Here is a 115,343-nt window from a genome sequence, read left to right as displayed (position 1 = left end):
GTCGTTTGGGTGATGCTTCCTGAGCTGTTCCCAGTACATGTCCGAGGAATCGGTACGGGCGTCTCTACCTTCCTCCTTCATACAGGGAATTTAATCATCTCGCTTACATTCCCAACTTTACTAAGCGCGATGGGTATCAGTAATCTCTTCCTCATTTATGCGGTCATTGGCGTAGGTGCCTTCTTATTTGTGAAATATATGGTGGCTGAAACGAAAGGGAAAAGTCTTGAAGAAATTGAAGAAGATTTAAAAAAGAGGAACCATGCCGTCACAGGTGAAGAAGGAAAAACGGTGTGAACAATGACCAGCTGCACGCATGCAGCTGGTTTTTCTTAATTAAACAAACGTTTAATTAAGAAAGGACAATCTCTCATCTTCTGAACGTGCTGCATATGACATACATATGGAACAGACGGGAGAAAGGTGGAAATGAGATGAAAGGGAAAACGAGCATTGTCATCCTGACATACAATGAACTGCATTTAACGAAAAAATGTATTGACAGCATTAAGCAGCATACCCGAAGTGACCAATATGAACTCATCATCGTTGATAATGCGTCAACCGACGGGACGAAGGAATATGTGAGAGAGTTGAAAGATGTGATTTTCATAGAAAATGCAGAAAATCGAGGCTTTGCAAAGGGCTGTAATCAAGGAGCGAAAAAAGCGACAGGAGATAGCATTCTTTTTTTAAATAACGATACGATCGTGACGGAAAACTGGCTTTCTCCATTAAAAGAGGCGTTATTTGCATCAGAACGTATTGGGATGGTAGGACCAGTCTCCAATTATGTGAGTGGTCCTCAAATGGTCGAGCCATCGTATACAGATGTGAAGGAGCTCCCAGCTTTTGCAAAGAATTATACGGCTGCGAAAAAAGGTCAGAGAACTTATGTACATCGGCTTGTGGGATTTTGTCTGCTTGTGAAAAGAGAGCTTATTGAAGAGGTGGGTTTATTTGATGAACGGTTCGTGTATGGATCATTTGAGGATGACGACCTTTGTTTGAGATCCTTGCTCAAGGGATATCAGCTGCAAATCGTTCACGATTCATTTGTGCATCATCACGGTCATGCAACCTTTCGAGCGAATCAAGAAACGAACATCTCTACATTGTTTGCAGAGAACAGGCTTCGGTTTTTAGATAAATGGGGCATTGATCTTAATTTGATGACCCCTCATCCGTACTTTGCGGCACTGTTGCCTGAAGATGCTGCATGTGTACTGGATGCGGGATGCGGCGCAGGAGCAACAGGGCTTGAACTAATGAATCGGCAGTCTGTTGACATGTACGGAGTAGAGGCTGATCCATTAAAAGCAGCCATCGCAAAGGCATATTACAAAGAAGTCATCGAGGCAAAAGCAGATGAGTACCCGTGGTTAGAGAAAGAGGCTTTTTTTGATGCGATCATTTTTTCGGATGTTTTAGAGCATGTGTCAGATCCTTGGCACATCATTGAACAAGCGCACGCATCTTTAAAGCCAGGCGGCGTGATCATTTGCTGCCTGCCCAACATGATGCATGCAGAGGTGCTTCTCCCGTTAATGACAGGGGATTTTACGTATCAAGATGTAGGAATTTTAGACCGAGGTCACCTGAGGTTCTTCACACCAAATACAATGCGTGCGCTTTTCCCAGACCATTTGTTTGAACGGGTGATCGAGCAGAGGATCAATGTTCCGATTGATCAAAACGTCCAATTATTTTTTGACGAGGTGGCGAGAGTAGGAGTGTCACTTGGCTTTCAAACAAAAGCGTTGACTGATCAAGTGACTCTATATCAGCTTTTACTTGTCGTGCGTAAAAAAGGCGGCTCCCCTTCGGGATAACCGCCTTTTGCATTACCATTTGAAGCTTTTTGTTGCACCTTCTGCACCAAAGTTCAAGATGCTGACTTTGACATCGTAATCAATGGCTGCTTCTTGGAAGAGCCTATCCCACTCGGTACCATGCCGATCCCAATAGTCAGGATATTTCATACGGAACTGCTTGTTAAACAATATGGGATCAACGCCCACTTCTTTTTGCACATGATGGATCGCTTTTTGAATGCGTTCTTTAATTTTATGAGCAAAGATCCGCTCAAATCGTTTGATATACTGCTCATCGAATGAGTTTTCAGGAGGATATTGATCCTCAGACAATTTTCCATTAGTTTGTACGCTAATTTTAAAGGATACCTTTCCATTTTTCAGATAGGGCTCGACCTTCGTCTTTGCTTTTTTGATTTCATACGTTATCGGATAACCTTTGTAGGTGGCAGGTACAACGCCACCTGAAATTCGGTCCATCACCCAGTTTAAAGATTGGACATCCTTCGCAGGGATGAAACCGATCAGCTTACGTGTTTTTCCGTGAATGATGCCTGCTCCATCATAAATAAGTTCACCGTCTATCGCATCTACACTTTGCACAAGGAAGCTAACGCCCATCTGAAAGTAATCAGACGCCCGGCCAATACGTGTTGGCGGTGCGATCTTTCCGTTAAAGCTTCGATTTTTGGATGTTTCGAAGATATGCTCAACTGGGACCTTTTGCTGTGATTTCAATTTTTGGTTGATGATTTTTGACGCATCTCCTCGTGTCACGAGGAGATAGCTGCTTCGCCGAACCTCATCATCTCGAATAAAATGATTGAGTGTTCCTTGAATATCGTGTTGCTCCGCCTGGGTTTTACCAAACAAAAAGATTTTCAGGTGATCACTATAGATCGGCGGGTCCTTCAAGGCGACATTACTGACAGCCTCCAGCACATTTTTTCCCTTCGAGACAACATTCACATAGCCGGGAGAATCGGCTTCTTGTGTTCCGCCTGTTTTCGGTACAAGGTTTTGGTAGGTCAGCTTAACGCCATCCTCATCTTCCTCATCAATACCAACACCGCGTACAAACGATAGTTTTTCAATATCCTTTAAATCCCAGCATCCCGCTGATAGAAGGAAAAGACAGCAGGACAAAAAGATGAACATTACACGTCTTCCTCTCATGCAGAACGACCTCCCCATTTTTTGCGTATCATCAGCAGAACAGCTGTAATAAAAGGAATGGCTAAAACCGCGAACAATGCGTAGCCGAGTAAAGTAGAGTAGTAAAAGACTTCATTGATATTTCTCGGAAATAAAGAGAGGGCAGAGGTAATCAAAAACAGCAGCCATAGCAGTCTCGTTACATTGGTCGTCTTAAAGACCGTGTGACAGCCTTTAATCGCAAATTGGAAAAAGCCAAGCATACAAATAAACTGCTGGCACGTCCAGATCGTCAGCAAAAAAATGTCAAATCTTTCAATGAAGACCCCTTCAAGTTCTAGTGCTTGAATGAGGGAGACAGTGGGCCAGGTGAGGGATTTCGTTTCTCCAACGGTCATGGAACCAATCACAATAAAGAGCGTGAGAGAGTAGATAAGTGAGGTAATTCCGACCCCGATCGCAGCGGCCCATTTTGCCTTCGACCATTTGTCTTTATAAATGAGTGGTACAACAAACAAAATGACCTCAAAGCCTGTAAATTGAATAAATGTTTGAGAGAACAAATTACTGAAATCTTTAAACCCGTGCGCCATCACTGGGCGTAAGTAATCAAAGTTGAATATTTTCAAACTAAACAGCATGAGCCCAATATAAATAATCATCGTCATCGGATATATGTATGTCACCATTTTTATTATTGGAAAAATACCACTTTTCAAATGATAGATCGCCACGAGAAGAAAAATCATCACAATCACTACCATGGGAGTCGATTCCAGCAGGAAAAATTGGACCACTTCCCCGAGTACACGTGCTTCAAAGCCGACAATGCCTAGTAAATAGGCAATCAGCATTAAATTAAAGAACGTGCCAATGATGGCACCGGCTCCTTTTCTATTTGACTCAAAAATGGTATCCGGCGCATTTTTTTCAGCAATCCATCCTAACAAAAAAGCAATGAAAGCAAAGATGACTCCCTGTATTAATACAATGATCCAGCCATCAGGGAATCCTGAATTGGCAGAACTGCAAGGAATGGTTAAAATTCCAGCGCCTATCATTGTAGAGCTGCACAGAATGGTGACTTGTAACAATGATAGCTTCTCAGCTCTGTACATCGTTTAATCTCCTTGTCTTTTGAGATTTTTTATTTTTGCTGTTTTCGGTCTCGATTTAAATAGCCCAATTGGTAAACGTACGTACGTATCTTTTAAATCTGAAAACGGTGAAGACAAAACAGGTGTGAAATAGTCAAAACCAAAGGTCTTTAATTGCATCAGGTGACAAAGCACAAATAAATAACACATGATTAAGCCATATAACCCCAACATCGCTGAACTGAAAATAGCCATAAACCGCAAGATGCGCAGCGGGAAACTAAAGTCATAGGACGGTGCCGTAAAGTCAGCTAGTGCCGTCAGCGACACAATAATCACCATTAAGGCACTGACGATATTGGCTTGGACAGCCGCCTGACCAATGATAACGCCGCCAATGAGCCCAATTGTCTGCCCGATGGCTCTAGGAAGCCGAAGTCCAGCCTCCCGCAGCAGCTCTATCGTAAAAGACATAAGAATCGCCTCAACAACAGGAGGGAACGGAACATTCTGCCGGCTGCCTGCGATGGTGAGTGCCATTCGTGTTGGTAATAAGCCTGGATGATAAGAGACAAGTGCAATGTAAAGTCCGGGTAAAAAAATCGTGAGCAAAACAGCGATATAACGGAGTAAACGTAAAAGAGTCGCGCTAGTCCATCTCTGATAATAATCTTCAGGTGATTGCATCAAGGCTGTAAAGGTCATCGGTAAAATGAGCGCAAAAGGAGTGCCATCGAGTAAAATTGACACTTTTCCTTCAAGCACAGATGCAATCACCCGGTCAGGACGTTCTGTATTTTGAATCTGCGGGAAAATGGAGATGTGGCTGTCCTCAATTAGCTGTTCAATATAGCCGGTTTCAGGGATGTCATCCATTTTGATTTCGGTCATGCGTGATAAAACATCTTCTACTAATTTAGGGTCAACAATATCACGAACGTACACAAGGGCTGCGGACTTTTTATTGCGAGTACCTACATTCACCTTTTGAATGACAAGGTTTGGGTCATTTGCCCGCTCACGGATTAAAGCCGTATTTTTTTCAAGATTTTCAATAAAGCCGATCCGAGGCCCTCTTACAAGGACTTCCGATTGCGGCTCTTCTACTTCTCTAAATTGAAAAAGGTTCGTTTGGAGCGCAAGTGCTTGAGCCGCGCCATCTACAAATAAAATAGCCCTGCCGTTATATAACTGCTCGATGGCAAGGTTCATATCCTCGAGCACGTCATTTTGGATGCCAAAGAATGTTTTAGACAGGGCTGGAAGTGTACTAGAATCAACCTCGGTGATATCCAGTTCCTTTTGCATGGGTGAAATGATTTGTTTGGAAAGCATCTCAAATTCTGTGAGTCCTTCAACGTACATGAGACATGCAGAGATAGCAGAAGGGCCAAATGAAAATGAGTGGAACACGATATCATCACTTTTCCCGGCAAAGCTTTTGACGCGCTTGATGACGGACGCTATATCTTGTTCAATACGACTTTTCATAATACCTCACCCTCATGTCATGTTTTTTATAGAGTGACTCGGATGGTGGAGAATTATGCAAATGGAAAAAAGAGAATCCCTGCAAATAGGAATTCTCTCGTCTGTTTATCTCGCAAGCCAACCGCCATCAACCGCTAAAATATGACCGTTCATATAATCAGAGGCTGGTGAGCTAAGGAAAACAGCCGCACCGGCTAGATCCTCAGGCTTTCCCCAGCGCCCGGCAGGAATTCGTTTGAGAATCTCTTCATTTCGATTCTCATCGTCCCGAATGGCTTGCGTGTTATTGGTCGCAATGTAACCAGGAGCGATCGCATTCACTTGTATATGCTGGTTCGCCCATTCGTTTGCAAAAGCCTTCGTCAGCCCTGCGACTGCGTGTTTACTTGCTGTATAAGCGGGGACAAAGACACCGCCTTGAAACGATAGAAGGGAGGCGATATTGACAATTTTCCCTTGCCTATTTTTCAGCATCTGCCGCCCAACCCTTTGGGTGAGGAAAAAGAGACTATTGATATTCACATCCATGACCGTATGCCAATCTTCCTCCGAATAATGAGCGGCCTGCTCTCTTTTAATGGTGCCAGCATTATTGATTAAAATATCGATCGTATGCTTTTGTAACATGGCATCGACAGCCTGCTTTGCAGTTTGAGGGTCGGAAAAGTCAACCTGAACCGCATGAAACGAGCGGCCCGCCTGTTCGACTAGCACTTTCGTTTCCTCAAGCGGTGTGTGGTGGTATGTGCCGATAATATCTGCGCCTGACCTGGCAAGCGCCACAGCAATGCCCTGCCCAATGCCGGTTCCAGGACCTGTCACAAGGGCTGTTTTGCCTTCAAGAGAAAAGAGGGACGCTACATAGGATGCTGTCGTCATCACATTACCTCAGCTGGTCCATTGGGACAAAGTCCATATCTTTAAACGTATAGTTCTCGCCCGCCATCGCCCAAATAAATGAATAATTCGCTGTACCCGAGCCTGAATGAATGGACCAGGCAGGAGAAATGACCGCTTCCTCATTGGCCACAACGAGGTGTCTTGTTTCAGATGGCTCCCCCATAAAATGAAAGACACGAGCATCTTCTTCGATATCAAGATATAAGTACACTTCCATACGCCGATCATGAATATGAGCGGGCATCGTATTCCACGTGTTATTGGTTTCCAGCTGAGTGATTCCCATCATGAGCTGACAGCTTTGGATACCGTTTGCGTGGATGACTTGATACAGGTTTCGTACGTTTGAAGCAGACGCTTCCCCTAAGTGATTCGGTGTTAATTCAGCGATGGCTGCTTTTTGCGTAGGGTACGCTTGATGAGCTGTGGCTGATACAAGATAGAACTTGGCTCCCTCGCCTGATGAACTAGCAAACTGTACATCTTCGTGTCCAAGCCCAATATATAAGAAATCTTTGTGTTCCAGTACAAAGGCTTCACCATCAACAGTGACTGTTCCTTGACCGCCGACATTTACAATGCCGATTTCTCGTCTTTCAAGGAAATATTCCGTACGTAGAAAGTCGCCCGCATCTAATTTGAGCGGCTCTTTAGATGGCATGACTCCGCCAATCACCACGCGGTCCTCATGTGAATAGTAAAGCTTTAATTCACCGCTGACGAATAGTGTAGGAATATGAAAATGACGACGAAGTTCCTCTGTTGTAAAACGTTTGACCTGCTCAGGGTGTACAGCATAACGATTTTCCATTTGAAATAAGCCTCCCTTTCCATCTGAAACAAAGTATGGGTATTTTATTTGGTATCGGTTTCAAGGAAAATTTTAGAGGAAAAAGAGCGTGCCGTCAACCGTTATTTTGAAATCGCTTTCTTTTTGTTTATTTAAATGGTTTTTTGTCATCTTCAATCAAAAAAATCTTCTGGAATTCAAGAAATTATGATATGCTCTTTTTAAGTTATTTGAAATCGGTTTCGAAACAAATGAGAAGACATTGATTGTGGGAGTTTTTTGAATGAAAGAGAAAAAGCAAACGAAAGTGACCATCAACGAAGTAGCCGCTTATGCAGGTGTTTCAAAATCAACTGTATCCAGATATATCAATGGCAGAACAAATGAAATTTCTACTGAAAAGGTCAAAAAAATCAAAAAAGCCATTGAGGAACTGCATTATCGTCCGAGTCAGCTGGCTCAAGGTTTGAAAGTAAGGAAAAGCAAGGTCATTGGGTTTATTGTAGCCGACATTACGAATCCATTCTCTGTAGCGACACTTCGCGGAGTCGAAGAAATTTGTGATGAATATGGATACAGCATCATGGTATGCAACACAGATAACCGGCCAGAAAAAGAACGAGAAATGCTCCTCAAGCTGAATGCGCATTATATTGAAGGGCTCATCATCAATACGACCGGCCAGAACAATGACATTTTGCAGGATTTTAAGAAAGACGGTTTGCCGATTGTTCTTGTTGACCGGAAATTATCTGAACTAAAAGTCGACACAGTGACAACGAATAACCGTGATATCACGATCCAGTTGCTTCAACAAATGTATGAGAGAGGCTATGAACACATCGCCTTCTTTACTGAGCCGGTCGATGGGATCAGTCCTCGTGAAGAACGAAAAGAAGCATATGAACAGACAGCCATGAGTAAACATAAGAAGCCTATCATTGCAGAAATTGATTTGAAACAAAAGGAACAACTGCGAGAAGAGCTTGTCCATTTTGTCCAATTAAGCCAGCAGAAAAAAGCAATTTTAGCAGCCAATGGATTACTTATGCTGAAGCTGATCAGTGAGCTTGTAGAACTCGGGTTAAAGATTCCAGAAGATATAGGCATCGCAGGCTTTGATGATACAGAATGGTATAAGCTGATTGGGCCTGGAATCACAACGGTTGCCCAGCCATCTCATGAAATGGGGAAAGCCGCCATGCAAAAAATCAAGACTCGGCTTGAAGGGGATGAAAGTGCGCCCCAAACCATTCAGCTTGATGGAGAAATCATCGTAAGAAAATCCTTATAAACAACAGACAGAGAAGAGTATACATACGTGCATGCTCTCTCTTTTTCAACTAATTTGAAACCGGTACCGAGAAAGGGGAGAAATGAGTGAAAGCATTGGATGCGGTCACATTTGGGGAATCAATGGCGATGTTTTACGCAAAAGAAGCCGGAGAGCTTCATCAAGTGCATACATTTCAAAAGGCGCTTGCTGGTGCCGAAAGTAACGTAGCAGTCGGTTTGGCGAGGCTAGGTTTTGATGTGGGATGGATGAGCAAAGTCGGAGCAGATTCACTTGGCACATTTATTTTAGAAGAGCTTCAAAAAGAAGGAGTCGATACAAGTGCAGTGATCCGTTCAAATGATGGGTCTCAAACAGGGATTTTACTTAAATCCAAAGTGATAGATGGAGACCCTGATGTCACGTATTATCGTAAAGGCTCTGCTGCGAGCACAATGAGTCCAAGCGACTTTCCCGCGAATTATTTCAAACAGGCAGGACATCTCCATATGACAGGTATTCCGCCTGCATTATCCAGTGAAATGAGAGCGTTTTCTTTTCATGCTCTTCAAAAGATGAAAGAAGCAGGCAAAACCATTTCATTTGATCCAAACCTTCGGCTGCAGCTATGGGAAGAGGAGGAAGATATGATCCATACAGTGAATCAGATGGCTTTTCAAGTGGATTGGTTTTTTCCGGGGCTTGCAGAAGGGCAAAGGCTCACAGGCTGTCACGAGCCGGAAGAGATTGCAGATGTTTATTTGCAAAAAGGCGTCAAGCTTGTGGTCATTAAGCTCGGTGCAGAAGGTGCTTTTTATAAAAGTGCATCCAGTCAGGGGATTGTGAGCGGCTTTTATGTGTCAGATGTCGTGGATACAGTCGGTGCCGGTGATGGGTTTGCCGTGGGGGTTATCAGCGGGTTACTGGACGGTTTATCATATGAAAAATCTGTGACAAGAGGCAATGCTGTAGGGGCTCTTGCGGTGATGTCTCCAGGCGATAAGGACGGCCTGCCTACTCGGGAAGAGCTTCAGGCCTTTATGAAAGAAGCCAAGCGATATCACAGACGGGAATATATGAAGGAGGATGAAGGATATGGGAAAGTCAGCAAGTTTGAGCGTTAAAGAACGTCTCGTGGCTTGTAAGCTGATCGCAGTGGTGAGAGCGGAGAGCGAAGCAGAAGGCATTGAGATCATTGAGCGTTTAAAGAAAAAAGGCGTTCGTGCCATTGAAGTGACGTATACCACGCCCAATGCTGAACACATCATCGCATCCTTTCAGCATGAGCAAGATCTGATTGTAGGAGCAGGCACAATCACCACCCTTCAGCAGGCGCAGTCAGCCATTGACGCAGGCTCGCAATTTATTGTTAGTCCAGGGTATCTCCCTGTCATTGGAGAGCATCTCTCATTTCACGACACACTCTATGTACCAGGTGTCCTCACCCCAAGTGAAATCATGCATGCAAAAGCAGCTGGATACTGCTTGCTCAAACTTTTTCCAAGCGGCTCCTTCGGTTTATCCTATATGAAAAACTTACAAGGCCCATTTCCAGACATTGAATTTATTCCAACGGGGGGTATTCATCCAGCCGATGTGCCAAAATGGCTGAAAGCAGGTGCAGTGGCAGTAGGGGTCGGAAGTCAGCTGGAAAGCAGTACGGCAGAAGAATTACAAGCAGTTCTTTCTTCATAAATAGGCACTATCAAATGAACAACTGGCAGATGAATGCCGGTTGTTTGTTCGTTTAGCTGACATAATAGCAGGTGAATGCTGACTCTTCACGTGTCAGCTTAGAGACAGGTGCGATGTCTTTTTTCGAGCCAGCAAGAAAACTATATGAGAGTGTTGGGTTTTATATTTGTCCGCCTTTCGGTTCATATCAAGAAGATCCAAACAGTTTATTTATGACAAAGGAATTATAGAGGTCGAGAGAGTATGCTTATAAGCAGCTCTTTTTTTATGCGCAATTTTTGAAAGGGGGAGGATGTGGTGAAAGTATCAAAGTGGATCGGGGTGAGTGCCTTTCTCACTTTTTGTGTCGTATCTGTCATTTTTTTAACATCATTAGGTCAAGATTTATTTAAAATTGAAAGCGCTTCCGAAAAAGCGTCAACAACCTATCAATATCACTTTGTCCTTGTACCGGAGGAACTTGATAATGAATATTGGCAGCTGGTACAAAAGGGAGCTGCTGATGCGGCAGCCGCTCATCGCGTGTATTTAGAATATTTGGGTCCGAAGCAAGCCGATATAGACGACCATTTGAAAACCATTGATATGGCAATCGCAGGGCATGTCGATGGCATTATGACACAGGGACTTGATGCGAAGAAATACAAACCGCTTTTTCAGAAGGCGAGGGATAAAGGCATTGATGTTGTCACCGTTGATACGGATGCAGAGGGGAGCAAGCGTCAAGTGTATGTAGGCACAGACAATTATTATTCTGGCTTTATCGCAGGACAGGCACTCATTGCAGATACAAAAGGCGAACAGTATGTAGGAATTGTCACAGGCAGGCTTGATGCCGTTCATCAAAAGCAGCGCGTCAAAGGGTTTCGAGACGCCGTCGCCGTTGAAAAACGCATTCATATTGCTGGAATAGAAGAATCAGCCATTACCAAATCAGGGGCCTCCGGTGCCGCGTATAAACTATTAAACGATCATGCGAAGCTCACTGCATTTTACGGTACGAGTGCATTAGATGGTGCAGGTATCATTCAAGCAACAGCGCAATATCAATCGTCTACAGATGTCTATGTACTCGCATTTGATACGTTACCAGATACGATTCAGGCGCTCGATGATGGAGAGATTGATGCAGTCGTTGTTCAGCACCCTTATGAAATGGGCTACCAAGCAGTGGAATCGCTTGTGCGTTTGCAGAAAGGTGAAAAAGAAGAACCGCTTCAGTACACAGGAACGAGTGTGATTCGGCGCGAGGATCTGCCGCTGCAGCAAACAGACAGAAGGCAGGGGGTCCAGCCGTGAGAAGGATTCGAAGTAAGTTGCTACTGGCATTTTTAATCCTTGTGTTTGTTGGTAACGTGGCCGCTTTTTTCGTCTATTGGAGCAGCTCGAATATCACATCAGAATATAGCAGAAGCTTTCGTTCTTTTCTCCTGCTTAATGATATATCGACAGAGGCAAAAACGATGTATGAAAAGGTCAATGCGTATGCGATTGAAAAGGATCAGCAGTTTGCCAAAGAATATCTAGCTTCAAAACAAATAATGAAATCCTACGACCAGGCATTGCGAAAAGATGCCGGGCTTCATGCGGCAATTCCTTCTATTGAAAAATATCAATATATGATGCGGACGCTCATCAATGAAAGTGATGCGACCATGACATATGTAAAAGAAGGGAAAATCAAAGAATATGCAGCAAGTGTGAAGGAAGTAAGAACCGTCTCCTCCTACATACAAGAGCAAACGATGACCCTGCTTGATGATGAATTGTCTGAGTATCAAGTACTTTATCAATCTCTGCAAAAAAGACACCAAACCTATACGCTCTTTACCTTATGTTTGTTTACGCTGTCCATTGGGGTCGCCTTATGGATGGCGTATATGATTGCTGGCGGGATATCAAGACCGATCGTCCATCTCTCTCGAAGCGTAAAGGAAGTATCCGAAGGGAACTTTGATGGAGCGGACTTGCATGTCACCTCAAAGGATGAAATTTCTGTATTAAATGAGGCTTTTCAGCGAATGCGTCAAGAGATGAAAATGATGATTGAAGAGATGAAACAAAAGGCAGCCTTAGATCAAAAAATCAAAGACATGAAGCTGAAAACGCTGCAAAACCAAATGAACCCACATTTTTTATTTAATACATTAAACATCGTCTCGCGCATGGCTTACTTAGAATCAGCGGATGCAACATCGAGGTTGATCCAATCCGTTTCCACTCTCATGCGTTATTCGCTGTCAGCTCTCAGTGCATCCGTTACGCTCGAACAAGAAGTAAAAGTGGTCAAAGAATATTTTCATATACAAGAAACAAGATTTGCCGATCGTATCACATGCAAAACGACCATAGATGAATCGTGTTTATCTGTACATATCCCAAGTCTCACCTTACAGCCGCTTGTTGAAAATGCCTTTATTCATGGCGTTGAACCGAAGGAGGAAGGCGGGCTTGTCGAGCTCTCGATCTATCAAGAAGGCGGCTATGTGATGATTCGGATTCGGGACAATGGGATGGGAATCAATGAACAAGAGAAAAGGAGATTGCTATCAGAAAAAGAAGAGGAAGATCCAAACATCTTGAGTAAAGGGCACTCGACAGGGATCGGTCTTCGAAATGTGATGTCAAGGCTGCATTTGTTTTACGGGGTAAAAGATGCCCTTCAAATTGACTCAAAGCCAAACGAAGGCACCACCATTCAATTGGCTATTCCGATGAAGGAGGGACCTGCATGCTGAACGTGCTGATTGTGGATGATGAAAAAATAGAACGACTAGCGATGCGGAAGTTCATGACGGATTGGCTTCCAGAGTGTCATATCGCAGGAGAAGCTGAAAATGGAAAAAAGGCGGTTGAATTCGTGCGGACTGAGCCCGTTCATCTTGTGCTCATGGATATTCAGATGCCTGGAATGGATGGACTCATAGCGATCAAGCAAATCAAAGCGATCAGTCCTCATACAAAATTTATTATGCTGACAGCCTACGATACGTTCGATTATGCCAAGCAAGCGATGCAAGAAGGGGTGAAGCAATATCTCGTCAAACCGGCTGACAAAGATGAAACCATCACCGCCATTCGAACGGTTGCGGCAGAGATTCAGCAGGAGGCGTCTCAGCGGCAGGCGGTGGCGGCCGGGCAGCAGTCAAAGTGGCTTGAAGCTCATGTCATAAACGGTCAATCCTATACCTCTACGGAGTTTCAACAACTGTTTCATGAATTCGAAGCAGGTCTTGTCATCGCTGTGCAGCGGACAATCGGGGATCAGCTGTTGATGGATTTACAGACATCTCCCCTTTTTCATACGGTACCGATTCAGGTGAGTGGTGAGTTGTTTACATGTCTCATTTATCGTCACCAAGCGCCTGGTCATTTAAAGGCAGATGTCCTACAGGCGATTCGAACTGCCACCACAAACGATCAGCCTTTACCTGTCGTTGGCATAGGACACCCGGTCTCAAATCCGCTTTATCTTCAGAAAAGTGCAGCAGAGGCGAAGCTTGCCTATTATCAGCGAAAAAAGAGCCCCGGCGTTGTTCGTTATGGTTTTTACCAAACAGAAGAACAGTCTCATCCATTGATCCATCTGCCGGAGCTTGCAGACGATATGATGCAGGCAATGGAAGAAGGGAGAAGAGAGGATGCGCTCGCTTTATTCGATGCCTTTGAGCTAGAGGGGGCGACCCTTTCACAACTAAAAGAGCTGCTGATTTTATTTAAATCACGGCTACGAACAGACTGGCCAATATTAACGATCAGCACCGCAGTTGAATGCCGTCAGTGCTGTGAATATTTATTTGACGTGTACGAAGCAAGAAACCAGACTGTGAATGATATCGAGCGGGCAAAGCGATACATCAAAACGCATTTTTGTGAACAGATCACGCTGGAGCAGACTGCCGCCTATGTTGATTTAAGTCCAACCTATTTCACAAAACGGTTTAAAGACGAGACAGGGCTGACATTTAAAGAGTATGTGACCACCTGCCGGCTGGATAAAATCAAACAGCTTCTCAAAGACAGCTCGCTTAGTTTAAAAGAAATTACTTATCAGGCAGGATATACAGACCCCAATTACGTCAGCCGTGTGTTTAAGAAGATGGTGGGTTGTTCACCGAAGGAATATCGAAAACAGACCGTAAAAAAATGAAGAATTTCATAAAAAAGTGAAGAAGTTTGCCTAAAAAAAGCAAGGATCTGCCATTATACTTATTATGATAACGCTTACAAAATAGGGATGGGGGATCAATCATGAAGGTTAAATTAGGCTTTACGCTGTTAGTGCTTTGTATGCTTACCGTCACTGCCTGTAGTTCATCGACGAGCTCAGGTGCGAAAAAAGAGGGCGGAGCAGAGAAGCTCGATATTTTTTCTTGGTGGACTGGAGCAGGTGAAGAGGACGGACTGAAAGCACTTATTCAATTGTTTGAAGAGAAAAATAAAGATATCCCAATTGAAAATGCAGCCGTCGCAGGTGGTGCTGGTACAAATGCAAAGGCTGTTCTGACTAGCCGGATGCAAGGAAATGACCCGCCAGCTACATTCCAAGTACATGGCGGAGCGGAGCTGAATGAGAGTTGGGTCGCAGCAGGCAAAATGGAGCCGCTGGACGATCTATATGAAAAAGAAGGCTGGAAGGACAAATTTCCGGAATCACTCATTGACCTTGTCAGCAAAGATGGGAAAATCTATTCAGTACCAGTGAATATTCATAGGGGCAATGTGCTTTGGTATAACAAGAAGGTATTTGATGATGCAGGCTTAGAGCCGCCAACGACCTTTGATGAATTTTTCAAAACAGCAGATGCATTAAAGAAAAAAGGCATTACACCGCTTGCACTTGGTGATAAAGAGCCTTGGGCAGCGACGCATTTGTTTGAGAGTGTGCTGCTCGGCGTTTTAGGCGCTGATGGATATCAAAAACTTTGGGCTGGCGACATGAAAATGGATGACGCAAAAGTGAAGGAAGCGGCAGACATCTTTGGACGTATGCTTGAATATGTCAATGATGACCACAGCTCACGTAACTGGCAGGATGCCTCGCAGCTCGTAGCAAAAGGGGAAGCTGCAATGAATGTCATGGGCGACTGGGCGAAGGGGTACTTTGTGAATGATCTGGATCTGAAGGTGAATGAAGACTTTGGATACGTGGCGACTCCTGAAACAGAGGGAAGCTTTATGGTGATCACCGATACATTTGGACTGCCAAAGGGCGTGAAACAGCCAGAAAACGTGAAGAAATTCTTATCTGTCTTAGGATCTGTGGAAGGACAGGATGCATTTAATCCGCTGAAGGGATCGATTCCGGCACGTGTGGATGCAGATGTTTCTAAATATGATGAATACGGAAAATCGGCGATGAAGGCATTTAAAGAATCAAAGCTGGCGCCGTCTCTCGCGCATGGTTCAGCTGCTGAAGAAGGGTTTGTGACAAAAGCGAATCAAGCCGTCAATATCTTCGTCACACAAAAAGATAGCAGCCAGTTTGTTTCATCTTTAAAAGATTCAATGAAATAAAGACGAGGAGGCGGCGACTAAGCACCGCCTCTTTTTTAAAAAGGAGTGTAGCTTCATGCGTATGGATACATCGCCGATCACAAAAGCAGCAACACCTAAAGTCAAACGTGTTCAGAAAAAATGGAGTGGGGATCAGCTGCTTGCGCTTCTATTTTTAGCCCCGTCGGCTGTGTTGTTATTCATCTTTGTTTACGGCTTTATTGGCTGGACAGGGTATGTGTCATTATCAAATTGGACCTCGCTTGTTCCTGATTTCTCTTTCGCAGGGCTTCAAAACTATATGATGCTGTTTCAAGATTTCCGCTTTCAGTCTGATCTTCGGAACACGGTCTTTTTTACTCTATTCTTTATTGGAGCCGTTATTGCCTCTGGGCTCGCACTTGCGATTTTACTAGATCAGAAGATCAAGGGTGAATCTCTATTTCGGAATTTATTTTTCTTTCCAATGGCCCTTTCCTTCGTTGTGACAGGGGTCGTCTGGCAATGGATTTTAAACCCGTCCACTGGGGTGAATCTATTTTTAAAGACGCTTGGTATCCAGCCTAAGTGGTACACGGATACGAACATTTTAGCCGGATTTGTCTGGGGGAAAATTGAGTTTGGTATCCCTGCGGCAATGATTGCCGTCGTGATTGCAGCTGTTTGGCAGATGACTGGATTTTCTCTAGCGATGTATTTGGCTGGTTTGAGAGGCATTCCAGAGGAAGTAAGAGAGGCTGCTAGAATGGATGGCGCAACCGAGTGGCAGATTTACCGGAAGATTATTTTTCCTCTATTAAAACCGATTACTGCAAGTGTCATTATCATCATGGCTCATATTTCATTAAAGATTTTCGATTTGATTTACTCGATGACAGGACCGGGTGCAAACTTTGTCACAGATGTTCCGGGTGTTTACATGTTTGAAATGACCTTTAGAGGAAACCATTATGCAGGTGGTGCCGCCATCGCGATTGTTATGCTGATCTCTGTTGCGGTCTTTATCGTGCCATATCTCCTGTCGAGCCGAAAGGGGGCGTCATCATGACAGCTAGATGGTTTGTCCGTCCAGTCCTTTATGCTTTATTGATTTTGTGCAGTCTCTTTTTTCTGATGCCAGTCTATGTCATGCTCGTCACAAGCTTGAAGCCATTAAGTGAAGTGACCCTTGAGAAAATGTGGGCGCTGCCGTCAACACTCGATTTTTCAAGCTATCAAATCGCATTTGAAAAGCTAGCACCCAATTTAATGAATTCTCTTTATCTAGTCATTCCGGCTACCTTATTGTCAGCTGTCTTAGGGGCGATGAATGGCTATGTCCTATCAAAATGGCGTTTCAAAGGGTCAGAAGTGGTCTTTACACTGATGCTGTTTGGAATGTTTATTCCATATCAAAGTATCCTCATTCCACTCATTCAATTTTTACGCGAAGTCGGATTGTATAATTCGATTCCAGGTTTGGTGCTTGTCCATGTCGTATATGGACTCCCAATCACAACGCTCATGTTTCGAAACTTCTATGTGAGCATTCCTGATGAAATGATTGAATCGGCAAAAATGGACGGTGCAGGATTTATCGGGATTTTCAGACATATGATTCTTCCGCTTTCGATCACAGGATTTGTTGTGGTCGCGATTTGGCAGTTCACAAATGTATGGAATGAGTTCTTATTTGCAGTCACGATGACCACTGCAGAGCATCAGCCAGTGATGGTTGCCTTGCAAAATCTATCTGGCAGTCAAATTGTGCAATGGAACGTCCAAATGGCAGGGGCGATATTGGCCGCACTGCCGACACTTTTGGTTTATATTCTGCTCGGAAAATACTTTGTCAAAGGGCTTCTCGCAGGCTCTGTCAAAGGATGAAATATTTTTGTGTTATCGTTTTCATTTGGTGTACTGAAAGGATTGACTTCTCTTTAGATAGCGTCATAATAAAAGTTGAGACTTGCTAGTTTTCATCAAGCTTGGCAAGGATTATCAAAGGGTAGCAAAGGGAGGAGTCATCCTGAATGAAGCAGTCACCAATTTTTTTACTGCCTGAATTGAAGGAGAGAATATGGGGAGGTACAGCCTTAAGAGATCAATTTGGCTATGATATTCCTTCTGATCAAACGGGAGAATGCTGGGCAATTTCTGCTCATCCAAACGGACCAAGTGTCGTGCAAGACGGTCCATATAAAGGGAAAACGCTGATCGAACTATGGGACAATCACAGAGAATTGTTCGGGGGAATAAAAGGCGATCGATTCCCGCTGTTAACCAAAATTTTAGATGCAAACCAAGACTTGTCCGTTCAAGTTCATCCAGATGATGATTATGCGGAAAGACATGAAAATGGCGAGCTTGGAAAAACAGAATGCTGGTATATCATTGACTGCAAAGAAGGAGCAGAAATGATCTATGGGCACAATGCAAGAACAAGAACTGAGCTTGTGACCATGATGAACAGTGGAGATTGGGAAGGTCTTTTGCGTCGTGTGAAGATTACGCCTGGTGATTTTTATTATGTGCCAAGCGGTACCATTCATGCGCTGTGCGAAGGAACGCTTGTCCTCGAAACGCAGCAAAGCTCAGATACAACCTATCGAGTATATGATTATGAACGAAAAGATCAGAATGGCAATGAACGTGAACTTCATTTTGCGCAAGCCATTGATGTCACAACGGTTCCCCATGTAGATGGTTATGCAGATGAATCAGTTGAAACACGCCGTGGGCTGACCATTCGAACTTTTGTTGAAGCAGAGTATTTCTCTGTGTATAAATGGGAAATTGATCAAGCAGTAGAGCTTTCACAAGATTATCCGTTTTTGCTGTGCAGTGTAATTAGCGGGGAAGGGGCTCTAACGCATGATGGACATACATATCCACTGCCTAAAGGGGCTCATTTTATCCTGCCAGCTGAAACAGGGAGCTTCTCAATTGAAGGAACTTGTGAGCTGATTGTATCGCATATATAAAGGAAAAGAGGACTTCGACGGGGTCCTCTATTTTTCTATTGCATAAATGACTTGAAAGAGTACTTGTTTTTGTCGATAAAGAGATTAGTAGACTATTATGCAAAGTAAGAGAGGGACAGTGAACGTGAAAAAAACCATCAAGATTATGTTACTCGCAGCTGCCTTTGGTATGACAATACAGACGGGCAAAGAAGTGCAAGCAGCCTCCTATGTCGATCAATCCATTTATACGATGAACACCTCAAAGGTATTTACAACAGAATCAGAAGTAAAAAAAGCAGTGGAAACATTGAAGAAGGACAAAAAGTGGACAGCCACTTATCAAACCTCAGGAAACACGTCGACCTTTCAGCTCACTGCCTCAGGATATGAGTCACAAGCAGCAGCGAGTGCAAGTGCAGCTGCATTAAAAAAAGAGACGGGCATGAGCGGTACAGTGTCGCCAGTAGGTGACCGTCTTCCTTTACAAAAGGTCGTATCTGACCCCGTCAATGATCAAGCTCAGGCGAAAAAGCTCTCGCTCGAGCTAACGAAAACATCAGGACTTAATAGCACCTATGAAGTCATCAATCAAAGCAGACCTTCTTATCAGGTCATTTCAGGAACCATTGATTCTGAAACGAAAGTCAAAAGTATTCAAACCGAATTACAAAAGCAGGCCGGTGTCACCAGTACATACCAAACTGAAAACAAAGCTGGCACTGTGTATCAGTTGATTTCAGGCGGTATCGTTGGACAAAGTAAAGCGAATACGATCCTACAAGGCTTTCAAAAGGAGTCTGGTTTAAAAGCGGTGCTTCAAACGGTGACAGCAGGCAAGCCATATTACATCGTCACATCAGCTGCACAAGTGAGCCAGTCAAAAGCACAGACGCTTCTTACCCAGCTCCAAAGAGAAGCAAAGATCAGCGGGAAGATTCAAAAGACAGGCGCTTTAAAAAATGTGTATCGCTTGGAATCAGGCTATTTCAAAGACAACAAACAAGCATCCTCAGCTGCGGCCCAGATTAAGAAACAAACCGGCGCTACAGGGACTGTGCAGCGAGTGGGAAAAACAAAAAATTATATCGTGAAGCTCAATCAACTGAACGATACAGCATACGGAAAAACGGTGGCCTTTTTCAAGAAAAAGAAATGGCGCTACACATCAAAAAAGATCTCTTCTACACAGCCATATCAAGTAGTGACTGGAAACCTATTGGGAGATGATCAAGCGAAAAAAGCAGCAGCTTTCTTCCAAAAGAAAAAGGTATCAGCGACAACGAAAAAAACAGGTAAAGCATCTGACAGCACGTATCGACTTGTCGTCAATCAATCAGCGGACCAAGCGAAAATAAATAAAGGTGCCGCATATTTAAAAACGCAGAAGGTGACAAGCAGCATCACAACAAGTAAGGGACAAGCTGTCAGCAAAACGTATAGTCTCAAGACAACACCTGTATATGAGCAAAGTAAAGTCAAGCAGGCTCAAGAAATTATCAAGAAAAATGGCGTTGCCAGCAGTACAAAAACGCTGACAGAAGCGGTTAAACAATACCGGATCACGACAGAGCCGACGGTGAATCAGACAAAACTGAATCAAGCGCTAAGCTATTTAACGAAACAAAAAATGAAAGCAGCTGCTCAAAAAACAGGCGCAGCTGATTATGCTCAATATCAGATCAAAACCGGTGCCATCTCAACAGCCGCATTGCGCGATCAAGGCATGGCATTTTTCAAAAAACGGAATGAACCAGCTGCTTATCAAACAACAACGAAGCCAACCTACAAAATCAACATTACGCAGCAATTCACAGGATTACCAACTGTAAATGCAGCGATTGCTTTTGTGAAAAGTCAATATGGCTGGACAGCTACAGCTGTAAAAATCAAAAATGGCCCAATGGTCATGCAAACGAACTACAACCTCACTGTCAATGAGATGGTGAACAAGCAAATGAAGGTGTCACCACAGACCGATGGCGCAGCCTATGTATATGCACCATATGTCGACACGGCGACGTCAACTGTGAATACGGACGGCTTAAATGTTCGTTCGACACCTGATTCGAGCTCTGCAAGCAACATCGTGGCACAGCTGAATAAAGGAGCAAAAGTGAAACAGCTTGGGAAAGAAGGAAACTGGATCAAGATCAGCCTTGGCTGGAGAAATGCAAGTGCAGCAGAGGTGCAAAAATATGTAGACCCAGCCAATATTGCGGAGGGCACTCAATCTTATTTTCAATTTCTGAAACTCTCTGAAGCTGCGAATCTCAATCCGGCAGAAGTGAATTCAAAGATTCTAGCAGGCAAAGGGATTCTTGCAGGTAAAGGACAAGCCTTTATTACGGCAGCGAAAACGTATCATATCAACGAAATTTATCTCATTTCTCACGCGTTGCTTGAAACAGGTAACGGAGGTTCCATTTTAGCGAATGGTACGATGTTTAATGGAAAGAAAGTATATAATATGTATGGCATTGGCGCATACGACAGCAATCCGAATTACCTCGGTGCAAAATATGCGTATGAACAGCAATGGTTTACGCCAGAAGCAGCCATTATTGGCGGGGCAAAATTCATTGGCAACAGCTATATCAATCACGCCACATACAAACAAGATACGATTTATAAAATGCGCTGGTCTAGTGCAGCGACTCATCAATATGCAACAGATATTGGCTGGGCATATAAGCAAGTCACTCGTATGTATAGCTTGTATAACTTACTTGATAACTATACGCTGTATTATGATATCCCGGTTTATAACAAATAAAAAAACGTCCGTGCTTCCTAATGAGAAGCCGGACGTTTTTTGTGTAAGAGCTGCTGTTCAATATAGGATAAGAGTTGCTCACTAGACCTTCCCTTTGAATATTGATTCCATTCCTCGGCGAAGGTTTTGATTCGTTTTAGTTGATCTGATTCATTTAGATGAAGCAGCTCCTTCAAGAGCATGTCTTGAGTGATGCAAGCCTTCCCAGGAATGATGTCCTCATACCGATCGACTAAGCCGCGTTTCTCTCGATAAGTGTCTAAGTCATAGGTGAAGAACAAAACAGGCTTTTCAAGCAGCGCATATTCAAACACGATCGACGAGTAATCTGTGATCAGGACATCGCATGCACAAAGCAATGGATAAAGCGGCTGATCGGACACATCAAATATCCATTCATCGTCTGTTTCCGCCTTCGCTAAATGTTTGACCGCAGGATGAAGCTTGACGAGCAGAATATAATCTCCGTTTAGCTCTGTTTGTAATTGCTCCTTTGAAAAAGGAAGGACAAGACCGTCCATTGCAAAGTCTCGATAGGTCGGTGCATAAAGCAGGATCTTTTTCCCTTTAGGAAATTCGTTTGGCTTCAAGGAAGACTGGCGCTGATCATAGTACACATCCGTCATCGGGACCCCAGTTGGTAAAAAACGTTCATCATTGACTCCAAATGAAGACTTAAAAATCTCGCGCATATGATCTGAGCCTGTAACGATATAATCGAAAGACGTATAGACTCGTTTGAACCGTTTGATGTCACGAGGACTTCGTTCCGAATTTGAAGCATCTTCAAGACCGAATTTTTTCAACGCCCCATTAGCATGCCATACTTGAATACAGGTGGTAGAAGGACGTTTTCTGAGTACAGTTGTCATGAGAAAGTAATTATCTGTCACGACAACCTTGCTTTTAAACATCGTATAAATACATTGAATGAGATGGAGAGGATTTTTTTCATGAAAATAGCGAAATGACAGATGAGACTCGTCCTTTTCTATCGCAGAAGCATGCTTCGTATAGAGGACAGTAAGCTTCATCGTCATGTTCGCCTGTTGTTGATAAGTATCAATAAGAGCAGCTGCATTCTCTTGAAATGAAACAAGCAGCGTCACCTGGTTTTCCCGTGGTTTGACGCCGCTCATCAGCCATCCTATGAAAGAAACGAAAGCTGCATAGCATAAAATGATCATTGAGCGTATATTTATCATTGGTCAGTCTCTCACAGCTGCTTCGTCTGATCCTTTACTTGCTCAGGATAGTAACGTTTTTTCCCTTTGTTTTCTTTCAATACGGCAAAAGCGTATTTAGGAATATTCAGCATTCGTTTCCATCTCCATGGATTCACAACAAGTCTGTACAGCCATTCTGTATTTGTTTTAATCATCCAGCGTGGTGCACGCTTCACCGTTCCGCTAAATACATCAAAGCTTCCGCCTAAACCGATGCAAACAGCCTGCGGGAATAAATGACGGTATTCATAAATAAAGTTCTCCTGATTTGGATAACCTAAAGCAACGAACACCATATCTGCTTTCGAGCGAGCGATTTGCTTTGCTACGAAACGTTTATCGGCTTGATAACCGTCACAGCTGCCTGCAATGACCACATTTGGATATTCCGTATCAATTCGCTGTTTAACAGCCTCAAGCACTTCTTTTTTTGCCCCATATAAAAAGATACTTTTAGACTGCTTGTTTGCTAGATCAAGCATAGACATGAAGACATCAAAGCCAGCAATTCTTGACTTCAGCGGACTTTGTGTTAAACGTGACATTAAGACGACGCCTACACCATCCGGCAGCACATAATCCGCAGAAGAGACAACTTGATGGTACGCATGATCCTTCATAACAGCATAGCCAATCTCTGGATTGACAGTCGCAATCATGGCGCCTCTTCTTTGAGAAATATGATGGTGATTCATATAGCTAATAAATTCATCTAGGTCGCCGTTTACATAAGAAAGGTTAGAGACCACTTCTGTTTGCATTGTTTAGACCTCCTTTTTCATCTTGTTATCTATGAACGTTCATTGTAAATTCATTCTTCGTCTACACATCATTTTATCACAGATGCTCCATGAAATATTAACAATAACTTTACAAACCTTTAAATTTCATGACATTTTCATCAATTCATAATGAGGCTGATGCGAGAAACATTGATTCTTCGGACTTTTCCTTCTGCGCCCAATAAATTGGAAATAGTTTGTCTTTACATCTGCTTAACGTTTGATGGGCGCTGTGATATAATGAGGTTCCGAAGAGCGAAAAAACACGAACGAAGATTATAGGATTACGGATAAACATTACTGCATGAAAGCAGTTGAATAAGGAATGAAGAAAGGAGTTCATGTTTGCAATGAAGAAAGTTATTACTTACGGTACATTTGATTTATTACACTGGGGGCATATTAAGCTGCTCGAACGTGCAAAGCAGCTTGGAGATTACTTAGTGGTGGCCATTTCGACAGATGAGTTTAACTTACAAAAATCAAAAAAGGCTTATCACAGCTACGAGCATCGAAAGCTCATTCTTGAAACGATTCGTTATGTAGATGAAGTCATTCCAGAAAATAGCTGGGATCAAAAAGTCCGTGACGTGCAAGAGCACGATATTGATGTGTTTGTCATGGGAGATGACTGGGAAGGTAAATTCGATTTCTTAAAAGAGCATTGCGAAGTCGTGTACTTGAAAAGAACAGAAGGCATCTCGACCACACAAATTAAGGAAGAAATTGCTGGACTTTAATAGATCGAAAAAAAGTACTTCTTATCTTTTGGTGAGAAGTGCTTTTTCATGTAAAATACAATGAGCAAGTTATCATTATTTTTAAGGAGAGCTTCCTTTGTTTCAAAATTGGATGAAGAAAAAAGTTGAACACACATTGGATCAACCTGAACAACATGAAACAATGACATCAGTTGACATGCCTGATATGGACTACTACTTTATCATGGGTGATGTACCAAAACAGGATGAGCGCTTAACGAAGTCTTTAAAAGCGAGATTAAAGCCATTGGCTGACAAACATAAACGTAATGCCATTTTAACTTTGAATTATGATGCAAATGTGAAAGAACATATTCATAGCTTGGAGGAGACCCTTCTGCACCAAGTTGATATCTTGAATGTATTTGAGCACTATATTCTACCGGAAAGCGGAAGTAAAAGGCGTTACTCGGAATTTATCATCGGTACATCTTTTCAATCGATCAATGAAGCAGTGATGCCAGTAGAAGAATCAACAGTTCAGGTGACGAGATATGAACTGCCATCTTCCCCTATTTGTTATATTGATCAATATAATGAAGAGCAGCAATTAGTAAAGAGGGAAGAGTACAATTGGCAGGGCGTTTTGTGCAGAGTACAAAGCTTTGTTCCTCATACAGGTGCCCTATACTTGGAAGAACTAATCAATGACGATGGCAATATCTATATGGAGATCATCTACCCTGGAGATACAAAAAAGAATCCAGTTCGGCATATTAATTGGTATAAAAAAACAGGAATTCAAACTTTTACAAAGAAGACAGATATAAAGCAACGATGGTTATCTAGTATTCAAACACAAAATGACCGTTTGAAACTGATGATTACAGAAGACCGGGATCAAGACCGTCACCTGTTTAAAATCGATCAGCCTGAAACAACGTATTATGCTGCATTTGTACATGACGCTCATTATGAAGAAGATCCGCATCAACTCTATTCTCATTACGAAGAATTATTTAAACAAATAAGAAAACAGCAAGTGGATGCCGTCTTCTTTGGAGATACTAAGCATAAGGTAGATGTTGAGAAGGTATTGGGAGAACAAGCCTATTTTTATCTTGTGCCTTCTGATGAAATGTCTCTTTGGAATACAACACTTCATCATATGCTCGAAAATCGTGAGCGTAAAGATGAACTGAGAAGGATCGTGGACCGCATGAAATGGGTTTTGCGTGATCTAAGCGCTGAACATCATGTTCTTCATCTTCAGCTTGAGCTGAAGGACGAAATGAGTCATGCGGATCATGTGCAAATCGATTTCGCAGGATATGATCGAGTGAATGGAGCTGAAATCATATCTCAAACAATCGATGAAAACCATCAAGTCAGCTTCCCAATTGGGCATTTTCAAACAAAGAAAAATATTGAAATCAATCAAACAAAATACGTTGATTTTTACATTCGTTTTAAAACAGAAGAACTTCAGGAAGTTTTGCAGCGTCTAGAAGTAGAGGAAGAGCTGCTCACCAATAAACCATCGTCAATCGATGGGTGGTCGTATCAAACGAAACAAGGAAACTATTCTTGGAAAGTAAAATAATGTGACAACAAAGCGGTAAGATTTCTGAACAGAGGAGATTAACGATTAATGATTGAAGAGGGAATTCATAAGAAGAGTGTCGTTGAAGGGTTAAAAAATCATCATGAGCAACTAGAAATGCTTATTCGCATCGACGATGACATGCCATTAACAGATAGAGAATTTTATTTGTTTATGAGGGAAAGAGTATCCAAACAAGAGCTTTTCCTTCCGCTTGTTCATCAAGAAGACAATCTATTCAAATTGGTATTGAGTGAATCATCGCTTCCGCTTGCATTAGAGCAAGGTCAGACATACAACCTGTATGTGACGGACTATCTGAGTGCAAACAAAGAAGAGGATGAGGACGAGCTTGAGGACTCGGCCTATGATTCTGATTCGGAAGAAGAGGAAGAAGAACTTAAAGAAACGGATAATGCCGAAGTAGAAGAGAAGTCGCCATACTATAAACGCCGTTTAAAAATGGAAATAGAGAAGCCAGAGCTGACTTTTTTAGAAAATAAAGGCGCGATGCTGAATGTCATCCCATATCGTACGGATAAAGGAAATGCATCGTTTAAAATCAAGCGTGAGCTAAAGGTTGTGAAATTCAATCATATCGAGCTCAACAAAGATTGTACGTTATCTTTATCTGGTTATGCAGGCATTCTCAGTGCAGAGCATCCTTATGAGATCAAGGAAGTAAAGCTTCTAGTGAAGAGAAATGGCGAAGAGCCAATTGAGCATCGTTTTCCGGTAAATATGACTCCAATAAAAGAGGAAGTGGTCAAATACCGTGATGATCAACAGGTACCTCAGCTTTATCAATTTCTAGCAGAAGTTCCTTTAGAGGAATTGACCTATTCGTTAAACAAACGTTTTGTATATCGCTTCTATTTTGAATTTATTTGCGATGTAGGTGGAGTAGAGGAGACTTTAACGACCACTTCTTTAGTCCTTGGAGATCGCTCGAACAAACTCAAAGGACTTGTTCAAATTCATAAAAGAAATGATGTACCGATTCGATATGAGGTGTATCGAAAGAAAAAAAGACAAACGCTTGGCATTCGAATTAATGATTATACAATGAAAACACGTGCGAAGTACTATGTCAAAAGCAAGTGGAAGAAGTTCAAAAAGCAAATCGGCAAAATAAAAAAAGTCCGTAACCGCCTTGTGACAAGTACCTTCCAAACGACCTTTCAGCTGGCGAGCAAGCTGTCTGTGAAAAAGAAAACCGTTATGTTTGAAAGCTTTAATGGAAAACAATTTAGCTGTAACCCGCGTGGGATCTATGAGTATATGAAAGAAAATCATCCTGAATATACATTGATCTGGAGCGTGAAAAAAGGGCACGAAGCACCGTTTAAGGAAAAGGATATTTACTATATCAATCGTCTGTCATTGAAATGGATTTTTGCGATGGCAAGAGCTGAGTATTGGGTCGTCAACAGCCGTTTGCCGCTGTGGATTCCAAAACCAGAGCATACAACATACTTGCAGACATGGCACGGTACGCCGTTAAAACGACTGGCGATGGATATGGACGAGGTGCATATGCCTGGAACAAACACGAAAAAATACAAAAAGAATTTCACGAAGGAAGCGTCGAATTGGGATTACCTCATTTCTCCAAATGCTTACTCGACTGAAATCTTTACACGTGCCTTCCAATTTCAAAAGACCATGATTGAGTCAGGATATCCGAGAAATGACTTCCTTCACAATCAAAACAATGAAGAAACGATGAGAGCACTCAAACAAAAAATGAACCTGCCGCTTGATAAAAAATTAATCTTATATGCTCCGACATGGAGAGACGATCAATTTTATAAAAAAGGGCAGTACAAATTTGATTTAGACCTTGATTTGCATGAGCTGAGAGCCGCTATCGGAGATGAATATATTATCATTCTGCGTATGCACTATCTAGTCGCTGAAAACTTTGATTTAGGACCATATGAAGGCTTTGCCTATGACTTCTCTCATTACGAAGATATTAGAGATCTTTATATGATTTCTGATCTGCTCATCACTGACTACTCATCTGTATTCTTTGATTATGCAAACCTCAAACGTCCGATGCTATTCTATGTGCCAGACATCGAAACATATCGTGACAAGCTGAGAGGCTTCTACTTTGACTTTGAACAAGAAGCACCTGGACCTCTTGTGAAAGAAACAGCGAGCGTCATTGACTGGGTAAGAGAAACAGAACAGCCAACCTTTTCTTTGCCAGCTTCATTCGCACCGTTTTATGAAAAATTCTGCTATTTAGAGAGCGGAGAGTCTTCGAAGCGTGTGGTGGAAGTAGTGTTTTCTGAAAAATAGTTTAAAAAGTACCGTTCTTCACCTTTGAACGGTACTTTTTTGTGTTTTTTATTCCAATGTACACATATTTAAAAGTTGTGGTAAAAATAAAAAAACATAGAATTTTAACAGTAAACATGCTAAATTTAGATAAGATTATCCGGTAATGTAAATTTGCTGAAAATAATATAGAGGTGCTTCAATGTACAAACTTTATCATAATTTTATAGAAATTCTTAATTTAGATGAACATAAGTTAGTTATATATATTGATAACATAGAGAAGTTGTGCACTTTTGAATTTAAAGAGTTAAATGTAAATGAGTCAAAGTGGATTTGTGAAATTGATGTAAAGGATCAGATGATTTTTGAATCCACAATAGACAATTCTAATGAAATGATCTATCTCTATGCAAAGGATCATAACCTGTATATTGTCAAAGAATGCTCAGACATGATCCAATCAGATCAAGTACTTCCTATTGAAATTAACAATCAATTTGAGGATATTTATGTCAAGCAATTAGGGTTAGATCGCTACGGCTTATACAGCGGCGAAAAGGAATTGTTATTATTTTCAGGGCTGCTGAATGTAGATGAGATCAATCGTAATTATAAAATAGATTTGCCCATCGAAGAGGCAGATAGACGATTTGAGGATATCTCCTTTATTCAATACAGTGCTTTCCACTTTGTGATTACCTATGACTGTCAGAATAAAGAACTAAATGTAAGGAAAATTTTGTTTGATGTGATGCAGGAACATAAAGATATTGAAGTGACTGTGAATAATCGTAATCAAATCAAAATTTTAAATAAAGTGACGGATCAAAAGAAAATCGTCAACTTTAGACTCGTTCCTAGATATCAGCCGCTAAAAGTTTTTGGTAAAGATACCTTAGACCAGTTCAAAGATGACAATATTCTTAATATCTTAGTGATTAATAAGCAAAGATATTACATCTATGTCAGAACGAATGGCGTATACTTAGTGAGAGGAAACCCATATCTCGTTACTAAACATACGTCGAGATTACGCATCTTTAGTTTGTTTAATAGTTTTTATGTTTTTGGAAGATTGACGCATTATGCGTATAATTCAGACCAAAAATATGAATATCTTTACATTAGAAACTCTGAGCATCAGCTGGCGAAATTTATAAGACCATTTAGAAAGATTAAATTCTTGAAAAGATATGGTTTCTTTAAAATCTCGTTAAATGATCTTGATTTAGACAGCAGAATCCACAATAACTTGTTTGTAGGAAATGATCACCGAATTATCCATAGTTTAAGGTTGAAAAAGAAGGATAAGAAGGTCAAAACATATATCACGAAAAAGAATGGGGACAAGCTGCAAGTCCTAAGAACCAATCTATTTGGAAATGTGACATCAACCATTATTCCTTATTCACAGGAATATTCTTTATTTAGTAAAGTGAAAATAAAAATAGCGAGTATCCTATCATCATTCTATAAAGACAAAAAGTATCGTGTGAATTTGTTTTTTGAGAAAAAGAGTGATAAAGCAGATGAATCAGCTATTAGAGTGTATGACTATGTACAGGAAAATTGTCAAACAGACTCAAAAAATTACTTTATTCTTAATAAGAAATCAAGCGCATATCCAGCATTGAAAACGAAATATGGAAAGGGTATCATACCGAAATATAGTCTCAGACATTATTTAAGTATATTTAATGCCAGTTATTTTATATCAAGTGAATTATCTAACCATGTTCTAAATGATAGGTTGTATATTGACCATCTCAGAGAGAGAATCATGAGTGTCCCACTCGTCTTTTTACAGCATGGCATTATGTTTGCTAAACCAGTTGATAATCCAATGGCCTTTGGGTTTCATAAAGACAAGAATCAATACAATATTTATAAATCAGTCATCAGCTCTGAATTAGAGGCCGGTGAATTTTATAAAATGAACTATGATCGTGAGGATTTGATTTTGACAGGTCTGGCAACCTTTGATCATGCCAAATTAGTAGACGGTGCAGATAAGATCGCCTTTATGCCAACTTACCGATATTGGGAAGAGGGACTTATTTATACGAATAGAATTGAAGAAACATCTTACTATAGAGTTCTAATCAAAATCATCAAAAGCTTTGAAGAAGCAGGTCTTCTTGATCGTCTGTTAATTGTACCGCATAACAAATTTTCACAGTACGTTTATCAAAATCTGCCTCAGTATAAACATATTATTTCTGATAACCCATCGGAAGCGCTAAAAGTGTCAAAAGTGTTTATTACTGATTATTCATCTGCTATTTATGATGCACAATATAGAGGTGCCTATCCTATTTTTTATTGGGAAGAAAAAGATTACTTGATTAGACAGTATAAAGCGATTCCTCCTGTAAATGATGAAAATGCACCAGGACCGATAGCATATAATACACAAGAGCTGATTCGAATCGTGAAACATGCGATCGATCGTCAGTATGTTGTGGAAGATGAATATAAAGAAAAATATCTGAAAATCAACAGCTTTAACGATAATCAGAATACGAAAAGAATTACGGATTTCTTAAAAGAGCACCAAATTATCTAATATGTGATGACCCCCCTGAATCAACGATTGAAAGGATTCAGGGGGTTTTTGTCTTCTAGTTTGACGTGCATGACTTTTGTTATAAGATGAAATGTGCATCGTTATCTGTTACAATTATGAGCGGTGCTTTTTAAAAAAGTAATCCCAAAAACTTATATCTAAGGAAGATTAGAATGAACGCAATGTTGACGATATTAAAGGAGCAAATTAGCTCATTTCCGCTGATTATGCGACTTGCTGTTTATGAAACAAAATCAAAATATCAGATGAATTATTTAGGTGTTTTATGGCAGTTTTTAAATCCATTGATTCAAATGCTGGCTTACTGGTTTGTTTTTGGTCTGGGAATTCGCGGAGGGCAGCCAATTGTCATTGGAGGGATGGAAGTTCCATTTATCATTTGGATGCTTGCTGGATTAATCCCTTGGTTCTTCATTAGTCCGACGATACTTGATGGATCAAACAGTGTGTTTAAACGCATTAATATGGTATCGAAAATGAATTTCCCGATTAGTGCGTTGCCGTCTGTAGTGATTATGTCCAATTTGTTCAGCTACTTTGTCATGATGGGTGTCTATCTGATTGTGCTGATTTCCTATGGCATATATCCTGATGCGCACTGGCTACAATATATATACTATTTTATTTGTATGATCGCGTTTATGTTTTCGTTTAGTTTGTTTAATTCCACGATTAGCGTACTCGTGAGAGACTATCAATTTCTTTTACAATCAGTGACACGTTTACTTTTCTTTTTGCTGCCGATTTTTTGGAATATCTCAGAGAAGCTCACTGGAGACAAAGCATGGATCGGGGATATACTAAAATTGAATCCACTTTTCTACATTATTGATGGTTTTAGAAATAGCTTGTTAAAGGGAGAATGGTTCTTCCATGATGTGAAATATACGCTTTATTTTTGGCTGATCACGCTTCTTCTTTTAACAGTCGGTTCATTGCTTCATATGAAATTTAGGGATAAATTTGTCGATTTTCTTTAAAAAGTAAGGAGATTATACGATGAAACTAAAGGTTTCGTTTCGAAACGTATCCAAGCAATACGTCCTATATAAAAAGCAGTCAGATAAGATTAAAGGGCTGTTTTTTCCTAATAAAAATGAAAAAGGTTTCTTTGCTGTTCGTGATGTGTCCTTTGATGTATATGAAGGCGAGACGATTGGTTTTGTAGGGATCAACGGATCTGGAAAATCAACGATGTCGAATCTTCTTGCGAAAATCATTCCACCGACAAGTGGTGAAGTTGATATGGACGGCCAGCCTTCGTTAATTGCCATTGCGGCAGGGCTAAACAACCAATTAAGCGGGAAAGACAACATTCGCCTCAAGTGCTTGATGATGGGGCTGACGAATAAAGAGATAGACGAACTATATGAAAAAATCGTAGAGTTTGCGGATATTGGTGACTTTATTGATCAGCCTGTGAAAAGCTATTCAAGCGGAATGAAGTCACGTCTTGGCTTCGCCATTTCAGCGCATATCGATCCAGATATCTTGATTATTGATGAAGCGTTGTCTGTTGGTGACCAAACCTTCTATCAAAAATGCGTGGATCGAATCACAGAATTTAAGGAACAAGGGAAGACGATCTTTTTTGTCAGCCATTCCATTAGCCAAATTCAAAAAATCTGTGACCGAGTGGCTTGGATGCATTATGGTGAGCTTCGTATGTTTGATGAGACGAAGAAGGTCGTGAAAGAGTATAAGGAGTTTGTTGAATGGTTTAACAAGCTTTCTAAAAAAGAAAAAAAAGAATATCAATTGAAACACAAAGAAGGTCGCAAAGGCGTACAAAAAAAGACAGAGAAGGTGTCTCGATATGATGAGAACGGAAAACGACGTTCCTTTTTTGGGCCAGCCTTTCAAGTGACGATAATAGCTGTTTTAACGATTTTACTTGCCTTATCGATGTTTTCGGATCGTCCGCTTCGTACACTGGCGACGTTTGGCGCCATCCAAGCAGATAAGACAGAATCGCCTCAGTCAACAAAGAACCCGCTAACGAAAGGGGCGCCTGATTTGAAAAAGGTGGATCGACAGACGCTTGTCACGGCAGATCCACTCACGGTGTACAAAGATCAAGCCATGAAAAAGAAGGCAGGTGTCACTTTGCCATTCGGGCAAGAGATACAAGCTGTCGCTGAAAATAAACAAACCGTTCAAATCAAAACAGCATCAGAGACGTATTTTGTCAAACCTGAAGGGCTTCAACCTGCAGAGGAATTAAAGTCTTTATCCATTGGACCTGGACAGTTCAACTCGTATGTATCGCCCGCATCTGCTGGCTCGTATGAGTATTTACTTTCTTTCCTTGGAAAAGAGGAATCTGTGCTTAAGCAAAAAATGCAAACGCTGAGCTCGATCAAAAGTGATCAAGGCGGTACGATTGAGCGATTGACCACAGAGAAAACTGACTATGTCATTCAAAATGGTCAAGCAAATGCTATTGTCTTTCATGAGGTGATGCCGATCTCTCCTTCGACACTTGGACTGACAGAACAGAAGGTTTGGATGAATGAGAAACAAACAAAATTCGTAGTAAAGGGCGAAAGCAATCTGTTTGTCATTGATAATGAAGAGCATACACTGACGATTTCAGTGATGAAATAAAAAGCTGCCGATTCCGGCAGCTTTCAGCATGTAGACAAACCCTCGCATTCGGTGTCAGTCCTGCGTGCTGGTGCTCACGAATGTCAAATTCGCTCCGCTCCAGTACTCGTCCTTCCTAGACTTCAAAGGTTTTCTATCACGCTGAGCTGAAAAGAAGACAAAGGGCTAAAATAAAGATCATTTTAGCCCTTTGTCAACAATCTGAAGCTACCGATTCCGGCAGCTTTTTTTAATTCACTTCTTCTTTTTCGAGAAGCTGTTTCATAAATGGAATGAGTTTCTTTTTCAGATCCTCATCTTGAAGGGCAAACTCGAGAGTCGTCTCGATGAAGCCTTGCTTCTCACCAACATCGTATCGTTTTCCTTCGAAATCATAGGCGAATACACGCTGGATATCATTCAGCTTTTGGATGGCATCTGTCAGTTGAATTTCCCCGCCTGCACCAATTTCTTGCTGATCAAGGTACATAAAGATCTCTGGCGTGAAAATGTAACGTCCTAAGATGGCTAGATTGGATGGTGCTGTACCTTGCGGCGGCTTTTCCACAAAGTTTTTCACTTGGTAGCGGCGTCCTTCTTGTGTAAGAGGGTCGATGATCCCGTAGCGATGCGTATCGCTGTCTGCTACCTGCTGAACACCGATCACAGATGAAAGGGTCTTTTCGTATTCATCCATCAGCTGGCGAAGCCCAGGTGTTTCGGCTTGAACAATATCATCACCTAATAAAACGGCGAATGGCTCGTCACCGATAAAATTGCGTGCGCACCAAACAGCGTGTCCAAGTCCTTTAGGTTCCTTTTGACGTATGTAATGAATGTCAGCAATGTTAGAGGATTTTCTCACCTTTTCTAGAAGCTCGCTCTTCCCTTTTTCCTCTAGGTTGCGCTCTAGCTCTGGTGCAAAATCAAAATGATCCTCAATGGCTCTTTTTCCTTTTCCAGTGACGATAATAATGTCTTCAATTCCTGATTCAACAGCTTCTTCAATAATATATTGAATGGTTGGTTTATCAACGATTGGCAGCATTTCTTTAGGCATAGCTTTTGTTGCAGGGAGGAAACGTGTCCCAAGACCTGCAGCTGGTATAATGGCTTTACGTACTTTTTTCAATGAACTTTGCACCTTCCTTACATAGATAACCGATTTAATCACTCAATGTTTGTTCTTGGTCGTCTGTTTAAAGTGTAACTTACAAATCATAGGAAAGACAAATAATTTCACTAAAATGAATTTTAGATAATTCATATTTTATATGTTAAATGTAAAGGAAAGAGAAATTTAACGTTAATTCAATGTAAATTTCTTTTTTTATACCATTAAATTTATCCTCCAAATTGTGTATAATTGAAAGTACTATACTAGGAAAGAGGATTAAACAAGTGAAAAAACTAAATGTAATGACTATTTTCGGTACTAGACCTGAAGCGATCAAAATGGCACCACTTGTCCTTGAATTAAATAAACATCCACAGATAAATTCGATTGTCACTGTGACAGCCCAGCACAGAGAAATGCTTGATCAAGTTCTTGAGGCTTTTTCAATTACGCCAGATCATGATTTAAACATCATGAAGCAGCGCCAGACATTATCTGAAATCACATCAAATGCACTGTTAAAGCTAGACCAATTATTCCAAGAAGAAAAACCTGATATTGTCCTAGTCCATGGAGATACTACAACAACCTTTGCAGGAAGCTTGGCAGCATTTTATCACCAAATTTCAGTTGGGCACGTCGAAGCAGGATTGAGAACACACAATAAGTATTCGCCTTTCCCAGAGGAATTGAACCGTCAAATGACAGGCACTATTGCCGATATTCATTTCTCTCCTACAGAGGAAGCGAAGCAGAATCTTTTAATTGAAAATAAAAAAGAAGAGACCATTTGTGTGACAGGGAATACAGCGATTGATGCCCTGCAAACTACAGTTACCGAGCATTATCAGCACCCTATTTTAGAGAAAATAGGCACGGATAAAATGATTTTGTTAACGGCCCACCGCAGAGAGAATCTCGGCCAGCCGATGAAAAATATGTTTAGAGCCATTAGACGTGTTGTAGAAGAGTTTGAAGATGTTCAGGTCGTTTATCCTGTTCATTTAAACCCTGCCGTACGTGATGCAGCTCAGACAGAATTTAGCGGTCTCGATCGTGTACACTTAATTGAACCGCTTGAAGTCGTTGATTTCCATAACTTTGCTGCCGCTTCGCACTTTATCTTAACGGATTCTGGCGGTGTACAAGAGGAGGCGCCTTCTCTAGGGAAGCCAGTTTTAGTGCTCCGTGATACAACAGAACGTCCAGAAGGCGTGAAAGCCGGCACACTTAAGCTTGCAGGTACGGATGAAGAGACCATTTACAAAATGGCTAAAGAGCTGCTAGTAGATCAGAAGGAGTATGACAGCATGTCGAAGGCGTCTAACCCTTATGGTGACGGACAAGCATCGAGACGAATTGTCGAGGAGCTCCTCCATCGATTTGGATTAAGTGAAGAAAAACCTGCCCCATTTAAATCATAAAAAAAGAAGACAAAGAGCTAAAATAAAAACCATTTTAGCCCTTTGTCAACAATCTGAGACTACATTCATGTAGTCTTCTTTTTTTACTGCTCCAAACTGTCCTTCAATTCCTTCTTCACTTTAGCCAAACTGCTATCATCAAGCTGATAATAATAGATATTATTGATGCGTGCTCCTGTACCTTTCAGCTCGTGTTGCTTCACATGCTGTCTTGCGTCACGGTAGTCATTCATCATCGTCCACATGTCATCAAAGGACATGTTGGTCTTCATATTGTTTTCCACGACTTTGAACATATCGCCGAACTTCGTAATAGATGAAATGTTTGCCCCTTTAGCAATGATGCCTTCAATGACTTGACGCTGCCTTTGCTGACGTCCGAAGTCACCCTTTGGATCTTGTTTTCTCATTCTTGTGTAGGCAAGGGCTTGATCGCCATTTAGATTAATTTCTCCTGTACCAAATGAATGACCATCATAGCTGAAAGCAAATGTGCTGTTCACTGTAATACCGCCAACTGTATCGACAATATCCTTAAAGCTTTCCATATTGACTTTCACGAAGTAATCAACAGGTACATCAAGCAATTCCTCTACAGTATCAGCTGCCATTTGTGTGCCGCCGAATGCATAGGAGTGGTTAATTTTATCCATTGTGCCTTTTCCAACAATTTTCGTATACGTATCACGCGGGATACTCACCATCTCAGTCGTTTTGGTTTTTGGGTTAACGGTCATGTATATTAATGTATCCGCACGGCCTCGGTCATTTTTTCTTTCGTCAACACCCATGACTAAAATAGAAATCGGGTCTTTCTTATTTAAATCGACATCTTTGTCACGCTTATCTGACTTCTTTAAATTCTCCTGAATGCCTGCCACGGTTGATGCTGCTGTATTCCAAAGATGATATGCATATCCGCCAGTTGCTAATACGAATAAGCCAATAATCGATAAAACAATCCAAAGAACCTTTTTCTTCTTTCGTTTTCTTTCAGCTCTCATAATGTCCCTCACCTTTTCTATGATTCTTCCATGATTATAGGTTTACGAATCTTGATAAACAAGTTATTTTTTTACTCTGAACCTAGATATAGACGTTGCAACAAAAAAAAGGTTTCAAAAAACCTTAAATTTACCTTAAAATATTAAGTTATAAGACGATACAAAGACATGAGGTGAAAAAAATGAAGAAAATCGTCGTTTTACCGTTCTTAATACTACTACTTGGTATCGTGCTCACAGCATGTGGAACGGCTGAGCAGTCCTCGGGAGAAAACAACACAAGCAGTTCAACTCCTCAGGTGCTGGAAGAAAAAGCTGAATTTATTGGAATGGCTGATGCACATACAGTCGAAGTGAAAAAAGTGAATACGACCTTAAGCTATGAATTTACGGATAATTTTAAAGATGTGTTAAATGAATTCAAACCAGGAGACAAAGTAGAAATCTCTTACTTTATCAATGACAGTGGTCAAAAGGAAATTCAAAAGATTGAAAAACAGAAGTAAAAAAGATGGGCGGGATGAACAAAATTGAAGAAAATTATTTTATCAATTATTGTACTTTTTATGTTGACAGTCTCTCTTCAACCAATGCAAATGTTTGCGTCAAGCTCTGTAATTTCAGTTAAATTGTCAAATTACGTGGGTAATCAAAAAAGTTTAAGCGTATCCACTACTGGTGCTTATAAAGTAGTTGGTAACAATGTCTCAACAGTACAACGATATGCTGGTAAGACTCTATATGATACTGCTAATTTCATTGCTTCGAATGGTTGGAAGAAACCTGCGACAATAGTTGTTGTAAATAAAGATGCATTTTCAGATGCTATCTCAGTCGCACCACTGGCTTATAAATTAAATGCACCAATTCTTTATACAGAAAAATCAGTTTTAACTAAGGCGACAGAATCACAAATAAAAAAAATGAATCCTGATAATATATTAATTATTGGTGGAACTTCTGTTATATCAACAAAAACAGAAACAGCCTTAAAGAAATATGGAAAAATCAAGAGAATTAGTGGGGCTACTCGATACGATGTTTCCAAAAATATTGCTAAGGAAATGGGTACATATAGTCAGGCAATTGTGGTAACTGGAAGAGTTTTTGCAGATGGAGCAGCTATTGCACCTTATGCGGCTAGGAATGGTTACCCAATCTTACTCACACCTAAATCTAAGTTGCCTAATTATTCACTTCCTAAAAAAGTAATGATAATTGGTGGAGAGAATGCAGTAGGTAAAAGTGTGGAAAAACAAATCAAAAAAACATCAAGTGTTACACGTATTGACGGAATGACTCGATATGATGTTGCTGCAAATATAGTTAAGAAATTAAATATGGGAGCAAAAAAGATTTACTTAGCAAGAGGCTCATCCTTTTCAGATGCAATTCCGCTTTCGTTAATAGCTGCAAAGAATAATAGCCCTATGGTGTTAATTAAAAAAGATGATATAACGACTCCTGTAAAAAACATTCTCAAAGAAAAAGGAACATACTCATTTCACATAGCTGGTGGAACGGGTGCCGTAACGGAAAAGGTTCAAAAGAAATTAGCTAATGAATTTTATCTTCAAACAAACACACCATACCAATTGAATATTTCTAACGGAAAAATTTCATTAAAAGGCATAAAGACGTATAACACTGTAAGAGTTGTTCCTGAGAAATATTCAACGAAAAATATCCTTCAAATTGCAGGGAAGCCTTACCTAGGCAGCGTCAACTTTGCAATTGAATCAGGTTATATCAGGCCGACTCTCGAAAATATTCCATTTGAAGACTATCTAAAAGGCGTGGTACCAAATGAAATGCCTGCAAGCTGGCATGTTGAAGCGCTAAAAGCACAGGCAGTGGCCGCTAGAACGTATTCAGTGAAAAGTATTGGAAAAGTCGTACCTGATACAACTGCCTTCCAAGTATATGGAGGATATAACTGGTACACGAATTCGACAAAAGCTGTCGATGCCACAAAAGGGAAAGTACTGAAATACAACAATCAGCTCATTTCAGCCACCTATTATTCTAGTAATGGCGGATATACAGAGGCAAGTGAAGAAGTGTGGGCAAATGCACTGCCGTACTTAGTGGCCAAAAAGGATACAAAAGATCCGGTCAATGCATGGACATTAAAACTCTCTAAAAAACAGCTAGGCACAACATTGACTGCTAGCACAGCAGCATCTCAGTGGTCTAAGGCAAAAGAGACAAATGCAACGGATCTTGCTGGTCTCAAATCATGGCTGCTCAAAAACAAAGAAACAGCTGCATCTGATATGAAGATTGCATCCATCTCAAGCCTGACGTTCTCAGGAAAAACAAAAGGCCAACGTGCGAAGACGGTATCAATCAAGCTGACATATCATCTGAAAAATAAAACAGGCACATATGCAGTAAACAAAAGTACAACGGCAAGTATGAAGATGACCGAGTTTAGATCCATCATGGGCGCAACAAAGGTGAAAAGCACATTTGCGTCAGTCAAAAACAATACAAATGACTTTACGATTTCAGGAAAAGGGTATGGTCACGGCATTGGCATGAGCCAATACGGTGCCAAAGCTAGAGCAGAATCTGGAAACTCATATTCTTCCATACTTTCGTTCTACTATCCAGGTACAAATCTAACAAACTATTAACAGGAGGAGAAGATTATGCACGCTACTATTAGAGCTTTTTTTATCAGTTTATTAGTGCTGTTTATGTTTACTCCAACTATATTGGCTGATAATGCTGTAACGAAAATAGATGGCAGTACACGTTATGCAGTAGCAGTAAATGCAGCCAAAACAGGTTGGAAAACAGCTGATACAGTTGTGTTAGTTGGGAAAACGGCATATGCTGATGCACTTACTGCAGTGCCTTTTGCATATCAAAAAAACGCACCAGTTTTATTTACAAATAAAGACACATTGTCTGCAGCGACCAAAAAAGGTTTGAAAGATCTAAAAGCAAAAAAGGTTATTATCATTGGTGGTGGAAACACAGTTTCTAATAATGTTGCAACTACAATGAAAAAAATGGGTATTTCTGTAACGAGAATTTATGGCCAAACTCGCTATGATACAGCTTCATTAATTTCAAAACAAATGAGGAGTTCAAGTGTCGCAATAGTTGCAAATGGTTTTTCATATGCAGATGCAGTAGCAATCTCTCCGTATGCTGCTAAAATGGGATATCCAATTTTGTTAACAAACGATAGAAGTTTAGTTAAAGTTACAGCATCAACTATTAAAAGTAGAGGGGTCAAACAAACTATTGTAATCGGTGGAGAATCAAGAATTAACAGAACGACATATAATCAGTTGCCTTCTCCAACTCGTGTTGGTGGTGCAACTCGTTATGATACGGCAGCAAGTATCGTAAATAAATATAATATGAGTACAAGTAATACTTATCTCAGTAACGGTTTTGCATATGCTGATGCTATAACAGGCGCAAGTATTGCAGCTAAAAAGGGAAAAGCATTCTTGTTCACAAATAAAAAAAGTCTACCCGTTGCAACTAGAAGTGCGATAGGTAATAAAAAAATAAATAGTTTTAGTACAATTGGCGGTACAAATGTAATCTCAACAAACGTTTTAGCACAATTGAAAAACCCTGTCGTCGGGAAAAAAGTATTCATTGACCCAGGTCATGGCGCACATGATTCAGGAGCTGTAGGCTACGGGTTATATGAAAAGAACTTGAATTTAGATGTAGCCAAGCGTTTAAATACGAAATTAAACAACGCGGGTGCACTTGTTACCATGTCAAGAACATCAGACACATTTGACAGTCTTCAAACACGAGTGAGCAAAGGTGCGTCAGCAAATGCAGATATCTTCATCAGTGTCCATGCAAACTCAAATGATAACAGCAGTGCAAACGGAACAGAAACGTATTATGACAAAACATATGCGTCTGCAAACAGCTTGAAGCTTGCGCAAAACATTCAGCCGAAAATGGTCAGTGCACTTGGTACAAGAGACCGTGGTGTGAAAACAGCTGGATTCTACGTGATTAAATATTCTAAAATGCCGAGTGTTCTTTTAGAAACTGGTTTTGTGTCAAGTCCAGTTGATTCAAACATCTTGAAATCGGCTACGTATAAAGATCGTTTAGCGTCAGGCATTTCAAGCGGTGTGTCAGGTTACTTTAGATAAGAAAATACAAACATGAGGGGTGCCTCAGATACTCCTCTTAGGCTGCTCGAGAACGTCTCTCGGCAGCCTTTTTTCAAAAGTCTATGAAGTGATCGGGTCATCAATAATGTGTCAAGTTAAAAATACATTTCATTTCTAGTTATCTTTGTTATAATTGAAACATAAAAGGTGAATGGTTTACGCATGAATCTAAGCGACAGCCAATCGACAAATCATGAAGAGGTGACAATTTTGAAAAAATTAATCACAATGCCGTTTCTAGTATTGCTTCTAGGTGTACTACTCACAGCATGCGGCACAACAAATCAATCAAGCGACAACAATAAGGATGATAGCAAAAAGGAAACAACCGAAGCAGCTGATCAAAAGAAAGAAAATGCTTCAGAGAAAAAGGAAAAAACAGAAGATGAGTCATCAAATGAAAAAGCAGATGATCAAAGCAAAGAAACAGTTGCTCCAAAAGAAGAGCAATCTGGTCAATCTGATGAAGACGCAAAAGACAGCTCAAGTAAAGAAATCACAAAAGAAGAACCTACTAAGGAACAATCAAAAGCTGAATCTAAAACAAAGAAAGAATCAACAACAAATAAGAAAAATGAAGTCACCAAGGAAGGCACATATGTCGGCTTGGCTGATGGACATACCATTGCTGTGAACATTGATGGCAAAGAAGTCGCTATTCAATTCGGAAATACGTTTTCTAAACAAGTGAACAGCTTAAAAGAAGAATCAAAAGTGAAAGTCACTTATACAAAAGATGCAAACGGAACCCTTCGATTAAAAACGATCGAATCTGTTAAAGCAAAATAAAGAAAAGACCCGGAGACCCGCAGAATTGCGGGTCTTTTTTACGTTGAAAAGGGCATAACTTGATATAAGTGCACATTCTTAACACAGTTTTACAAGACTTAACAGCGCATTTACATTTGCTTAATGTTGCTCTGCTAAACTGACTTTCATAGAACATCTCTTTACACAACAACTACTTTGAATGGTGAGGTGCAGGTCAGTGAGTGCAGAGAAAGCGATGAATCTTTATAGAGAATATGAAGTGAGTCGAAACCACTCTTTTGCTTTAACAGAACATATGGTTCGTTATTTATTTGCAAAACGTTTCATAGATTTAATGTTCTCGTTCATCGGATTGATGTTGAGTACGCCAATCATTTTGCTGTTTGCTCTTTTGATTAAGCTGGAAACACCGGGACCAGCCTTTTATATGCAGGAGAGGGTCGGGAAAGACGGTGTTTACTTTAAATTATGGAAGCTCAGATCGATGAGAACCGATGCTGAAAGCGGAGGAGCAAAATGGGCACAAAAAAACGACCCACGTATCACCAAAGTGGGAGCCTTCATTCGTAAAACAAGAATCGATGAACTCCCTCAATTCATCAACGTGTTAAAAGGAGAAATGAGTATCGTAGGTCCGCGTCCGGAAAGACCGATGTTTACCGCAGAATTTAATCGGACGATTCCAGGTTTTACGAAAAGATTAACGGTCAAGCCGGGACTGACAGGTCTTGCACAAGTAAATGGAGGATATGAAATGAGTCCAAGTGAAAAATTAACACACGACTTACATTATATTCAAAACTTGACATTTTCTCTCGACACGAAGATTATGGTAAAAACGTTAAAAGTCATCATGACGGGTGACGGAGCCAGATAAGTAAAGTAGGGAAGAGAAATGGCAAGTATGAAAAAACGCATGCTAGGCGGGGCAAAATGGACAAGCTTGTCCGCATTCATCATTACGATCATCCAAATTGCACAGTTCGCCTTTTTAGGGAATGTGATGTCACTGAAGGAGTTTGGACTCGTTGGCATGATCACAACTGTCACAATATTTACGCAGATTTTACTTGATCTAGGGATCGGGGCAGCGATCATCCAAAAGGAACAAACAACAGAACGTCAATTATCCACATTATATTGGATCAACTTACTCACTGGAGTTGTCTTATTCTGTTTACTCATTCTAGTTAGCCCAATGATTGCCGCCTTTTATAACCGGCCAGAGCTGGAGGGGTTGCTGAAACTATTATCAATCATGTTTTTGATTGCTCCTATTGGCCAGCAATACCAATACATGATGCAAAAGGACCTAGCCTTTAAAACATTAAGTGCCATTGAAGCCGTTGCAACCATGATATCGCTGATTGTTTTACTCGCTTTGACCTTCTTCATCAATCCGATTGTTGCCTATGTCATTTCTCAAGTGCTGCTGCAATCAGGAAAAGGGCTTATGTATGCCGCAGCTTATTGGAAGAAGTGGCGCCCAGCACCTGTTTTTGCATTAGGAGAAGTGAAAGAATTCTTCTCATTTGGTGCATTCCAGCTCGCATCCAGACTAGTCAATCGAGCAGGATCGAACATAGACATGATTTTAATCGGACGGTTTCTTGGAGCAGAAGCGTTAGGTATTTATAGCTTGGCATATCAAATCGTGACGATCCCCGTGCTGAAGATTAACCCAATCGTGACGAGAGTGGCTTTCCCGGTTTTCGCAAAAAGTCAGCGTGATCACTCCATGCTGCGAGAGGGCTTCCTCAGTATGACGAATATGCTCGCATTGATTAGCTTTCCGTTATTAATCGGTCTTGCTGCCGTATCAGATAGCTTTATAGAAGTAGTGTTTGGCGAGAAATGGCTCGTAGCTGTTCCGGTTCTTAATATATTATGCATTGTCGGACTTCTGCGTGTGCTGATGAATCCAAACGGGTCAATACTTCTTGCAAAGGGGAGAGCGGACTTAGCCTTTTATTGGGATACGGGGATGCTTCTTGTGTATGGATGCGCCTTATATGTAGGTGTCAGCACAGGCAGTCTGCTCACAGTAGCTTGGGTTTACTCAGGTGTCAGCCTGCTCAACTTCATTGTCGGCAGATGGCTCATGGCGTATGTCATTCAGCTAGATATGAAGGTTTATTTGAAATCACTTGGCAAGCCTGCTGCTATGACGCTATTGATGGCCGCCTGTGCGGTAGCCCTCCATCAAGGGATGAAGCTGACGTCAGCCGACATTTTACTTCAATTAGGATTGACGATTTGTGTCAGCGCAGCATTGTATGGCTTGCTGCTCATCAAAATGTATCCGCAAGTTGCAGGCAAATTATTGAGAAGAGGTCGTTCGTCATGAAGGTGCTATGGCTGACAAGTGTATATCCTAGTGAAACACATCCAAGTGAAGGCGTATTCCATGAAACGCAAGTGCAGGAGCTGCTCAAACAAGGAATACAAGTGACCGTCATATGTCCCAACCCGGTCAATCCACCGGTTTTGCGGATGCTGAAGGCGTCCTATCGGCAGAAAAAAGATCTGCCCGAGCAGGAAGTGAGAAACGGAGTGACCGTATACAGGCCGCCCTATACAGCGCTCCCTGGACAGCTGAAATGGGCACAGCCGAGTAAACGAATAGCTTCTACTGTTCTCAGCACCATGCAGCGTTATCAGCTGTCACCAGATTTTATCCATGCGCACTTTGCGATGCCATCTGGCGGAGCGGCGGCTGTGATTCAGAAAAAAACGCAAATTCCTTATCTTTTGACCTTACATGGCAGTGATGTGAACGTGTATCCGAGCTATAGCAAAGGGGCACATGCAGCCTTTGAAACGGCGGTGAAACAGGCATCTGCTGTTCTGACGGTGAGCGAGGAGCTTGCTAAAAAGACACATGACATGACAAAGGTAGAAGCGAAATGCCTCCCGCTCGGTATTCCGCTCCAGTCATTTTCTAAAACGAAAGAAGATCAACAAGGCATCAGGAAAAAGTTAGGCTTACCCCTTCACGACAAGCTCGTTGTCTTCGTCGGACGATTAGTCAAAGAGAAGGGCTTACTTGAATTAGCTGATGCTGTCAGCGGCTTGGATGGTGTGAAAGCAGTTTTTGTTGGAAAAGGCCCCCTTGCAAAGGAGCTCACAGAACGTGCTGGAGCATCCATTCTACTCCCAGGGCAGGTGCCGAATGATCAGGTGAAAGACTATTTAATAGCAGCCGATTTGTTTGCACTCCCATCCTATAGTGAAGGAATGCCAACCGTTGTTCTGGAGGCGCTCGCTTTAAAAGCACCTGTCATTGCGACAAGAGTCGGTGGTCTCCCAACCTTATTTTCTAGCTATCAACACCTCCTCGTTGATCCGCATTCGGCAAATCAGTTAAAAGAGGCCATTCACGCCTACCTTTATGAAAACAGATGGAATGAGCAAGTGAAAAACGATCTTTATCAAATCGTTCATACAGAATATTCATCAGCAAATAATACGAAGCAGCTCATACAGCAATATGAAAAGGTGCTTCATCAATCAAGATCCATCGTTTAAACAAGATGAAATGTGCAAAGAATGATAGATAGATAAACAGCTTGGAACGGACAATATGCTTTTACTGAGAGGATGAACAATGTTGAAGAAAATTGCTGTGATTGGAACAGGGTATGTCGGGTTAGTATCGGGTACTTGTTTTGCTGATATCGGAAATCGTGTCATCTGCTGTGACATCGATGAATCAAAAATCAACAGCTTAAAAAGTGGTGTCGTTCCCATTTATGAACCGGGTTTAAAGGAATTGATTGAAAAAAATACGGAAGAAGGAAGACTGTTTTTTACAACCAATATTCCTGCTGCTATCCGGGAATCAGAAATTATCTATATTGCTGTAGGGACTCCGATGACAGCACAGGGGGAAGCAGATTTAACGTACGTGAAAGCTGTCGCTCAAACAATTGGTGAACATCTAAATGGCTATAAAATCATCGTCAATAAAAGCACAGTGCCCGTTGGAACAGGCCGGCTCGTTCAAGCCATTGTTGAAAAAGCATCGCGCAGTAAATACCCTTTTGATGTCGTATCCAATCCAGAGTTCCTCAGAGAAGGCTCTGCCATCCAAGACACGATGAATATGGAGCGGGCAGTAATCGGCTCGACAAGCACCCATGCGTCAACCATCATCAAAAGATTGCATGATCCGTTTCAAACAGAGGTTGTGGAGACCAACTTAGAAAGTGCTGAAATGATTAAGTATGCTGCAAATGCCATGCTTGCCACAAAAATCTCATTCATCAATGACATTGCAAATATTTGCGAGCGGGTGGGCGCTGATGTTGAAAAAGTTAGCGAAGGCGTTGGATTAGACAGCCGCATCGGGCATAAATTTTTAAAAGCGGGCATTGGATTTGGGGGTTCTTGTTTCCCGAAAGACACGATGGCTCTTCTCAAAATTGCCGAAACAGCCGGATACCGGTTCAAGCTGATCGAGTCCGTGATTGAAACGAACAATCACCAAAGAGCGCACCTTGTCAGCAAACTGATGAGTGTATTCGGTGATATTAGAGGTAAAACCATCTCTGTTTTAGGTCTCGCATTCAAACCGAATACGAATGATATGCGTTCTGCGCCTGCATTAGACATTATCCCAATGCTGAGAGAGCTAGGTGCTTTTGTGAAGGCCTATGATCCGATTGCTTATGTAGAAGCAGAACGAGAGCTTGGCCCGCAGGCTGTCTTCAGTAATGACCTGTATGAAACAGTAAAAGATACGGATGCTTGCCTCATCCTAACAGAATGGGATGACGTACAGAAGATGGATAAAGATCAAATCAAGCAGCTGCTTCGTTCACCGATTGTAATTGATGGAAGGAATTTGTTTGATCCAGCAGAAATGAAAGAGAGAGGATTTATTTACCAGTCTATCGGCCGCCCAGGCGTATGGGAAGCAGAATTGGTATCAAAGGCACAATAACAGGGGGAGCTTGGATGAAGAAAGTATTGGTTACTGGGGGAAGCGGATTTATTGGATCACATACGGTAGAGGCTTTACTAGAAAAAGGCTACGAGCCCATCGTTCTTGATAACTTTTCAACTGGATCTCGGGAAAATATTGACCACCTTTCCGTTCAATGCATTGAGGCAGATGTCACAAAATCAGAAACGGTCGATTTGATCAAACAAATAAGACCGGATTATATCGTTCACCTTGCAGCACAGGTGAGTGTCGCCGTTTCCGTTCAGAATTTCGTTTATGACGAAGAGGTCAATATCAAAGGGTCTCTGAATGTCATGAAAGCAGCTGCTGAAACGGGGGTGGAGAAAGTGGTATTTGCCTCATCGGCAGCTGTCTATGGAGATCCAGTCTATTTGCCAGTAGACACCGCTCACCGGTTAAAGCCTGGTTCGCCTTATGGTTTATCGAAACTCACAGTAGAGCGATACTTAGAAATGGCAAAATCACTGTATGATGTGGACTATTGTATTCTTCGGTATAGCAATGTTTATGGTCCGCGACAAGATGCACTTGGCGAAGGCGGGGTTGTCTCTATTTTCTCTGATAAGTTTGCAAAGGATGAGGCTCCTTTCATTTTTGGAGACGGGGAACAAACACGAGATTTCATCTATGTAGGTGATCTAGCAGCAGCGAATGTTGCGGCTTTAACAGCTCAATCAAACGTTTGTTTAAATATTTCATGTGGTGTTTCGATCACTGTGAATGAGCTATTTCAAACGATGAAGCGAGTGACGAGGTCGCATCTTGAACCAATTTATAAGCCGCAGCGTGCAGGTGATATTGTGCATAGTACATTGGCAAATGAGGAAACGAAACAAGTCTTAGCATGGGAGCCTGTTGTGAGTTTACAGGAAGGTTTGGCTCGTACCATTTCCTACTATGAACAGGAAGTCAAGGCTTAATCCCTCAAATCGGATGGGTTGCTTAGGAGGAAAATGGGTATGAGTGTGAAACAAACAGCATGGCAAATCATGATTGGATGTATTTTGTTTGCAGCAGGGATCGGGCTTGTACAAATGGCATCCGCGCAGCCCGTCGGGTTAAAGAAGATGGTAGCTGTTCCGATTATACTTCTGATCCTGTCGGCTGCTCTCGTGTTGATGAAGCTGTACATGAATGGTGAGCAAATCTTCATGTCAGCCATCTATCTTTTGATTACATTGACCTTTCTCAACAACGCGTTCTTTTCTATTAGTGCAGGATTCTTTAGTCTTTTTCTCTACCGTATCATGCTCATCGCCACCTTTACTTTATTCATATGGCGGATGAGAGATAAGGGGACGTACATATCGCAGTGGCAGCAGATTCGTGTCAAAGGACTTCTTGGTTTTTTCGCTGTATGGTTTCTTTACGGGCTCATCTCACTGCTTTGGGCTCATTCGGTCACATACGGCCTGAAATATATGTCCCTTCTTGCAATGGGGATGGGATTTGTCTTTCTAGTCGTCATGTATATTCAGCGAATGGATCAAGTGGTGACTTTTTATAGCATTTGGCTTGTCATGACTGTATTTGTGATGGGGATTGGGTTCTATAATCACTTTACATTGAACCATTTACCGAATACCTCATTATATCTAGGGCCAGTGTATAAACAGCACTATCCTACATCTGTCTTTTTTAATCAGAATGACTTTGCAACGTTTTTATCGATTAGTTTCTTTTTATATCTAGCATGCATGCGTCAAATGAAAAACGGTTATATCAAAGCGTTTGGATTATTAGGTGCAATCGCAGCGCTGTATCTCATTTTGTTAACCGAATCCCGCGCTAGTCTGCTTGGGATATTTGCAGGAGTGGCGATCTATGTGTGGTTGCTGCTGCCGCGTTTTCTCAAAAAGTGGTCAATCGTTGCAGCAAGCGGACTTGTCGTCATCGGTATCGCTGTCTTTTCAGCCAAGATTTATTCGATTTTTTATGACTTGTTTCTCGCTTCTCAGGTCGCGCATTCTTTTAGTGAACCACTCCCGTCTAACATCGCGAGAGCAAATTTAATCAAAAATGCTTGGCACTTCTTTACGAATTCATACGGATTCGGAGTTGGAGCGGGGAATGTGTCTTACTACTTAGCTCACTTTTCGATCTTTGACACAGACCAGGTCGTAGAAGTGCACAATTGGCTGCTGGAATTGATGACGAACTTCGGATTTGCAGTCATGCTGGGCTATATCTCAGTATACGCCTATCTCATGTTCACACTGTACAAACAATACCAATGGGCTGACACAAGATCGGCAAAAATGATCATTGAGGGGTTGTTTGCAGCCATGCTGAGCTTTCTCGTTTCAAGTATCAGTCCTAGCTCCGTCTCGAATTTATATTTCCACTGGGTATTTTTAGGACTGGTGATCGCAGCGGTGAATATGCTGAAAAACAAACAACGACTCAAGCTGTGGTAAACCGTGTGTGATGCTTTGTTTGTATGGCTACACTAGTGAAAGAGCAAATACGTCAATGTTGGGAGAATGAACATGTCTGGTTTCATATCAAGGATAGGGAAGCGAATCAAAAAGTACATCGTATGGCTCATACTGCTGCCTGTCGTATTAGGCGTTTTTGGTTTCTTTTTTGCTAAAGGAACTACGCAGCAGTCTAGTTACACAGCTGCTGTTACCCTCACTCTCGGTAAATATGATGATGGGGTGTATAACAATATGGCAGAAGTGACATCTCTATTAAAAAGCGATGCATTTCTAAACGAAGCACTCAGTGATGTGAAAGAAGAAGAAAGACAGGATGTGAAAACCCGTCTCATCCTTACCAATCAATCGGATACACAATTACAGCTGTCTTTCACGGATGCCGATAAGGGTCGTGCTTTGGCTGTTGTGAAGCAGGTGTCAGATACATTTCTCAAGCAAGATAAAGCGTTATTTACAAAAAGGCAGCAGGTGATTGAAAGTAGATTAGCTGCTCTTGAAGACGAATCGGTCAGCAATGATTCCAAAGTTGATAAAGAACGATTCTTATATGAATTGGAGTCAACAAAGCTTGGAATGAAGCAGGCAAAAATTGTTGATCCTGCCCAAGTACTTGATGAAGGCAATAAAGGCATGTCAGCTAAAAAACGTGCACTTCTTGGGCTTGTCATTGGCTTTAGTATCTCGCTCATGTTTGTGGTCTTACCCGAAGTGTTCAAAGAATCTTAATGATGAACTGGAGATGAGTCTAGGTGAACAATCAACCGTTAGTATCCATCATTACACCTGCGTATAATGCGGAACGTTATTTAACGGATACAGTTCATTCCGTCCTTGCCCAAACCTATGCCAATTGGGAGCTGATCATTGCAGATGATTGTTCTACAGATGGAACTAGAAAGCTATTAGGGGATTTAAGTCAAGCGGACGACAGAATCAACGTCATTTATTTAGAGGAAAATGGGGGAGCTGCCATTGCTAGAAACGCAGCCATCAAACAGGCAAAAGGACGCTTTATCGCTTTTTTAGACAGCGATGATATGTGGAAAGAGAAGAAGCTCGAAAAACAGGTAGACTTCATGCTGACAAATGATTTTGCTTTTACATTTACGGCATATGACATCATTGCAGAAAACGGAGAATCATTAGAAAAAACCGTCACTGCGCCAGCGAGATTAGACTATAATGAAGCCCTGAAAAACACCATTATCGGCTGTTTAACGGTCATGCTTGATCTTCAAAAGGTAGGACATGTGGAAATGCCGAACATTCGCACAAGGCAGGATTTAGCTACTTGGCTGTCTATATTAAAAAGAGGATTTACAGCCTATGGTATGAGTGAACCGCTCAGTGAATATCGCATCGTTGGGAACTCCATTTCTAGTAACAAGTGGAAAGCAGCGAAAAAAACGTGGTTTGTCTACAGAGAAATTGAGCAGCTTCATTTTGTCAAAGCGTCTTGGTGTTTTATGCACTATGCGACAAATGCTGTGAAGAAGCGCTTATAAACAGAAGGGAAAAAAGGTGATAAAGGTGAAAGCAGACTCGATCATACATGTTGTCGTAGCGACGGGAGAATGGGGACAGGACGGACTGAGGTACAGACGGCATCGGCTGGCCGAATTTCTAGCATCTGATCCAGAAACAAAAGAGGTCATCTGGGTATGCCCGTCATCATCTCGTCATACAGCTCCCTTTCAGCCCATAACAGATCGAATGAAGCAATTGACCATTCCTGATGTGCTCAAGAGCAAATTATTTCGCTTTGGTCGATATCAAGACATGTTCTATATTCATAAATTATCCCCTCTTCTTGAACATTTGCGGCAGGAGGAAAAGAAGGGGATCGCCGTTTGTTTATGGTATACGTTTCCGGGCTTTCCGCTCTTATCTTCTTTATTTGAATGGAAACATATTGTCTATGATTGCAGTGACCTGTGGGGAGAGCCGATAAGCGGCAACCATAACATCCTTTCTTATATGAGGCAGCGTGTCATTGTCAAGGCAGAAAACCGAATCATTAAATATGCACACAGCATTACATGCTCTTCTCAATATTTACACGATCAAATCAAAAAACGTCTTATGGGAGAACCGAAAGATGTGTTTACGGTGGAAAATGGCGTCGAGTACGATGTGTTTGCGAAAAGCAATCTTCCGTGTAAAGAAGATGTGCTGGAAGGAAGAGAAGGGACTGTGCTTGGTTTTATCGGAGGAATTAAGCCAAAGCTCGATTTTGACATGATAGCTGAAGCTGCTCGTATGCGGCCTGATTGGACATTTTTATTTGTCGGTCCGGATGGAACGAATGGAGATCCATCCTTTCAGCATGCACTCAAACTGCCTAATGTGATTTGGACAGGTGCTGTTGCTCCAGAAGAAGTGCCTGCTTATATGAAGCTGATTGATGTAGGTATGATGCCATATAAACAATCCCCTTACAATCAAGCGGTGTTCCCTCTCAAGCTTTATGAATTTTTAGCCGCTGGAATACCGGTTGTCGGTTTAAATCTCCCATCAACGGAAAGGCTAAAAGAGAAGGATGTGTATGAATATTTAGAGGGCGATGATCCTGCGCTCTTCGTAGAAGCCTGCCTGAAAGTGATCAGCAAAAAAGACGACACGAGCTATAGACATCTAAGACAAAGCCGAGCGAAGAAAAAAGATTGGCACACGCTGTTCACAAACATGGTGGAACTAACGAATATTAAAGAAAACGCATAATTCATTCGGGATTGTGCGTTTTTACTTGTTTCATCACCGGGGGAGGTTGTGATCATCCTCTATTCAATTGTATAATGGAAAGAGCGGCCAATATACAAAATACAGATTTCAATTTAGAAGGAGACTGACCTATGGATTACGAACGCGCCTTATTAGCGTTTTTTGTCTCTCTGGCTACAGTTTTAATTGTGACACCAATCGTCAAAAAGTTTGCAATTAAGATTGGTGCAGTGGACCAGCCGAATAAACGAAAAGTTCATGATAAAGTAATGCCTCGAATGGGTGGTTTGGCAATTTTTATTGGAGTAGCGGCTGGAGCATTAGCAGGCGGGCTGTTTCTACATAATAAAATTACAGCAATTTCAGTTGGTGCCGTACTCATCGTCATTTTAGGTATATTTGATGATAAATATAATTTAAGTGCAAGATTTAAATTTCTCGTACAAGTCCTTGTTGCTTGTTTGATTGTGAGCACGGGCTTAAAAATGGACTTCTTCTCTGTTCCTTTTTTAACAGATCGAATTGAGTTAGGCTGGATGGCATATCCCCTCACCGTGCTATGGATTGTCGGCATCACAAATGCCATTAATTTAATTGACGGCCTTGATGGACTAGCTGCCGGTATTTCTGTCATCGGTTTATCAACGATTGCAGTGATGGCATTTTCTGCTGATAAGATTCTGATTCTTTCTTTATCTCTTGTCGTCATTGGCAGTACGATCGGCTTTCTCTTTTACAACTTTCATCCGGCGAAGATTTTTATGGGAGATACCGGTTCGTTATTTTTAGGCTATATGATCTCGGTGCTGTCACTTTTAGGGCTATACAAAAGTGTCACTTTGTTTAGTGTTGTTGTTCCTGTGATCATTCTAGGTGTTCCTATATTTGATACGACCTTTGCAATCATTAGACGCATATTAAACAAACAGCCGATTTCATCACCGGACAAATCTCATATTCATCATAGACTAATGGCCTTTGGCTTGTCCCATCGCATGGCTGTCATCGTGATTTACATGATTGGCTTAGTCTTTAGCTTAAGTGCGATTTTGCTGACAAGCGCGACCATTTGGTTATCGCTGATCATTATCTTTTTACTGGTGATGTTTATGCAAGTGATTGCGGAAGTCACGGGTTTGGTCAACGAAGAGTTCAAACCATTTACGAAATTCTATAAACGAATGGTGAAAAGACAATAAAAAACAGCCCGTTCCTAGGAACGGGACTGACCCCATAAGATGAGACAAATAAAAAACACCTTCAAGTTTGAAAATGGATCGTTGTGATCCGAAATAAAACATGGAGGTGTTTTTTCTATGGGGACAAGAGTGAGTTATCCGGTTGAAGTCAAACAGAAGGCTGTAGAAATGAGATTGGCAGGCGTACCTATGAAAGAGATCATGCAGAAATTGAATATCAAGAATAAGACGCAGGTTCAGACATGGGTGAGGTGGCATAAGGCTGGGGATACACACCGGTTCGAACAGCCTGTTGGAAAACAATATACCTATGGAAAGGGTCCCGAGTACTCTTCCGAATTAGAGAGACTGCAGGCAGAAAATCGCTATTTGAGTCAACAGAATGAAGTTTTAAAAAAGTACAACGAATTGGAAAGGAAGTTGATAAGGAAACGTCAATCAAACTGGTAGAAGAATTGTGCAAAACGATGACGGTACAGGACATCTGTGTCCATTTAGGCATCTTACGTACTTCGTATTATAGATGGAAAAAGGATCTGACTCAGAATCATTCTAAAAGACAACTAGAGAAACAGGTCGGCACGTTGTGCCGAAAGCACAAATATCGATATGGTTATCGAAAAATCACAGCCATACTAAAAAGGGGAATGCGTATTAACCATAAAACTGTTCAACGTATCATGCAGAAAAACCAGTGGCAATGCCGGGTTAAAATGAAAAAGCGTAAGAAGAATGGGCAGCCCTATGCCGTGGCCGGTAATATACTGGATCGGAACTTTCAGTCTGATCGCCCTCTTGAAAAACTAGTAACGGACATCACGTATTTGCCTTATGGACAGAAACAATTGTACCTTTCCAGTATATTGGATTTATATAATGGAGAAGTGATTGCTTTTACGATTGGTGATAAGCAGGACACAGACTTTATCTTAAACACACTTAATCAGCTCCCAGCACTGCCTGAGAATTGCGTGTTACATAGCGATCAAGGTTCTGTGTATACATCTTACGAGTATCAGAAAGCTGTTCATATAAAAGGCATTACCATGAGCATGTCCCGTAAAGGGACGCCCGCTGATAATGCCTCCATCGAATCGTTTCATTCCTCACTAAAGTCTGAAACGTTCTATCTTAACAGGATTGACCGCACTACGACCAGCATCGTAGAACGCACTGTCAAAGAATACATTTATTATTATAACAACATTCGTATTCAAACGAAACTAAACAACCAATCACCGATAAACTATCGGCAATTGGCTGTATAAAGGTGTTTTGATCCCTGTCTCAAAAACGGGGGTCAGTCCCGAACTGGGCTGTTTTTATTATTGCCCTGACGTGCTGGAAGGATTAGTTGTATCACTTGATCCTGTTTCACCAGAGGATGGATTGGTTTGTGAATCTGTTTCAGTCGAAGATTCAGTAGGAAGCTTTAAATGCGTCCGTAATTCATTTTGTACGTTAGCTAGATTGGTTTGATCTGGCTCAAAGTAATACGTTCGATTTGGTCCTAAATAAAGATCTGACCCTTTAATAGAAAGTGTTTCTGTGTCGTCTCCCTTAAACCCGCTGTAGATTTGCTGAAGCGCAAGACCTTCTGTGATACGGAAGTTGGTCGTAATGTGATCACTGACTTCTTTTGCGATATTATCGACGTTCGCAATGTTATTTGCCTTCGACATTTGATCAATCATTGCACGTAAAATTTGTTTCTGACGATCATTACGTCCAAAATCACCGCGTGGATCTTGTTTTCTCATCCGAGCGTAAGCAAGTGCTTCTTCCCCGTTTAAATGCATGTTGCCTTTTTTGAAGTAAATCTTTTTCGATTTTTTCACATCACTTTTTTCATTGAAGTCAAATGGAACATTGATATTAATTCCGCCGACTTCATCAATGACATCCTTGAATCCGTCAAAATCAACGGTGGCATATTTATCAATTGGAATATGCAAGAATTGTTCGACAGTTTCAATCGTCTCGTCTTTTCCGCCTTTAGCAAATGCTGCATTGATCTTTTCTTTACTTCCTGTCGTGTCACTTGCAAGCTGTACGCGTGTGTCACGAGGGATACTAACCATTTTCATCGTTTTGTCTTGAGGGTTAATCGTTGCAACAATAAGTGAATCTGAACGGCCATGATCACCATCTGTGGCATAATCCTCAATTCCGACAAAAAGTACAGAGAAGGGTTTCTTTTTAATATCAATGACCGCATCACGAAGCTTCGATTTCTCTCCGCGGTTTAGTTCGTCATATGTTTTGTCAGCGGCTTGAAGTGTATTGACTATTTTATAGACTGCAAATCCGCCCATGCATATGATAAGAAGCAAAAATAAGACCAGGATACGTTTGAAAATTTTCTTCTTCTTACTCTTTTTCTTTCGTACACGCACTTTTACTCGTTGTGCCATTCATCTGTCTCCTTTATCGGACCAATGTCCTTTTCTAAATAAATCAGTTCGCCTTCTTTTGTAACACTCTTTCCATTTGTCAGCTCAGTCATCCATTCAATGAACTGCTCTGTTTGTGTTTCTTCTACATACGTCTCAAAAATAACATCTTCTGCATAATGAATTTCTTTTAGCTGAAAAGATGAGGCTCTAAGCTCATTCTCTACCTTTCCAAGCCATGTATAATCTATTGTTGTGTGCATCGTACGCATTAAACAGCGCTCTACCATCCCAACATGGTTGATGGCTTCTGATACAGATTTTCCGTAGGCACGAATCAAACCACCGGCGCCTAGCTTAATACCGCCGAAATAACGAGTGACTACTACGACTGTATCTTTCAGCTTCCGTTTTTTTAACACTTCAAGCATTGGCACACCTGCTGTACCACTTGGTTCACCATCATCATTCGCTTTTTGAATCAGGTCATGTTCTCCAATGAGATAGGCAGAACAATTATGTGTGGCATTCCAATGTTGTTTTTTAATGGATTGTATAAATGCTTGTGCTTCTTCTTCTGAGACAGCACGCTGTATATGACAAATAAAACGTGATTTTTCAATGACGATCTCATGCTCGCCACGACTTTTTACTGTAAGATAGCGATGCAGCAAAAGACATACCCTCCTGAAAAGCAAATTGTAAGACTAGAGAAAATTTGCTTTGATTTTAGAATTTTACAGCGTATTTTGTTATGATGATAGGGGTAGAAAAAGGGTCGTCATAAAAACTTCATGATTTATACGCATTCTTTCATTATAATTCGACATAAAATGCAGATCAATGACATTTATAATAAAAAAAGATGACATCACTGTTACGGGAGGGAAAAGCCATGACAACACCTAAAATGGATCCGAAATTATTGGATTCAATCATCATGAAAATGCTAAGTACAGTTGATGGCAGCAAGGACGAAGTATTTAGGATAGGCGAACAGTCCCGTCAACAATATGAAAGCCTTGTAGAAGAGCTGAAGCAAATCAAGCAGCAAGTAAACGAAGTAATTGATTTTGGGGATAAACTAGAAGTCCATACGAGACATGCTAGAAATCGCTTATCTGAGGTCAGCAGAAATTTTAACAAATTTAGCGAAGAAGAAATACGCGAGGCCTACGAAAAAGCACATAATCTGCAAGTGGAACTCACCATGATCCAGCAGCGTGAAAAGCAGCTGAGAGAAAGAAGAGATGATCTAGAAAGACGATTGTTAAGCCTTCAAGATGTCATTGAACGCTCTGAAACGCTTGTGAGCCAGATCACAGTTGTTCTCAACTATCTCAATCAGGACTTACGCCAAGTTGGCGTGTTACTTGAAGATGCTCAGGCAAAACAAGATTTTGGACTTAGAATTATTGAAGCCCAAGAAGAAGAGCGCAAAAGGGTATCCCGTGAAATTCATGACGGTCCGGCCCAGATGCTGGCAAACGTAATGATGCGTTCCGAATTAATTGAACGGATTTTCAGAGACCGTGGGACAGAAGAAGGCTTTAAAGAAATTAGAAGTCTCAGACAGAATGTGCGAAATGCTCTGTACGAAGTGAGAAGAATCATTTATGATTTAAGACCAATGGCTTTAGATGATTTGGGTCTCATTCCGACGCTAAGAAAATATTTAAACACAATCGAAGAGTATGATGGAAAAACCAAGATCACGTTCCAATGCCTAGGGGATACAGAAAGCGAAAGAATTGCTTCACAATTTGAAGTGGCACTGTTTAGACTAGCCCAAGAAGCTGTCACAAATTCATTAAAGCATTCCGAAGCTGAAGAAATCTCTGTAAAAGTAGAAGTGACGAAAGACTTTGTCACGTTAATTATCAAAGACGATGGAAAAGGCTTTGATATGAAAGATGTGAAAACAAACAAAAACAAATCCTTCGGTTTACTTGGCATGAAAGAACGCGTAGACTTACTGGAAGGTAAAATGACCATAGACTCAAAAATAGGTCTAGGGACATTCATCATGATTCGCGTGCCATTAACATTGCAAAATAAAATTGTAAAATAGAGACAAAAGACATATTGACCATAAAGTTCAGGTGTAGAACAATAAATATGGGGAGGCGTAGCTTGTGACTAAAGTAAATATTGTAATTATTGATGATCACCAATTATTCCGTGAAGGTGTCAAACGGATTTTAGATTTTGAACCTACTTTTGAAGTAGTTGCAGAAGGAGACGACGGAGACGAAGCTGCACGTATCGTAGAACACTATCATCCGGATGTTGTCATTATGGACATTAATATGCCGAATGTAAATGGTGTAGAGGCTACAAAGCAGCTAGTTGAGCTTTATCCCGAATCAAAAGTCATTATTCTATCTATTCATGACGATGAAAACTATGTGACACATGCATTGAAAACAGGAGCAAGAGGCTACCTGTTAAAAGAAATGGATGCAGACACGCTCATTGAAGCAGTGAAAGTTGTAGCTGACGGAGGATCTTATTTACATCCGAAAGTTACTCATAACTTAGTAAATGAATTCCGACGCCTAGCGACTAGTGGCGTTTCAGCACATCCACAGCATGAAGTATATCCTGAAATTCGCAGACCACTTCATATCTTAACGAGACGTGAGTGCGAAGTACTTCAAATGTTAGCTGACGGAAAGAGCAATAGAGGAATTGGTGAGTCGCTCTTTATTAGTGAGAAAACAGTCAAAAACCACGTGAGTAACATTTTACAAAAAATGAATGTAAACGACCGTACACAAGCTGTTGTTGTAGCAATTAAGAACGGCTGGGTAGAAATGAGATAATGTTCCGGACAAGTACTCCTTTTTCGCCTGTTTTTGGTTCTCTCACATGTCAATTGGAGAGAAATGATAGGTAGATAAGGAGTCTTTTTCGGATATAACGGGCTTGCCTATTGATTAGGCAGGCTTTTTTGATTACTATTATAAACCTAATGAATAACAATGATCATTCTTTGAAAATAAAAAAGAGCAACTTAACGGATAAGGAAGGTATTTAAGAATGAAAATAGCCGTTGTAACAGACAGTACTGCTTATATACCACAAGAGCTGCGTGATAAACATCATATTCATATGATCCCTCTCAATGTCATTTTTGGCAACGAATCATACCGTGAAGAAATAGAAATGGATTGGAAGACATATTATGAAGAAGTCAAAAAGCATAAAGACCTTCCAACCACCTCTCAGCCTGCTTTCGGTGAACTAATAGAATTATATGAAAAACTAAGTGAAACATATGATGCCGTGATTAGTATTCACCTTTCTAGCGGAATTAGTGGAACATATAATAGTGCAGCCTCAGCAAATGACCTAGTTGACGGAATTGACATTTATCCGTTTGATACAGAAACTAGCTGTATGGCGCAAGGTTTTTATGTGATAGAAGCTGCTGAAAAAATCCAAGCTGGTGCTTCTCCAGAAGAAGTGTTAGCTCATCTCAATTACCTGAAAGAGAATCAGAGAGCTTATTTTATGGTAGACGATTTAACTCATTTACAAAGAGGCGGCAGATTAAATGGTGCTCAGGCTTTTATTGGGAGCCTCTTAAAAGTAAAGCCTATACTGCATTTTGACAACAAGCTAATTGTCCCTTTTGAGAAGATTCGTACACGGAAAAAAGCCATTTCACGTATGTTTGAACTATTTGATGAAGATGCATCGCGTGGTGTCCCGATGAGAGCAACAGTGATACATGGTAATAGAGAAGAAGAAGTAGACGATTTGATTGCGCACTTATCAGAAAAATATCCTCATGTTGAATTTTATAAAAGCTATTTTGGTGCCGTAATCGGCACTCATCTAGGCGAAGGCTCTTTAGCTCTTGGCTGGGTGATTAAATAAATCCTAAAAACCTCTTTTCTCTTAGAAAAGGGGTTTTGTTTTTCTTTTTTAGCTGTTGGACGAAAGGTCATGTCTTTGCGCATAATAGGCAAACATCAGTTGAAAGGTGTTTGTTGAAATTGAACATGGACAAAGCAATGGAACTAGGGCAACACCTGCAGTCACGCCACCTGCTTACTGCTGAAACAAGATGCTCACAGTCTGATTTGGATTGGCTGGAGGAGAAAGGGTTAGTTATCCGAACACCTGCTATTGAGAGGAAAGCAAATGGTCTTATTTGCTGCAGATGTGGTGTATCAAAAAATCGGTACTTTGCCCACTCTCCGTGTGACAAGTGTCAAAAAGATTGTGTGTATTGTAGATCATGCATCATGATGGGGAAAACAACGGAATGTGGCTTTCTTTATGAATGGACGGGTCCACAAATGGAAGAAGCATGTCACTCGGAATTAACATGGCAGGGAGACCTGTCTAAAGGACAAAAAAGAGCGTCAGAAAAATTGATAGAAGCGATAAAACACAAATCTGATCTACTCATCTGGGCAGTTTGCGGGGCAGGGAAAACAGAGGTGCTTTTTCACGGAATAGAATATGCCTTACATCAAGGAATGAGTGTCTGCATTGCGACACCTAGAACTGATGTTGTACTTGAACTAGAGCCGCGGCTTAAAAAAGCTTTTCAAGGAATGAAAATAGCTGTTCTTTATGGAGGAAGTCCTCAAAGGTTCCAAATAGCACCGTTAGTAATCGCTACAACTCACCAGTTGATGAGATATAAACATGCATTTGATGTGCTCATTATAGATGAAGTCGATGCCTTCCCTTATTCAATCGATGAACGTCTCCAATTTGCTGTTTTAAAGGCAATGAGAAAGAAAGGGGTTAGGGTTTATTTAAGTGCGACGCCGTCTAAGAAAATGATAAGAGATGTATCTCGTGGACAACTAGAAGCCGTAAAAATTCCTCTGCGCTTTCACCAACAGCCTTTACCGGTCCCATCCTTTCAATGGATTGGACATTGGAAGAAGAAATTAAAAAAGAATCAGCTCCCACCTAAAGTAATGAATTGGATGCAGAAACATATTACAAAAAAGAGAAGGGTTTTACTTTTTGTTCCTTCTATTTCTACTATGAAGAAGGTAACGAAGGTTCTTAGAAAGCACCACTTAAATGTAGAAGGGGTGTCTGCTGATGATCCGGACAGGAAACAAAAGGTCCAGCAATTCAGAGATTACAAATACGATGTACTAGTTACAACCACAATTCTAGAAAGAGGCGTAACCATTCCAAATGTGCAAGTAGGGGTACTAGGTGCAGAATCTACTATCTTTACAGAAAGTGCACTTGTTCAGATTTCTGGTAGAGCAGGTAGACATCCCGATTTTTTTAAAGGAGATGTTTTCTTTTTTCATTTTGGTTTAACGAGAAGTATGAAACAAGCAAAGAAGCATATTGTAAAAATGAATGATACAGCTGAAAAAGAGTTCTCCGAAAAATAATGTAGGTTCAACTAAATTTCATGGTACATTTATATTCACAATACACAAATGGCAGGAGAGACAAATATGCTGCTCAATGCAAAAGAAACACTACTCAAGGAAATCCTCTATCAATATCTCAACCAATTAAACATGATTTGTCACTGTGAAAAGTGTATAGAAGATGTATTAGCGATTTCACTAAATCAAGTGAAGCCTCAGTATATAACAGATATCGATAAAATATCTTACAGTAAATCTGATATGGTGGACAAACAGAAGAATACGGCCATGCTGGTCATTCTCACAGAAGCCGCTTCAAAGGTCTCCGCATTTCCAAGATGCGAAAATCGTCTGCCGATAAATAAGGATAACAATTGATCTGCCTCATTTGTGAGGGGCATTTTGTCGCTTCTTTTACATGGAAATCATTACTTCTATTAAATGATGATCGTCTATGTATAGCATGTAAGCATCACCTAGAAAAAATTCAACGCCCGATTTGTCCAGCCTGCGGGAGAGCACAGTCGAGCGATCAATTATGTCAAGACTGTTCCAGGTGGAAAGAACGCCCTGATTCTACTTCATTACTTGTGAAAAATAGGTCTGTCTATGCTTACAACGATTTGATGAAAGAGGTCCTTTCCCGCTTTAAATTTCGAGGTGATACAGCTTTAGCTGAGCTTTTTAAACAAGATGTCCAAGTAGTATTTAAGCGCTCTTTTTCAATTAAAGAACCTGTGCTGATCCCGATTCCTTTAAGTAAAGAAAGACTAAAGGAAAGAGGGTTTAATCAGTCCGTCATACTTGCTTCCTTGATTGGTGAGCCGATCCTTCAGCCACTTGTGAAAATACATCAAACCAAACAGTCCAAGAAAAAGAAAAATGAACGTTTAGATCAAAAAGGAATGTTTCAAATCAAACAGACAGATGCGATCGTTCAAAGGGATGTTATCTTAATTGACGACATTTATACAACAGGGGCCACCATTTATGATGCGGCGAGAATTTTAAAAGAAGCAGGTGCCAAAAGTGTTTCCTCTTTTACGTTGATCCGTAGTTAAAATTCAGGATAATTAACCGATAATAAGAAGAGAAAATAACGTAAGGGGTTTTGGTTATGAATCAATTGGCAAACTGCCCGCAATGTAATCAGCTGTTTTTAAAAACGACCATCCAAACGGTTTGTAACAAATGCTTTGAAGAAGAAGAACGTTCTTTTGATATCGTTTATAAATTCTTGCGAAAGCAAAGTAATAGACAATCAACCATTGCTGAAATAGTAGATGCAACAGAAGTTGATGAAGAATTAATCTTGAAATTTATCCGTTTGAAAAGACTTCAAATTAGCCAATTTCCGAATATCAACTATCCTTGTGAAAGATGTGGCCAACCGATCAGAAAAAACAAGCTGTGCAACCAATGTGAACAGGACATTCATTCGCAAATGAGTCAAATGAACCAAGAAGAAGAGCGTAAAAGGGAGATTGAATCTAGGAAAAAAGACACCTATTATGCCATTAATCCTAAAAACGATTGATTCCCTAAACTAAGTTGCAGTTTGGTCGATAAAATGGATAGAATCAAGACAGACTGTAACGGAAAGCGAGAGGAATCCCGTGAAAATTAATCGATATGGAACACAACCAGTAAATCCTTACAAGAAAACATATGAGAAACAAACGTTGCAATCAAATCAAGCAAAATCAACTGATAAAGTCGAAATTTCTAAAAAGGCAATCGAAATGCAAAAGGTACCGAATATCATGAAAGAACGCCAAGATAAAATAGACCAAATTAAAAAAAGCATTGAAGCCGGAACATATCAAGTAGATACAAAGGGCATTGCTGATAAAATGCTGAATTTTTATAAACAACAATAACAAAAGGGAGTAGCGTGAATGTCAGTTAAAATAATCATTGAAGAGCTGCATCGTCTCTATGGATTGCATGAACAGCTTTTGAAGCTGTCGAAGGATAAAACAGAAATGCTGAAAAGTAATGAGATTGATGCTCTTTCAGAGGTTCTGAATTTAGAGCAAAAATATATTCAGGCCATTTCTCAATTAGAAGAAAAAAGAATTGAAGCGACAGTTCAATTTTTACAAAGTGATGAACCCCCAACCATCACCGCGTGTATCGAAAAGGCTGAAGGTTCGGATCAAGAAGAGCTCATTTCGTTATATGACAAATTAAATGACATCATGGTGGAACTGAAAGATGTAAATGAACTGAACAAACAGCTCATTCAGCAGTCGCTTCAATTTATTTCACTGACATTCGATCTCGTTAACCCTAATAAAGAAAATATGAATTACGGACAAAATGGTCTTGAGAGTTCAAAGCCTAAACAGCAGAGGGCTTTGTTTGATTCAAAGGCGTAAACAAGGAGGATACCAATGGGTTCTACATTCATGGGACTAGAAACGGCAAAAAGAGGAATCACAGCCCAGCGTGCAGGGCTTTATGTCACATCAAACAACGTCTCCAATGCAAATACAGATGGCTACTCAAGACAAAGAGTTACCTTTAAAGCAGATAATCCTTATCCAGTCATTTCAGTTTATGACGGCAAGACGTATGGCCAAATGGGGACAGGAGTTCAAGTTGGAACCGTTGAAAGAATTCGAGACAGCTTTTTAGATCTGCAATTCAGAGATCATAACAATAACTTGTCTTACTACTCAACAAAATCTGATGCCCTTTCGCAAATGGAGGGAGTTATGAATGATTTGACGGATGAAGGCTTAAACAGAGCTTTTGATAACCTTTGGAAATCATTACAGGTCCTATCCGAAACAAAAAATGCCGATACAGCGTCTGCGCGTACAGTTGTTAAAACAAGTGCACAGGCTTTAGTAGATCAATTCCGTCTACTTAATTCGTCTTTAACAACGATACAAAAGAATTTAAAAACAGAACTCGATTCAACAGCCAAAAATGTGAACACGATTTTATCTCAAATAGATGAAGTGAACAAACAAATTGCAGCAGTTGAACCAAACGGGTATCTTCCAAATGATCTATATGATACGCGTGATGCGTTGGTAGATCAATTATCTTCACTTGTTGATATTAAAGTGAGCTACAATCCATCTGGCGGGAATGCACTCAAAATTGCAGAAGGAACTGTTAACATCGACATTATCGGTGCAAATGGACAATCTGCTGGAACGATTTTGAATGGCATTACAAGCGAAAAATCTGAACTGCAAATCTCCTATGATAATACAACGGGACTTGTTAACTCACTTCAATTCGGAACAACAACCATTGCAGCAGATCAGCTTCAAGTGAATGGTAAAGTAAAAGCACTTGTTGAGGCTTATGGCTACATGTCAAATGGTGCTGAAAAAGGCATGTATCCAGACATGCTTGCAGAGCTTGATGAAGTAGCACAAGTCTTCATGGATACATTTAATGATGTGCATAAGCAGGGGTACACATTAAATGGCACAAGTGGACAAGACTTTTTTGATATCGAGAATAATAATGATCTGAATAAAGGTTTAGCTGCTCGTATCAAAGTGAGTGATGTTATTTTAGCATCAACAGATAATATTGCAGCATCTATCAATCAAACACAAGGTGACGGTTCGAATGCTACGAAATTAGCTGGTATTCAAGACTTAAAGGTACCAATCGGCGGCAATACAACGACGATCCAGGATTACTACCAAAATGTCATTGCTGAGATGGGAATTCAAGGGAAAAAGAACATAACGCTAGAAAGCAGTTCAGCCGCTCTTGTCAATTCAGCCAATGAGCGTAGAATGTCGACGAGTGCTGTTTCCATTGATGAAGAAATGACGAATATGATCCAATTTCAGCATGCATATAATGCAGCTGCGAGAGTTGTGACATTACAAGATGAAATATTGGATAAAGTAATAAACGGCATGGGTGTCGTAGGAAGGTAGGTATAACTGATGCGAGTCACACAAGGTATGATTTCTCAAAACTCACTTCGTAATATTAGTAAAAGTTATGAAAAACTTTCTAAAATAAATGAGCAAGCACAAACAGGGAGACGTTTCACAAAAACGTCTGATGATCCCGTTGCAGCAGTAAAAAGCCTTCAATATAGCACAGCAATGTTTCGAAATGATCAATATCAAAAAAACTTAAATGAAGCACAGAACTGGATTGATACATCTGAAACAAGTGTCACTGAAATCATTGATATTATGTCAAATGTACGAGATAAAGTGCTTGATGCGGCTAATGGAACAAAGCAGCCAGAAGATTTAGCAGCTGTCGGAGTAGAAATTGGCCAGATGAAGAAACAAATCATTGACGCGATGAACACTCAGATGTTAGGTAAGTTCGTATTTAATGGAACAAATACAAATGTCAAACCAGTTGTTGAGAACGCAGATGGTACGTTTACGTTTAACTTTGAAAACTATACAGATGCAAATTCTGTTAAGTCGAACATTTCTGATGGTATCACTTTAAATGTGAACTCAAATCCAATTTCAGCGTTTGGTGGACAGTCTGCCAGCGGTCAAAATGTCATTGAAATGCTGACGAATTTAGAAAACTCATTGAAAAATGGAACGTTCGCAAATTCTGATGATGCGTTAGGAAGTATCGATCACTTTAAAGAAGTGATGAGTGCTGAGCGCTCGGACTTAGGAGCCCGTTCAAATCGTGTTGACTTAGTAGGCAGTCGCTTGACTTCACAATTCGAAGTACTAAAAAATGCCAAATCAGATAATGAAGATGTAGAAAGTGAAAAAGCAATTATTGATCTTCTTCAACAAGAGGTTGTGAATAGAGCTGCTTTAGCAACGACGGCTAAAGTTATTCAGCCATCCCTTGTTGATTTCTTAAGATAATAAAAAGCATCCGTTGGGTGCTTTTTTGCATCATGGAGGTGTACCTATATGCAAATCCCTAGATTGTTAATGCAACAAACCTATGCAAAGCTGCAAATGTCGACAACTCCTTCTCGGCAAGAAGTAGAGCAGCCAAGAGCAGACCTTGAGATTCAGCAGCCCAGAGCCGTCATGAATATGACAAGGACACCGTCAAAATTAACAATAGATCAAACCGAAGCATTTGCCGATATGGATATCAAGTCGATTTTTAGGCGTTCTGAAGAATGGGCAGCTGAGGGGAAACGTGCTGTTGGAGAGGGAATGGGCCGAAGAGCGGAAGAAGGCAGTGAACTCATCAAGATCGAGAATGGTGGGAATGCAATTGCCGAGTTTGCCAAAATCAATGGCACTCCTCCAGCCAAACAATTCAATATTGGTGTGATCCCTTCATTCTTTAGTGTGAAAATTCACTATCAGCCATCTGAGCTTCAAATTGAAGTGGAGCCTCAAAAAGCTATTATAGAGGCAACGCCTCATAAACCAATCGTTAACTACCAGCCAGGTAAGGTCAATATTGATATGTTACAATACCCAGATTTAAAAATAGAAGTTGACGAAACGGGCCAAAATGGTGATAAGGTATAGTTAAGAAAAATGAAAAAGGTCGTGAATTATGATCATTCAAACAAAATACCATGGTGAAGTGACAATCAAAGAGGAGCAAATCATCAACTTCTCTAATGGAATACCAGGATTTCTGGATCAAAAACAGTTTGTCATTTTACCTTTATCAGAAGAGTCTCCATTTTTAGTTCTTCAATCATTGAAAAACGCAGAGTTAGGCTTTATTGTCAGCAGTCCGTTTTTATTCTTCAATCAATATGAATTCGATCTAGACGAAACGGTCGTAGATATTCTAGAAGTAGAAGATGCCAATGATGTGGAAGTTATGGTGATTTTAACAATGGAATCTTCTATTGAAAAAACGACAGCCAATTTAAGAGCGCCTATTATTGTGAACCGGAAAAACATGAAAGCCAAGCAGGTGATTTTGCATGATTCAGCCTATCATACAAAACATTTGTTAGAGGTGGCATCCTCATGTTAGTTCTCTCGCGTAAATTAAACCAGTCGATTCAAATTGGCGATGATATTGAAGTCAAGATTATTTCGATCGAAGGCGATCAAGTGAAAATCGGGATTGAAGCTCCTAAGCACATTGATATTCACAGGAAAGAAGTGTACCTGTCTATTCAGGAAGAGAACAGTCGTGCTGCGAGTTTATCCGTAGATCTCCTCTCTCAAATATCCTCACAAAAAAAGTGAGGATTTTTTTATCTGATTCAGCTATCCTTCTCCACGTTTCTGTGTGGATGTTCACCATCTATATGAAACTTTAACAAATCGGTCCATCTATATTTAATTTGAAAATTCAAAGCCGATATAAAAGGTAGATTAAAGCACAGGAGCTGAATAACTATGTCTGTTGGTAAGTTGACATCGCTAGAGCCAATTATCGATGCATTTCAAACCCGTGTTTCTAATAACCAGAATGACAATGCAAACTCTGATTTACAAGCAAATGGCAAGGTCGTTTCAAAAGAAGAAATTGAAAAAACGCTTCAAGGAGCAAACAAGCTGATTGAACCCACTCAATTTCATCTGCAATTTGAATTACATGAAAAACTCAATGAATATTATGTCAAAGTCGTAGATAACCAAACAGAAGAAGTCATTAGAGAAATTCCTTCCAAGGAATGGCTTGATTTCTATGCGGCAATGACAGAAATTGTCGGTTTATTTGTAGATAAAAGAATGTAAGTGAAGGGAGAACATAAAAAATGGTCAATCGAATTACTGGATTTTCAAATGTGTTTGATATTGATGAAATCGTATCAAAGCTAATGAAAACTGAGCAAGCACCACTTGATAAAATGACACGCCAGAAACAAACACTTGAATGGCAAAGAGACAGCTATCGCGAGGTCAATTCGAAGATCAAAGAATTAGATGATTTGATCAACAGTTTAAACTTAACGCGTCCAACTACATATGGCGCCAAAAAAGTGACAAGCTCAAATGAATCTGCTGTCACAGCAACTGGATCAACAAATGCTGCCTCTGGCTCAATCAATGTCACCCAACTAGCGACAGCTTCTGTCTTCAAATCGTCTGGTACTTCTGGTTTTACACCTGCAAATGGCACGTTTACATTCGAGGTGACGACACCAGATTCGACAAAACCGAAAATGGTGACGATCAATACTTCTGATACCGATACAATTGATAACATTGTGTCAAAGCTAAACAACTCGCAATTAGGTGTGACAGCTTACAAAGGACAGATCTTTGATGGAACGAACTACGTGGATACAATCGCTCTTACTTCTCGGACAACAGGTGAAGGTGTCAGCATTAAAGCAGCTGATGGTAATTCAGCTTCATTCTTCACTCAATTAGGCTTCCAAGTGGATGGAGATAACAAATTAGTTGCGACGACTCAAGGACAAAAAGCGCAATACGAGATTAATGGTCTAAAAATGGAAAATAACAACAATATATTTGAGCAGGCTGGTATTACGTACGAGCTTAAAGGGACAACCGATAAGCCTGTCAGCTTAAACGTTTCAACAGATGTGGATGCAATCTTTGATAAAATTAAACAATTTGTTGATAAATACAATGAGCTCGTTGAGCAAATTAATGGTAAAGTCAATGAAAAGAAAAACAGAGACTATCAACCATTAACGGCTGAAGAGAAAAAAGGGATGTCTGAAAAAGAAATAGAGCTATGGGAAAAGACCGCGAAGTCTGGCTTGCTGAGAAGTGATTCCATTTTACGATCTGGTGCTTCTAAAATAAGAAGTGATTTATATGCTAATATTACGACAAGTGATGCGAATAAAATTCAGCTCACACAAATCGGTATTGAGACATCATCCAAGTATAAAGATGGTGGAAAGCTGGAATTTAGTAAGGATATAAATGGAGTAGAGAAATTAAGAAAAGCCATTGAAGAAGACCCGGAGAAAGTCAGACAAATGTTCATCTCGGGTAGTTTAAATGTGGATTCAAAAGATAAAGACAAAGCACAACAGCAATATCAAGAACAAGGAATCATTTATCGTGTCAAAAATTCCTTAACTGCCTTCACGAAGAGCATTCAAACAAAGGCGGGAAGCACAACGATGGAATTAAAGGAATACGGACTTGGTAAGGACCTTGATTCTTTAACAAAACGAATGGATACATTCCAAGATCGTTTAAAAATGGTGGAAACCCGCTACTACAAAAAGTTTAGCGCCATGGATAGCGCGATTCAAAAGCTAAACAACCAATCTGGCTATCTTTCTCAACTGCTTGGACAATAATTGGAGGTTTATAACATATGGCAATTCAGAACCCTTATGCCGCCTATCAGAAAAATTCTATTGAGACTGCAACACCTGCCGAGTTGACGCTTATGCTTTATGAAGGCTGCTTAAAGTTCATTAGACTAGCGAAGTATGCCATTCAAAAAGAGGATGCAGAAACGAGAAATGTGAACCTGAAAAAGGCTCAAAACATCATTCAAGAATTAAATGTCACCTTAAATCGTTCTTATGACGTATCAAATAGTATGGCAAGTATGTATGATTACATTTATCGCAGACTGATTGAAGCCAATCTTCAAAATGACGAAGAGATGTTGAATGAAGTAGAGCAATACGTAACTGATTTTCGTGATGCGTGGAAGGAAGTTATTCAAACCGATCGAAAAGGGCGCCACCACTCTATCGGGGGATCTCTATGAGTATTGTGGACCAGCTGCATGACCAAACATTAAAAATGGCAGCCGAAATAACGGCAAATCCGCAAAGTGACACCTTGGTTGAAGACTTTGATGCCTTTTTAATTGAGAGAGACGAATTAATGAGAGATATTCAGCATGAGCTGACGGATCAAGAAAAAGAAAAAATCAAAGAAATCATCCAAACAGATCAACAGATGGCGAAGCAATTAACTGTGATCCAAAATGGGATCAAAGCAGATATTCAAGCCATTCAAAAAAAGAAAACGAAACAGCTGAATTATCAAAATCCATACCAGCCTATGACGAGTGACGGCGTATATTACGATAAACGGAAATAATTAGGTGAGACCTGTGGCGTATCGTTCAGATGACTATATTTTATTAACCACATATTATGAACTTCTATTTACGATAGAAGAGAGTCTAAAATATTTAGATGAAATTGAGAAGGATTTTGCTAAAACAGAAGGGGATCGGATCTTTAATGATCTGATCCATGCCTTCTTTCATTTAGAAACAACACATCCCCTTCTGCTTTCAATTATAGAAAATGAGCACTTTGCCAAAACGATTCGTTCGTTTGATCAAATTTTTTTAAGTTTTGATATACTAGCTTTCTATACATTCCCTTCAATACACTTCCAATCATTCCTTAAAGCATATTTTATACCTGAATATAGAAAGTGGATGGATGAAATACATGCCTGTATGAGGCCGTATGTCATTCATTAATTTTTGTTCAATTCAGACTTTCGGAGGAAATTATGAGACTAAAAAATCAATTTTTGTTTGGGCTTATTGTCATATGTGTATTGTTTGTCAGTATTTTAGGATTCTCAAGCTTTATCTATTACAAAACAGATCAATCCTACAAGACGCTCCTCAGTAAAGAAGTGAAGCTTTATCAGACCTCACTGGAATTAGAGGCGCTTTTGCAAAAGCAGGAAGCACAAATCAAAACCTATGTTGTCGTGCAAGATGCTGAAAATTTACAGAAAATTGAGCAAACATATGAAGAGATTAATAAGAAAACAACGGAAGCTACAAAAATGAGCTCTGTCAAACAAGCAAAAAATCTATTAGATCAAATCTCAGAAAAGAATTATCTCTACTACACCTCAACAAACCGACTATTTAATTCATTGAATATGCAAAATCAAAAAGAATTTAACACACGCCTCAATCAAGAATTACAACCTATCGAACAAGAAATACATACCTTTACAAAAGAATTTGCTCAAACCCAGTTGAAGCAACGTGACCAAAAAATCAATCAGCTCAACCAAGACAGTAATCAATTACTATTCACTCTCATTCTAGTTAGTGCGGTCATTATTGTTGGCTTTTTGTTGATTGGGACAAGATTCGTTTATCGTATGACAAAGCCGATTGTGTCTGTCACAAATGCTGCGAGAAGGATGGCAGATGGTGACCTTACACTTGAAGAGATTGAAGTGACCTCTAAAAATGAGATTGGTCAACTCGGTACTGCTTTTAATCAAATGACAAAGCATTTGCGTCAGCTCATTTTACAGGTGCAACATGGATCAAGACAATTAGCTGATTCTGCTGCTCAGTTTGAGGAAACGATTCATCAAACCATATCGGCCAGTGAGCAGACATCTAGCTCGATTGAACAGGTCAGTGAAGCTTCACGTGAACAATCAGACGCGGTCGGAAAAGTAGCTTCTGCCATTCAAGAAGTCTCGACTGGTATGCAAAATGCAGCTGAACACACATCCGATGTTTCGGGTCACTCAATTTCAGTGACTGAAAAGGCTGAAGAGGGTGCAGCGCTTATTCAGCAATTCGTAAAACAAATGAGTTCTATCAAAGCGTCTGTGAATGAGCACCATTCCACAATGGCTCATGTACAAGCCCAGTTTACTGGCATTGAAGATTTGTTAGGTCATATCCATGCCATCGCTGATCAAACGAATTTGCTTGCTTTAAATGCTGCTATTGAAGCGGCAAGAGCAGGAGAGCATGGGAGAGGCTTTGCGGTGGTAGCAGATGAAGTGAGGAAACTGGCGGAAGAATCTAGTCAGCTGACAGATCAAATTAGTCAATTGCTCGCGAACGTGAACAAAGATACTGAAAAATCATCACATTCGATGAAAAAGGTTGAGCAGGATGTAGCAGAAGGTGTGAAAGTATCGCAATTGTCAGAACAGAGCTTTCATGAAATCCTGGAATCTATTCGTGATATTTCGATGAAAGCAGAGGAACTTTCAGCTACTGCAGAGGAGATTTCAGCTAGTACAGAGGAAATATCTCAGACGGTTGGGGTCATTGAAGAAGGAGCCAAACGCAATTCAGAAGAGACGGAGTACATGTCTGCGGCTGTAGAAGAATCATTGGCAGCAAATGAAGAAATGAAAGCAGCGGCGGAGGATTTAAAAACCTTATCTCAATCGCTGAAAACATCAATATCATCTTTCACCATTTAAATGTGCGCTGGTCTTTTTCAAGAATGAGCCGAATATATATTCATCACCTATCAAGTAACAATTGATGCACCGCAAAATTCGACAAATTTCAATAAAAATTCACATTTTTTTACGTTTGAGCAGGAGAAAAGGAGGGAAAAGTAGAAATAGGTTTACATATCCTTAATTTTAAAGGAGGCGTTCTTTACATGAATTACAATGTCAGAGGAGAAAACATCGACGTAACACCTGCACTAAGAGATCATGTCGAGAAAAAAATTGGAAAGCTGGAGCGTTATTTTGAGACAGACGTAGATGCTTCAGTCAACGTGAACTTGAAGTTTTACAATGATCAAGAATCTAAAGTTGAGGTTACCATTCCAATGACTGATCTAGCACTTCGAGCTGAGGTGCATAATGAAGATATGTACAATGCAGTAGACCTAGCAGCCAGTAAATTAGAACGTCAAATTCGAAAACACAAAACAAAAGTAAACCGTAAATTCCGCGAACAAGGTGCCAAAAAGCACTTATTTGCTGGAGGAAATGGGACGGCTGACGTAGCTGTTCAAGATGACGAAGAAATTGATGAAACAGAAATCGTCAGACAAAAACGTTTCAATTTAAAACCGATGGATAGCGAAGAGGCCATCCTTCAAATGAACATGTTAGGTCATAGTTTCTTCGTCTTCACAAATGCTGAGACAAATTTGACCAATGTGGTCTATCGCCGAAATGATGGAAAATATGGACTGATTGAGCCGAACGCTTAATCTGATCTAAAAACAACCTAAAAAAAGTAAACCCGTTCCCTCCATGAGGGGCGGGTTTTTTGTGCGAAATCATTGCAAATTCTTTGGAAATGAAGGAAGGTATGGTATGATAAATGCAGGTAAATATGGACCTGTCAATCTTTTGGACATGCCGAAAAATTGCATGAAATAGAGGAGCGTTATTATATGCTTGGAATCTTAAACAAAGTGTTTGATCCTACGAAACGTACGATCAGCAAATATGAAAAAAAAGCAAATGAAATTGAAGCTCTTGCTCAAGATTTTGAGAAATTATCTGACGAGGCTTTACGAAATAAAACGAACGAATTTAAAGAAAAACTTGAAAAAGGACAATCCGTGGATGACCTGTTGGTTGAAGCATTTGCAACGGTTCGCGAGGCATCACGCCGCGTGACAGGAATGTTCCCATTTAAGGTGCAGCTCATGGGGGGGATCGCGCTTCATGAAGGCAACATCTCTGAGATGAAAACAGGTGAAGGTAAAACGTTGACTTCAACAATGCCTGTTTATTTAAATGCTCTTTCTGGAAAAGGCGTCCACATTGTGACAGTCAACGAATATTTGGCAAGCCGTGATGCAGAGGAAATGGGCAAAATTTTTGAGTTTCTTGGCTTAACGGTTGGCTTAAACTTAAACAGCTTAGACAAAGATGAAAAAAGAGAAGCATATGCTGCTGATATTACGTATTCTACAAACAATGAACTTGGCTTTGACTATTTACGAGATAACATGGTGCTTTACAAAGAGCAAATGGTTCAAAGACCGCTTCATTATGCCGTGATTGATGAGGTTGACTCCATCTTAGTTGATGAAGCGAGAACACCTCTTATTATTTCTGGACAAGCTGCGAAATCTACAAAGCTTTACGTACAAGCCAATGCATTTGTTCGTACATTAAAAATAGAAGATGATTTCACATACGATATTAAAACAAAAAGTGTACAGCTGACAGAAAGTGGAATGACGAAGGCGGAAAAAGCATTCGGCATCGAAAACTTATTTGATGTCAAACATGTCGCACTGAACCATCACATCGCCCAGGCGCTAAAGGCACATGTTGCGATGCAAAAAGATGTGGATTATGTCGTTGAAGAAGGTCAAGTCGTTATTGTTGACTCGTTCACAGGACGTCTAATGAAAGGACGCCGTTATAGTGAAGGTCTGCATCAAGCCATTGAGGCAAAAGAAGGTCTCGAAGTGCAGAACGAAAGTATGACCCTTGCAACGATTACGTTCCAGAACTACTTCCGTATGTATGAAAAGCTTTCTGGTATGACGGGTACAGCGAAAACGGAAGAAGAAGAATTCCGTAACATTTACAACATGCAGGTTGTGACAATCCCGACCAATCAACCAGTGGTTCGTGATGACAGACCTGATTTAATTTACCGCACAATGGAAGGTAAATTTAAAGCAGTGGCTGAAGATGTTGCACAGCGCTATATGACAGGGCAGCCAGTGCTTGTCGGAACAGTAGCGGTTGAGACGTCTGAGCTTATTTCTAAGATGCTTAAAAATAAAGGGATTCCTCATCAAGTGTTAAATGCGAAAAACCATGAGCGTGAGGCACAAATTATTGAAGAGGCTGGTCAAAAGGGTGCCGTCACCATTGCGACCAACATGGCAGGACGTGGTACGGACATCAAGCTTGGCGAAGGCGTCAAAGAGCTTGGCGGTCTAGCTGTAATTGGAACAGAGCGTCATGAATCACGACGTATTGATAACCAGCTGCGCGGACGTTCTGGTCGTCAAGGAGACCCAGGGATTACCCAATTCTATCTCTCAATGGAAGATGAATTGATGCGCCGATTTGGTGCAGAGCGCACGATGGCAATGCTTGACCGCTTTGGCATGGATGACACTACGCCTATCCAAAGTAAAATGGTGTCTAAAGCCGTTGAATCATCTCAAAAACGCGTTGAGGGGAACAACTTTGATTCCCGTAAACAGCTTCTGCAATATGACGATGTGCTTCGTCAGCAGCGTGAAGTGATTTACAAACAGCGCTTTGAAGTCATTGATTCTGATAACTTAAAATCGATTGTGATCAATATGATTCAGTCTTCAATTGAGCGCGCTGTTGGTTCTTATACGCCGAAAGAAGAGCTTCCTGAAGAATGGAAACTAGATGGGCTTGTTGAATTAATCAACACGAACTATTTAGATGAAGGAGCCATTTCGGTCAAGGATATTTACGGTAAAGAAGCAGATGAAATCACCTCCTTCATTATGGATCGTATTAAAGAAAAATACGATGCAAAAGAAGAAACATATGGCGATGAACAAATGCGAGAATTTGAAAAAGTCATCGTTCTTCGTGCGGTGGATTCAAAGTGGATGGATCATATCGATGCAATGGATCAACTGCGTCAAGGGATTCATTTACGTGCGTATGCACAAACAAATCCGCTTCGTGAGTATCAAATGGAAGGATTTGCGATGTTTGAGCATATGGTCGCTTCAATCGAAGATGATGTGGCCAAATATGTTTTGAAATCAGAAATCCAAAACAACTTAGAACGTGAAGAAGTCGTTCAAGGTCAAACAACAGCTCATCAGCCTCAAGAGGGTGATGAGGAGAAGACAGTGAAAAAGAAGCCGGTACGTAAAGTCGTAGACATTGGTCGAAACTCACCATGTCACTGCGGAAGCGGCAAGAAATATAAAAATTGTCATGGGAAGACAGAATAAGTAATGGAAAGAGGTGAAAACCTCTTTCTATTCATGTTAGCCCCCATACATCTATGAGGTGAAGGATATGGAATTAGTAGAAATTAGACAAGAGCTTGAAAATATGGCTAGCAGGCTAGCTGATTTTAGGGGGTCTCTTTGACCTCGAAACAAAAGAAGCCAAAATCGCAGAACTCGAAGCGACCATGTCAGAGGCTGATTTTTGGAATGATCAGCAAAAGGCACAAGGCATCATCAATGAAGCCAATGCACTAAAGGATAATGTGAATTCATACCATGAGCTCAGTGAATCTCATGAAGAGCTGCAAATGACACATGACCTATTAAAGGAAGATTATGACGAGGAGCTTCATGTAGATCTTGAGAAAGAGCTGAAGAACTTAACTAAGCAATTTAACGAGTTTGAACTGCAGCTTCTCTTAAGTGAACCATATGATAAAAACAATGCCATCCTCGAGCTTCACCCAGGCGCAGGCGGTACTGAATCACAGGACTGGGGTTCTATGCTTCTGAGAATGTATACTCGCTGGGCAGAGCGGAGAGGCTTTAAGGTTGAAACGCTTGATTATCTTCCTGGTGATGAAGCAGGAATTAAGTCTGTGACACTGCTCATCAAAGGGCATAACGCATACGGGTACTTAAAAGCAGAAAAAGGCGTCCATCGTTTGGTTCGTATTTCTCCTTTTGATTCATCTGGCCGTAGGCATACGTCGTTTGTTTCCTGTGATGTCATGCCTGAGTTCAATGAAGAAATCGATATTGATATTCGAACAGAAGATATCAAAGTAGATACGTATCGGGCAAGCGGCGCAGGTGGACAGCACGTCAATACGACTGACTCTGCCGTTCGTATCACACACATTCCAACCAATGTCGTGGTGACATGCCAAACAGAAAGATCACAAATCAAAAACAGAGATCGTGCGATGAAAATGCTGAAATCGAAACTTTATCAAAGACGGATCGAAGAACAGCAGGCTGAATTGGATGAAATCAGAGGAGAGCAGAAAGAAATTGGCTGGGGAAGCCAAATTCGCTCTTATGTATTCCATCCGTATTCTCTTGTGAAAGACCATCGAACCAATACGGAGATGGGAAATGTTCAAGCGGTTATGGATGGAGATTTAGATTCATTTATCGATGCTTACTTACGTTCGAAATTATCATAAAAACTCGGCTTCTTAGACTAACCTAGTCAAATGGGACATAAAAAAACACCCTTCAAGTGATACACTTAAACTAAGTGCTAATTTGGAGGGTATTTTTTATGAAAAAAAACAAATATTCAGCTGAAATAAAATGGGCGGTTGTGAAAGATAAATTAAGCGGGCAGTTTACCAATCAACAAATTATGGATAAATATCATATAAAGAATGTATCTCAGATTAAAACATGGATGAAGTGGTATCGAGAAAATCAGTTACATCGATTCGATCAGCCAATTGGAAAACAATATAGCTTTGGGCATGGACCTGACAATGTATCCAAAGAGGAAAAAGTGAATAGGCAGGTTGAACACCTTAAGATGGAGAATGAAATTCTAAAAAAGTATTTGGAGATCGTAGAGGAGTTGAAAAGGGAGTAGCCTTGTATTTGATCAAGAGACTACGGAAGAAATATACAATAACGTCTATCTTAAGTATTTTGCAGATCGCCAGATCGACCTATTATCGTTGGGTATCCGAAGGAATACGTAAAAAATCACAAGTCGAGAAGGCTGTTATTTCCTTATGTACCGAAACGTCGTTCCGGTACGGCCACCGTAAGATTCGAAAGCTACTTCAGCGTCAATATGATATCAAACGAAACCGAAATACTGTACAGCGCATCATGCAAAAATACCACCTTCAATGTCGTGTGAAGCGTAAAAGGAAATGGAAATCACAAGGGGAATCTGTCATCATTGCCCCAAATATATTAAATCGAAACTTCACTGCAATACACCCGAATTTAAAATGGGTAACAGATATTACTTATATTCAGTATGGACCGAGAACGCTCTACCTTTCGACCATTATGGATTTATACAACAACGAAGTTGTTGCCTATACCCTAGATGATCACCAACAGACATCACTCATATTGAACACATTGAGGGCAGCTTTAGAGAAAAGGAATTTGCCTAAAGGTGTACTTGTGCATTCAGATCAAGGAAGTGTATACAGTTCGTATGCATATCAAAAGGAGCTGGGGGCAAGGGACCTTACAAGCAGTATGTCTAGACGAGGTAACTGTTGGGATAACGCAGTGATTGAATCATTCCATTCCAGCTTAAAATCAGAGGAATTTATGTTTACAAAATTCAATTCTATATCAGAAAAAGATGTCAGGCAACGAATCGACCGTTACATCAAGTATTATAATGAAGAGCGTATCCAAGAAAAATTAGGCTACCACGCACCAAAATCATTTGGTAGCATGTCAGCCTAATAAGGGTGTTTTATTCGTGTCTCATTCTGCTATGTCAGTCTATCTTGCCGGGTTTTTTTTATTGTGAGAAAATATAATGAATATAAAGGAATACATACGCCATACTGACTCTATATCCTTTGTATGATGAAATTAGCAAATAAAGGGGGAAATATTTTGGGATTAACAACATTACAAGAGACGTGGGATTTAGATGCCTTTTTTAAAGGAGGCAGCTCTTCACCAGAATTTAAAACATACTTGCAACACATTCAGCAGCTATTAGATGAATTACGACAAAAGGTCGATGCCTTTTCAAAAGAAGATACACACATTGAAAATAGGTTAACGTCTGTCCTTGACACGTATGAAACCACATATAAAAAACTGTCTCAAGCAGGTTCATTTGTTTCCTGTCTTCAATCTCAAAATACAAAGGATATGAAGGCTGGCAGTCTTCGAGGTACGATTGCTAAACTGGAAGCTGATTTAGGTACCATTCTTGCGCTGTTTGATCAGGCGCTTGCTGCCATCTCTCCTGAAAAATGGGAGGATCTCATGAATTCAGAGACCTTTTCAGATGTTCGCTACATATTAAATGAACGCAGAGAGCGCGTGAAGGATCAATTGCCTGTTGAACAAGAAACATTGATTCAAAAGCTAGCCGTTGATGGCTACCATGCGTGGGATGAGCTTTATTCTAGCTTAGTGAATAAGATTACGATTCCGTTTGAACAACATGGTGAAACGCAGATGATCTCTGTCGGCCAAGCGGAAAATGCGATGGATGATTCAGACCGTGAAGTCAGAAAGGCTGTTTACCATAACCTAGAACATGCATGGACGCAGGACGAACATCTATTTGCAAGCACGCTCAATCATCTGGCAGGTTTTCGTTTGCAAGTATATGAAGCAAGAGGCTGGGATCATATCTTAAAAGAGCCGCTTGATATTTGCCGGATGAAACAAGAAACCCTTGATGCCATGTGGTCTGTGATTGATGAACATAAGCAGCCATTCATTGATTATTTACGTCGAAAGGCTGACATGCTTGGAGTGGATAAGCTAAGCTGGTTTGATGTTGGGGCTCCTATTGGCAGTGAGACCAAGATCTATCCGTATCAGGAAGCAGCTGCTTTTATTGTGAAGCATTTCGCTGGATTTGGAGAAGAGCTTGCTGCTTTTACAGAAAAGGCCTTTAATGAGCGCTGGGTAGAAGCTGAGGATCGCCCGAACAAACGAGTAGGCGGTTTTTGTACAAATTTCCCTGACAGCGGAGAGTCACGCATTTTTATGACCTTCTCAGGCAGTCCATCCAATGTGGCGACACTCGCGCATGAGCTTGGTCACTCGTTCCATCAGGAAGTGATGCAGGATGTTCGCATTCTTAATCGCAAATATGCGATGAATGTAGCTGAAACGGCGTCGACATTCGCAGAAATGATTGTGGCTGATGCTTCATTAAAAGAAGCGGCAAATGAAGAGGAGCGCCTCAGCTTGTTAGAGGATAAGCTGCAGCGAAGTGTAGCTTTTTTCATGAACATCCAATCTCGTTTCTTATTTGAACAGCGCTTTTATGAAGAGCGTAAACAAGGAGAAGTGCCGGCGGACCGGTTGAATGAGCTGATGGTAGAAGCGCAGAAAGAAGCCTTTGGCGACTCACTAGATGAATACCATCCGCATTTCTGGGCGTCTAAGCTGCATTTCCATATCACGGGTGTACCGTTTTATAATTTCCCGTACACATTCGGCTACATGTTCTCACTAGGAATTTATGCAAAGGCCTTGCAGGCTGGTACTTCGTTTGAAGAAAAGTACATTGCATTACTAAAGGATACAGCTTCAATGACAGTAGAAGATTTGGCCTATAAGCACTTAGGTGTCGACCTTACCCAAAAAGACTTTTGGGAGGAAGCCATTAGCCTCGCTGTAGCAGACGCTGAAGAGTTTTTAGAAGCGACGAAAAAGTGAAAATGAAAAGCTCCCATTACGGAAGCTTTAGATTGTTGACAAAGGGCTAAAATGATCTTTATTTTAGCCCTTTGTCTTCTTTCGGCGTGATAGCTAGAAAGGACGAGCACTGGCGCGGGGCGAATTTGACATTCGTGAGCACCAGCGCGCAGGACTGACAACGAATGCGAGGGTTTGTCTACACGCTGAACCTCCCATTACGGGAGCTTTTTTGCTGGTTTTAGCCATCTAAGCATCGTCTGAATGATATCCTTTTGCTGTGTGAGGGCTGGAATGTCCGCTGGCTGATCACCTTTTTGTTTACCATACAGGCCAAACTGAGCATGGTTCCCGCCTTTTATTTCATGATAAACGGTTTGAGACGGCAAATTTGTTTTCGATTGCTTGATTTTCTCTTGTGTCGCAAGTCCATCCTTTTCACCTGATATAGAGAGGACGTTCAAGGACGATGATTTCAGCTCATCTGATGCTGGATAAGACGCAAGGAAAAAAAGACCGTCGAGTTTGCGCTGATTTTTTTCTGCAAACATAGCGGCGGCTGTTCCGCCTAGTGAATGACCGCCAATATACCAATGTTTGATCGTTTGATGATCCTTCATGATATCTTGTGCTTTATTTGTATGAAAAATCGCAAACGAAAATGGCATGTCAGGGATAAAGACAGAGTAGCCTTTTTTCATCAATTCATTCCCGATATAGGCGTATGAAAGTGGTTCTACCTTTGCTCCTGGATAGAGAATGATGCCCGTATCGCTTTTTGTTGATGCAAATGTATAGACGTCGTTTTTATGTTCCACTTGCTCGATGTTCACTTGCTTTTTTAATGCGGCAGATGGTCCGTATGTAAAGCGGCTCCATGTATAGAAAGCACCAAAAGCCAAAATAATCAGTGCAAGTAATGTAATGCCTATGATCTTCAGTATTTTCTTCATCGCATGTCCCTTCTTTCTCTTGTACATATTAAATATACCATCATTTGCTCCTATGCCAAACGGCAAGCACGCTGATCCGTTTGTGTGATAAAGTATTAATCCATTAGCACTGCATTTGGCTGTTATTTACATTCGTAATAGGAGGGCTTAAAATAGGTGTGCATTCAGAAGTAACGGAGGAAGACAGACATGAAGCAGGGACATTCACAATTATGGATTGAAGCAAAAAATTACTTGTTCATTTTAATCGGATCAGCCATTGTGGCGATTGGATTTAATACGTTATTATTACCGAATCAGATTGCCGCAGGTGGTGTGAGCGGGATTAGTACGATTATGCAGTCATTCGGCTTTGAAGCGGCATATGTGCAGTGGGGGCTCAACATTCCGCTGTTTATCGCTGGCTTTTATTTATTAGGCGGTACATTTGGCGTGAAAACGCTCGTTGGCTCTATTTTCTTACCTTTGATGGTGTTTGTCACAAGACATATTGCACCTGTGACACATGAAGCGCTCTTAGCAGCCATTTTTGGCGGAGTGGTGATTGGGATCGGCATAGGGCTCGTGTTCCTTGGAAATGGATCAACAGGTGGAACGGCGCTCGCTGCCAAAATCATCAATAAATATACAGGACTCACGCTTGGCACCTGTTTAGCGATGATGGATGGCCTAATTGTCCTGGCTGCGATGACTGTTTTCGGGATTGAAGAGGGACTGTACGCTGTCATTGGTGTGTTTATTTCAAGTAAAACGATTGATGTCGTACAGGCCGGCTTCAGTCATTCGAAAATGGCGATGATCATTACAGGGCATGAGGATGAAGTCAGACAGGCAGTATTTGATCAAATTGACCGTGGTGTCACAAAAATCTCAGCAGTCGGAGGATATACCGACCATGACCGTCCAATTCTAATGTGTGTCGTTGGACAGTCACAATTCACAAAGTTGAAACAAGTGGTGAAAGCAATCGATGCATCAGCATTTGTCATCGTAATGGATGCAAAAGAGGTGCTTGGTGAGGGTTTTAAAAGGGCGTAAACAAGGATATAATAGCGTTGACCAAATGATTGTAAGGGAGGGAAATTGATGCAAAAGAGCGGATTAATGATGCTGTTTGCAGCGATGCTTCTTGTTCTTGCGGCTTGTGGAGGTAATTCAAGCAGCAGTGACAGTGACAAAGAAGGCAGCAAAAGTGCTTCAACTGTGAGCAGTGGTGAGGAAATTTATCAGCAAAACTGTATTGGCTGTCATGGGAAAGACCTATCTGGCGGAGGCGGACCAAGCCTGAAAGAAGTAGGGAAGAAATATAATGAAAGCCAAATTGCAGATATTGCACAGAATGGTAAAGGCTCTATGCCAAGCGGAATGGTAGATGAGAAGCAAGCAAAAGAAGTAGCAAAATGGCTTGCAGAGAAAAAATAAAACCTTTGTCTAATCGACAAGGTTTTTTTGTTTTTATATGTAGAAAAAGACTTTTGAATAGTATGGAAACGCATTATATTAAATTTTATTTAAAAAATAAGGGTAAAAAGGCACACTTTTCGGTTTTAAACGTTGTTTTTACCTTTTAACGATAAGTTTTGAAATATAAATGTAATACCATTGCGTCGATTCATGACGTATAATTGGAGTTGTTGAAATTTAGACGATTCATTTTTTTCATCTTTTTGGATGAAAAGGACATAAATTGCTTGTACGTATCGAAGGGTATGTGCGTGACCATACATAACGTTTTTTGACGATAAGTGTCAAAACATCATGATAAGCTGTTAGTCAGCAATAAGAAAAGATTAGGTGATTACATGATTGAAATGAAGGAAGTCTACAAGATCTATCCTAACGGTGTAAAGGCGATCAATGGAATCAATGTCTCTATCCACCCAGGAGAGTTTGTGTATGTTGTTGGTCCCAGTGGTGCTGGTAAATCCACTTTCATCAAAATGATGTATCGTGAAGAGAAGCCAACCAAAGGGAAAATCTTAATTAATAGCAGAGATTTAGCCTCAATTAAGGAAAAAGAAATTCCTTACGTAAGAAGAGAAATTGGCGTAGTGTTCCAAGATTTCAAACTACTTCCAACCCTCACGGTGTTTGAGAACGTGGCATTTGCTCTTGAAGTCATTGGGGAACAGCCTCATATCATTAAGAAAAAAGTGCTGGATGTACTTGATTTGGTACAGCTCAAGCACAAAGCACGACAATTTCCTGACCAGCTGTCTGGCGGTGAACAGCAGCGTGTATCTATCGCTCGTTCAATCGTGAATAGTCCTGAGGTTGTCATTGCAGATGAGCCGACAGGAAACCTTGATCCAGATACATCTTTGGAAATCATGAAGACACTCGAAGAGATTAATAACCGCGGAACAACAGTCGTCATGGCGACACACAACAAAGAAATTGTAAACAGCATGAAGAAACGCGTCATCGCAATCGAAGATGGAATGATTGTGCGTGACGAAGCAAGAGGGGAGTACGGCATTTATGATTAAAACTCTCTCGCGGCATTTACGTGAGAGCTTCCGTTCACTTGGAAGAAACACGTGGATGACATTTGCATCAATTAGTGCGGTCACTGTCACATTGATTTTAGTTGGGGTTTTTCTTGTGATTATGCTCAACTTGAACAACATGGCATCGAATGCTGAAAAAGAAGTAGAAGTAAAAGTGTTAATCGAATTAACGGCGAATCAAAAGCAGCAGGATGAATTAAAAGCAGAAATTGAGAAGATTCCTGAAATTAGTGATGTCAAGTACTCATCTAAAGATGACGAACTAAAAGCGCTGATTAAAAGCTTTGGTGAAAATGGACAATCCATGGGACTTGTTGATCAAGAAAACCCATTAAACGATGCGTTTATTGTGAAAACATCAGATCCACACGATACACCAAAAGTAGCGAAGAAATTAGAAAACCTAAAAGGTACGTATAAAGTAACCTACGGAAAAGAAGAAGTCAGCCGACTCTTTAATGTGGTTGGAGTGGCGCGAAATGTAGGGATTGCGCTCATCATTGGGCTTTTATTTACAGCTATGTTCTTGATCTCTAATACGATCAAAATTACGATTTTTGCTAGACGTAAAGAAATCGAGATTATGAAACTCGTAGGTGCAACGAACTGGTTTATCCGCTGGCCATTCTTCATTGAAGGATTACTGCTTGGTGTATTTGGTTCCATTATACCAATCGCTCTATTGCTTGGCACATATCAATATGCAGTGGGCTGGGTGGCACCAAGAGTACAAGGCTCATTTATTTCCATGCTTCCATATAACCCATTTGTCTTTCAAGTTTCACTGGTCCTTCTATTGATCGGTGCAATCATTGGTGTATGGGGCAGCTTGACATCCATTCGTAAATTCTTAAAAGTATAAATCTATTTTTGATGGCAGCACTCGAGAATTTGCTAGAAGATGTGACCGGTTGAACCGATTCATCCGGTCGACTCTTCATGCAGGCAGTTGTCATAGGAGGGGAATATCGTTTTGAAAAGAAAGCTGATGATGGCTGGAATGGCAGCGTTTATTGGAACAACGTGGCTATACATTCCAGGGAACGAGAATCGTGCATTCGCATATGAAGACCTAGATCAAAAACGTCAACAAATCGAAGAGAAAACATCAAAGACTGAATCAACTTTGAAGAAAAAGAAATCAGAGCTGGCTAAGCTTGAAAAGAAAGAATCCAAGCTCAAAAAAGAAATTGAAAAGATTGACCACAAGGTAAGTGCTGCAACTGAAAAAGTCGCTGAAAAAGAAAAAGAAGTCAAACAAACGAAGCAAGAGATCAAGAAACTAAAAAAAGACATTCAAGTCATCAATGATCGAATTGAAAAAAGAAAAGCTATATTCAAAGATCGAATTCGTTCGATGCAAAAAAGCGGCGGTACGATCAACTATTTAGATGTGCTGCTGGGTGCTCGCAGCTTTAGTGATTTTGTCGGTCGTGTTGGGGCTGTCACAACCATTGTCGAAGCAGACAAAGACATGATTACAGAACATGAAAATGATTTAAAGCTGGTGGAGCAAAAAGAAGCAGAGCTAAATAATCAGCTAAGTGGACTTGAAACATCTCTGAAAGAGCTAGAAGAGTTGAAAAAGGATTTGTCTAAACAGCAAAAAGAAAAAGAGAAAATCTTAGGGAATGTAACAGATAAAAAGAATCATACTCATGATGAATTAGGCAAACTTGAAAATGAACAAGAAATTTTAGCGAACCAAAAAGCGGCTGTGAAGTCTGAGGAAGCACGCCGCCAAAAGGAAGAAGCAAAGAAAGCGGAACAAGCAGCTGCTGAAAAAAGTGCACCTACACCTCAAAGTGGCGGTTCAGATCAAGTATCTGATACACCAGCAAGCAGCTCAGGCTTTATTAAACCAGCTGCTGGTCGATTCTCATCTGGCTTTGGCGGACGTTCTGGCGGAAACCACTACGGTTTAGATATTGCAGCAAAAGGCACAGTATCTGTCGTCGCAGCTGCATCTGGAACAGTCACGAACTCAAGCTACTCATCGAGCTACGGGAATGTAATATTCATTACGCATAATATCAATGGACAGACTTATCAAACGGTATATGCCCACCTGTCTACAAGAAGTGTGTCCACAGGGCAGAGAGTCGAGCAAGGACAATTCCTAGGATACATGGGGAATACAGGCCAGTCACATGGTCAGCATCTCCATTTTGAAATTCACAAAGGATTATGGAATGGCGCAAAATCAAATGCAGTCAATCCAGCGCAATATATTCGCTAATCAAAAAGCCGATAACATCACGTTATCGGCTTTTCTTATTCTAAATAAAATTAAAATAACAGCAGTAAACCGGCAATAATAGGTGTTAACAGTACAGCCGATTTCAATAAAAGCTTCGGTGCAAGGCGTGTGAATTTTGCGCCAATATATGCGCCTAATACTGTTCCGATTAAAATTTGAATCAGCAAGATAAAATCAACATAGCCCTCTGTAATATATCCAATTCCACCACCGATGGAAATCGGAATAATGACAAGCATTGTCGTGCCAACTGCCTGTCGAATGGAAAGTCTCAGTAAAATCAAAAGTCCTACTTGGATAAATGGTGCGGACCCGATACCAAACATACCTGACAGCAATCCGGATACAAGTCCTAAAATAATACCCCTTATGAGCAGTTGATGTGAAGAAAGCGGCTGCTGCTCAGCTTCTTCCTTCAGAACAAATAATTTGATCATCATAAACACAGCGGATAAAAAGAGCATGCCAGCTGTTAAATAGTGCAGATTTCCTTCTGGGATAAAAGGAGCAATCTTAGCTCCCGCAAAGGAAGCAAAACAAGCCAAAGCTCCGACGATCAAACCAGATTTCAGCTGAATATTCCCTTCCCGGTAATGGCTGTATGCACCTGATAACGTCGTAAATGCCATTGCGGCTAAAGATGTCCCAAGTGCGGTATGGATAGGGATATCAAAAATTAACGTAAGCAATGCGATAACAAAACCAGCACCGCCTGCACCTACAAATCCTAATAAAATTCCTAATAATAGCATCGTCAATATAATATACATAGCGAAGACTCCTTCTCGATCATAACAAAATAAAAATTACACCTAATAAAATAATTAGTCAAGCCTTCGCGACAGAATGTCTTTACATGAAATCCCTTCTTCTGGCATATAATAACTCAGGTCATCAGGAAGAGTTGAAGAAGGAGGCCAAATATGAAAAAACAAATCGCATCTATTATGGCAAGTGTCGTTCTATTAATCAGTGCAGGGGTGATGACGCATAAAGAGGGAACTCATGCAGAGTCACCGCAAGCAGCTGCTGCAATGGCTGGACAAGCTCAATCAAGTGATAAGGCGAAAGAGAATGGTATGGAGAAAATTGAGAAAGCCTATGACCTTATTTCGAATGAATATGTAGAGGAAGTGGATCGCCAAAAGCTGCTTGAAGGCGCCATTCAAGGAATGCTTTCAACTTTAAATGATCCGTATTCAGTATACATGGACAAGCAAACCGCCAAGCAATTTTCTGATTCGCTTGATTCTTCTTTTGAGGGAATTGGGGCAGAAGTGGGGATGGATGAAGGAAAAATCATTATCGTCTCTGCCTTTAAAAAATCCCCTGCAGCAAAAGCAGGTCTAAAGCCGAAAGATGAAATCATCAGCATTGATGGTGAGTCGATGAAAGAAAAAAGCTTAAACGATGCTGTACTGAAAATAAGAGGGAAAAAAGGAACATCCGTCGCTCTGAAAATCAGACGAAATGGGATTGGAAAAGAGTTAACATTCCATATCAAACGAGAAGAAATCCCACTTGAAACCGTGACTTCCTCTATGAAAGAGGTGAATGGTCATAAAACAGGTTATATCGCGATCTCAAGCTTTTCAGAAGATACTGCGAAGGATTTCACATCAAGCCTGAAACAGCTCGAGAAAAAGGGCATAGAAGGTCTTGTGCTTGATGTAAGAGGAAACCCTGGCGGCTATCTGCAAAGTGTAGAAGACATTTTGAAACACTTTATTACAAAGGATCAGCCTTATATTCAAATTGCAGAACGGAACGGCGACAGGAAACGCTATTTTTCAAAGCGGAAAGAACAGAAGCCTTACCCAGTTAATGTTTTAATTGATAAAGGCAGTGCATCCGCTTCTGAAATACTTGCTGGTGCTATGAAAGAAGCCGGAAAATATGAAGTCGTCGGTGATGTCTCCTTTGGTAAAGGCACTGTGCAGCAGGCGGTTCCAATGGGTGACGGCAGTAACATTAAATTAACATTGTATAAATGGCTCACGCCAAAAGGGAATTGGATTCACAAAAAAGGTGTCGTACCAACGATTGCGATTCATCAGCCAGATTACTTTACTGTAGGACCGCTTCAGCTGAAAGAACCACTTCAGCTTGATATGAACAATGAAGAAGTGAGACAAGCACAGACGCTATTAAAGGGATTGTCATTCGACCCCGGCAGAGTAGACGGCTACTTTGATGAAGAAACGAAAAAGGCGGTATTAGCCTTCCAAAGCACATACAATCTCGATAAATCAGGTGTAATTGATCTGAAGACAGCGAAAATGATGAACAAAATGGTGGATGAAGTGAAATCCTATGAAAAAAATGATCTTCAACTGCAGACTGCACTAAAAGCACTATATCTTAAAAAATAAAGAGGCGAATAAATGCCTCTTTTTTTTGGTTCATAAGTGTCACAAACATGTAATAGTTTATTCTTAAAAATAAATTATATCGAGAAATATATTCATTTATTTTACAAAAAACATAACATTCCTTCGATTTTACCCGATAACTTATTTATATAAGAGACTTTCTGTTGATTTAAACATGTCATGAAAATGAAACTTTTGAAAGTTGTATGTTACATAAATAATTCTTACAATATAAAGTAGCACTCATTTTAAATATTTTATTTTTTGCGGATATTCAGCTTGAGCATTAAGCTGTACCGAGGTTTGCGCTTTTCTTAAAAGAACTAGTAAATGGGGGTACACAATTGAAAAGGGCAAGTATTGTGAGAGAGAAAAAATATTACGAGTTGGTAGAGGAGCTTAAGAGTCGTTCGAAAGATGTGACGTTTTCCGCTACAAAGGCATTAAGTCTGCTCATGCTGTTAAGCAGGTACTTGGTCAATTACACAACGGTAGAATCAGTCGACGAAATCGATGAAGACTGTGCTGAGATATACTTCAATTATTTAATGGATAATCATAAGAGACTTGGTATAAACTTAACCGACATCAAGAGGTCGATGCAGCTGCTCGGCGGCATACTAGATGTAGATGTCAATCACTACTTAAAAGATTTTTCACTGTCGAATGTCACACTTTGGATGAATCAGGAGAAATAAACCTGGTGTCAAGCATCGATTTATTTGATAGAATAAGAGAAAATGCTTGACTTGGGCGGTGAACGATAATGAGCTCGGAGTGGATGGGAGCTGGATTAAAAGCGGTCGGTCTGTTTTTAATCCACCCTCTTTTTTATTTCATGATATTAATCAGCCTGTTACATGGCTACATCCGCGTAAAGCGGGAGAGAAAAGCGTTTCAAACAAGAATAGAAGATGTATACGATGAACTTAAATTTACATATTCAAAAGGATGGATTCTAGGAATTTGCCTATCCGTCATTTCAGTAGGCTTAGGGATTGCCCTCCCACCTGGATTCATCGTGCTGATTGCAGCGATGACCATCGTTTGCTCTTTATTCTTTAAGGCGAGTGCGCTTTCGTCTGCATACACACTCGGTTTCAGTTTTATTGCGGCACTAGGACTCATGTATTTCCAAGTGAGTCATTCATGGCTGCCGCAGCTCTCAATGATGAATGCATCAGCCGTTGTTATTCTGCTAGGTCTTTTATTAATGACCGAGGGGATTCTAGCCTATCGAACGGCGCATTTACGAACATCGCCTGCAATGGTGATGAGTGCGAGAGGACTTTTGATTGGCCAGCAGCGGGCAAACCGTCTGTGGCTTTTACCGCTTGTTTTGCTGATGCCGGCAGGTGAATTTACTTCTTCTCTGCCATGGTGGCCGGTGCTTCAAGTACACGATCAAAGCTTTTCATTTATTTTGATTCCATACATCATCGGTTTCGGGCAGCGGATTCAAGGATCGCTGCCAATTGTGAGCATTCAAATTACGGCACGGCGTATTCTCATACTTGGACTCGCTGTTGCTTTACTAGGTGCTGCAAGTATTTGGTTTACGCCGATTGCATGGGCAGCTGTATTAATAGCGATTGCCGGAAGAGCTTTCCTTTCATGGAAACAGAGAGTCAACGACAATGCGGCTCCATTCTACTTCTCTAAGCGTAATCAAGGGCTAATGGTGCTGGGAATCATTCCGAATACACCTGCAACTGATTTAAAGCTTGAGATCGGAGAAGTCATTACAAAGGTGAATGGAATTGAAGTCAAAACCGTTTCGGAATTTTACGAAGCCCTTCAAACCAATCGTGCTCTGACAAAGCTTGAGATCATTGGCTTGAATGGTCAGACAAGGTTTGAGAAACGCGCTTCTTACGAAGGGGAGCATCATCAGCTTGGCATCCTGTTTGTGAAGGATGATCCACAGCAAGAATCAACGGCGATTTCATCATAAAAAAAAGCTGCTAGAGATGGCAGCTTTTTTCTTTTGGGCGCGCTTCTTTTCCATAGGATTCGCCCCATTCACGCATAGCGAAGATGATAGGCTTTAACGTATCTCCTAGAGAAGTGAGTGAATATTCGACACGAGGAGGGACCTCCTCATAGACTTCTCTGTGAACAACGCCGTCTTGTTCTAGCTCGCGCAATTGCAGCGTAAGAACACGCTGAGAAATTCTTGGCAGAAGCCGGCGTAATTCGTTGTATCGTTTTGGACCGCAAGTCAAATGATAAAGGATCACTCCTTTCCATTTTCCACCTATTACACTCGAGGTGGTTGAAACGGGACAGCCATGATTGACAATACTGACTGGATTGGATGGTGCACTCATTTTTACACTCCTTTCTAAGACGAAATGGGTGATAAACGAACATGATTGTAACTAACGAACAAAAATGTGCGTACTTGAATCAAAGGAAACTTTTCTTTTAACATAGAGGTATCACATCACACATTCGGGCTGTTTGTTTTCTTATCATAACAATTTCTATATGGGAATGGAAAGAAATTGGATTGATGAAACACACCCTAATCGTTCACTAGAAAGGATGAATACCATGAGAGACAAAGAGCAATTAAAAAAAGAAATCATAGAGGCGTTTGAATTCCGTCATGCGACAAAAGAGTTTGATCCGGCGAAAAAGATTCCAGAAGATGATTTTTCGTTCATTTTAGAAACAGGAAGACTTTCCCCAAGCTCTGTCGGATTTGAGCCTTGGAAGTTCCTCGTCGTTCAAAATGAAGCATTTAGAGAGAAATTAAAAGAATATACATGGGGTGCGCAAAAGCAGCTTCCAACTGCCAGCCATTTTGTGATCATTTTGGCAAGAACAGACGCCCGGTATGATTCACCATATGCAGAATACATCAACAAGGAAATCAAGGGAATGACAGACGAAACGTTTGAGATGGTAAAAGAACGCTACAAACAATTCCAAGAGAATGATCTTCATTTGATGGAAACTGACCGTACGCTCTTCGATTGGGCTTCCAAACAAACGTATATTGCCCTTGGAAATATGATGACAGCCGCGGCACAAATCGGCATTGATTCATGCCCTGTTGAGGGATTCAGCTACGATGAAATTCATCGTATGCTTGAGGAAGAAGGATTACTTGAAGATGGTCAGTACGACATCTCTGTCATGGCTGCCTTTGGGTATCGAGTCATTGAGCCAAAGCGCGGCAAAACGCGTCGTCCAATGGATGAAGTAGCCGTTTGGATTCGTTAAAAGAAAATGTCTGAAAAAGGCTGTTGACAATTGCGTGGTTAGTCAGTATATTTAAAAAATAAAATCTTTTATAAATAGACAAATTGACTATAAAACGCTTTGACTTGAGAATAGTAAATGAATATCCGTTTTCTAAGAGAGCTGCGGGTTGGTGCAACGCAGTAAAACGGATCATTGAACTCGCTCAAGGAGCGGCAAGACTGAATGAATAGTAAGTCTTTACGTGTGACCTCCGTTATCGGGTTTCAAGTTGGATTCAGCTATGTCTGAGTCAATAAGAGTGGTAACGCGGTTGCAAGGTCAGTCGTCTCTTCAAGGAGATGACTGGCCTTTTTATATGCTTTTATCTTATATTTGTCTGAAGATTCAAATTTAAAGGAGCTATAGAAAATGGAAAAGGAACATGTGCAGTTAAAACGAACAATGACGTCAAGGCATATCATGATGCTCGCACTTGGCGGAGCCATCGGTGCTGGTCTGTTTAAAGGAAGCAGTTCTGCCATTGATATCGCGGGTCCTGCTGTCATTTTGGCATATATGATTGGTGGTCTTATTTTATTATTTATTATGCAAGGACTTGCCGAAATGACGGTTGCACGACCTGGCGCTAGAACATTCCGTGATTTAATTGAACCTGTGTTAGGCAAATACCCCGCCTATTTCTTAGATTGGATCTATTGGAAAATGTGGGTGTTGAACATTGCAGCAGAAGCGATCGTGTCTGCAATCTTTATTCAGTACTGGTTCCCGCAAGTACCGATTTGGACACTTGTGTTAATCATTTCACTTGTTGTGACATTGATCAATGTTTGTTCAGTCAAAATGTTTGCTGAGACAGAGTACTGGTTAGCTTCTATTAAAATTGCTGTCATTCTTTTATTTATTATCATTGGGTTAACGATGCTGTTTGTCTCATTCGGACAGCATGCAGCACCGGGATTATCCAACTTAACCGAACACGGAGGATTTTTCCCGAATGGAACAGGCGGCTTAATTGCGGCAATGCTGGTGGTCGTGTATTCATATGGCGGAACTGAAATGATTGGGGTTACATTAGCAGAAACGAAAAACCCTGAAAAAGTCATCCCAAAAGCCATTCAAAGTACATTTGTACGAATCATCGGTTTTTATGTACTTCCGTTCTTCATCATCGTCAGCTTAATTCCTTGGAATCAAGTAAACAATGAACAAGTGAGCCCATTTGTCACGGTGTTTGCAACGATTGGTGTGCCATATGCAAGTGATATCATGAACGGGATTATTTTATTAGCGATCTTGTCTTCTATGAACTCTGGTCTGTATGCTTCTTCAAGGGTACTATTTACACAGGCAATGGATGGCCGTATATGGAAGGGCTTTTCGAAGCTGTCGAAACAGCAGGTGCCAGTCAGAGCGATTCTAGTATGTACATCTACTTTGTATGCAGCCGTATTAATCTCTCTTTTTGTAGGAAGTCAAACCTTTAATTATTTAATGGGATCTTTAAGCTACACGGTCTTATTCATCTGGTTTATTATTGCTGTCGGGCATCTAAAGTCTCGAAGCGTAGCAGCACCAGGAGGATATCGCGTCAAGCTGTATCCTTTCACAACATGGTTTTCTGTCATTGCGATCATTGCCATTTTTATTGGAGTAGTATCAACAACTCCGATTGTCCAAACCTTGGTCACAATGGGTATCTATCTCATCATCACGCTTTCTTTCTTCATCAATAGAAAGCGGTTTGAAACAGCTGTTTAATTTAAAAGCGTGCAGGACTTTTGAAGAAGGTCTCGCACGCTTTTTTTAATGCAGTTTTATTGTTTGAACGAAAGCAATCGACTATCCTTTTGAAAGGAATTGATGCATAAAAGTAGATGATCAAAAAGGGGCTGAAAATAGCTGTTCAAATTTAGGCGACTGATGCGTATATTTGGATGAAACGAATGACCTTACCTACAAAATCTAATTGGTTATATCGTATGCAGGTCTTCATCGATTGGAGTATTTGGCAGCTGGATGATGGCTGTCGTACCGTATCCTGGCTCAGATTGAATATCGAACGTGCCATGATGTTTTTTCATGATTTGATAGACAATAGCTAGTCCAAGGCCTGAGCCGCCATCTTTTCTCGTACGTGCCTTATTTACTCGGTAAAATCGCTCAGAAACATGTGGAAGGTCTTCTTTTGGAATGCCATTGCCCTCATCTGTCACTCTCAATTCAGCTTTATGTTGGTGAACTAGTAATTCAATCGAGACCGATTTTCCAGAGGGAGTGTAATGAATGGCATTGTCCAGTAAATTACGAACCACTTGTTGCAGTCGATCGCTATCGCCATACACAATACAATCCTCATCAAGTGTCCGTTTCAGATAAATGCCCTTTTGATTAGCGATAAATGCCATTTGATCAAGAACGTCATGAATCAGTTGAGCAAAGACGATTGGCTCCATCGTTAGTGGATAAGAATCTCCTTCTAGCTGCGCAAGGTCTAAAAGATCGTGCACAAGCCGGCTTAAACGAGCGGCCTCATCCTGGATGATGTGCATTCCTTTTTTTTGATCAATAATCCCTTCTTCAATACCTTCAGCATATCCTTTCATATAACTTAGCGGAGTTCGAAGTTCGTGGGAGACATTCGCAAGAAATTCCCTGCGGTGCTGCTCAACTTTTTCAAGGGTAGAAGACAGTTTGTTAAAAGAGCGGCCCAGCTGGTTTAATTCATCTCCGTTTTTGGTCACAGCCATCCGTTTTGAAAAATCGCCAGATTCCATTTCCATTGCAATTTCTTTCATTTGATTAATTGTCCGAACGACTTTATTGGAGCTTTTATATCCGATAAAGAAAATCAGGAGCAGAATTAATAAAATGGATATGCCAAGTGTCAATCTGATTTGGACAAAGGGTTCATATACATCCGATAAGGGCATGGATAGAAAAATTGTCCCTGATAGCTCATCTTTGCTTGAGAAGACAGGGATGGCGATGCCAAGAATATCTTGATGAAACTGTGAGTGTTCTCTAATCAACACGACGGTTTCCCCTTGAAGGAGCTTTTGGCGTTCCTTGAACGTGATGAGGTTATCATTTGTGTTCGTATCAAAAGGAAGACCACTTGAAAGTTCCATTGGGTCATCTGTAAAAATAATGTTCGCCTGACTCGAGTCGTTAGCCCATTTTATTCTATCGGTAAAATACGTATCTTTCCCGTGTTGATGATAGATTTGTGCCAGCTTTTTACCTTGTAAACTTAAGGAATCAATCTGCTTATCAACATATAAGTGCTGGTATAAGTAATAGGTGAGGGCAAGAGCTGAGGCAGCAACGATTCCGGTCACTACAAGGATTAAGAAGAGCACTTTCTTTTTAATCGATAAAGGCTTCATTCTTCCTCCTCAAACTTATAGCCGACACCCCAAACGGTTTTTATATGCCGTTCCGCTCCCTTTAATTTCAGTCTCAGCGTTTTGATATGTGTATCGACTGTTCGTAAAGAGCCGCTAGTAGAATGTGATTCCCACAATTTTTGATAGAGCTGTTCTCGTGAAAACACTTGGCCTTGATTGAGTAAAAGAAACATGAGCAAATCGAATTCTCTTCTAGTTAAATTAATGGGCTCCTGATGGATATAGACTTGTCTACCATCCTGATCAATCTCCATGTCACCAAACTGTATGCGGCTGCGCTTTAGCGAAAGACCTCTAATTCGTCTCAAAGTTGTTTCAATTCTTGCTGCAAGCTCACGTAGACTGAAAGGCTTCATGATGTAGTCATCCGCACCAATTTCTAGGCCTCTAATTCGATCTTCCTCATAACTTCTAGCTGTTAAGAATAAGATGGGGATTTGAGAAGTTTGTCGAATACGCTGGCAGACTTCAAATCCATCCATATCAGGCATCATGATATCTAGTACTACAAGGTCAACAGGTTCTTTTTCAAGCTGACGTAAGGCATCCAATCCATTACTAGCTGTGATGATGTGAAAGCCTTGTCTTTTTAAGAAGGACCCGATTAACTCAAGCATATCGAACTCATCGTCTACGATTAAAATATGCATTTGTTCTTTCATTTCTTTTCCTCCAACACGATAGCATAAGGTCCTGATGGGACATTCAGTCGATTTTTCATCATGAATGTATGTTTATCGATAATTGATACTGAATTGTCATCTAAGTTACTCACATATATTGATGTGGTATCAGCGGTGATATAATTCGGATTTTGACCAGTTTCAACAGAAGCAAGCTGCTTATTCGTCTCTGTATCTACTTTGTATAGCGTATGATCTCCATGACAAAGTACATATAAAGTAGAAGAATTTTTCTCTGAAAAGAATGCAACAGGCATAACGCCTAGTTTTATTTCTCGCTGTTTTTTACCTGTTTGAGGGTCGTAAGCAAAAATGCTCTTATTTAAGGTGCCTGGTTTACCGTGACCACCGATCCAAATGGATTGTCCATCAAAATGAATACCAGAAGGTCGTTCAAGTACAGAGAACGTACGTATATGTTTTTCCTTCTCAATATCTATGACAGAGACAGTATGACTTTCTGCATTTAAAACAAATAAAGTACCTGACGGAGAAAGTGTCATAGAAGAAGGTAACTTTCCGGTCTTCACAGTTGCTTTTATTTTTTTACGCTGCGTATCAATAAAATAAACGACATTTTTCTGTGAATCCGCTGCAATTAAGGTGTGAGAAGCTGCATCATATGTAAGGGAAGTCAGCCCTTTATTCACATCCATATAATCTGTTGCTGTACCTTTTTTTAAATTAATTTCGATAAGCGATTCTCCTTCTTTACTAGTTGCGATGATGACGTCTTTGTTGATTTGGATAAGATCAGTGAGCGGATGTTTTAAATCAACGGAAGAGATCATTTTATTCTTTTGTAAATCAACTATTGAAAAGGAGGCTTTTTTTAATTGAGAGATGACCGCGATCAATTGAGAGCTGCCAGGTGGAGTAAACTGCTGGTCTTTTCCACAGCCTGACATGAATAACAATAGAGCTGATAAATAGATCAAAACATATTTTACACGTTCCATTCTTCCGCTCCTTTGCGTCCTCTATTTTCAAAAAGCATACCACAAAAATTGTGAAAAAAAATCGAAGTTATCAATGCTGAAAGAGTTGAAAAACAGATCTTAGGTGGATGAATGAGGACAATTCGATTTAAAGTTCCTTTTTTGTCTAGTCATATGGCTTTTTTTCCTCTTTAAAAAAGGATTTTCAATATTTGATTCCTGTGCCAGCTATAGCTTACAGTGATAAAAATAATGAAAACTCCCCCGCTCTAAATCGACATAGAGCGCAGGGAGTCATTAGGCAGAATGCCCAGATGATGGAGAGGTAGATTTCGTTTTGACGCGTTGGGATAAAAGGAAGCCGAGGATTCCTGCGCCCATTAATACAATAAATAAAGGTTGGAAACCACTCATGATACCAATCAAAGTCGACGAAATGATACTGCCAAAATATCGAAAGGTTGAGAAAATACCAGATGCCGAACCAGATAAACTTTGATCAACAGCTGTTAAAGAAGCCATCTGCATACTGGTCATACCAATCCCTGATGAAATTCCACCTGCGACTAGTGTCACGATCAGCAGTGGTAAGGTTGGGTACTGACTCAGTGTAATTAACATGATGCCTGTTAAAGTAAGGCAGAGAAATGAAAAGCGAATCATTTTTTTCGCGCCTTTTTTTGGATGGAGTCTTGCGCCTAATAAACCGCTAAGAGACATACAAAGAGAAAATACCGATAGAATCATACCGCTTTGTGTATGAGAAAAGGCAAGTTGCTGTTCCATAAACAGCGGCATAATGAGAAGGATGGCATACATCACAAAATTACTTAGCATGATCGACAGATTCGCATTTGTAAATGAACTGTTTTTAAATAGGGACAAATCGATGATCGGATTCTTTACTTTCCGTACATGTTTAAAGAATAAAGGAATGACAATCAATGCTAGAATGCCATAAATTAAATATTCATTTAGTAGCTGGCTTTTTGTGCATAGAATGACTGTGGCAATTCCGATGGTTAAATACAATGAACCGATCATATCTACCCTTGCGTGTATGCGTGTATGCTTTATGTTTGGAATGAGTAAAACGCCGGTGACTAGTGTAAGAAATAGGAATGGGATATTCACTAAGAATATGGAATGCCAATCAAAACTCTGAATGAGAATCGATCCAAGAAAAGGCCCAAGTGCGGCACCAATACCAGCACCAAATCCAAAGTAACCCATTGTTTTAGACAGTTTTTCGGGTGAGACTGTTCCACGAATTAAAGCAATGCTATTCGGTGTTAAAATAGCCCCGCCAGCTGCTTGAATGGAGCGAAAAATGATGAGAAATGCTAGATTAGGTGCTAAAGCACAGCCAATCGAGCCGATTAAAAAGAGTGTCACTCCGGTTAAATACATGCGGCGGTGTCCGTATATATCTCCTAACTTACCAGCGATAGGCTGGGTGACCGCCATGACAATAAGATAAATCGTGACAACCCAAGTAATGTTTGAAATGGATTGATCATAATAAGTTGATATGGATGATAAAGCGACTGCGATCATCGTTGAGTTGACCGGAACTAGTATAGCTCCAAGTAACAAAGAATAGATGATCAAACTCTCTTTTTGCAATTTCAATGTGTGTATACCACCTTTTGGAAAAAAGAAGAATTCCACCCTTTAAGCGGGAGAAATTCCTCTCATGAAAATGTGTGTGTATGTCTCAATAAAATCATCTTTTTGTGTTAATACGAGCTGGAAGTCTTGCTCAAGCTGCTGAATAAAAAAACCGAAATACGTACTAATGAAAATGTCTGCATAAATGTCTTCTTTTCCATTTAAGAGATGATGCTGAGCACTCATCTTTTTGAAATATTGCATCAGCATTTCCCTTAGTTCTTGAGGATAAATTTTTTCATGACTAGTCAAATCTTTAAACATAGCCGGTTCTCGCATGCTGATATAAATAAATTCTTTTTTTGAAGTTAAATCTTCAAGGAAATATGAACCGAGAAACTTTAAATCGGTGTGTAAATCGCCTTTAAATTCTGCTTCTAAGGTTTTTGTCGGTGTTGATTTCATTTTCATAATGGCAGCAATGACGCCGCGTTTGTTTTTAAAGTTGCGGAAAATAGTCGCTTCACTGACATTCGCTTTTGTGGCTATTTCTTTGGTTGTGGTTTTTTGATAGCCCTTTTCAGTTAATAAATCCATTGTTGCGCGAATGATTCGTTGATTTGTAGATTTTAACAAGCATACTCACCTCAGGTCATGAATGTGTTTGCAACAAAGTAAGTATACCGATAAAACCTATGACCGCCAATATGATCCAAAATGATAAAGTTAGGCACGTGCATGCTGTTTTAATATCTGAATGCGTCCATTGCTTCCATCTACTGTCACAAGGTCACCGGATTGAAGTGTTTCAGTCGCTATTCGGGTACCTAGGACAGCTGGCATCATATACTCTCTAGCAATAATAGCTGAATGAGACAAAATGCCTCCAGCATCGGTTATGACTGCTTTTGCATCTCTAAATAAGCTCGTCCATAAAGGTGTGGTTGTTTTGCAAACTAAAATATCATCCTTTTGAAATTGTGAGAATTCCTCAGCACATGTAATGACTTTTACTCTTCCAGAAACAATACCGCTAGATGCGCCAATTCCATAGATCATATCGCTTGTGTTGTTTTCATTTTCTCTTAATGAACCGAGCATTCTTTCTACTTGCTGCAATTCAGATTCAGTTGGGGTGCCCATATAAGCTGGTGGCTGAATGGCTTCATTTTCTTTCGTGTCAATTTTTCTTTGTGCGATGACCGTATCAAATGTTGTAGACGTTGTGAGCGCTGTGTGTACCTCCTCATCGTAGAGATACCATAGATCTTCTTGATGAGGAATCGCTCCTTTTTGTACAAGAAGTTCACCAATTTTTAATAGATATACCCTGGCTTTAGCATCTAACATGGCATCAATGTAGAAGTGGTGATCGTCACGGATATTAGCGGCCTGTAGAGCAAATTGATAAAGTGTCTCAAATTTCGTTTTAAACGCTTCATCCTTCACTTGGCTCATAAAATGTTCATATGTCTCTTGTCTTTTGATGACGGCTTGTGCAAATTCTTCATCAAAATCACATTGGTGTTGAATGTTGTTTCTGATGATATCTAGTATAAACTCAGGGTTTTCCGCCCATGTCTCCTCCGTAAGATCATGACTTTTAACAGATCGCCAGCCATAGACTTGAAGAAATTCCTCTAATTCCGAAATGAAGTGTCTGCCTTTTTCCGATTGAGTGAGTGCATCAAGCAGCTCTGGGTTCTTTTCATGCTTCATAAACGCTTGATGAAGTTCAGTATCTTGAAGGACACTCTTTGCAAAATCAGATAGCTTCTTGTCTGTTTCAAGAGATTTGTTCATCACGCCTATCATCATCTCATGCAGCAGGATCACTTGTGATTGATCACCAGTATACGTCACAAGCATGTCTTCAATCATAGTCGATAAAATGACTTGAGGTATGACAATATCAAAATGATCATCGTATGCTTGTATATAAAAAGTCTTTAATTTTTCGAAGCCGACGATGGCGTCTTCAATGGTCATCGGTTCCTTCATTTGGCGATCGAGTTTTTCATAAAAGGGAAAGAAATTTTTCTCTAAAATCTCATACATACGTTCACTTAAATGTGGAAATAACTCAAATATGCTCTCATCAAAAACTGGTGCAGTTTCTGCACTCGCTTCAGGCAGGGACGGTGATGAATACAGGTGACCTCTATAAAGCTTGATATCTTTAATATTCAGATCAGGCACTTGATATTTTTCACCATTTTTCTTCATACCGCTTTTTAATGCTGGGATGATCAGACTTGAAAAGAGAGGACTTGTTGGGCCCGGCATATGATCGTCCATTGAGATCCAGAAATCCTGCAGCTCGTCTGGCTGCATTTGAAAAGAAGCGCCCGCTGTCTCATCTGCTGCTTTTGAGAGGGCTGTAGTAATCGGCCTGGCTTGAAGTAAATAAAATGTGCCATTTGCTATTCCAAATTCGATATCGACGCTATGACCATAAAGTGCTTCTACTTGTTTGGTGATTTGCGTGATTTCTACTAATTGGTCATCATTCAGGCAAAACTGACCAGCCATTTCCTCAGTTACTGATTGTTCAATGACACCTTCTTGATAAGGTACAATTTGCAGTTCTTTCGTTCCAAGTGATTTTTCAATAGAAAGTGTCTCTTTGTCTACAATAAATGTGTCTGGTGTCACAATCCCGGAGACGATTGCTTCTCCTAGTCCGTAGCTTGCTGTGAGCATCATTTCATTTGTTTTTCCTGTTACGGGATTTTCACTAAAGATGACACCGGAGACGTCAGAATGGATCAATCCTTGAACGACAACAGCCATGAGCGGCATCTCTTCCTCGTTTTCACCCATCTCTTCCTTATATTCTGTCACTCTCGCTTCAAAATAAGAAGACCAGCATTCTTTGACAGCTTGTAAGAATTCTTCATTTGTTTTGATATTTAAATAGGTCTCGTACTGTCCTGCAAATGAGGCGCCTTCGAGATCTTCAGCAACAGAAGAGGATCGAACTGCAACTGAGGGATAAGTCTTCCGCAATGATTGAAAGGACGAAAGGAGTTCTGCTTCCATTTGAGAAGGGAACGATGCTTTTTTGATTTTGTCAGCAAGGTTTTGTTCAGTTTGGTGCAGGTTGTGATATGAAAGAAAGCTTGAAAAGCTGTTGGTTTTGATAATAAATCCATCTGGGACTGGCAGGCCGTGATTGTTTAATTTGATTAAATTCAGGCCTTTTGCCCCTGCGAGTGCTGCGGATTCTTCAGCCGCATGAAATAAAACTGAATACATGGGAATGCCCCCTTATCCAAATAGCCAATGGTTTGTCTATCTCTCTATTGTTTTTAAAATGATAGTGCGCACTATCATTTTTAATCATAGGATTTATTGGATGTTACTGTCAAAGACGGAAAGACCTATCTTTACAAAGGGGACATTCTCACTAATTTCCTTCTATATCTATAACAAAAGTCTCCGAACAGAAAGAAAAATAGGTGAAATTGAAAACTGTGAATTGTTCAATATGCCAATCTTTACTATAATCAAGGGAGTAGACCAAGAAGAGGGAGGGTTTATGTGATTACAAAAGCCATATTTGCACTTGTTTTTCCTTTCCTGCTCGTTATTTTATTTTCAAAGGTTACTTATAATCATTATGTGGGCATTGCATTAACAGCAGCGCTTTTATTTGCCTCGTACATGAAGGGCTATACAGAAACCTACTTTATTGTGGGATTAGATATCATTTCTTTAGTAGCTGGGGCATTATATATGGCTAAAAAAGAAATTGAAAAGAGAGAAAAGGCTGAAAAAAATCATTGATATCATCATCAAGAGCGTGTTAGGCAGAAAGATGACGTTTTATAAGCTGTGCTTACGAATTATAGTGAGTGCAGCTTTCTTTTTGTGCTCTTTTTCTGCTCATCGAATATCTCTCACCGAAATGTTCCATACTGAAAGGAAGGTTTTCGCAAGAGGGTTATTTGGTATTGAAGAGAGGGTATGACTGTATTGGAAATAAAAATCAAGCAAGAGCCGAACTTTAGTTCGTATTTTTGTGTTCTTTTATGATAATATATTCATTAGATAGATTTCGTAACGAAACGGAGGCTTTGATGTGAGTGACCGCTTTGAATTAGTTTCTAACTATCAGCCCCAAGGAGACCAGCCGAAGGCGATTGAAAAGCTTGTTGAGGGGATCCATCAGGGAAAACAGCATCAAACGCTGTTAGGTGCTACAGGTACGGGAAAGACCTTTACTGTATCCAACCTGATCAAAGAAGTGAACAAACCGACACTTGTCATTGCGCATAACAAGACACTTGCCGGTCAGCTATACAGCGAGTTCAAGGAATTCTTTCCGAATAATGCTGTCGAATATTTTGTGAGTTACTATGATTATTACCAACCAGAGGCGTACGTGCCTCAGACTGATACATTTATTGAAAAGGATGCCAGCATCAATGATGAGATTGATAAACTGAGACACTCTGCTACGTCCTCGTTATTTGAGCGGAGAGATGTCATTATCATTGCCAGTGTCTCCTGTATTTATGGCTTAGGTTCGCCAGAGGAATATCGAGAGCTTGTGCTGTCTTTACGTACTGAAATGGAGATTGAACGCAATCAGCTTCTTCGTAAGCTGGTGGACATTCAGTATTCTCGTAATGATATAGATTTTCAGCGCGGAACCTTCCGAGTACGAGGAGACGTCGTTGAAATTTTCCCTGCTTCACGTGATGAGCATTGTATCAGAGTGGAGTTTTTCGGTGATGAAATTGAACGTATTCGTGAAGTGGATGCACTGACTGGAGAAATACTCGGTGATCGTGAGCATGTGGCTATTTTCCCAGCATCTCACTTCGTCACAAGAGAAGAAAAAATGGAAAAAGCAATTATTAATATTGAACAAGAGCTTGAAGAGCAGCTCGAAAAACTTCGAGATAATGAAAAATTGCTAGAAGCGCAGCGTCTTGAGCAGCGGACAAGATATGACCTTGAGATGATGAGAGAAATGGGCTTTTGTTCAGGAATCGAGAACTACTCAAGGCACCTAACCTTGCGTCCTCCTGGTTCAACACCCTACACATTGCTTGATTATTTCCCAGATGATTTTATGATTGTTGTCGATGAGTCACATGTGACAATACCGCAAATACGCGCGATGTACAACGGGGACCAAGCAAGAAAGCAAGTGTTGGTTGATCACGGATTCCGTCTGCCTTCAGCACTTGATAACAGACCGCTCACCTTTGATGAGTTTGAAAAGCATATTAATCATATTGTACATGTATCTGCCACTCCTGGTCCTTACGAGCTTGAGAAAACCCCAGAGGTTGTGGAACAAATTATTCGTCCAACAGGTTTACTTGATCCAATCATTGAAGTGCGTCCGATTGAAGGGCAAATTGATGACTTAATTGGAGAAATTCATGCGCGGGTTGAGAAAAATGAACGTTTGCTTGTGACGACGCTGACGAAGAAAATGTCTGAGGATCTTACAGATTACTTAAAAGAGATCGGAATCAAGGTCAATTATCTGCATTCAGAAATTAAGACCCTTGAGCGGATTGAGATTATTCGCGATTTACGTCTCGGAAAATATGATGTGCTTGTGGGAATCAACCTTCTTCGTGAAGGACTGGATATTCCAGAGGTCTCGCTCGTGACGATTTTAGATGCAGATAAAGAAGGCTTCTTACGCTCTGAAAGATCCCTCATCCAGACGATAGGCCGTGCAGCGAGAAATTCGGAAGGCCGGGTCATTATGTATGCAGATAAAATGACCAAATCAATGGATATTGCGATTCAAGAAACGAAGCGAAGACGAGAGCAGCAAGAGGCGTATAATGAGAAATATGGAATTACTCCGCAAACCATCCATAAGAAAATCAGAGATGCCATTAAAGCAACAAAGATACATGAAGAATCGGAAGAATATGAAACAAATGCAGCACCAAAGCTGTCAAAAATGAGCAAAAAAGAACGAGAAAAAGTGATCGAAAAGGTCGAGATGGAAATGAAAGATGCAGCAAAAGCGCTTGATTTTGAAAAAGCAGCAGAATTAAGAGATCTATTGCTAGAGCTAAAAGCGGAAGGATGATTGCCTGATGGCTATGGAACGAATAGAGGTGAAAGGTGCTAGAGCCCACAACCTTAAAAATATTGATGTGAATATCCCGCGTGACCAGCTAGTGGTCATCACGGGTTTATCTGGTTCAGGAAAATCGTCTCTTGCCTTTGATACCATTTATGCAGAGGGTCAGCGCAGGTACGTTGAATCTCTTTCAGCGTATGCGCGCCAATTTCTCGGTCAAATGGATAAACCGGATGTAGATGCCATTGAAGGTCTTTCTCCGGCGATTAGTATTGATCAGAAGACGACGAGCCGGAACCCTAGATCAACAGTTGGAACCGTTACTGAAATCTATGATTATTTACGACTCTTGTATGCTCGAGTTGGGAAACCTATTTGTCCGATACATGGGATTGAAATTACGTCCCAAACGATTGAGCAGATGACAGATCGTATTTTAGAATATCCAGAAAGAACGAAATTGCAAGTGCTAGCGCCGGTCGTATCTGGCCGCAAAGGAACACATGTTAAAGTACTTGATCAAATTCGAAAGCAGGGCTATGTTCGAGTAAGAGTCGATGGAGAGATGGAAGATCTGTCAGAAGAGATCGAGCTTGAAAAGAACAAGAAGCATTCCATTGAAGTCGTGATTGATCGAATCGTGGTGAAGGAAGGCGTTGCGGCTCGGCTGTCTGACTCCCTTGAAACGGCGCTGCGACTAGGTGAAGGCCGTGTGATGATTGACGTGATTGGACAAGAAGAGCTGTTATTCAGTGAACATCATGCCTGTCCGCACTGCGGATTTTCTATTGGTGAGCTTGAGCCAAGAATGTTTTCATTCAATAGTCCTTTTGGTGCCTGTCCGAGCTGTGATGGGCTTGGCTCTAAACTAGAAGTTGACCCTGAGCTTGTCATTCCTAATAAGGATTTGACGTTACGACAGCATGCCATTGCCCCTTGGGAGCCGCAGAGCTCACAATACTATCCTCAGCTCCTTGAGGCAGTATGTACACATTACGGCATCGACATGGACATTCCAGTGAAAGATATACCGTCGCATTTATTCGATAAAATTTTATATGGCAGCGGCTCTGAACGGATTTATTTTAAATATGAAAATGATTTTGGTCAGGTACGTGAAAATGAAATTGAATTTGAAGGTGTTCTTCGTAACATTGAACGACGCTATAGGGAAACCAGCTCTGATTATATTCGTGAGCAAATGGAGAAGTATATGGCGAACCAGCCATGTCCGACATGTAAAGGATATCGTCTGAAAAAAGAGACGCTTGCGGTTCTGATCAATGGCAAACATATCGGAGAAATCACTGATTTGTCTGTCTCTGATGCCCTTGATTTATATGGTGAAATCGAGTTGTCTGAGAAAGATTTGCAGATTGCCCAGCTCATTTTACGGGAAATCAAAGAGCGCTTGTCCTTTTTAAATAATGTGGGATTAGATTACCTCACATTGAGCCGCTCGGCTGGTACACTATCCGGAGGAGAGGCGCAGCGGATTCGTCTGGCGACTCAAATTGGGTCAAGGCTGACGGGTGTTCTTTATATATTAGATGAACCATCCATTGGCCTGCATCAGCGTGATAATGACCGGTTGATCGGGACATTGAAAAACATGCGCGACATCGGGAATACCCTCATTGTCGTAGAGCATGATGAGGATACAATGCTAGCCGCTGATTATTTGATTGATATTGGACCTGGAGCAGGAGTTCATGGAGGAGAAGTGATTTCAGCTGGGACGCCGGAAGAAGTCATGAAGGACAAGAAATCTTTAACAGGACAATATTTATCTGGTGAGAAATTTATCCCGCTACCGATTGAAAGAAGAAAGTCTGACGGCCGCTACATTGAGATCAAAGGGGCAAAAGAAAACAACCTGAAAAACGTCAATGCGAAGTTCCCTCTAGGCATCTTTACAGCTGTGACCGGTGTGTCAGGTTCAGGGAAAAGTACGCTTGTGAATGAAATTCTATTAAAATCACTTGCGCAAAAACTGCACAGAGCGAAGACGAAGCCAGGACAGCACAAAGAAATCAAAGGAATGGATCACTTAGATAAGGTGATTGATATTGATCAATCTCCAATCGGTCGTACGCCGAGATCCAACCCTGCCACGTATACAGGCGTATTTGATGATGTGCGGGATGTGTTTGCACAAACCAATGAAGCAAAGGTACGAGGGTATAAAAAAGGTAGATTCAGCTTTAACGTCAAAGGTGGACGCTGTGAGGCATGTCGCGGAGATGGCATCATTAAAATCGAAATGCACTTTTTACCTGATGTGTATGTGCCTTGTGAGGTGTGCCACGGGAAACGGTATAACCGCGAGACACTTGAGGTCACATATAAAGGGAAGAACATTGCTGATGTGCTTGAAATGACCGTGGAGGACGCACTCCAATTTTTCGAGAACATCCCGAAAATTAAGCGGAAGCTTCAAACGATTTTTGATGTTGGACTAGGGTACATTACACTTGGACAGCCTGCGACGACATTGTCCGGGGGAGAGGCGCAGCGTGTGAAATTGGCATCTGAGCTTCACCGCCGTTCAAACGGAAGGTCTCTTTATATTTTAGACGAGCCGACAACAGGTCTGCATGTGGATGATATTGCCCGTTTATTAAAAGTGCTTCAGCGTTTGGTCGAAAACGGAGATACGGTGCTAGTGATTGAGCACAACCTTGATATTATTAAGGCTGCTGATTACCTCGTTGATCTCGGACCAGAGGGCGGTGCAGGCGGCGGAACGATCATTGCCTCAGGGACTCCTGAGCAAATTGCAAAAGAAAAAGCTTCTTACACTGGTCGATACTTAAAGCCTATTTTAGAGCGTGACCGTAAACGAATGAAACAGTTGGTCAAAGAAACGGAACGTGTGACATCGTCATAAGAAAAAACCCCTCTTTATCGAGGGGTTTCAGCGTGTAGACAAACCCTCGCATTCGGTGTCAGTCCTGCGTGCTGGTGCTCACGAATGTCAAATTCGCTCCGCGCCAGTACTCGTCCTTCCTAGGGCTGCAAAGGTTTTCTATCACGCTGAAAAGAAGACAAAGGGCTAAAATAAAGAACATTTTAGCCCTTTGTCAACAATCTGAAACCCCTCTTTATCGAGGGGTTTTCCTTTTATTGCGCATCTTCCTTCGGCATTAAATGACTGAGTTGCGTTAAATCCTTTAAAATATGCGTGCTGCTGCTGTCGAGCAGTACTTTTAAATAACGGATATCACCATACTGTGGATGAGACGGATGAATGGTCTCAAGCTCCCTGATCATATCGCTGTTCATGCTTTTTTGTTTCTGTATAAGGTCTAAAAGCGCTTGAGCCGTGTGGTTAGTATTATGATGATCTGTCAAAATAATTACCCCCTATAATGATAATCACCATCTTTTCAACATATTTTAAAGGGTAATCCGTGAAGAATCTACACTTAGGTGCAAAAAGATGTAATTTGTGTCTAAGGTCATATGTAAATCGAATGATTTTGAAACTTTTGATACGCAATAAACGTATGAGTTAGAAAGGAATTTTCATCATGAAGGAGCGAATATATATGAATAGAGATCAGTCGATCATTGCATCAATTTGTTATTTTAGTGTATTTTTTATGCCGTTTATTGTACCGATCGTGGCATATTTTGTAGTCGACCAAAAGGAACCGAAACGGCACGCGATGCGGGCATTATGGTCACATGTTTTGCCAGTCGCAGCGTGCGTGTTGCTGGTTTTTGGATCTATTCCATTTTTATTATCGACACAGGCAAGTGACTCACTCATGCCAGTGATCACGATGCTCATCCTGTCCTTTTTAGTCGCCATTGGCTTTTTGATCTCTGTCATTTGGAATATCATTCAAGGTATTAAAGTACTTCAATCCATCAAATCGTAGGAGGGCTATGTATGAATGAAAAAGAACGCATTTTAAAATTAGTAGAAGACGGGACATTATCGGCAAAAGAAGCGATTACGCTGCTTGAAAAACTGGAGGAAAGTCCGTCTGTTTCATTAGAAAAATCAACGGCTGACCACACCTTTCATGAAGAAAAAGCTGGCACAGAGAGCAAAGGAACTGGTACCGAAAATCTTGGTGCAAAGCTGTTTGGCTGGTTAGATTCTGCGGTGAAAAAGGTGAAAGACGTAGATCTTGATTTGAACTTTGGACAGTCGGTCGACGTTGAGCACATTTTTCAGTTCAAAGACGCCTCACTCTCTCATTTAGATATTCAATTGGCGAACGGCAGTCTCAATGTGATGCCTTGGGACGATGGCGATATTCGAGCAGAATGCCATGCGAAAATCTACCGTGCAGAAGACGGAGAGCAGGCAAGACAGCAATTTCTCAATCAATTGGACTGCGGTCTCGAAGGGGATAAATTTTTTATCCGGACCGAAAAGAAGACAATGAAAGTCAATGTCACTTTATATGTACCGCGTATCCAATACGATAAAATCAAGGTTAAACTGTTTAATGGTCCGATTCGCGGGGAAAAGCTAAAGACAAAAGAACTTGCTGCGAAAACCACCAATGGTGTTGTCTCTTTTGCCTCTCTACAGGCTGAAAAGGTTGGAATTGAAACAGCAAACGGACAAATTAAACTGGCGGATCACGAGTGTGGTATGATTGAAGTAGAAACCATCAATGGGCTCATTGACCTACGCGGGAAAAGTGAATCAATTGATGCCCAAAGCTTTAACGGAAACATAGCGGTTCAGCTGTCGGATGAAAAGTGCCGTTCCATTTATGCGAAAACGACAACAGGCAGTGTGGACGTCGAGATCCCGCGTGCGTGTGCAGTGACCGCTGAGCTGAAAAGCAATCTTGGGTCTATTTCTCACGATTTGCTTGATGCAGAGATGATTAAAGAGAAAAATGAGACATTACAAAAAGAGAAAATGATCAAAGCCAACCAACAGGCAGTGAACAGTATATCCATTTTTGCAGAAACAAAAACAGGTTCAATACAAGTAAAGCACCAATCAGACAAGGAGTGATTCTACATGAAGAAGCTTTATCGTTCAGCAACAGATAAAAAAATAGCGGGTGTTGTTGGTGGACTTGCCGAATACTTAAGTGTCGATGCATCTCTGCTTCGCATTTTAACGGTCATCATCGGATTTATGACAGCATTTATGCCAATTTTCTTGGTCTACTTCATCTGGTATTTTGTTGTTCCGGAAGAAGGCACTAACTAAATGCTTAGATGGATCGTCAGTATTTTAGTCAATGCATTACTTTTAATCGTCATTGCGGGATATTTTGATTCAGGCATTCTGCCAGGGCTTGGGAGCGTATATATTGAAGGGTTTGGCGCAGCCATTGTGGCAAGTATTATTTTATCCTTGCTCAATATTTTAGTGAAGCCGTTTTTGATCATTTTAACGCTTCCAGTAACCGTTCTTACACTAGGATTGTTCTTATTTGTGATTAATGCCATCACACTTATGATGACATCAAGTTTTATGGGCGATAGTTTTAATATTGATGGGTTTGGAACGGCCATTTGGATGGCTGTCATATTATCCATTTTCCACCTGTTGATACAAAAAGGAATTGTGGAGCCGTTAGCGAAAAAAAGCTAACGGTTTTTTTTGACCCATTTTGTATCGTTTCTCCGTTTCATCTGACATAAAAACTTCCTTCAGGAGACACAATATCCGAAGGGAGGCGGTGCACGATGGTGAACATGAGCAGACAAATCATGCTTTTATGTTTTTTTATCATTCTTTTTTGTTTCAATCAGCCTGCTTCAGCAGGGCCTTTTATTCAAACACAAGTCAATATACCGGACAAGCCTTTTTCTCCTATTATCTTTGATCCCTTTCATGTGGATGTCCGTCCAGTTCTAGGGGAAAAAAGCCGTGATCTCCAGTTTCGTGCGTCAATTACGGATCCGGAACAAATTTTGTCTGCGAACTTGTATTATAAACAAAGTGATGAGCTAGGGTACCGTTTGATCCCAATGGAACGGCTGCCAGGTATGAAGCCAGAATTTACAGCGAAAATTCCGCCAGATCAATTATGGAATTCAACCGTTCGTTACTATACAGAGTTTCTTACGCAAAAGTCCGTGATCAAAACGGCAGAACAATCTGTCCACTTAAATGGATTTGAAGAGGACCTTTCGCGCATTCCGGACTTAGTCATCACAGAAATTGTTGTCAATTCAAAAAATCGCAAAGGCAAAGATGCATTTGAATTTATTGAGGTGTATAACACAACACATGAGCCTATCTCTCTTAAACATTATCAGCTTCGCTATCGCAATCCTGCACAAGGAACTGAAATGGATGATGTGTATTCCTTTCACACAAATCCAGTCACTCTTTCACCTGGAAAACCGTATGTTTTCTGGCTGAGGAAAAAAGGACAGGAGCATTTAACTGTAGCGGACTTCAATGCTATGTACAAAAGTCAATTAAAAGAGGGAGAGCATGTATCTGTCATCGAAAGCAAAGGGCTGTCCAACTCTAAATCTCGTCTTGTTTCCATCACAACAAATATAGGGGAGGAGATTTCATCAGCAGCATTTCGCTTAAAGCCTTCATGGTTTAGTGAGCATAAATCTTTGCTATTCAAATATCCAATGGACGGTACTTCGCAAATGAAGCTGATCTCCAAAATTGAAGAAGAGCCTACGCCTGGAAAAGTGCTAAAAGCACAAATTCCATCTGAGAAAAAAGAAATTTCTCAAGATATCCATAAACCTGTGATTGAAGATATGACAGTGAGAAAACCAGTGAAACCAACTGAAAGCATAGAGATTAAAGCAGATGTACAGGATGATCAGGTCGTCAAAACCGTCAAGCTTCGCTATCGAACAAATCGGAAAGATGATTTTAAGGAGATACTGCTTCAAAAAGATCATAACGACCGGTTATTTCATCATATTATTTACTCACCTGTGTTGATTGGTAAAGAACAATTGGAATATCAGCTTGAAGCGTCAGACGGTGAAAATACAGCAATGACGATGAAAAAAATAATTGATGTGGAGCAAGTTAGCAAAGCTCATGGCCTTCGATTCAATGTAGAAGAAGGAGATACGGTTTCAGGATTATTTCCATTAAAAGCAACGTCTGATCAGAAAAAAAGCATTGAATTATTGATAGATGGAAAGCGGAATCAGCAAGTGTTTTCTGCCCTTGAAGCAGATCCATATATTGCATTTGATGTCAAAGGGACAAATTTATATTTTAAAAATGGTGTGTCCATAGGTAAGCACTTACTTTCTATTTTTGATGATTCGACAAAAGTGTATCGTACCTATACAATGCCAATACCAGAAGCAGAGATGAAAAAAGAAGGTCTCCAAACAATCTCCTTCCATGCTGGAACAAAATCTTCTCCAGTTGATCGGCTGCCTGGTGAGAATCACGATGATTTTGAATTAAAAAACGTCCGGATGATTTTGTCGAATGGAACTCAAATTCCTCCAATCAATGCAAAGCCAGAAAAAGAATGGAGAATGGGAGACAGTGGTAACGCCAAAAAGGTCAGAACATTTCAATTTGAAATACCAAAAGAAGCTTATGTTTCAACGTTTATGAAGTGGGATACAAGAAGGTTGAAAGAGGGGCCGCACCTGATTGAGGCCAAAACCTCAGACGAGCATGCATCTGTACATGTGATGGTCGATAATACAGGTCCAAAAATTAAGACCAATGTCCAAACAAAGGATCCATATAAAGGAGCCTTTACGTTAAAAGCAAAGGTAACGGATCGCTGGAGTGACATAGAGGAGATGAAGGCATATGTAGATGGCAAGCCAATTTCGTTGCCATACCAGACGTCCTCTAGCGAATTAAACCCGGGGGAACACACGTTGACAATTAAAGCAAAAGATGCAGCAGGGAACATGACGACGGTGAAAAAGAAATTCAAGACGGTGCATGAACACCCTGAGCCACCAGAACGTGTAGCAGATAAGACGAAAATGAAATCGTCAAAGCAAACTGTGCTCACCAAGGACCCAACGAATGATAAGCTGGATTATTCCTTTTACCGTGCCTATCAATATACATCGTTGCATCCATCAATGAACATTTTGAAATATGCAGCGGAGACAGAACCGCCAAAGAGCTTTAACGAAAAAGGAGAAATGATTTTTTCTCATCAAGAAAGGAATCGCATTGCATTTGCTGATGGTAAGTCAGTAGAAACGAAGGATTTACATCGTTTTCCCTATCATCGTTTTCAAATCAAGGTTCATCAAGATGTACGTGAAAAGGATGTCGTCGAGGCGATGTGGAAAGGGAGTTCATTGTCAGGGAGAAAGGTGACCATGTATGCCTGGAATCATCAGCAAGAAAAGTGGGATAAAATCACTCATCATTTTGCTAAGGATCAAAAGGAATTTTACCTGAAAGGACTGCTGTCAGTCAGACAGTACATGAAGAATCATACGTTTGATTTGCTTGTACAGGATGAAATCAGCAAAGCGCAAAAGCCATATAAGATGGTTTGGATGTCTGACACACAATATTATGCAAAGAGCTATCCTCATATCTTTAAACAAATGGTCGAGTGGATCAGAGACCAGAGAGAAAAGTTAAACATCCAATATGTGTTCCATACAGGTGACATTGTGGATGATTCAAAAGATAAACAATGGCATCGTGCTGATACGTTTATGCGTGTGTTAGATGAGCATCAAATTCCTTATGGAGTTTTAGCAGGAAATCATGATGTTCGACATAAGGACGGTTTTTATGCGGAATATGGAAAATATTTCGGGGAGAAACGCTTTGCAAATAAACCGTACTATGGTGAATCCTATAAAAACAATCGAGGTCATTATGATCTCATCTCTGCCGGTGGCAATGATTATATGATGGTATACATGGGCTGGGGGATTAAGCAAGATGAAATTGATTGGTTGAACCGTGTGATTTCTGAGCATCCAGACCGTATTGTCATTTTAAATTTCCATGAGTATTTGTTGGTCAGTGGCAACCGCAGTCCGATTGGCGACCTCATCTTCCATCAGGTAGTGAAGCGCCATCCCAATATTGTGGCAGTATTTAGCGGTCACTATCACGGAGCGAGCAGGAAAGTAGATGAGCTTGACGATGACAATGATGGTAAAGTAGACCGGAAAGTATATCAAATACTCGCTGATTATCAGTCAGGACCTGAAGGTGGACAAGGGTTTATGCGATTGATAACAGCCGATCAAGAAAAAAACCAGCTTCATTTTACGACATACTCACCTTACATGAATCAAGAGCATTTCTACGATCCTAAAACGTATGGAGATCAAGATGAATTTTCAATCGATGTGGATTTGACACCAAAAATGAAATCTGTCAAAACCAACTATTTTGAACTCAATGTGTACACAAATGTTTTGATAGGAGAGGCGCGCGGCGTAAAAAGCGGCAAAAAAGCAAGCTTTGAGTGGAAAGGCTTAAAGCCAAATGAAGACTATTATTGGTACACCGTAGCAAAAGATCGTTTTCAAGGAAAAGCGATTTCACCTATATGGAAAATTCATACAAAAGATGATCGTGAAGAAACATTTCTTAGGAAATAAAAACAGTGCTCCTTTGATAAGGGCACTGTTTATCTTTCCATTGTATGAATGAGCTTGTAACGATCTCCTCTATAAACGGAAAGAACATATTCAAACGGAATATCATTCTGAAAATAAGTCGTTCTTGCAATTGAGAGCACGGGATCGCCTGTTGAAATAGACAGCACGTGTGCTTCTTCATTTGAAGCAACATTCGCTTCAAGCTCTTGTTTTGCATGAGCAATTGTAAGGCCTGTTTGAGTCTCTATATATTCATATATAGAGCCAGTTAAATGTTCCCTTGTTAAATCTCCTGCAAATGCTTCAGGGATATAGCTCGTTTCAATCGCCATCGGTTCATCATTTGCGAGGCGTATCCGTTTGAGTTCATATATAGCATCGTCATTTGACAGTTGTAAGACAGGCAACAAGTGATCTGGGCAGACGGTTTTTGTGAAGTCAATCAGCTGGCTTGAAGCTTTAAGACCACGCTGACGCATATCCTCTGTAAAGCTTGTTAAACCTTGAAGCGGCTGTTCAAATTTTCTTCGGCTCACAAAGGTGCCTTTTCCTTTTTGTCGATACAAATATCCTTCGTTCACAAGATTCGATAAGGCTTGTCTGACAGTCATTCGACTTATACCAAAGCGTTCGGCATATTCTCTTTCAGAAGGAATGAGTGTATCAGGTGCTAATGTTCCATTCTCAATCTGTTTTTTCAAATTCTCCATAATCTGATGGTACATCGGAATAGGTGACTGCTTATCAATAAACATGTGAAAATCCTCTCGTGTTTAGCTTTAGCGTAGTGAACCAGCTTCTCGATCAATCAAAATCGTCACATCTTCATGAAGTTTCAGAGCAGATGCTGGGAAGTCTGGATGTATCTCAGTCTGTTCTAAATATTGTATCACTTCCGCTTTTGATTTTCCTGATGCAAGAAGGAGAATCTTTTTACTAGAAAGAATGCTCGCAATGCCCATGGTGATGGCATGTGTAGGCACTTCATCAATAGAAGAAAAGTATCTTGCATTGGCCTGCCGGGTATTTTCATCTAGTTGCACGACATGAGTCTTTGAGTTAAACGGAGTACCGGGCTCGTTAAAACCAATATGTCCATTTTGACCGATTCCAAGAAGTTGAAGGTCGATGCCGCCTATGTTTTGAATGAGCTGATCATATCTTAAGCATTCCTTTTCTAAATCAGGTGTAGCGCCATTTGGAAGGAAATACTGATCCTGTGGAAGATCAATGTGATCAAATAAATGACGTTTCATATAGGTCATATAACTATTTTCATGATCTGAATCAAGCCCTGCATATTCATCTAAATTGACTGTTTTTGTTTGTTTGAAAGACAATTGTTGTGATTGATGAAGGTGAATTAACTCTTGATACGTATCAAGAGGTGTACCGCCCGTTGCCAGGCCGAGTACGGCATCTGGTTTAGAAGCGATTGTGTGCGCGATCAGGGCTGCTGCTTCTTTTCCTAATTGTTCTTTATCTTCAAATTCAATGATGTTCATTAGTGGTTGGCCTCCTTTTTCTCAAAGACGATTTGTCCATGGCAGATCGTCATCATTAGTTCACCAGACTCATCCCAGATCACAAGGTCTGCTTGTTTTCCAACTTCAATCGAACCAAGCTGCTGATCAAGTCCTAGCTGAATGGCTGCATTAGTTGAGGTCATCTTTGCTATCTCTGTCCATTCACAATGTGTGATCTGTTTCATTCGTTTGACGCCATCTTTCATTCGCAGAATTGATCCTGCAAGTGTACCATCTTCCAGTAAAGCTTTTTCGCCGCTGACTGTGACTGTTTGGCCCCCAAACTCATACGTGCCATTTCCAAGTCCTTTTGCGCGCATCGAGTCTGTGATCATCATTAAACGATCACTTCCTTTTGCCAAATACGCCAGCTTGATGGAAAGTGGGTGGGAGTGTATCCCATCCGTAATCAGCTCAGTATGGAGATCCTTGTTTGTAAGAGCAGCTCCTACAGCGTTTGGTTCACGATGCTGAAACGAACTCAGTGCATTATAAAGATGTGTGACATGGCGTGCACCATGCTTTGCTGCTAATTCAATCATGTCATGATGGGCATTCGTATGTCCAATAGAAGGAATAATGTTTTTTTCTTGCAACAAGGAAAGAAAAGCA

The 115,343-nt window shown here is 40.7% G+C and carries 102 protein-coding genes, 1 pseudogene and 1 other annotated feature (2 of these 104 only partly in view); of the genes and pseudogenes, 79 read left to right on the top strand and 24 right to left on the bottom strand.

Annotated elements, in window-relative coordinates:
• On the top strand, positions 1–297 hold the end of the coding sequence (locus MHI33_RS19260; RefSeq protein ID WP_278176838.1) for a sugar porter family MFS transporter. It extends 1,068 nt beyond the left edge of the window; the window shows 297 of its 1,365 coding nt (coding positions 1,069–1,365); its start codon lies off the left edge, out of view; the stop codon is at positions 295–297.
• A 137-nt stretch (positions 298–434) separates the two neighbouring features.
• Entirely contained in the window at positions 435–1,832 is a 1,398-nt protein-coding gene (locus tag MHI33_RS19255; RefSeq protein WP_065097904.1) for a bifunctional glycosyltransferase family 2 protein/class I SAM-dependent methyltransferase, read from the top strand.
• Positions 1,833–1,844: 12 nt separating this feature from the next.
• On the opposite strand, the gene MHI33_RS19250 is transcribed toward MHI33_RS19255, so the two are convergent.
• The 5 genes from MHI33_RS19250 to kduI form a co-directional block, all read right to left on the bottom strand.
• Complete coding sequence (locus MHI33_RS19250) at positions 1,845–2,990, bottom strand: Ger(x)C family spore germination protein (protein WP_065097905.1); 1,146 nt, start codon at positions 2,988–2,990, stop codon at positions 1,845–1,847.
• Complete coding sequence (locus MHI33_RS19245; protein WP_340913207.1) at positions 2,987–4,087, bottom strand: GerAB/ArcD/ProY family transporter; 1,101 nt, start codon at positions 4,085–4,087, stop codon at positions 2,987–2,989. The genes MHI33_RS19250 and MHI33_RS19245 overlap by 4 nt, the downstream gene beginning before the upstream one ends.
• A gap of 3 nt (positions 4,088–4,090) precedes the next feature.
• Positions 4,091–5,557, bottom strand: coding sequence for a spore germination protein (locus MHI33_RS19240; protein ID WP_065097907.1), 1,467 nt, complete (start codon positions 5,555–5,557; stop codon positions 4,091–4,093).
• A 105-nt stretch (positions 5,558–5,662) separates the two neighbouring features.
• Positions 5,663–6,436, bottom strand: a complete 774-nt coding sequence (kduD, locus tag MHI33_RS19235; protein ID WP_065097908.1) for a 2-dehydro-3-deoxy-D-gluconate 5-dehydrogenase KduD — start codon at positions 6,434–6,436, stop codon at positions 5,663–5,665.
• 4 nt (positions 6,437–6,440) lie between these two features.
• Positions 6,441–7,268, bottom strand: a complete 828-nt coding sequence (gene kduI, locus MHI33_RS19230; RefSeq protein ID WP_044140076.1) for a 5-dehydro-4-deoxy-D-glucuronate isomerase — start codon at positions 7,266–7,268, stop codon at positions 6,441–6,443.
• 262 nt (positions 7,269–7,530) lie between these two features.
• Between kduI and MHI33_RS19225 the strand changes: the two genes are divergently transcribed.
• The 12 genes and pseudogenes from MHI33_RS19225 (at position 7,531) to MHI33_RS19170 (ending at position 21,429) form a co-directional block, all read left to right on the top strand.
• Positions 7,531–8,541 (top strand): LacI family DNA-binding transcriptional regulator, encoded by a 1,011-nt coding sequence (locus MHI33_RS19225; protein ID WP_065097909.1) that lies wholly within the window; start codon positions 7,531–7,533, stop codon positions 8,539–8,541.
• Positions 8,542–8,627: 86 nt separating this feature from the next.
• Positions 8,628–9,644: a sugar kinase gene (locus MHI33_RS19220; RefSeq protein WP_065097910.1), complete on the top strand. Its 1,017-nt coding sequence runs from the start codon at positions 8,628–8,630 to the stop codon at positions 9,642–9,644.
• Positions 9,616–10,215: a bifunctional 4-hydroxy-2-oxoglutarate aldolase/2-dehydro-3-deoxy-phosphogluconate aldolase gene (locus MHI33_RS19215; RefSeq protein ID WP_065097911.1), complete on the top strand. Its 600-nt coding sequence runs from the start codon at positions 9,616–9,618 to the stop codon at positions 10,213–10,215. Before MHI33_RS19220 ends, MHI33_RS19215 begins: the two co-directional genes overlap by 29 nt.
• Before the next feature lie 89 nt (positions 10,216–10,304).
• Positions 10,305–10,445, top strand: a pseudogene (locus tag MHI33_RS19210) (GNAT family N-acetyltransferase); the annotation flags it as partial.
• Positions 10,446–10,512: 67 nt separating this feature from the next.
• A complete protein-coding gene (locus MHI33_RS19205) occupies positions 10,513–11,514 on the top strand; it encodes a sugar-binding protein (protein WP_044140070.1) in 1,002 nt (333 codons plus the stop codon).
• Complete coding sequence (locus MHI33_RS19200; protein ID WP_340913198.1) at positions 11,511–12,953, top strand: sensor histidine kinase; 1,443 nt, start codon at positions 11,511–11,513, stop codon at positions 12,951–12,953. The genes MHI33_RS19205 and MHI33_RS19200 overlap by 4 nt, the downstream gene beginning before the upstream one ends.
• Positions 12,947–14,365 (top strand): response regulator, encoded by a 1,419-nt coding sequence (locus MHI33_RS19195; RefSeq protein ID WP_065097913.1) that lies wholly within the window; start codon positions 12,947–12,949, stop codon positions 14,363–14,365. The genes MHI33_RS19200 and MHI33_RS19195 overlap by 7 nt, the downstream gene beginning before the upstream one ends.
• A gap of 101 nt (positions 14,366–14,466) precedes the next feature.
• Positions 14,467–15,732, top strand: coding sequence for an ABC transporter substrate-binding protein (locus tag MHI33_RS19190; RefSeq protein ID WP_340913195.1), 1,266 nt, complete (start codon positions 14,467–14,469; stop codon positions 15,730–15,732).
• A 61-nt stretch (positions 15,733–15,793) separates the two neighbouring features.
• Positions 15,794–16,759: a carbohydrate ABC transporter permease gene (locus MHI33_RS19185; RefSeq protein WP_065098081.1), complete on the top strand. Its 966-nt coding sequence runs from the start codon at positions 15,794–15,796 to the stop codon at positions 16,757–16,759.
• A complete protein-coding gene (locus MHI33_RS19180) occupies positions 16,756–17,577 on the top strand; it encodes a carbohydrate ABC transporter permease (protein WP_012011467.1) in 822 nt (273 codons plus the stop codon). The genes MHI33_RS19185 and MHI33_RS19180 overlap by 4 nt, the downstream gene beginning before the upstream one ends.
• A gap of 146 nt (positions 17,578–17,723) precedes the next feature.
• The gene (manA, locus tag MHI33_RS19175) at positions 17,724–18,674 is read left to right on the top strand and encodes a mannose-6-phosphate isomerase, class I (RefSeq protein ID WP_126741290.1); all 951 of its coding nucleotides are present in this window, start codon (positions 17,724–17,726) and stop codon (positions 18,672–18,674) included.
• A 124-nt stretch (positions 18,675–18,798) separates the two neighbouring features.
• Positions 18,799–21,429, top strand: coding sequence for a glucosaminidase domain-containing protein (locus MHI33_RS19170; RefSeq protein ID WP_265208860.1), 2,631 nt, complete (start codon positions 18,799–18,801; stop codon positions 21,427–21,429).
• 17 nt (positions 21,430–21,446) lie between these two features.
• Here MHI33_RS19170 and MHI33_RS19165 read toward each other — a convergent pair whose 3' ends face one another.
• Together MHI33_RS19165 and MHI33_RS19160 are read right to left on the bottom strand one after the other, a co-directional pair.
• Positions 21,447–22,634 carry a CDP-glycerol glycerophosphotransferase family protein gene (locus tag MHI33_RS19165; protein ID WP_265208859.1) on the bottom strand — a complete coding sequence of 396 codons (1,188 nt, stop codon included), beginning with the start codon at positions 22,632–22,634 and terminating at the stop codon, positions 21,447–21,449.
• A gap of 11 nt (positions 22,635–22,645) precedes the next feature.
• Complete coding sequence (locus MHI33_RS19160) at positions 22,646–23,416, bottom strand: WecB/TagA/CpsF family glycosyltransferase (protein WP_044140062.1); 771 nt, start codon at positions 23,414–23,416, stop codon at positions 22,646–22,648.
• Between the two features lie 371 nt (positions 23,417–23,787).
• On the opposite strand from MHI33_RS19160, the gene tagD reads away from it, so the two are divergent.
• The 6 genes from tagD to tagH all read left to right on the top strand — a co-directional run bounded on the left by tagD (position 23,788) and on the right by tagH (position 33,227).
• Complete coding sequence (tagD, locus tag MHI33_RS19155) at positions 23,788–24,177, top strand: glycerol-3-phosphate cytidylyltransferase (RefSeq protein ID WP_008343212.1); 390 nt, start codon at positions 23,788–23,790, stop codon at positions 24,175–24,177.
• Between the two features lie 97 nt (positions 24,178–24,274).
• Entirely contained in the window at positions 24,275–25,741 is a 1,467-nt protein-coding gene (locus MHI33_RS19150) for an alpha-glucosyltransferase N-terminal domain-containing protein (RefSeq protein WP_340913186.1), read from the top strand.
• A 48-nt stretch (positions 25,742–25,789) separates the two neighbouring features.
• The gene (locus tag MHI33_RS19145) at positions 25,790–28,051 is read left to right on the top strand and encodes a CDP-glycerol glycerophosphotransferase family protein (RefSeq protein ID WP_340913183.1); all 2,262 of its coding nucleotides are present in this window, start codon (positions 25,790–25,792) and stop codon (positions 28,049–28,051) included.
• A gap of 181 nt (positions 28,052–28,232) precedes the next feature.
• Positions 28,233–30,599, top strand: coding sequence for a CDP-glycerol glycerophosphotransferase family protein (locus tag MHI33_RS19140; RefSeq protein WP_340913181.1), 2,367 nt, complete (start codon positions 28,233–28,235; stop codon positions 30,597–30,599).
• 173 nt (positions 30,600–30,772) lie between these two features.
• Positions 30,773–31,600, top strand: coding sequence for an ABC transporter permease (locus tag MHI33_RS19135; RefSeq protein WP_065097920.1), 828 nt, complete (start codon positions 30,773–30,775; stop codon positions 31,598–31,600).
• Between the two features lie 19 nt (positions 31,601–31,619).
• On the top strand, positions 31,620–33,227 hold the full coding sequence (gene tagH / locus MHI33_RS19130) for a teichoic acids export ABC transporter ATP-binding subunit TagH (protein WP_340913178.1): 1,608 nt from the start codon (positions 31,620–31,622) through the stop codon (positions 33,225–33,227).
• Positions 33,228–33,456: 229 nt separating this feature from the next.
• Here tagH and galU read toward each other — a convergent pair whose 3' ends face one another.
• Positions 33,457–34,338 carry a UTP--glucose-1-phosphate uridylyltransferase GalU gene (gene galU / locus MHI33_RS19125; protein WP_034660174.1) on the bottom strand — a complete coding sequence of 294 codons (882 nt, stop codon included), beginning with the start codon at positions 34,336–34,338 and terminating at the stop codon, positions 33,457–33,459.
• Positions 34,339–34,607: 269 nt separating this feature from the next.
• Here galU and wecB point away from each other — a divergent pair, with 269 nt between their 5' ends.
• A complete protein-coding gene (gene wecB / locus MHI33_RS19120; protein WP_106067045.1) occupies positions 34,608–35,747 on the top strand; it encodes a non-hydrolyzing UDP-N-acetylglucosamine 2-epimerase in 1,140 nt (379 codons plus the stop codon).
• 83 nt (positions 35,748–35,830) lie between these two features.
• Here wecB and tagU read toward each other — a convergent pair whose 3' ends face one another.
• Positions 35,831–36,751 (bottom strand): polyisoprenyl-teichoic acid--peptidoglycan teichoic acid transferase TagU, encoded by a 921-nt coding sequence (gene tagU / locus MHI33_RS19115; RefSeq protein WP_065097923.1) that lies wholly within the window; start codon positions 36,749–36,751, stop codon positions 35,831–35,833.
• Positions 36,752–36,933: 182 nt separating this feature from the next.
• On the opposite strand from tagU, the gene MHI33_RS19110 reads away from it, so the two are divergent.
• The 15 genes from MHI33_RS19110 (at position 36,934) to MHI33_RS19040 (ending at position 54,286) form a co-directional block, all read left to right on the top strand.
• The gene (locus tag MHI33_RS19110; RefSeq protein WP_003212891.1) at positions 36,934–37,257 is read left to right on the top strand and encodes a hypothetical protein; all 324 of its coding nucleotides are present in this window, start codon (positions 36,934–36,936) and stop codon (positions 37,255–37,257) included.
• Positions 37,258–37,281: 24 nt separating this feature from the next.
• Entirely contained in the window at positions 37,282–39,390 is a 2,109-nt protein-coding gene (locus MHI33_RS19105; protein WP_065097924.1) for a SpoIID/LytB domain-containing protein, read from the top strand.
• A 15-nt stretch (positions 39,391–39,405) separates the two neighbouring features.
• On the top strand, positions 39,406–40,896 hold the full coding sequence (locus tag MHI33_RS19100) for an N-acetylmuramoyl-L-alanine amidase (protein ID WP_106067047.1): 1,491 nt from the start codon (positions 39,406–39,408) through the stop codon (positions 40,894–40,896).
• Positions 40,897–41,127: 231 nt separating this feature from the next.
• Positions 41,128–41,706, top strand: a complete 579-nt coding sequence (locus tag MHI33_RS19095) for a hypothetical protein (RefSeq protein ID WP_185107773.1) — start codon at positions 41,128–41,130, stop codon at positions 41,704–41,706.
• A 199-nt stretch (positions 41,707–41,905) separates the two neighbouring features.
• Positions 41,906–42,565, top strand: a complete 660-nt coding sequence (locus MHI33_RS19090; RefSeq protein WP_340913170.1) for a sugar transferase — start codon at positions 41,906–41,908, stop codon at positions 42,563–42,565.
• An 18-nt stretch (positions 42,566–42,583) separates the two neighbouring features.
• Positions 42,584–44,035: a teichuronic acid biosynthesis protein TuaB gene (tuaB, locus tag MHI33_RS19085; RefSeq protein ID WP_034620148.1), complete on the top strand. Its 1,452-nt coding sequence runs from the start codon at positions 42,584–42,586 to the stop codon at positions 44,033–44,035.
• A complete protein-coding gene (gene tuaC, locus MHI33_RS19080) occupies positions 44,032–45,216 on the top strand; it encodes a teichuronic acid biosynthesis protein TuaC (RefSeq protein ID WP_065097926.1) in 1,185 nt (394 codons plus the stop codon). The genes tuaB and tuaC overlap by 4 nt, the downstream gene beginning before the upstream one ends.
• A gap of 79 nt (positions 45,217–45,295) precedes the next feature.
• Complete coding sequence (gene tuaD / locus MHI33_RS19075; RefSeq protein ID WP_003212916.1) at positions 45,296–46,633, top strand: UDP-glucose 6-dehydrogenase TuaD; 1,338 nt, start codon at positions 45,296–45,298, stop codon at positions 46,631–46,633.
• A gap of 14 nt (positions 46,634–46,647) precedes the next feature.
• Complete coding sequence (locus MHI33_RS19070) at positions 46,648–47,577, top strand: NAD-dependent epimerase/dehydratase family protein (protein WP_065097927.1); 930 nt, start codon at positions 46,648–46,650, stop codon at positions 47,575–47,577.
• A 39-nt stretch (positions 47,578–47,616) separates the two neighbouring features.
• Entirely contained in the window at positions 47,617–49,074 is a 1,458-nt protein-coding gene (tuaE, locus tag MHI33_RS19065; protein ID WP_065097928.1) for a teichuronic acid biosynthesis protein TuaE, read from the top strand.
• 72 nt (positions 49,075–49,146) lie between these two features.
• Positions 49,147–49,824, top strand: coding sequence for a teichuronic acid biosynthesis protein TuaF (gene tuaF, locus MHI33_RS19060; RefSeq protein WP_065097929.1), 678 nt, complete (start codon positions 49,147–49,149; stop codon positions 49,822–49,824).
• Positions 49,825–49,847: 23 nt separating this feature from the next.
• A complete protein-coding gene (gene tuaG, locus MHI33_RS19055) occupies positions 49,848–50,603 on the top strand; it encodes a teichuronic acid biosynthesis protein TuaG (RefSeq protein ID WP_340913160.1) in 756 nt (251 codons plus the stop codon).
• A gap of 25 nt (positions 50,604–50,628) precedes the next feature.
• Positions 50,629–51,819 carry a teichuronic acid biosynthesis protein TuaH gene (tuaH, locus tag MHI33_RS19050; RefSeq protein WP_065098083.1) on the top strand — a complete coding sequence of 397 codons (1,191 nt, stop codon included), beginning with the start codon at positions 50,629–50,631 and terminating at the stop codon, positions 51,817–51,819.
• A 131-nt stretch (positions 51,820–51,950) separates the two neighbouring features.
• Positions 51,951–53,018: a glycosyltransferase family 4 protein gene (locus tag MHI33_RS19045; protein WP_003212692.1), complete on the top strand. Its 1,068-nt coding sequence runs from the start codon at positions 51,951–51,953 to the stop codon at positions 53,016–53,018.
• Positions 53,019–53,135: 117 nt separating this feature from the next.
• Positions 53,136–54,286 (top strand): IS3 family transposase gene (locus MHI33_RS19040; RefSeq protein WP_283923762.1). Its coding sequence is split into 2 segments (ribosomal slippage): positions 53,136–53,409 and positions 53,409–54,286, totalling 1,152 coding nucleotides; the frame shifts between segments, so codons are not numbered across the junction.
• Between the two features lie 57 nt (positions 54,287–54,343).
• Here MHI33_RS19040 and MHI33_RS19035 read toward each other — a convergent pair.
• Together MHI33_RS19035 and MHI33_RS19030 are read right to left on the bottom strand one after the other, a co-directional pair.
• Positions 54,344–55,432, bottom strand: coding sequence for an LCP family protein (locus MHI33_RS19035; RefSeq protein WP_065097931.1), 1,089 nt, complete (start codon positions 55,430–55,432; stop codon positions 54,344–54,346).
• Entirely contained in the window at positions 55,417–56,085 is a 669-nt protein-coding gene (locus tag MHI33_RS19030; RefSeq protein ID WP_003212936.1) for a YigZ family protein, read from the bottom strand. Before MHI33_RS19030 ends, MHI33_RS19035 begins: the two co-directional genes overlap by 16 nt.
• A gap of 221 nt (positions 56,086–56,306) precedes the next feature.
• On the opposite strand from MHI33_RS19030, the gene MHI33_RS19025 reads away from it, so the two are divergent.
• The 25 genes from MHI33_RS19025 to MHI33_RS18905 all read left to right on the top strand — a co-directional run bounded on the left by MHI33_RS19025 (position 56,307) and on the right by MHI33_RS18905 (position 79,684).
• A complete protein-coding gene (locus tag MHI33_RS19025; protein WP_003213166.1) occupies positions 56,307–57,482 on the top strand; it encodes a sensor histidine kinase in 1,176 nt (391 codons plus the stop codon).
• 64 nt (positions 57,483–57,546) lie between these two features.
• Positions 57,547–58,236 carry a two-component system response regulator DegU gene (gene degU, locus MHI33_RS19020; RefSeq protein ID WP_008348273.1) on the top strand — a complete coding sequence of 230 codons (690 nt, stop codon included), beginning with the start codon at positions 57,547–57,549 and terminating at the stop codon, positions 58,234–58,236.
• Positions 58,237–58,453: 217 nt separating this feature from the next.
• A complete protein-coding gene (locus tag MHI33_RS19015) occupies positions 58,454–59,296 on the top strand; it encodes a DegV family protein (RefSeq protein ID WP_044139336.1) in 843 nt (280 codons plus the stop codon).
• Positions 59,297–59,415: 119 nt separating this feature from the next.
• Complete coding sequence (locus MHI33_RS19010; protein WP_142671660.1) at positions 59,416–60,795, top strand: DEAD/DEAH box helicase; 1,380 nt, start codon at positions 59,416–59,418, stop codon at positions 60,793–60,795.
• Positions 60,796–60,861: 66 nt separating this feature from the next.
• Entirely contained in the window at positions 60,862–61,155 is a 294-nt protein-coding gene (locus MHI33_RS19005) for a late competence development ComFB family protein (protein ID WP_044139337.1), read from the top strand.
• Positions 61,152–61,838 (top strand): ComF family protein, encoded by a 687-nt coding sequence (locus tag MHI33_RS19000; RefSeq protein WP_181462031.1) that lies wholly within the window; start codon positions 61,152–61,154, stop codon positions 61,836–61,838. The genes MHI33_RS19005 and MHI33_RS19000 overlap by 4 nt, the downstream gene beginning before the upstream one ends.
• 56 nt (positions 61,839–61,894) lie before the next feature.
• Positions 61,895–62,314: a TIGR03826 family flagellar region protein gene (locus MHI33_RS18995; protein ID WP_044139338.1), complete on the top strand. Its 420-nt coding sequence runs from the start codon at positions 61,895–61,897 to the stop codon at positions 62,312–62,314.
• Between the two features lie 79 nt (positions 62,315–62,393).
• A complete protein-coding gene (flgM, locus tag MHI33_RS18990) occupies positions 62,394–62,657 on the top strand; it encodes a flagellar biosynthesis anti-sigma factor FlgM (RefSeq protein WP_003213252.1) in 264 nt (87 codons plus the stop codon).
• Positions 62,658–62,675: 18 nt separating this feature from the next.
• Positions 62,676–63,158 (top strand): flagellar protein FlgN, encoded by a 483-nt coding sequence (locus MHI33_RS18985; RefSeq protein WP_034660146.1) that lies wholly within the window; start codon positions 62,676–62,678, stop codon positions 63,156–63,158.
• A 15-nt stretch (positions 63,159–63,173) separates the two neighbouring features.
• Positions 63,174–64,694, top strand: coding sequence for a flagellar hook-associated protein FlgK (flgK, locus tag MHI33_RS18980; protein WP_044139339.1), 1,521 nt, complete (start codon positions 63,174–63,176; stop codon positions 64,692–64,694).
• A 9-nt stretch (positions 64,695–64,703) separates the two neighbouring features.
• Positions 64,704–65,615 carry a flagellar hook-associated protein FlgL gene (gene flgL, locus MHI33_RS18975; protein WP_044139340.1) on the top strand — a complete coding sequence of 304 codons (912 nt, stop codon included), beginning with the start codon at positions 64,704–64,706 and terminating at the stop codon, positions 65,613–65,615.
• 48 nt (positions 65,616–65,663) lie between these two features.
• Positions 65,664–66,242: a DUF6470 family protein gene (locus MHI33_RS18970; RefSeq protein WP_003213106.1), complete on the top strand. Its 579-nt coding sequence runs from the start codon at positions 65,664–65,666 to the stop codon at positions 66,240–66,242.
• 28 nt (positions 66,243–66,270) lie between these two features.
• Complete coding sequence (gene fliW / locus MHI33_RS18965) at positions 66,271–66,705, top strand: flagellar assembly protein FliW (RefSeq protein WP_044139341.1); 435 nt, start codon at positions 66,271–66,273, stop codon at positions 66,703–66,705.
• The gene (gene csrA, locus MHI33_RS18960) at positions 66,699–66,923 is read left to right on the top strand and encodes a carbon storage regulator CsrA (RefSeq protein ID WP_044139342.1); all 225 of its coding nucleotides are present in this window, start codon (positions 66,699–66,701) and stop codon (positions 66,921–66,923) included. The genes fliW and csrA overlap by 7 nt, the downstream gene beginning before the upstream one ends.
• Positions 66,924–67,076: 153 nt before the next feature.
• Complete coding sequence (flaG, locus tag MHI33_RS18955) at positions 67,077–67,418, top strand: flagellar protein FlaG (RefSeq protein ID WP_003213002.1); 342 nt, start codon at positions 67,077–67,079, stop codon at positions 67,416–67,418.
• Positions 67,419–67,438: 20 nt separating this feature from the next.
• Positions 67,439–68,968, top strand: coding sequence for a flagellar hook-associated protein 2 (locus tag MHI33_RS18950; protein WP_044139343.1), 1,530 nt, complete (start codon positions 67,439–67,441; stop codon positions 68,966–68,968).
• Between the two features lie 17 nt (positions 68,969–68,985).
• The gene (fliS, locus tag MHI33_RS18945; protein ID WP_003212886.1) at positions 68,986–69,390 is read left to right on the top strand and encodes a flagellar export chaperone FliS; all 405 of its coding nucleotides are present in this window, start codon (positions 68,986–68,988) and stop codon (positions 69,388–69,390) included.
• Complete coding sequence (gene fliT / locus MHI33_RS18940) at positions 69,387–69,728, top strand: flagella biosynthesis regulatory protein FliT (protein WP_003212921.1); 342 nt, start codon at positions 69,387–69,389, stop codon at positions 69,726–69,728. Before fliS ends, fliT begins: the two co-directional genes overlap by 4 nt.
• Before the next feature lie 13 nt (positions 69,729–69,741).
• Positions 69,742–70,122, top strand: a complete 381-nt coding sequence (locus MHI33_RS18935) for a hypothetical protein (RefSeq protein ID WP_003213093.1) — start codon at positions 69,742–69,744, stop codon at positions 70,120–70,122.
• A gap of 32 nt (positions 70,123–70,154) precedes the next feature.
• Complete coding sequence (locus tag MHI33_RS18930; RefSeq protein ID WP_340913140.1) at positions 70,155–71,840, top strand: methyl-accepting chemotaxis protein; 1,686 nt, start codon at positions 70,155–70,157, stop codon at positions 71,838–71,840.
• Positions 71,841–72,028: 188 nt separating this feature from the next.
• Complete coding sequence (gene hpf / locus MHI33_RS18925; RefSeq protein WP_003213481.1) at positions 72,029–72,592, top strand: ribosome hibernation-promoting factor, HPF/YfiA family; 564 nt, start codon at positions 72,029–72,031, stop codon at positions 72,590–72,592.
• Positions 72,593–72,778: 186 nt separating this feature from the next.
• Positions 72,779–75,304: a preprotein translocase subunit SecA gene (secA, locus tag MHI33_RS18920; RefSeq protein ID WP_065097934.1), complete on the top strand. Its 2,526-nt coding sequence runs from the start codon at positions 72,779–72,781 to the stop codon at positions 75,302–75,304.
• A gap of 67 nt (positions 75,305–75,371) precedes the next feature.
• A protein-coding gene (prfB, locus tag MHI33_RS18915) for a peptide chain release factor 2 (RefSeq protein ID WP_113768797.1) occupies positions 75,372–76,473 on the top strand; the annotation gives its coding sequence in 2 pieces (ribosomal slippage) (positions 75,372–75,443 and positions 75,445–76,473; 1,101 coding nt in all).
• Between the two features lie 98 nt (positions 76,474–76,571).
• Positions 76,572–77,734, top strand: a protein-coding gene (locus tag MHI33_RS18910) for an IS3 family transposase (RefSeq protein WP_340910509.1) whose coding sequence is annotated in 2 segments (ribosomal slippage) — positions 76,572–76,848 and positions 76,848–77,734 — 1,164 coding nt in all. Because the reading frame shifts where the segments join, the coding sequence is not laid out codon by codon here.
• A gap of 156 nt (positions 77,735–77,890) precedes the next feature.
• Entirely contained in the window at positions 77,891–79,684 is a 1,794-nt protein-coding gene (locus tag MHI33_RS18905) for a M3 family oligoendopeptidase (protein WP_340913135.1), read from the top strand.
• Between the two features lie 197 nt (positions 79,685–79,881).
• Here MHI33_RS18905 and MHI33_RS18900 read toward each other — a convergent pair whose 3' ends face one another.
• Positions 79,882–80,616: an alpha/beta family hydrolase gene (locus tag MHI33_RS18900; RefSeq protein WP_065097937.1), complete on the bottom strand. Its 735-nt coding sequence runs from the start codon at positions 80,614–80,616 to the stop codon at positions 79,882–79,884.
• 189 nt (positions 80,617–80,805) lie between these two features.
• On the opposite strand from MHI33_RS18900, the gene MHI33_RS18895 reads away from it, so the two are divergent.
• The 5 genes from MHI33_RS18895 to MHI33_RS18875 all read left to right on the top strand — a co-directional run bounded on the left by MHI33_RS18895 (position 80,806) and on the right by MHI33_RS18875 (position 85,365).
• Positions 80,806–81,654 carry a YitT family protein gene (locus MHI33_RS18895; protein WP_003212797.1) on the top strand — a complete coding sequence of 283 codons (849 nt, stop codon included), beginning with the start codon at positions 80,806–80,808 and terminating at the stop codon, positions 81,652–81,654.
• Between the two features lie 48 nt (positions 81,655–81,702).
• Entirely contained in the window at positions 81,703–82,038 is a 336-nt protein-coding gene (cccB, locus tag MHI33_RS18890) for a cytochrome c551 (protein WP_044139349.1), read from the top strand.
• 380 nt (positions 82,039–82,418) lie between these two features.
• The gene (gene ftsE, locus MHI33_RS18885) at positions 82,419–83,105 is read left to right on the top strand and encodes a cell division ATP-binding protein FtsE (protein WP_034660129.1); all 687 of its coding nucleotides are present in this window, start codon (positions 82,419–82,421) and stop codon (positions 83,103–83,105) included.
• Positions 83,098–83,988 (top strand): permease-like cell division protein FtsX, encoded by an 891-nt coding sequence (gene ftsX / locus MHI33_RS18880; protein ID WP_044139350.1) that lies wholly within the window; start codon positions 83,098–83,100, stop codon positions 83,986–83,988. The genes ftsE and ftsX overlap by 8 nt, the downstream gene beginning before the upstream one ends.
• A 111-nt stretch (positions 83,989–84,099) precedes the next feature.
• The gene (locus MHI33_RS18875) at positions 84,100–85,365 is read left to right on the top strand and encodes a murein hydrolase activator EnvC family protein (RefSeq protein WP_340913130.1); all 1,266 of its coding nucleotides are present in this window, start codon (positions 84,100–84,102) and stop codon (positions 85,363–85,365) included.
• Between the two features lie 50 nt (positions 85,366–85,415).
• Here the strand turns inward: MHI33_RS18875 and MHI33_RS18870 are convergent, their stop codons facing one another.
• Positions 85,416–86,156 carry a sulfite exporter TauE/SafE family protein gene (locus MHI33_RS18870; RefSeq protein ID WP_044139352.1) on the bottom strand — a complete coding sequence of 247 codons (741 nt, stop codon included), beginning with the start codon at positions 86,154–86,156 and terminating at the stop codon, positions 85,416–85,418.
• A 153-nt stretch (positions 86,157–86,309) separates the two neighbouring features.
• On the opposite strand from MHI33_RS18870, the gene ctpB reads away from it, so the two are divergent.
• The 3 genes from ctpB (at position 86,310) to MHI33_RS18855 (ending at position 89,712) form a co-directional block, all read left to right on the top strand.
• Entirely contained in the window at positions 86,310–87,758 is a 1,449-nt protein-coding gene (ctpB, locus tag MHI33_RS18865; protein ID WP_106067773.1) for a carboxy-terminal processing protease CtpB, read from the top strand.
• Between the two features lie 344 nt (positions 87,759–88,102).
• Positions 88,103–88,456: a swarming motility protein SwrAA gene (locus MHI33_RS18860; protein WP_003212923.1), complete on the top strand. Its 354-nt coding sequence runs from the start codon at positions 88,103–88,105 to the stop codon at positions 88,454–88,456.
• A 68-nt stretch (positions 88,457–88,524) separates the two neighbouring features.
• Positions 88,525–89,712, top strand: a complete 1,188-nt coding sequence (locus tag MHI33_RS18855) for a PDZ domain-containing protein (RefSeq protein WP_217012115.1) — start codon at positions 88,525–88,527, stop codon at positions 89,710–89,712.
• Positions 89,713–89,722: 10 nt separating this feature from the next.
• Here the strand turns inward: MHI33_RS18855 and MHI33_RS18850 are convergent, their stop codons facing one another.
• A complete protein-coding gene (locus tag MHI33_RS18850) occupies positions 89,723–90,088 on the bottom strand; it encodes a winged helix-turn-helix transcriptional regulator (protein ID WP_003213136.1) in 366 nt (121 codons plus the stop codon).
• Between the two features lie 226 nt (positions 90,089–90,314).
• Between MHI33_RS18850 and MHI33_RS18845 the strand changes: the two genes are divergently transcribed.
• Both MHI33_RS18845 and MHI33_RS18840 read left to right on the top strand, forming a co-directional pair.
• Complete coding sequence (locus MHI33_RS18845; protein WP_065097944.1) at positions 90,315–90,989, top strand: NAD(P)H-dependent oxidoreductase; 675 nt, start codon at positions 90,315–90,317, stop codon at positions 90,987–90,989.
• A 90-nt stretch (positions 90,990–91,079) separates the two neighbouring features.
• Positions 91,080–91,304 (top strand) — a binding site (T-box leader).
• A 75-nt stretch (positions 91,305–91,379) separates the two neighbouring features.
• Complete coding sequence (locus MHI33_RS18840; RefSeq protein WP_003212968.1) at positions 91,380–92,729, top strand: amino acid permease; 1,350 nt, start codon at positions 91,380–91,382, stop codon at positions 92,727–92,729.
• Between the two features lie 212 nt (positions 92,730–92,941).
• Here the strand turns inward: MHI33_RS18840 and MHI33_RS18835 are convergent, their stop codons facing one another.
• From MHI33_RS18835 to MHI33_RS18810, 6 genes are all read right to left on the bottom strand, one after another.
• A complete protein-coding gene (locus MHI33_RS18835; RefSeq protein ID WP_065097945.1) occupies positions 92,942–94,357 on the bottom strand; it encodes a HAMP domain-containing sensor histidine kinase in 1,416 nt (471 codons plus the stop codon).
• Positions 94,354–95,040 carry a response regulator transcription factor gene (locus MHI33_RS18830; protein ID WP_113768125.1) on the bottom strand — a complete coding sequence of 229 codons (687 nt, stop codon included), beginning with the start codon at positions 95,038–95,040 and terminating at the stop codon, positions 94,354–94,356. Before MHI33_RS18830 ends, MHI33_RS18835 begins: the two co-directional genes overlap by 4 nt.
• Entirely contained in the window at positions 95,037–96,020 is a 984-nt protein-coding gene (locus tag MHI33_RS18825) for a YncE family protein (protein ID WP_283923967.1), read from the bottom strand. The genes MHI33_RS18830 and MHI33_RS18825 overlap by 4 nt, the downstream gene beginning before the upstream one ends.
• Before the next feature lie 276 nt (positions 96,021–96,296).
• The gene (locus MHI33_RS18820) at positions 96,297–97,631 is read right to left on the bottom strand and encodes an MFS transporter (protein ID WP_217012117.1); all 1,335 of its coding nucleotides are present in this window, start codon (positions 97,629–97,631) and stop codon (positions 96,297–96,299) included.
• Between the two features lie 42 nt (positions 97,632–97,673).
• The gene (locus tag MHI33_RS18815) at positions 97,674–98,246 is read right to left on the bottom strand and encodes a TetR/AcrR family transcriptional regulator (RefSeq protein WP_065097949.1); all 573 of its coding nucleotides are present in this window, start codon (positions 98,244–98,246) and stop codon (positions 97,674–97,676) included.
• A gap of 90 nt (positions 98,247–98,336) precedes the next feature.
• Positions 98,337–100,868 (bottom strand): PEP/pyruvate-binding domain-containing protein, encoded by a 2,532-nt coding sequence (locus MHI33_RS18810; protein WP_217012118.1) that lies wholly within the window; start codon positions 100,866–100,868, stop codon positions 98,337–98,339.
• A gap of 285 nt (positions 100,869–101,153) precedes the next feature.
• Between MHI33_RS18810 and MHI33_RS18805 the strand changes: the two genes are divergently transcribed.
• From MHI33_RS18805 to uvrA, 3 genes are all read left to right on the top strand, one after another.
• Positions 101,154–101,399 carry a CsbA family protein gene (locus tag MHI33_RS18805; protein ID WP_003212837.1) on the top strand — a complete coding sequence of 82 codons (246 nt, stop codon included), beginning with the start codon at positions 101,154–101,156 and terminating at the stop codon, positions 101,397–101,399.
• Between the two features lie 295 nt (positions 101,400–101,694).
• A complete protein-coding gene (gene uvrB, locus MHI33_RS18800; RefSeq protein WP_340913115.1) occupies positions 101,695–103,680 on the top strand; it encodes an excinuclease ABC subunit UvrB in 1,986 nt (661 codons plus the stop codon).
• A gap of 7 nt (positions 103,681–103,687) precedes the next feature.
• Complete coding sequence (uvrA, locus tag MHI33_RS18795) at positions 103,688–106,564, top strand: excinuclease ABC subunit UvrA (RefSeq protein WP_113768122.1); 2,877 nt, start codon at positions 103,688–103,690, stop codon at positions 106,562–106,564.
• A gap of 233 nt (positions 106,565–106,797) precedes the next feature.
• Here uvrA and MHI33_RS18790 read toward each other — a convergent pair whose 3' ends face one another.
• The gene (locus MHI33_RS18790) at positions 106,798–107,028 is read right to left on the bottom strand and encodes a hypothetical protein (protein ID WP_065097952.1); all 231 of its coding nucleotides are present in this window, start codon (positions 107,026–107,028) and stop codon (positions 106,798–106,800) included.
• Positions 107,029–107,225: 197 nt separating this feature from the next.
• Between MHI33_RS18790 and MHI33_RS18785 the strand changes: the two genes are divergently transcribed.
• From MHI33_RS18785 to MHI33_RS18765, 5 genes are all read left to right on the top strand, one after another.
• A complete protein-coding gene (locus MHI33_RS18785; protein ID WP_044139366.1) occupies positions 107,226–107,561 on the top strand; it encodes a membrane protein in 336 nt (111 codons plus the stop codon).
• An 11-nt stretch (positions 107,562–107,572) separates the two neighbouring features.
• Positions 107,573–108,664, top strand: coding sequence for a DUF4097 family beta strand repeat-containing protein (locus tag MHI33_RS18780; RefSeq protein WP_217012120.1), 1,092 nt, complete (start codon positions 107,573–107,575; stop codon positions 108,662–108,664).
• A gap of 6 nt (positions 108,665–108,670) precedes the next feature.
• Positions 108,671–108,865, top strand: coding sequence for a PspC domain-containing protein (locus MHI33_RS18775; protein ID WP_044139369.1), 195 nt, complete (start codon positions 108,671–108,673; stop codon positions 108,863–108,865).
• The gene (locus tag MHI33_RS18770) at positions 108,866–109,252 is read left to right on the top strand and encodes a phage holin family protein (protein ID WP_003213568.1); all 387 of its coding nucleotides are present in this window, start codon (positions 108,866–108,868) and stop codon (positions 109,250–109,252) included. It begins immediately after the preceding gene.
• Positions 109,253–109,347: 95 nt separating this feature from the next.
• Positions 109,348–113,205, top strand: a complete 3,858-nt coding sequence (locus MHI33_RS18765; protein WP_065097955.1) for a metallophosphoesterase — start codon at positions 109,348–109,350, stop codon at positions 113,203–113,205.
• Between the two features lie 29 nt (positions 113,206–113,234).
• Here the strand turns inward: MHI33_RS18765 and MHI33_RS18760 are convergent, their stop codons facing one another.
• The 3 genes in view from MHI33_RS18760 to nagA are tightly spaced (at most 24 nt apart) and all read right to left on the bottom strand, a layout consistent with a single transcriptional unit that may run on beyond the window.
• Positions 113,235–113,960, bottom strand: coding sequence for a GntR family transcriptional regulator (locus MHI33_RS18760; protein WP_106067324.1), 726 nt, complete (start codon positions 113,958–113,960; stop codon positions 113,235–113,237).
• A gap of 24 nt (positions 113,961–113,984) precedes the next feature.
• On the bottom strand, positions 113,985–114,710 hold the full coding sequence (nagB, locus tag MHI33_RS18755; RefSeq protein WP_340913106.1) for a glucosamine-6-phosphate deaminase: 726 nt from the start codon (positions 114,708–114,710) through the stop codon (positions 113,985–113,987).
• Positions 114,710–115,343: the 3' portion of an N-acetylglucosamine-6-phosphate deacetylase gene (nagA, locus tag MHI33_RS18750; protein ID WP_106067322.1), read on the bottom strand. 557 nt of this gene lie beyond the right edge of the window; only the last 634 of its 1,191 coding nucleotides appear in the window; its start codon lies off the right edge, out of view — the gene reads right to left on this strand; its stop codon occupies positions 114,710–114,712. Before nagA ends, nagB begins: the two co-directional genes overlap by 1 nt.

The organism is Bacillus sp. FSL K6-2971, from assembly GCF_038006405.1.
In the GTDB taxonomy this organism is placed as follows: domain Bacteria; phylum Bacillota; class Bacilli; order Bacillales; family Bacillaceae; genus Bacillus; species Bacillus pumilus.
The sequence above is the reverse complement of the archived record's forward strand: the minus strand, read 5'-3'. Positions and strand labels throughout refer to the sequence as shown.

Bases quoted from the DNA above. Each gene is read 5' to 3' on its own strand.
- MHI33_RS18825 (WP_283923967.1), bottom strand. From the start codon at position 96,020: ATGGAACGTGTAAAATATGTTTTGATCTATTTATCAGCTCTATTGTTA.
- MHI33_RS18995 (WP_044139338.1), top strand. From the start codon at position 61,895: ATGAATCAATTGGCAAACTGCCCGCAATGTAATCAGCTGTTTTTAAAA.
- MHI33_RS18855 (WP_217012115.1), top strand. From the start codon at position 88,525: ATGAGCTCGGAGTGGATGGGAGCTGGATTAAAAGCGGTCGGTCTGTTT.
- MHI33_RS19255 (WP_065097904.1), top strand. From the start codon at position 435: ATGAAAGGGAAAACGAGCATTGTCATCCTGACATACAATGAACTGCAT.
- MHI33_RS19135 (WP_065097920.1), top strand. From the start codon at position 30,773: ATGAACGCAATGTTGACGATATTAAAGGAGCAAATTAGCTCATTTCCG.
- tuaD (WP_003212916.1), top strand. From the start codon at position 45,296: ATGTTGAAGAAAATTGCTGTGATTGGAACAGGGTATGTCGGGTTAGTA.
- manA (WP_126741290.1), top strand. From the start codon at position 17,724: ATGAAGCAGTCACCAATTTTTTTACTGCCTGAATTGAAGGAGAGAATA.
- MHI33_RS18785 (WP_044139366.1), top strand. From the start codon at position 107,226: ATGAATAGAGATCAGTCGATCATTGCATCAATTTGTTATTTTAGTGTA.
- MHI33_RS19070 (WP_065097927.1), top strand. From the start codon at position 46,648: ATGAAGAAAGTATTGGTTACTGGGGGAAGCGGATTTATTGGATCACAT.
- MHI33_RS19160 (WP_044140062.1), bottom strand. From the start codon at position 23,416: ATGCAAACAGAAGTGGTCTCTAACCTTTCTTATGTAAACGGCGACCTA.
- MHI33_RS18810 (WP_217012118.1), bottom strand. From the start codon at position 100,868: ATGTATTCAGTTTTATTTCATGCGGCTGAAGAATCCGCAGCACTCGCA.
- csrA (WP_044139342.1), top strand. From the start codon at position 66,699: ATGTTAGTTCTCTCGCGTAAATTAAACCAGTCGATTCAAATTGGCGAT.
- MHI33_RS19250 (WP_065097905.1), bottom strand. From the start codon at position 2,990: ATGAGAGGAAGACGTGTAATGTTCATCTTTTTGTCCTGCTGTCTTTTC.
- tuaC (WP_065097926.1), top strand. From the start codon at position 44,032: ATGAAGGTGCTATGGCTGACAAGTGTATATCCTAGTGAAACACATCCA.
- kduI (WP_044140076.1), bottom strand. From the start codon at position 7,268: ATGGAAAATCGTTATGCTGTACACCCTGAGCAGGTCAAACGTTTTACA.
- MHI33_RS19180 (WP_012011467.1), top strand. From the start codon at position 16,756: ATGACAGCTAGATGGTTTGTCCGTCCAGTCCTTTATGCTTTATTGATT.
- MHI33_RS19140 (WP_340913181.1), top strand. From the start codon at position 28,233: ATGTACAAACTTTATCATAATTTTATAGAAATTCTTAATTTAGATGAA.
- tuaE (WP_065097928.1), top strand. From the start codon at position 47,617: ATGAGTGTGAAACAAACAGCATGGCAAATCATGATTGGATGTATTTTG.
- MHI33_RS19025 (WP_003213166.1), top strand. From the start codon at position 56,307: ATGACAACACCTAAAATGGATCCGAAATTATTGGATTCAATCATCATG.
- MHI33_RS19195 (WP_065097913.1), top strand. From the start codon at position 12,947: ATGCTGAACGTGCTGATTGTGGATGATGAAAAAATAGAACGACTAGCG.
- flaG (WP_003213002.1), top strand. From the start codon at position 67,077: ATGTCTGTTGGTAAGTTGACATCGCTAGAGCCAATTATCGATGCATTT.
- flgL (WP_044139340.1), top strand. From the start codon at position 64,704: ATGCGAGTCACACAAGGTATGATTTCTCAAAACTCACTTCGTAATATT.
- MHI33_RS18840 (WP_003212968.1), top strand. From the start codon at position 91,380: ATGGAAAAGGAACATGTGCAGTTAAAACGAACAATGACGTCAAGGCAT.
- MHI33_RS19245 (WP_340913207.1), bottom strand. From the start codon at position 4,087: ATGTACAGAGCTGAGAAGCTATCATTGTTACAAGTCACCATTCTGTGC.
- MHI33_RS19165 (WP_265208859.1), bottom strand. From the start codon at position 22,634: ATGATAAATATACGCTCAATGATCATTTTATGCTATGCAGCTTTCGTT.
- MHI33_RS19215 (WP_065097911.1), top strand. From the start codon at position 9,616: ATGGGAAAGTCAGCAAGTTTGAGCGTTAAAGAACGTCTCGTGGCTTGT.
- MHI33_RS19100 (WP_106067047.1), top strand. From the start codon at position 39,406: ATGCACGCTACTATTAGAGCTTTTTTTATCAGTTTATTAGTGCTGTTT.
- ftsX (WP_044139350.1), top strand. From the start codon at position 83,098: ATGATTAAAACTCTCTCGCGGCATTTACGTGAGAGCTTCCGTTCACTT.
- MHI33_RS19190 (WP_340913195.1), top strand. From the start codon at position 14,467: ATGAAGGTTAAATTAGGCTTTACGCTGTTAGTGCTTTGTATGCTTACC.
- MHI33_RS18775 (WP_044139369.1), top strand. From the start codon at position 108,671: ATGAAGAAGCTTTATCGTTCAGCAACAGATAAAAAAATAGCGGGTGTT.
- MHI33_RS18950 (WP_044139343.1), top strand. From the start codon at position 67,439: ATGGTCAATCGAATTACTGGATTTTCAAATGTGTTTGATATTGATGAA.
- cccB (WP_044139349.1), top strand. From the start codon at position 81,703: ATGCAAAAGAGCGGATTAATGATGCTGTTTGCAGCGATGCTTCTTGTT.
- MHI33_RS19035 (WP_065097931.1), bottom strand. From the start codon at position 55,432: ATGGCACAACGAGTAAAAGTGCGTGTACGAAAGAAAAAGAGTAAGAAG.
- ftsE (WP_034660129.1), top strand. From the start codon at position 82,419: ATGATTGAAATGAAGGAAGTCTACAAGATCTATCCTAACGGTGTAAAG.
- uvrA (WP_113768122.1), top strand. From the start codon at position 103,688: ATGGCTATGGAACGAATAGAGGTGAAAGGTGCTAGAGCCCACAACCTT.
- ctpB (WP_106067773.1), top strand. From the start codon at position 86,310: ATGAAAAAACAAATCGCATCTATTATGGCAAGTGTCGTTCTATTAATC.
- fliS (WP_003212886.1), top strand. From the start codon at position 68,986: ATGGCAATTCAGAACCCTTATGCCGCCTATCAGAAAAATTCTATTGAG.
- fliT (WP_003212921.1), top strand. From the start codon at position 69,387: ATGAGTATTGTGGACCAGCTGCATGACCAAACATTAAAAATGGCAGCC.
- nagB (WP_340913106.1), bottom strand. From the start codon at position 114,710: ATGAACATCATTGAATTTGAAGATAAAGAACAATTAGGAAAAGAAGCA.
- MHI33_RS18970 (WP_003213106.1), top strand. From the start codon at position 65,664: ATGCAAATCCCTAGATTGTTAATGCAACAAACCTATGCAAAGCTGCAA.
- tuaB (WP_034620148.1), top strand. From the start codon at position 42,584: ATGGCAAGTATGAAAAAACGCATGCTAGGCGGGGCAAAATGGACAAGC.
- MHI33_RS18780 (WP_217012120.1), top strand. From the start codon at position 107,573: ATGAATGAAAAAGAACGCATTTTAAAATTAGTAGAAGACGGGACATTA.
- MHI33_RS19240 (WP_065097907.1), bottom strand. From the start codon at position 5,557: ATGAAAAGTCGTATTGAACAAGATATAGCGTCCGTCATCAAGCGCGTC.
- MHI33_RS18870 (WP_044139352.1), bottom strand. From the start codon at position 86,156: ATGTATATTATATTGACGATGCTATTATTAGGAATTTTATTAGGATTT.
- MHI33_RS18850 (WP_003213136.1), bottom strand. From the start codon at position 90,088: ATGAGTGCACCATCCAATCCAGTCAGTATTGTCAATCATGGCTGTCCC.
- MHI33_RS19015 (WP_044139336.1), top strand. From the start codon at position 58,454: ATGAAAATAGCCGTTGTAACAGACAGTACTGCTTATATACCACAAGAG.
- flgK (WP_044139339.1), top strand. From the start codon at position 63,174: ATGGGTTCTACATTCATGGGACTAGAAACGGCAAAAAGAGGAATCACA.
- fliW (WP_044139341.1), top strand. From the start codon at position 66,271: ATGATCATTCAAACAAAATACCATGGTGAAGTGACAATCAAAGAGGAG.
- MHI33_RS18765 (WP_065097955.1), top strand. From the start codon at position 109,348: ATGGTGAACATGAGCAGACAAATCATGCTTTTATGTTTTTTTATCATT.
- MHI33_RS19110 (WP_003212891.1), top strand. From the start codon at position 36,934: ATGAAGAAAATCGTCGTTTTACCGTTCTTAATACTACTACTTGGTATC.
- MHI33_RS18900 (WP_065097937.1), bottom strand. From the start codon at position 80,616: ATGAAGAAAATACTGAAGATCATAGGCATTACATTACTTGCACTGATT.
- MHI33_RS19005 (WP_044139337.1), top strand. From the start codon at position 60,862: ATGCTGCTCAATGCAAAAGAAACACTACTCAAGGAAATCCTCTATCAA.
- MHI33_RS18830 (WP_113768125.1), bottom strand. From the start codon at position 95,040: ATGAAAGAACAAATGCATATTTTAATCGTAGACGATGAGTTCGATATG.
- tagH (WP_340913178.1), top strand. From the start codon at position 31,620: ATGAAACTAAAGGTTTCGTTTCGAAACGTATCCAAGCAATACGTCCTA.
- MHI33_RS18835 (WP_065097945.1), bottom strand. From the start codon at position 94,357: ATGAAGCCTTTATCGATTAAAAAGAAAGTGCTCTTCTTAATCCTTGTA.
- kduD (WP_065097908.1), bottom strand. From the start codon at position 6,436: ATGACGACAGCATCCTATGTAGCGTCCCTCTTTTCTCTTGAAGGCAAA.
- MHI33_RS18930 (WP_340913140.1), top strand. From the start codon at position 70,155: ATGAGACTAAAAAATCAATTTTTGTTTGGGCTTATTGTCATATGTGTA.
- MHI33_RS19045 (WP_003212692.1), top strand. From the start codon at position 51,951: ATGGATTACGAACGCGCCTTATTAGCGTTTTTTGTCTCTCTGGCTACA.
- MHI33_RS18845 (WP_065097944.1), top strand. From the start codon at position 90,315: ATGAGAGACAAAGAGCAATTAAAAAAAGAAATCATAGAGGCGTTTGAA.
- secA (WP_065097934.1), top strand. From the start codon at position 72,779: ATGCTTGGAATCTTAAACAAAGTGTTTGATCCTACGAAACGTACGATC.
- MHI33_RS18895 (WP_003212797.1), top strand. From the start codon at position 80,806: ATGAAGCAGGGACATTCACAATTATGGATTGAAGCAAAAAATTACTTG.
- MHI33_RS19225 (WP_065097909.1), top strand. From the start codon at position 7,531: ATGAAAGAGAAAAAGCAAACGAAAGTGACCATCAACGAAGTAGCCGCT.
- MHI33_RS18770 (WP_003213568.1), top strand. From the start codon at position 108,866: ATGCTTAGATGGATCGTCAGTATTTTAGTCAATGCATTACTTTTAATC.
- MHI33_RS18985 (WP_034660146.1), top strand. From the start codon at position 62,676: ATGTCAGTTAAAATAATCATTGAAGAGCTGCATCGTCTCTATGGATTG.
- hpf (WP_003213481.1), top strand. From the start codon at position 72,029: ATGAATTACAATGTCAGAGGAGAAAACATCGACGTAACACCTGCACTA.
- MHI33_RS18760 (WP_106067324.1), bottom strand. From the start codon at position 113,960: ATGTTTATTGATAAGCAGTCACCTATTCCGATGTACCATCAGATTATG.
- tagD (WP_008343212.1), top strand. From the start codon at position 23,788: ATGAAGAAAGTTATTACTTACGGTACATTTGATTTATTACACTGGGGG.
- tagU (WP_065097923.1), bottom strand. From the start codon at position 36,751: ATGAGAGCTGAAAGAAAACGAAAGAAGAAAAAGGTTCTTTGGATTGTT.
- tuaF (WP_065097929.1), top strand. From the start codon at position 49,147: ATGTCTGGTTTCATATCAAGGATAGGGAAGCGAATCAAAAAGTACATC.
- MHI33_RS19145 (WP_340913183.1), top strand. From the start codon at position 25,790: ATGATTGAAGAGGGAATTCATAAGAAGAGTGTCGTTGAAGGGTTAAAA.
- MHI33_RS19185 (WP_065098081.1), top strand. From the start codon at position 15,794: ATGGATACATCGCCGATCACAAAAGCAGCAACACCTAAAGTCAAACGT.